General features: G+C 44.5%; 102 protein-coding genes and 5 pseudogenes (1 of these 107 running past the window's edge). 50 read left to right on the top strand and 57 right to left on the bottom strand.

The genetic code is table 11. The features are described 5' to 3' along the window. Together malQ and L1D22_RS14905 are read right to left on the bottom strand one after the other, a co-directional pair. On the bottom strand, window positions 1–2,040 hold the 5' portion of the coding sequence (gene malQ, locus L1D22_RS14910) for a 4-alpha-glucanotransferase (protein WP_239830372.1). The gene continues 141 nt to the left of window position 1, outside the view; only the first 2,040 of its 2,181 coding nucleotides appear in the window; it begins with the start codon at window positions 2,038–2,040; the stop codon falls past the left edge of the window. 175 nt (window positions 2,041–2,215) lie between these two features. Continuing rightward, complete coding sequence (locus L1D22_RS14905; RefSeq protein ID WP_239830371.1) at window positions 2,216–4,669, bottom strand: glycogen/starch/alpha-glucan phosphorylase; 2,454 nt, start codon at window positions 4,667–4,669, stop codon at window positions 2,216–2,218. 566 nt (window positions 4,670–5,235) lie between these two features. Between L1D22_RS14905 and malT the strand changes: the two genes are divergently transcribed. The 7 genes from malT to sstT all read left to right on the top strand — a co-directional run bounded on the left by malT (window position 5,236) and on the right by sstT (window position 14,393). Beyond that, on the top strand, window positions 5,236–7,944 hold the full coding sequence (gene malT, locus L1D22_RS14900) for an HTH-type transcriptional regulator MalT (RefSeq protein ID WP_048661010.1): 2,709 nt from the start codon (window positions 5,236–5,238) through the stop codon (window positions 7,942–7,944). 561 nt (window positions 7,945–8,505) lie between these two features. Continuing rightward, complete coding sequence (locus L1D22_RS14895) at window positions 8,506–9,426, top strand: DUF368 domain-containing protein (RefSeq protein WP_017630202.1); 921 nt, start codon at window positions 8,506–8,508, stop codon at window positions 9,424–9,426. 197 nt (window positions 9,427–9,623) lie between these two features. Beyond that, entirely contained in the window at window positions 9,624–10,064 is a 441-nt protein-coding gene (locus L1D22_RS14890) for a hypothetical protein (RefSeq protein ID WP_239830370.1), read from the top strand. Continuing rightward, entirely contained in the window at window positions 10,061–10,675 is a 615-nt protein-coding gene (locus tag L1D22_RS14885) for an SCO family protein (RefSeq protein ID WP_239830369.1), read from the top strand. Before L1D22_RS14890 ends, L1D22_RS14885 begins: the two co-directional genes overlap by 4 nt. Window positions 10,676–10,757: 82 nt before the next feature. Continuing rightward, window positions 10,758–11,216, top strand: coding sequence for a copper chaperone PCu(A)C (locus L1D22_RS14880; protein WP_239830368.1), 459 nt, complete (start codon window positions 10,758–10,760; stop codon window positions 11,214–11,216). 505 nt (window positions 11,217–11,721) lie between these two features. Further along, window positions 11,722–12,786 (top strand): ribosome small subunit-dependent GTPase A, encoded by a 1,065-nt coding sequence (gene rsgA, locus L1D22_RS14875; RefSeq protein WP_239830367.1) that lies wholly within the window; start codon window positions 11,722–11,724, stop codon window positions 12,784–12,786. A gap of 389 nt (window positions 12,787–13,175) precedes the next feature. Further along, window positions 13,176–14,393: a serine/threonine transporter SstT gene (gene sstT / locus L1D22_RS14870; protein ID WP_239830366.1), complete on the top strand. Its 1,218-nt coding sequence runs from the start codon at window positions 13,176–13,178 to the stop codon at window positions 14,391–14,393. Window positions 14,394–14,562: 169 nt separating this feature from the next. Here sstT and L1D22_RS14865 read toward each other — a convergent pair whose 3' ends face one another. The 3 genes from L1D22_RS14865 to L1D22_RS14855 form a co-directional block, all read right to left on the bottom strand. Further along, window positions 14,563–15,783 (bottom strand): tetratricopeptide repeat protein, encoded by a 1,221-nt coding sequence (locus L1D22_RS14865; RefSeq protein WP_239830365.1) that lies wholly within the window; start codon window positions 15,781–15,783, stop codon window positions 14,563–14,565. Between the two features lie 305 nt (window positions 15,784–16,088). Next, window positions 16,089–16,691 (bottom strand): response regulator, encoded by a 603-nt coding sequence (locus L1D22_RS14860; protein ID WP_239830364.1) that lies wholly within the window; start codon window positions 16,689–16,691, stop codon window positions 16,089–16,091. A gap of 11 nt (window positions 16,692–16,702) precedes the next feature. Then, window positions 16,703–18,592 carry a sensor histidine kinase gene (locus L1D22_RS14855; RefSeq protein WP_239830363.1) on the bottom strand — a complete coding sequence of 630 codons (1,890 nt, stop codon included), beginning with the start codon at window positions 18,590–18,592 and terminating at the stop codon, window positions 16,703–16,705. Window positions 18,593–18,850: 258 nt separating this feature from the next. Between L1D22_RS14855 and dsrO the strand changes: the two genes are divergently transcribed. The 5 genes from dsrO (at window position 18,851) to L1D22_RS14830 (ending at window position 26,050) form a co-directional block, all read left to right on the top strand. Beyond that, a complete protein-coding gene (gene dsrO / locus L1D22_RS14850) occupies window positions 18,851–19,657 on the top strand; it encodes a sulfate reduction electron transfer complex DsrMKJOP subunit DsrO (RefSeq protein ID WP_239830362.1) in 807 nt (268 codons plus the stop codon). Continuing rightward, a complete protein-coding gene (gene nrfD / locus L1D22_RS14845; protein WP_239830361.1) occupies window positions 19,654–20,778 on the top strand; it encodes an NrfD/PsrC family molybdoenzyme membrane anchor subunit in 1,125 nt (374 codons plus the stop codon). The genes dsrO and nrfD overlap by 4 nt, the downstream gene beginning before the upstream one ends. A gap of 14 nt (window positions 20,779–20,792) precedes the next feature. Beyond that, window positions 20,793–23,885 carry a tetrathionate reductase subunit A gene (locus L1D22_RS14840; RefSeq protein ID WP_239830360.1) on the top strand — a complete coding sequence of 1,031 codons (3,093 nt, stop codon included), beginning with the start codon at window positions 20,793–20,795 and terminating at the stop codon, window positions 23,883–23,885. Window positions 23,886–24,337: 452 nt separating this feature from the next. Continuing rightward, window positions 24,338–24,979, top strand: a complete 642-nt coding sequence (locus L1D22_RS14835) for a c-type cytochrome (protein WP_239830359.1) — start codon at window positions 24,338–24,340, stop codon at window positions 24,977–24,979. 9 nt (window positions 24,980–24,988) lie between these two features. Further along, window positions 24,989–26,050, top strand: coding sequence for a c-type cytochrome (locus L1D22_RS14830; RefSeq protein WP_239830358.1), 1,062 nt, complete (start codon window positions 24,989–24,991; stop codon window positions 26,048–26,050). A 155-nt stretch (window positions 26,051–26,205) separates the two neighbouring features. Here L1D22_RS14830 and L1D22_RS14825 read toward each other — a convergent pair whose 3' ends face one another. Continuing rightward, window positions 26,206–27,135 carry a LysR family transcriptional regulator gene (locus tag L1D22_RS14825; RefSeq protein WP_239830357.1) on the bottom strand — a complete coding sequence of 310 codons (930 nt, stop codon included), beginning with the start codon at window positions 27,133–27,135 and terminating at the stop codon, window positions 26,206–26,208. A gap of 26 nt (window positions 27,136–27,161) precedes the next feature. Then, complete coding sequence (locus L1D22_RS14820; RefSeq protein WP_009845852.1) at window positions 27,162–27,602, bottom strand: Lrp/AsnC family transcriptional regulator; 441 nt, start codon at window positions 27,600–27,602, stop codon at window positions 27,162–27,164. 141 nt (window positions 27,603–27,743) lie between these two features. Here L1D22_RS14820 and L1D22_RS14815 point away from each other — a divergent pair, with 141 nt between their 5' ends. Further along, a complete protein-coding gene (locus L1D22_RS14815) occupies window positions 27,744–28,328 on the top strand; it encodes a LysE family translocator (RefSeq protein WP_055319647.1) in 585 nt (194 codons plus the stop codon). Between the two features lie 54 nt (window positions 28,329–28,382). Here the strand turns inward: L1D22_RS14815 and L1D22_RS14810 are convergent, their stop codons facing one another. Next, window positions 28,383–28,772: a DUF1294 domain-containing protein gene (locus L1D22_RS14810; RefSeq protein ID WP_239830356.1), complete on the bottom strand. Its 390-nt coding sequence runs from the start codon at window positions 28,770–28,772 to the stop codon at window positions 28,383–28,385. A gap of 158 nt (window positions 28,773–28,930) precedes the next feature. On the opposite strand from L1D22_RS14810, the gene L1D22_RS14805 reads away from it, so the two are divergent. From L1D22_RS14805 to L1D22_RS14795, 3 genes are all read left to right on the top strand, one after another. Then, complete coding sequence (locus L1D22_RS14805) at window positions 28,931–30,703, top strand: alpha-amylase family glycosyl hydrolase (RefSeq protein ID WP_239830355.1); 1,773 nt, start codon at window positions 28,931–28,933, stop codon at window positions 30,701–30,703. 355 nt (window positions 30,704–31,058) lie between these two features. Next, entirely contained in the window at window positions 31,059–34,763 is a 3,705-nt protein-coding gene (gene pulA / locus L1D22_RS14800; protein WP_239830354.1) for a pullulanase-type alpha-1,6-glucosidase, read from the top strand. A gap of 419 nt (window positions 34,764–35,182) precedes the next feature. Continuing rightward, the gene (locus tag L1D22_RS14795) at window positions 35,183–35,512 is read left to right on the top strand and encodes a hypothetical protein (protein WP_239830353.1); all 330 of its coding nucleotides are present in this window, start codon (window positions 35,183–35,185) and stop codon (window positions 35,510–35,512) included. A 102-nt stretch (window positions 35,513–35,614) separates the two neighbouring features. Here L1D22_RS14795 and L1D22_RS14790 read toward each other — a convergent pair whose 3' ends face one another. Both L1D22_RS14790 and lamB read right to left on the bottom strand, forming a co-directional pair. Further along, entirely contained in the window at window positions 35,615–36,445 is an 831-nt protein-coding gene (locus tag L1D22_RS14790; RefSeq protein ID WP_239830352.1) for a MalM family protein, read from the bottom strand. Between the two features lie 164 nt (window positions 36,446–36,609). After that, window positions 36,610–37,818: a maltoporin LamB gene (lamB, locus tag L1D22_RS14785; RefSeq protein WP_239830351.1), complete on the bottom strand. Its 1,209-nt coding sequence runs from the start codon at window positions 37,816–37,818 to the stop codon at window positions 36,610–36,612. Between the two features lie 434 nt (window positions 37,819–38,252). Between lamB and glgX the strand changes: the two genes are divergently transcribed. Beyond that, window positions 38,253–40,250 carry a glycogen debranching protein GlgX gene (gene glgX, locus L1D22_RS14780; protein WP_239830350.1) on the top strand — a complete coding sequence of 666 codons (1,998 nt, stop codon included), beginning with the start codon at window positions 38,253–38,255 and terminating at the stop codon, window positions 40,248–40,250. A gap of 143 nt (window positions 40,251–40,393) precedes the next feature. Beyond that, window positions 40,394–41,116 carry a tRNA (adenine(22)-N(1))-methyltransferase TrmK gene (locus L1D22_RS14775; protein WP_239830349.1) on the top strand — a complete coding sequence of 241 codons (723 nt, stop codon included), beginning with the start codon at window positions 40,394–40,396 and terminating at the stop codon, window positions 41,114–41,116. A 109-nt stretch (window positions 41,117–41,225) separates the two neighbouring features. Here the strand turns inward: L1D22_RS14775 and L1D22_RS14770 are convergent, their stop codons facing one another. Then, the gene (locus tag L1D22_RS14770) at window positions 41,226–42,170 is read right to left on the bottom strand and encodes an acyltransferase (protein ID WP_239830348.1); all 945 of its coding nucleotides are present in this window, start codon (window positions 42,168–42,170) and stop codon (window positions 41,226–41,228) included. Between the two features lie 339 nt (window positions 42,171–42,509). Between L1D22_RS14770 and L1D22_RS14765 the strand changes: the two genes are divergently transcribed. From L1D22_RS14765 to L1D22_RS14755, 3 genes are all read left to right on the top strand, one after another. Further along, entirely contained in the window at window positions 42,510–43,310 is an 801-nt protein-coding gene (locus L1D22_RS14765; protein ID WP_239830347.1) for a ferredoxin--NADP reductase, read from the top strand. Window positions 43,311–43,372: 62 nt separating this feature from the next. Then, entirely contained in the window at window positions 43,373–43,705 is a 333-nt protein-coding gene (locus L1D22_RS14760) for a DUF1971 domain-containing protein (protein ID WP_239830346.1), read from the top strand. 222 nt (window positions 43,706–43,927) lie between these two features. Then, window positions 43,928–44,923, top strand: coding sequence for a 2-hydroxyacid dehydrogenase (locus L1D22_RS14755; protein WP_239830345.1), 996 nt, complete (start codon window positions 43,928–43,930; stop codon window positions 44,921–44,923). A gap of 100 nt (window positions 44,924–45,023) precedes the next feature. Here the strand turns inward: L1D22_RS14755 and L1D22_RS14750 are convergent, their stop codons facing one another. The 8 genes from L1D22_RS14750 to ltnD form a co-directional block, all read right to left on the bottom strand. Next, window positions 45,024–45,896 (bottom strand): patatin family protein, encoded by an 873-nt coding sequence (locus L1D22_RS14750; protein WP_239830344.1) that lies wholly within the window; start codon window positions 45,894–45,896, stop codon window positions 45,024–45,026. A 217-nt stretch (window positions 45,897–46,113) separates the two neighbouring features. Continuing rightward, window positions 46,114–47,565: a catalase gene (locus L1D22_RS14745; RefSeq protein ID WP_239830343.1), complete on the bottom strand. Its 1,452-nt coding sequence runs from the start codon at window positions 47,563–47,565 to the stop codon at window positions 46,114–46,116. Between the two features lie 288 nt (window positions 47,566–47,853). After that, the gene (locus tag L1D22_RS14740) at window positions 47,854–49,026 is read right to left on the bottom strand and encodes a glycerate kinase (protein WP_239830342.1); all 1,173 of its coding nucleotides are present in this window, start codon (window positions 49,024–49,026) and stop codon (window positions 47,854–47,856) included. A 113-nt stretch (window positions 49,027–49,139) separates the two neighbouring features. Next, window positions 49,140–50,594, bottom strand: a complete 1,455-nt coding sequence (locus L1D22_RS14735) for an SLC13 family permease (RefSeq protein ID WP_239830341.1) — start codon at window positions 50,592–50,594, stop codon at window positions 49,140–49,142. Window positions 50,595–50,772: 178 nt separating this feature from the next. After that, window positions 50,773–51,549, bottom strand: coding sequence for a 2-oxo-tetronate isomerase (otnI, locus tag L1D22_RS14730; protein WP_239830340.1), 777 nt, complete (start codon window positions 51,547–51,549; stop codon window positions 50,773–50,775). Beyond that, the gene (locus L1D22_RS14725; RefSeq protein ID WP_239830339.1) at window positions 51,549–52,196 is read right to left on the bottom strand and encodes an aldolase; all 648 of its coding nucleotides are present in this window, start codon (window positions 52,194–52,196) and stop codon (window positions 51,549–51,551) included. Before L1D22_RS14725 ends, otnI begins: the two co-directional genes overlap by 1 nt. A gap of 11 nt (window positions 52,197–52,207) precedes the next feature. Then, the gene (otnK, locus tag L1D22_RS14720; protein ID WP_239830338.1) at window positions 52,208–53,464 is read right to left on the bottom strand and encodes a 3-oxo-tetronate kinase; all 1,257 of its coding nucleotides are present in this window, start codon (window positions 53,462–53,464) and stop codon (window positions 52,208–52,210) included. 2 nt (window positions 53,465–53,466) lie between these two features. Then, on the bottom strand, window positions 53,467–54,381 hold the full coding sequence (gene ltnD / locus L1D22_RS14715) for an L-threonate dehydrogenase (RefSeq protein ID WP_239830337.1): 915 nt from the start codon (window positions 54,379–54,381) through the stop codon (window positions 53,467–53,469). A 280-nt stretch (window positions 54,382–54,661) separates the two neighbouring features. Here ltnD and L1D22_RS14710 point away from each other — a divergent pair, with 280 nt between their 5' ends. Both L1D22_RS14710 and L1D22_RS14705 read left to right on the top strand, forming a co-directional pair. Further along, a complete protein-coding gene (locus L1D22_RS14710; protein WP_239830336.1) occupies window positions 54,662–55,420 on the top strand; it encodes a DeoR/GlpR family DNA-binding transcription regulator in 759 nt (252 codons plus the stop codon). A 180-nt stretch (window positions 55,421–55,600) separates the two neighbouring features. Then, window positions 55,601–56,062 (top strand): hypothetical protein, encoded by a 462-nt coding sequence (locus L1D22_RS14705; protein WP_239830335.1) that lies wholly within the window; start codon window positions 55,601–55,603, stop codon window positions 56,060–56,062. A gap of 71 nt (window positions 56,063–56,133) precedes the next feature. Here L1D22_RS14705 and L1D22_RS14700 read toward each other — a convergent pair whose 3' ends face one another. From L1D22_RS14700 to L1D22_RS14685, 4 genes are all read right to left on the bottom strand, one after another. Continuing rightward, window positions 56,134–58,365, bottom strand: a complete 2,232-nt coding sequence (locus L1D22_RS14700) for a hypothetical protein (RefSeq protein WP_239830406.1) — start codon at window positions 58,363–58,365, stop codon at window positions 56,134–56,136. Window positions 58,366–58,807: 442 nt separating this feature from the next. Then, window positions 58,808–59,146 (bottom strand): Fis family transcriptional regulator, encoded by a 339-nt coding sequence (locus L1D22_RS14695; protein WP_239830334.1) that lies wholly within the window; start codon window positions 59,144–59,146, stop codon window positions 58,808–58,810. Between the two features lie 198 nt (window positions 59,147–59,344). After that, window positions 59,345–60,319, bottom strand: coding sequence for a Gfo/Idh/MocA family oxidoreductase (locus tag L1D22_RS14690; protein WP_239830333.1), 975 nt, complete (start codon window positions 60,317–60,319; stop codon window positions 59,345–59,347). 3 nt (window positions 60,320–60,322) lie between these two features. Further along, entirely contained in the window at window positions 60,323–60,637 is a 315-nt protein-coding gene (locus tag L1D22_RS14685) for an antibiotic biosynthesis monooxygenase (protein ID WP_239830332.1), read from the bottom strand. Between the two features lie 106 nt (window positions 60,638–60,743). Here L1D22_RS14685 and L1D22_RS14680 point away from each other — a divergent pair, with 106 nt between their 5' ends. Beyond that, entirely contained in the window at window positions 60,744–61,682 is a 939-nt protein-coding gene (locus tag L1D22_RS14680) for a LysR substrate-binding domain-containing protein (protein ID WP_239830331.1), read from the top strand. A 61-nt stretch (window positions 61,683–61,743) separates the two neighbouring features. Here the strand turns inward: L1D22_RS14680 and L1D22_RS14675 are convergent, their stop codons facing one another. The 3 genes from L1D22_RS14675 to L1D22_RS14665 all read right to left on the bottom strand — a co-directional run bounded on the left by L1D22_RS14675 (window position 61,744) and on the right by L1D22_RS14665 (window position 64,612). Beyond that, window positions 61,744–62,952, bottom strand: a complete 1,209-nt coding sequence (locus L1D22_RS14675) for a crosslink repair DNA glycosylase YcaQ family protein (protein WP_239830330.1) — start codon at window positions 62,950–62,952, stop codon at window positions 61,744–61,746. 34 nt (window positions 62,953–62,986) lie between these two features. Then, complete coding sequence (locus L1D22_RS14670) at window positions 62,987–63,634, bottom strand: DsbA family oxidoreductase (protein ID WP_239830329.1); 648 nt, start codon at window positions 63,632–63,634, stop codon at window positions 62,987–62,989. Window positions 63,635–63,814: 180 nt separating this feature from the next. Next, entirely contained in the window at window positions 63,815–64,612 is a 798-nt protein-coding gene (locus tag L1D22_RS14665; protein WP_239830328.1) for a Cof-type HAD-IIB family hydrolase, read from the bottom strand. Between the two features lie 277 nt (window positions 64,613–64,889). Here L1D22_RS14665 and L1D22_RS14660 point away from each other — a divergent pair, with 277 nt between their 5' ends. From L1D22_RS14660 to arsB, 5 genes are all read left to right on the top strand, one after another. Then, a complete protein-coding gene (locus L1D22_RS14660; protein WP_345772811.1) occupies window positions 64,890–66,053 on the top strand; it encodes a glycosyltransferase family 2 protein in 1,164 nt (387 codons plus the stop codon). Beyond that, the gene (locus L1D22_RS14655; protein ID WP_239830326.1) at window positions 66,050–66,712 is read left to right on the top strand and encodes an START domain-containing protein; all 663 of its coding nucleotides are present in this window, start codon (window positions 66,050–66,052) and stop codon (window positions 66,710–66,712) included. The genes L1D22_RS14660 and L1D22_RS14655 overlap by 4 nt, the downstream gene beginning before the upstream one ends. Before the next feature lie 32 nt (window positions 66,713–66,744). Beyond that, on the top strand, window positions 66,745–67,152 hold the full coding sequence (locus L1D22_RS14650; RefSeq protein ID WP_239830325.1) for a glycine zipper family protein: 408 nt from the start codon (window positions 66,745–66,747) through the stop codon (window positions 67,150–67,152). 199 nt (window positions 67,153–67,351) lie between these two features. Continuing rightward, complete coding sequence (locus tag L1D22_RS14645; protein WP_239830324.1) at window positions 67,352–67,693, top strand: metalloregulator ArsR/SmtB family transcription factor; 342 nt, start codon at window positions 67,352–67,354, stop codon at window positions 67,691–67,693. A 109-nt stretch (window positions 67,694–67,802) separates the two neighbouring features. Continuing rightward, complete coding sequence (arsB, locus tag L1D22_RS14640; protein ID WP_239830323.1) at window positions 67,803–68,858, top strand: ACR3 family arsenite efflux transporter; 1,056 nt, start codon at window positions 67,803–67,805, stop codon at window positions 68,856–68,858. Window positions 68,859–68,945: 87 nt separating this feature from the next. Here the strand turns inward: arsB and L1D22_RS14635 are convergent. Next, a pseudogene (locus tag L1D22_RS14635) lies at window positions 68,946–69,224 on the bottom strand (LysR family transcriptional regulator); the annotation flags it as partial. On the opposite strand from L1D22_RS14635, the pseudogene L1D22_RS22325 reads away from it, so the two are divergent. The 6 genes and pseudogenes from L1D22_RS22325 to L1D22_RS14610 form a co-directional block, all read left to right on the top strand. Further along, a pseudogene (locus tag L1D22_RS22325) lies at window positions 69,225–69,368 on the top strand (chlorhexidine efflux transporter); the annotation flags it as partial. A 450-nt stretch (window positions 69,369–69,818) separates the two neighbouring features. Further along, window positions 69,819–70,673 (top strand): MIP/aquaporin family protein, encoded by an 855-nt coding sequence (locus tag L1D22_RS14630; protein WP_008215950.1) that lies wholly within the window; start codon window positions 69,819–69,821, stop codon window positions 70,671–70,673. A 58-nt stretch (window positions 70,674–70,731) separates the two neighbouring features. Next, entirely contained in the window at window positions 70,732–72,252 is a 1,521-nt protein-coding gene (glpK, locus tag L1D22_RS14625; RefSeq protein WP_239830322.1) for a glycerol kinase GlpK, read from the top strand. 260 nt (window positions 72,253–72,512) lie between these two features. Continuing rightward, a complete protein-coding gene (locus L1D22_RS14620; RefSeq protein WP_239830321.1) occupies window positions 72,513–73,307 on the top strand; it encodes a DeoR/GlpR family transcriptional regulator in 795 nt (264 codons plus the stop codon). A 288-nt stretch (window positions 73,308–73,595) separates the two neighbouring features. Further along, window positions 73,596–75,155, top strand: coding sequence for a glycerol-3-phosphate dehydrogenase (gene glpD, locus L1D22_RS14615; RefSeq protein WP_239830320.1), 1,560 nt, complete (start codon window positions 73,596–73,598; stop codon window positions 75,153–75,155). A gap of 302 nt (window positions 75,156–75,457) precedes the next feature. Further along, window positions 75,458–76,267: an SDR family NAD(P)-dependent oxidoreductase gene (locus tag L1D22_RS14610; protein ID WP_239830319.1), complete on the top strand. Its 810-nt coding sequence runs from the start codon at window positions 75,458–75,460 to the stop codon at window positions 76,265–76,267. A gap of 102 nt (window positions 76,268–76,369) precedes the next feature. Here L1D22_RS14610 and L1D22_RS14605 read toward each other — a convergent pair whose 3' ends face one another. From L1D22_RS14605 to L1D22_RS14585, 6 genes and pseudogenes are all read right to left on the bottom strand, one after another. Continuing rightward, window positions 76,370–77,266, bottom strand: a complete 897-nt coding sequence (locus L1D22_RS14605) for a LysR family transcriptional regulator (RefSeq protein WP_239830318.1) — start codon at window positions 77,264–77,266, stop codon at window positions 76,370–76,372. Between the two features lie 193 nt (window positions 77,267–77,459). Continuing rightward, entirely contained in the window at window positions 77,460–77,696 is a 237-nt protein-coding gene (locus L1D22_RS14600; RefSeq protein ID WP_017067743.1) for a YdcH family protein, read from the bottom strand. 128 nt (window positions 77,697–77,824) lie between these two features. Then, window positions 77,825–77,914 (bottom strand): annotated as a pseudogene (locus tag L1D22_RS14595) (radical SAM protein); the annotation flags it as partial. Window positions 77,915–78,185: 271 nt separating this feature from the next. Then, window positions 78,186–78,308, bottom strand: a complete 123-nt coding sequence (locus tag L1D22_RS22320; RefSeq protein WP_275665067.1) for a hypothetical protein — start codon at window positions 78,306–78,308, stop codon at window positions 78,186–78,188. Between the two features lie 222 nt (window positions 78,309–78,530). Next, entirely contained in the window at window positions 78,531–79,226 is a 696-nt protein-coding gene (locus L1D22_RS14590) for an aspartate/glutamate racemase family protein (RefSeq protein ID WP_239830317.1), read from the bottom strand. 161 nt (window positions 79,227–79,387) lie between these two features. Then, entirely contained in the window at window positions 79,388–80,371 is a 984-nt protein-coding gene (locus L1D22_RS14585; RefSeq protein ID WP_239830316.1) for an HAD family hydrolase, read from the bottom strand. 247 nt (window positions 80,372–80,618) lie between these two features. On the opposite strand from L1D22_RS14585, the gene nfsA reads away from it, so the two are divergent. Then, window positions 80,619–81,341 carry an oxygen-insensitive NADPH nitroreductase gene (nfsA, locus tag L1D22_RS14580; protein ID WP_239830315.1) on the top strand — a complete coding sequence of 241 codons (723 nt, stop codon included), beginning with the start codon at window positions 80,619–80,621 and terminating at the stop codon, window positions 81,339–81,341. Window positions 81,342–81,462: 121 nt separating this feature from the next. Here nfsA and L1D22_RS14575 read toward each other — a convergent pair whose 3' ends face one another. Further along, entirely contained in the window at window positions 81,463–82,995 is a 1,533-nt protein-coding gene (locus L1D22_RS14575; RefSeq protein ID WP_239830314.1) for a phospholipase D family protein, read from the bottom strand. A gap of 251 nt (window positions 82,996–83,246) precedes the next feature. Continuing rightward, the gene (locus L1D22_RS14570) at window positions 83,247–84,128 is read right to left on the bottom strand and encodes a LysR family transcriptional regulator (protein ID WP_239830313.1); all 882 of its coding nucleotides are present in this window, start codon (window positions 84,126–84,128) and stop codon (window positions 83,247–83,249) included. A gap of 285 nt (window positions 84,129–84,413) precedes the next feature. Here L1D22_RS14570 and L1D22_RS14565 point away from each other — a divergent pair, with 285 nt between their 5' ends. After that, window positions 84,414–85,601, top strand: a complete 1,188-nt coding sequence (locus L1D22_RS14565; RefSeq protein ID WP_239830312.1) for an MFS transporter — start codon at window positions 84,414–84,416, stop codon at window positions 85,599–85,601. 88 nt (window positions 85,602–85,689) lie between these two features. Here L1D22_RS14565 and L1D22_RS14560 read toward each other — a convergent pair whose 3' ends face one another. From L1D22_RS14560 to L1D22_RS14540, 5 genes and pseudogenes are all read right to left on the bottom strand, one after another. Further along, window positions 85,690–86,250, bottom strand: coding sequence for a sugar O-acetyltransferase (locus L1D22_RS14560; protein ID WP_239830405.1), 561 nt, complete (start codon window positions 86,248–86,250; stop codon window positions 85,690–85,692). A gap of 102 nt (window positions 86,251–86,352) precedes the next feature. Further along, window positions 86,353–87,348: a LacI family DNA-binding transcriptional regulator gene (locus L1D22_RS14555; RefSeq protein ID WP_239830311.1), complete on the bottom strand. Its 996-nt coding sequence runs from the start codon at window positions 87,346–87,348 to the stop codon at window positions 86,353–86,355. A 110-nt stretch (window positions 87,349–87,458) separates the two neighbouring features. Then, window positions 87,459–88,898 carry a 6-phospho-beta-glucosidase gene (locus tag L1D22_RS14550; protein WP_239830310.1) on the bottom strand — a complete coding sequence of 480 codons (1,440 nt, stop codon included), beginning with the start codon at window positions 88,896–88,898 and terminating at the stop codon, window positions 87,459–87,461. Between the two features lie 168 nt (window positions 88,899–89,066). Continuing rightward, window positions 89,067–89,591: a hypothetical protein gene (locus L1D22_RS14545; RefSeq protein WP_239830309.1), complete on the bottom strand. Its 525-nt coding sequence runs from the start codon at window positions 89,589–89,591 to the stop codon at window positions 89,067–89,069. A gap of 38 nt (window positions 89,592–89,629) precedes the next feature. Next, a pseudogene (locus L1D22_RS14540) lies at window positions 89,630–89,851 on the bottom strand (VOC family protein); the annotation flags it as partial. Between the two features lie 191 nt (window positions 89,852–90,042). On the opposite strand from L1D22_RS14540, the gene L1D22_RS14535 reads away from it, so the two are divergent. Then, on the top strand, window positions 90,043–90,882 hold the full coding sequence (locus tag L1D22_RS14535; RefSeq protein WP_239830308.1) for a DMT family transporter: 840 nt from the start codon (window positions 90,043–90,045) through the stop codon (window positions 90,880–90,882). A gap of 305 nt (window positions 90,883–91,187) precedes the next feature. Here the strand turns inward: L1D22_RS14535 and L1D22_RS14530 are convergent, their stop codons facing one another. Then, a complete protein-coding gene (locus tag L1D22_RS14530) occupies window positions 91,188–92,561 on the bottom strand; it encodes an MATE family efflux transporter (protein ID WP_239830307.1) in 1,374 nt (457 codons plus the stop codon). 374 nt (window positions 92,562–92,935) lie between these two features. On the opposite strand from L1D22_RS14530, the gene L1D22_RS14525 reads away from it, so the two are divergent. Further along, window positions 92,936–93,748 (top strand): SDR family NAD(P)-dependent oxidoreductase, encoded by an 813-nt coding sequence (locus L1D22_RS14525; protein ID WP_239830306.1) that lies wholly within the window; start codon window positions 92,936–92,938, stop codon window positions 93,746–93,748. Window positions 93,749–93,777: 29 nt separating this feature from the next. On the opposite strand, the gene L1D22_RS14520 is transcribed toward L1D22_RS14525, so the two are convergent. Next, window positions 93,778–94,479: a lipoate--protein ligase gene (locus L1D22_RS14520; protein WP_239830305.1), complete on the bottom strand. Its 702-nt coding sequence runs from the start codon at window positions 94,477–94,479 to the stop codon at window positions 93,778–93,780. A gap of 185 nt (window positions 94,480–94,664) precedes the next feature. On the opposite strand from L1D22_RS14520, the gene L1D22_RS14515 reads away from it, so the two are divergent. The 4 genes from L1D22_RS14515 (at window position 94,665) to L1D22_RS14500 (ending at window position 96,680) form a co-directional block, all read left to right on the top strand. Next, window positions 94,665–94,949 (top strand): damage-inducible protein J, encoded by a 285-nt coding sequence (locus tag L1D22_RS14515; protein ID WP_123300445.1) that lies wholly within the window; start codon window positions 94,665–94,667, stop codon window positions 94,947–94,949. Next, entirely contained in the window at window positions 94,946–95,224 is a 279-nt protein-coding gene (locus L1D22_RS14510) for a type II toxin-antitoxin system RelE/ParE family toxin (protein ID WP_102445494.1), read from the top strand. The genes L1D22_RS14515 and L1D22_RS14510 overlap by 4 nt, the downstream gene beginning before the upstream one ends. An 88-nt stretch (window positions 95,225–95,312) precedes the next feature. Continuing rightward, window positions 95,313–96,218, top strand: coding sequence for a homocysteine S-methyltransferase family protein (locus tag L1D22_RS14505; RefSeq protein WP_239830304.1), 906 nt, complete (start codon window positions 95,313–95,315; stop codon window positions 96,216–96,218). 63 nt (window positions 96,219–96,281) lie between these two features. Then, window positions 96,282–96,680, top strand: coding sequence for a DUF1090 domain-containing protein (locus tag L1D22_RS14500; RefSeq protein WP_239830303.1), 399 nt, complete (start codon window positions 96,282–96,284; stop codon window positions 96,678–96,680). A gap of 156 nt (window positions 96,681–96,836) precedes the next feature. On the opposite strand, the gene L1D22_RS14495 is transcribed toward L1D22_RS14500, so the two are convergent. From L1D22_RS14495 to L1D22_RS14480, 4 genes are all read right to left on the bottom strand, one after another. Continuing rightward, window positions 96,837–97,967, bottom strand: a complete 1,131-nt coding sequence (locus L1D22_RS14495; protein ID WP_239830302.1) for an HDOD domain-containing protein — start codon at window positions 97,965–97,967, stop codon at window positions 96,837–96,839. Between the two features lie 235 nt (window positions 97,968–98,202). Continuing rightward, window positions 98,203–99,258, bottom strand: a complete 1,056-nt coding sequence (locus L1D22_RS14490; RefSeq protein WP_239830301.1) for an alcohol dehydrogenase family protein — start codon at window positions 99,256–99,258, stop codon at window positions 98,203–98,205. Continuing rightward, the gene (locus L1D22_RS14485; protein WP_239830300.1) at window positions 99,255–99,773 is read right to left on the bottom strand and encodes a TetR/AcrR family transcriptional regulator; all 519 of its coding nucleotides are present in this window, start codon (window positions 99,771–99,773) and stop codon (window positions 99,255–99,257) included. Before L1D22_RS14485 ends, L1D22_RS14490 begins: the two co-directional genes overlap by 4 nt. A 167-nt stretch (window positions 99,774–99,940) precedes the next feature. Then, complete coding sequence (locus L1D22_RS14480; RefSeq protein WP_239830299.1) at window positions 99,941–101,062, bottom strand: multidrug effflux MFS transporter; 1,122 nt, start codon at window positions 101,060–101,062, stop codon at window positions 99,941–99,943. Between the two features lie 97 nt (window positions 101,063–101,159). On the opposite strand from L1D22_RS14480, the gene L1D22_RS14475 reads away from it, so the two are divergent. Beyond that, a complete protein-coding gene (locus L1D22_RS14475) occupies window positions 101,160–101,933 on the top strand; it encodes a helix-turn-helix transcriptional regulator (RefSeq protein WP_239830298.1) in 774 nt (257 codons plus the stop codon). A gap of 133 nt (window positions 101,934–102,066) precedes the next feature. Here the strand turns inward: L1D22_RS14475 and L1D22_RS14470 are convergent, their stop codons facing one another. Next, on the bottom strand, window positions 102,067–103,002 hold the full coding sequence (locus L1D22_RS14470; protein ID WP_239830297.1) for a LysR substrate-binding domain-containing protein: 936 nt from the start codon (window positions 103,000–103,002) through the stop codon (window positions 102,067–102,069). 120 nt (window positions 103,003–103,122) lie between these two features. Here L1D22_RS14470 and add point away from each other — a divergent pair, with 120 nt between their 5' ends. Continuing rightward, window positions 103,123–104,121, top strand: coding sequence for an adenosine deaminase (add, locus tag L1D22_RS14465; RefSeq protein ID WP_239830296.1), 999 nt, complete (start codon window positions 103,123–103,125; stop codon window positions 104,119–104,121). 167 nt (window positions 104,122–104,288) lie between these two features. Then, window positions 104,289–104,867 (top strand): sugar O-acetyltransferase, encoded by a 579-nt coding sequence (locus L1D22_RS14460; RefSeq protein ID WP_239830295.1) that lies wholly within the window; start codon window positions 104,289–104,291, stop codon window positions 104,865–104,867. 271 nt (window positions 104,868–105,138) lie between these two features. Here the strand turns inward: L1D22_RS14460 and L1D22_RS14455 are convergent, their stop codons facing one another. From L1D22_RS14455 to L1D22_RS14440, 4 genes are all read right to left on the bottom strand, one after another. Further along, a complete protein-coding gene (locus tag L1D22_RS14455) occupies window positions 105,139–106,194 on the bottom strand; it encodes an AI-2E family transporter (RefSeq protein WP_239830294.1) in 1,056 nt (351 codons plus the stop codon). Between the two features lie 100 nt (window positions 106,195–106,294). After that, window positions 106,295–106,507, bottom strand: coding sequence for a hypothetical protein (locus tag L1D22_RS14450; RefSeq protein WP_016795981.1), 213 nt, complete (start codon window positions 106,505–106,507; stop codon window positions 106,295–106,297). Next, a complete protein-coding gene (locus L1D22_RS14445) occupies window positions 106,494–106,982 on the bottom strand; it encodes a hypothetical protein (RefSeq protein ID WP_239830293.1) in 489 nt (162 codons plus the stop codon). Before L1D22_RS14445 ends, L1D22_RS14450 begins: the two co-directional genes overlap by 14 nt. A gap of 35 nt (window positions 106,983–107,017) precedes the next feature. Continuing rightward, a complete protein-coding gene (locus L1D22_RS14440) occupies window positions 107,018–107,266 on the bottom strand; it encodes a hypothetical protein (protein ID WP_010431939.1) in 249 nt (82 codons plus the stop codon). Between the two features lie 305 nt (window positions 107,267–107,571). Between L1D22_RS14440 and L1D22_RS14435 the strand changes: the two genes are divergently transcribed. Both L1D22_RS14435 and L1D22_RS14430 read left to right on the top strand, forming a co-directional pair. After that, complete coding sequence (locus L1D22_RS14435) at window positions 107,572–108,000, top strand: hypothetical protein (protein WP_010431941.1); 429 nt, start codon at window positions 107,572–107,574, stop codon at window positions 107,998–108,000. Between the two features lie 107 nt (window positions 108,001–108,107). Further along, the gene (locus L1D22_RS14430) at window positions 108,108–108,518 is read left to right on the top strand and encodes a hypothetical protein (protein WP_010431943.1); all 411 of its coding nucleotides are present in this window, start codon (window positions 108,108–108,110) and stop codon (window positions 108,516–108,518) included. A 188-nt stretch (window positions 108,519–108,706) separates the two neighbouring features. On the opposite strand, the gene L1D22_RS14425 is transcribed toward L1D22_RS14430, so the two are convergent. The 6 genes from L1D22_RS14425 to L1D22_RS14400 all read right to left on the bottom strand — a co-directional run bounded on the left by L1D22_RS14425 (window position 108,707) and on the right by L1D22_RS14400 (window position 112,893). Then, on the bottom strand, window positions 108,707–109,624 hold the full coding sequence (locus L1D22_RS14425; protein ID WP_016797856.1) for a mechanosensitive ion channel family protein: 918 nt from the start codon (window positions 109,622–109,624) through the stop codon (window positions 108,707–108,709). Window positions 109,625–109,665: 41 nt separating this feature from the next. Then, window positions 109,666–111,279 carry a diacylglycerol kinase family protein gene (locus tag L1D22_RS14420; RefSeq protein ID WP_239830292.1) on the bottom strand — a complete coding sequence of 538 codons (1,614 nt, stop codon included), beginning with the start codon at window positions 111,277–111,279 and terminating at the stop codon, window positions 109,666–109,668. 150 nt (window positions 111,280–111,429) lie between these two features. Continuing rightward, window positions 111,430–111,858 carry a hemerythrin domain-containing protein gene (locus L1D22_RS14415; RefSeq protein WP_010431952.1) on the bottom strand — a complete coding sequence of 143 codons (429 nt, stop codon included), beginning with the start codon at window positions 111,856–111,858 and terminating at the stop codon, window positions 111,430–111,432. A 70-nt stretch (window positions 111,859–111,928) separates the two neighbouring features. Then, on the bottom strand, window positions 111,929–112,126 hold the full coding sequence (locus L1D22_RS14410; RefSeq protein WP_010431955.1) for a hypothetical protein: 198 nt from the start codon (window positions 112,124–112,126) through the stop codon (window positions 111,929–111,931). Between the two features lie 8 nt (window positions 112,127–112,134). Continuing rightward, window positions 112,135–112,305 (bottom strand): DUF1328 domain-containing protein, encoded by a 171-nt coding sequence (locus L1D22_RS14405; protein ID WP_010431958.1) that lies wholly within the window; start codon window positions 112,303–112,305, stop codon window positions 112,135–112,137. Window positions 112,306–112,347: 42 nt separating this feature from the next. Continuing rightward, on the bottom strand, window positions 112,348–112,893 hold the full coding sequence (locus L1D22_RS14400) for a BON domain-containing protein (RefSeq protein WP_239830291.1): 546 nt from the start codon (window positions 112,891–112,893) through the stop codon (window positions 112,348–112,350). Window positions 112,894–113,229: 336 nt separating this feature from the next. Between L1D22_RS14400 and L1D22_RS14395 the strand changes: the two genes are divergently transcribed. Together L1D22_RS14395 and L1D22_RS14390 are read left to right on the top strand one after the other, a co-directional pair. After that, a complete protein-coding gene (locus L1D22_RS14395) occupies window positions 113,230–114,570 on the top strand; it encodes a sigma-54 dependent transcriptional regulator (RefSeq protein WP_239830290.1) in 1,341 nt (446 codons plus the stop codon). A gap of 204 nt (window positions 114,571–114,774) precedes the next feature. After that, a pseudogene (locus tag L1D22_RS14390) lies at window positions 114,775–115,343 on the top strand (IS5 family transposase); the annotation flags it as partial.

Genomic DNA, 115,343 nt, shown 5'->3' with positions numbered 1-115,343 from the left:
TGGCTTATCCATCTCTAGCCAGTCTTCCAATTGCACACTTAGCAATGTTGAACCACCCGCTGCAACGTGCAGTTGAAGTGCTTCCGCAAGGTAAGAGTCCATCGGTACTTGGCTTGCATCGCGGCCAACACCTTCAGGTAGGAAACCGTGCCATGCTACTGAATCTAAGATACCTTGCTTACACTCAAGACGGTCATCGAACAGAGTTTCTAGTTGTGCTGCGTCTGGATATAAACCAATCTCTTGGCCCATCTTCAAGTCATCACAGTGCCAGAAGCCACGTAATGTTGGCATATCGTGCGTACATAGAGCCGCCATTGATTGTGATGCGTAGTGCTTCGGAGAGATGAAACCACCATCTTCTTCTGATGTTTCGAAGAAGAACACTTTGTAAGAGTGCACGCCCGCATCCGCTAAGATGTCTACAATCTCATCTGGCACCGTACCTAAGTCTTCACCGATAACGCTACATTGGTAACGGTGAGATTCAAGCGCAAGAATCGACAGCATGTCTTGTACTGGGTAGTAGATGTACGCGCCTTTCGTTGCGTTTTCACCTTTTGGAATCCACCATAAACGCAGTAGACCTAATACGTGGTCAATACGCAGTGCACCACAATGCTTCATGTTCGCACGAAGCAACTTGATGTAAGCGTCGTAGCTTGTTTCTAGAAGCACTTCTGGGTTCAGTGGTGGTAAGCCCCAGTTTTGGCCTAAAGGACCAAGGATATCTGGTGGCGCACCGATACTTGCATCCATTACTAGGTTGCCTTCATCAGCCCAAGTCTCGCTGCCTGAATCTGCAACACCAACCGCTAGATCTCGGTACAGACCAACCGCCATACCTTTCTCTTCCGCAAGCGATTGAGCATCATTGATTTGGCAATCTGCTAACCATTGCAGGTACATGTAAAGATGCACTTGCTCTAGGTTCTCTTTGATGTATTTCTGTGTTGCTGGGCTGTCGAATGTACGGTATTTCTCAGGGAATACCGGCCAACCCCACATGCCAGAATCTTCAGCATGCAGTTCACCATGCAGTGCATCGAACGCCGCTTGGTGCATCAGGCTATCGCCGCCCTCTTCCACAAATGCTAGGAAGGCTTGTGCACGATCGCTGTTCTTGTCTAGGTGACGAGTCTTAAACTCTGCGAATAGCAAAGGTAAGATGCTCATCTTAAGCTCAGACACTTCGGTGTAGTTCACCCAGTGTGCATCACGAGCTTTCTGTAGGCGTTGTTGGAACTCTGCACTGCCTACGGTTTGTTGTGCTTCTGCACTTAATGCAAATTCAGGAACTGAGCTCACATCAATGTATAAGATGTTCAACCAACGACGTGAAGACGGGCTGTATGGGCTCGCACCTTCAGGGTTCGCAGGAAACAATGAGTGAATCGGGTTTAGACCAACGAAGTCACCGCCACGAGACGCGATATCAGCAACCAACTGTTTTAGGTCTCCGAAGTCACCAATACCCCAGTTGTGCTGCGTTCTTAGTGTATAAAGCTGAACACTTGGTCCCCAAAGCTTTTTGCCTTGCTCTATTGGAGACTGTTTGAAACACGCTTTTGGCGTAATAATTAGTGTCATCTCGTAAGGCTTCTTACGGCGCTTACGGCTCACAATTAGCTTGTGATAACCCCATGCCAAATCACTTGGCAATGCAAACACTAAAGGCCCACCCTCGGCACGCTCATCACGAACGACTTGAGATTGAAGATAGCCTTCGAGTACCTCTCCTTGCTCGGTTTCTAAGCGCCAGCTGAACTCGCTTTCACGAGCACTAACACCTAAATTCAGCGCCACTTCTACTGGCTCACCATCACGCAAGACAAGAACTGGGTCTAGTACATCTTTTTTGTGTTTTCTTTCTGCTGACTTTAATAGTGCATCATCGCTGCTTGTATCGTAGCCCAATGAAGCCAATAGAGACGTGATAGTTTCGTCTGATACCTGTGCTTCATCGCCCCACGCACTAACGTAACTGTCGGCAATGTTTGCCATTTCTGCGACTTGTTTTAATACGGTCTGTTCTTTCATCGCTCTCTCCGAAAACGTTCTGACGCTTTCAATTTTTGTAGGGTTGTTTATTTAATTTTTACTAATCAATTAGCTTGTGACAATCAGTTTGTAAGCATTGCTATCGGATAAGCCGTCTGTTTGCTCACAAGCTAATTGAGCCAAGGCAGAGGCTGCCTTGGCTACTTGGGAACTATTAACGGTTAACCGCTTCTAGTTTCCAGATGTTGTTCACGTAGTCGCGGATAGAGCGGTCTGATGTGAACTTACCAACCAATGCTGTGTTAAGAATTGCTTTCTTTGCCCAACCTGCTTGGTCTTTGTATTGCGTGCCCATGTCTTCGTGCGCTTTCACGTAAGATGCGAAGTCAGCAAGACATAGGTATGGGTCACCGCCATCTAGCAGGCTATCAAACGTTGCACGTAGAAGACCTGGTTGACCTGGAGTGAACTCATCGCCAGTCAATAGGTCTAGAGATGCTTTCAGTAGTGGGTCTGCATTGTAGTAATCGTATGGGTTGTAGCCCTGAGCTTTCAGTGCTTGAACGCCATCAACGTCTAGGCCGAAGATGTAGATATTCTCATCGCCAACTTCTTCACGAATCTCAACGTTCGCGCCATCCATCGTACCGATAGTTAGAGCGCCGTTTAGAGCCATCTTCATGTTGCCCGTACCTGATGCTTCTTTACCAGCCAGTGAGATTTGCTGAGAAACGTCTGCTGCAGGGATGATGATTTCAGCCATGCTTACACGGTAGTCAGGGATGAATACCACTTTAAGCTTGTTGCCGATGCGAGGATCGTTGTTGATCTTCTCTGCAATCTTGTTAACCGCGAAGATGATTTCTTTCGCTAGGTGGTAACCCGGTGCTGCTTTCGCTGCGAAGAAACATACGCGAGGCTCACACTCGAAACTAGGTTCGTTAAGAATACGGTGGTACAGAGATAGAATGTGTAGCAAATCTAGGTGCTGACGCTTGTATTCGTGCAGACGCTTGATTTGCACGTCGAAGATAGCGTTAGTATCTAGCTCGATACCCATGTTCTCTTGAACCCAATCAGCAAGACGCTGTTTGTTTTCTTTCTTAACAGCCATGAATTCTTTTTGGAATTTCGCGTCTGTTGCAAACTTAGCGATGCCTTCTAGCTGCTCAAGTTTTGCAGGCCACTCAGTACCGATCTTGCCAGTAATTAGCGCAGATAGGCCTGGGTTACAGAACTTCAACCAACGACGTGGCGTGATGCCGTTCGTTACGTTAGTCAGTTTACCTGGGAAGATTTCGTTGAACTCAGGGAACAAGTCTTTCTTAACCAGTTGAGAGTGAAGCGCAGCTACACCATTTACTTTGTAAGAACCAATCACACATAGGTTTGCCATGCGAACCATGCGGTGGAAACCCTCTTGAATGATAGAAAGCTTCGCTTGCTTCTCACCGTCACCAGGCCACATCTTGCGAACTTCTTGCATGAAGCGGTGGTTGATTTCAAAGATGATTTCCATGTGACGTGGAAGAAGACGGTTGATCAAAGATTCAGACCAAGTCTCTAGTGCTTCTGGAAGTAGTGTGTGGTTCGTGTAAGCGAACGTGTGAGCACTGATTTCCCATGCTTGATCCCAAGATAGACCTTTCTCGTCAATCAGGATGCGCATTAGCTCAGGAATCGCAATCGTTGGGTGCGTATCGTTAAGCTGAATTGTTTCTTGCTTAGGCAGATCTTCTAGAGAGAAACCTGCTGCTTCGTGACGACGTAGAATATCGCGAACCGATGCTGCTGAGTGGAAGTACTGCTGCATTAGACGCAGTGTCTTACCTTTCTCGTGGTTGTCGTTCGGGTAAAGAACCTTAGTGATGTTACCTGCATCGATTAGCGAGTGTTGCGCTTCGAAGTAATCACCGTTGTTAAAGCTTGCTAGTGAGAATGGTGCGATTGCCTGACATTCCCAAAGACGCAGCGGGTAAACCGTGCTTGACTCGTAACCTACGATTGGTAGATCCCAAGGCATTGCTTTTACTTCCATACCTGGAACCCAAGTACGTACTTCTTTACCGTCAATGAATTCAACTTCTACATGACCGTAAAAACCAATGTGTTGTGCTAGTTCTGGACGAGCTACTTCCCACGGGTAACCTTCAACACCGCGCCACGCGTCAGGTGATTCTTGTTGGCGACCGTCTTGGAAAGACTGCTTGAATAGACCGTATTCGTAGTGAAGACCGTAGCCTACTGTTGGGTATTCTTGAGCGGCACAAGAATCCATGAAACAAGCAGCTAGACGACCAAGACCACCATTACCTAGTGATGGGTCGCGTTCTTCTTCTAGAAGATCCGTTAGGTTTTGACCTAGCTCTTCCATTGCATGAGTGATTTGCTCATACAGACCCATGCTGATTAGGTTGTTACCCGTCAGACGGCCAATCAAGAATTCTAACGAAAGGTAGTTAACACTCTTCGCGTTTTTGATTTTTTCATCGTTTTCAGTTTCTAACAGGTCAAATGTTGTAAGTTCGGCTAACGCGCGACCCATTGCTAGGTACCATGCGCGGCTATCTGCGTTTTCTATAGTAGTTGCGTAGGTTGCAGATAGATGTTTCTTAACGCTTTCTTGGAACGACACTTTATCGAAAGTTTTTTGCTGAGTTGGTTTCATTTCAGAAATCTCGCTTTTAATAGTTCTAATTCATCTGTGACATATCGTGCATGGTCACCAGAAACTAAACATCCTCCCGCTAACGCGCCAAACAAGGAGTAGATGGGAGGGCGTAGGGGGCGTACCCAGATTGGGTTAGTGATCTGACTCTCATGTTCTAGCCCAGAATAAAAACTTGGAGTGATTAAGATCACAAGCTCCCGTTCGATAACTTAACTTCAATTGATGTGACTTTTATTTAACCCATTTAAAGTCATTGCCAAATCTGAGTTTCAGATCACGAAAATATTTTTGGACTCTCATCTATTACATAAAAACATGTGTAAGAAAGGACAAAGTCACATTCACAAACCACCCGTAAGGTGAGCAAAGTCACAAATAAAGGGCGTAGAACCCCAAAAACATGCAGGAGTGCAAGGTTTCTGAGGAGGATCATAGTCGGTATCGTTTTGCTTCACGTAATATGAGTAAAGACTTAAGTAATTAGGCTAATGTCATTGGACTGCACTCAACGATAGATTGAGATATTCCAGAACATAGCCACGGAATAGGTGTAAAACTTCGACATGTGGATCCCTTCGAAACTGACTCGTCCCGGCCGCTTACACAATGCAATTCTGCGACCTAGGGTTCTCGATCTGCTTCAGAATGCAGATTGCTATAAGCTAGTACTGTTCCGCTCTCCAGCTGGATACGGCAAAACCACCATGGCTGCCCAATGGCTGGTAGAAAAACCGAATGTAGGTTGGTACAGCATCGATGATAGTGACAACGATGCCTTCCGTTTCATCAACTACCTACTTCAATCCCTTAATAAAGCGACTCAAAATGCCTGCCCGAATGCCCAAAAGCTGGCAGAGAAACGACAGTTTTCATCGCTGCATTCTTTATTAAGTGAAGTGTTTGCTGAGATGTCTGAATTCCACCACGAGTGTTTCCTTGTGTTGGATGACTATCACTTGGTGAACAATGACGACATCCATGAAGCGATGCGCTTTTTCCTCAAACACATGCCCGACAACCTAACGCTTGTTGTGACCAGTCGCGGCACACCGCCGCTGGGTACAGCTAACCTGCGTGTTCGTGATTTGATGATTGAAATTGGCAACGACTCTCTGGCTTTTGATACAGAAGAAACCACACGCTTCTTCAATCAACGCGTCGCCGACGGCATTGACGACACTACCGCTGGCAGTATCTGTAGTTATGTAGAGGGTTGGCCTTCTGCATTACAGCTTATTGCCCTTCAAGCACAGCACCAAAAACGTACGTTGGCACAATCTGCCGAGTCGTTCTCCCACTTTAACCATGCCCACCTTTGGGATTACTTGGTTGAGGAAGTCTTTGACCTGCTAGACAAAGAAACCCGACAGTTCTTGATGCAGTGTTCGGTGCTTGATCACTTCAATGACGAACTTGTTTGCGCACTAACACAACGTGAAGACGCACTCGGTATGATCGAATCGCTCAACCGATTTGGCTTGTTCATCTACCCTCTCGAGGGCGAGAAAAACTGGTACCGCTTCCATAACCTATTTGGTGAATTCCTCGCCCACGAACGACAAGCTCGCATTCCGCAACAAGAAGCGGAATTGCATCGCAGTGCAGCTAAAGCTTGGATCAAACAGAAAACGCCTCACCAAGCTTTGCGACACGCACAGCGCGCAGACGACCCACAACTGATTGTTCAGATCCTCAGTGAACACGGTTGGCAGATGTTCAACCAAGGTGAGCTTTCATCATTAGAAATGGCGATCAAACAGCTGACTACTGACCAACTCTACAGTGAGCCGAAACTGTCAATGCTGCGTGCATGGCTAGCGCAAAGTCAGCACCGTTATGATCAAGTGGGTACTCTGTTAGAAGAAGCCGAAACTCAGTATCAAGCTCGAAACATCGAACTGGATACTCAACAACAAGGTCAATACAACGCATTGCGTGCACAAGTCGCGATCAACAGCAATGAACCAGAAAAAGCACTCGAGTTAGCAGAGCTTTCATTGAGCCAGCTGAATACAACGGTTTACCGTAGTCGCATTGTCGCAACCTCGGTTGTCGGCGAAGTGAATCACGTAATGGGTAACTTGAGCCGTGCTCTGCCGATGATGCAACAAACCGAGAAGCTCGCTCGCCAATATCAGGTTTACCATCAAGCGCTGTGGGCGATTCTCCAGCAAAGTGAAATTCTGATCGCTCAAGGCTACGTTCAAGCCGCATTCGAACTGCAAGACAGCGCATTCAAGCTGATTGAAGAACACCAACTTCAATACGTACCTCTACATGAATTCTTATTGCGTGTTCGAGCGCAGATTTTCTGGTGTTGGAACCGATTAGATGAAGCAGAAGAGTGTTGCTATAAGGGCTTAGATATTCTTGGTCACCATTCACCAAGTAAGCACCTACACAGCTACTCGATGCTGGCTCGTATTTCACTAAGCCGCGGCGAGATAGATAAAGCGTCGAAGTTTATCGACCAGATTCAGCACTTGTTGCGCCAATCAACTTACCATGTGGATTGGACAGCGAATGCTTCACTGTCTCTGATCTTATTCTGGCAAGTGAAAGGCGATAAAGACGCAATCCGTGACTGGTTGAGCGTTGCTGTTCGACCAGAATCAGCGAGCAACCACTTCTGCCAACTTCAATGGCGTAACATCGTGCGTGCTCACATTATCCTTGAACAGTATGAAGAAGCAGAAGAAGCATTGGCATTCTTAAAAAGTGAAGCTCAACGTTCGCATCTGATTACGGATACCAACAGAAACTTAATCGTTGAAGCGGTATTACGCACCCAGATCAACGATGAAGACAGTGCGCGCGTATTGCTAGAAGAAGCCCTACACATGACCAACCAAACCGGTATGGTCGGTAACTTCTTGGTCGACGGTGGAACTATCGGACATATCTTAGATAAGCTGAGCAATAAGCCTGGATTGGGCGATTTAGAACGTCATCGTGCTCAGCAGATCATGAAAGATATCTCAACCACCCAACGTAGCCGTTCGGTTCACTTTGACGAAGATTTTGTCGAGAATCTGGTTAATCACCCGAATATCCCTGAGCTTGTGCGCACTAGCCCACTCACCCAGCGTGAATGGCAAGTACTTGGCTTGATCTACTCTGGGTTCAGTAACGAGCAAATCGCTCAAGAGCTGGATGTAGCAGGTACCACAATCAAGACTCACATTCGTAACCTGTACCAAAAGCTCAACATTGCTAACCGTAAAGAAGCGATAAGCACAGCAGAGAACTTACTTCAGTTGATGGGGTACTAAAACAGGTTCATGATTCAAGATTGATTCGAGAAAACATAAGCTAGTCACCGATGGTGGCTGGCTTTTTTTTCGCTTGGAGAATGGGGAATAAGCGATAGAGATTAGAGATGGCCAAACGGCAGGCAAAAAAATAGCCAACCGCAATAATCGCGATTGGCTCTATATATTTGTGAACAAATCATAAGTTCACTAACAACGTCAGTTGGCTAGGTGACCCTCGGCTTAAGAAGGGTCGATTAATATAATGCAGTTAGCGTGCCAACTTTAATTTAGCGTTTTATAAGCCCTGCATCGCATAAAAACCGCGATTTTCACATGCGAATTGCAAAGTGCATTTGCATAATGCAACCAAGATGCAATATCGATAAGAGACCAGTTTCATCTATACTCTTAATGATAAATTACTAAGTGGTTGTATTTTAAATATTAGGCAAAAGTTCACTTCAACTTATTGCCTTACAATTAAAGCGGTAATAAAAGCATCGACCCAGTGGCATATACATACTTTTTTTACACTAAAGTTTGTATACTGCACAAAATCATCCTCAACTCTATGAAGCAATGAACTACTTAAGTACTTTTTTCAAAGGCATGGCAATGGGCGCAGCCGACGTTGTCCCTGGCGTGTCGGGCGGAACCATCGCATTCATCACTGGTATCTACGATACGCTGCTGGAAAGCATTCGCAGAATTAACCCTAGCGTACTTGGCTTATGGAAACGCGAAGGCTTCAAAGCTGCGTTTAACCACATCAATGGTTTCTTCCTGATTTCACTGTTCGCGGGCGTATTCACTAGCATTGCAACATTCGCAAAATTGATTTCTTGGTTATTGGTCACGCACCCTGTTCCATTGTGGTCTTTCTTCTTTGGCCTGATCTTGGTGTCGGTTTTCCATATTCTTAAGCAAGTAGAAAAGCGCGATATGATTCGATTCGTCTTTTTACTGCTTGGTGTTGCCTTCGCTTACAGCATTACTGTGCTTAAGCCACTGCAAATGGAACCAACCAGCATCAACGTCTTGATTGCGGGTGCAATTGCGATCTGCGCGATGATCTTACCGGGTATTTCAGGCAGCTTTATTCTGCTTCTGATTGGTATGTATGGCCCAGTGCTTGGCGCTGTTAAATCGTTTCAAATCGATGTCCTTGCACTATTCCTAGGTGGCTGTGTGATTGGTCTACTGACTTTCTCACACGTACTCTCTTGGTTACTACGCTCATTCCGTGATTTTACATTGGTGTTTTTAACGGGTTTGATGATCGGTACGCTACCTAAGATCTGGCCTTGGAAAGAGACCATCAGCTGGCGCATCAACTCGAAAGGTGAGCAAGTGCCGCTGATTCAAGAGAACCTCTCTCCGTTCAATTTCGAAGCGGTAACGTCTCAACCCTCTCAGCTCACTTTATCGGTGATCATGATGTTAGTGGCTATCGCGTTGGTGCTGGGTTTAGAAAAGTTTGCTGAGCGCAATGCTGACTAACCTCTAACAATCGTGCTTAAGTTAGCATGTAGGGTGCCGGGCTTAGATAGCGACGCACCTTGTGAATTGAATCAAAGCGAAGCTTATGGCTTCGCTTTTTTATATCTACCATACGCACAAAATTGCTTTTTGATACAAGCACGTATTGAGGGGTGTGATAACATCGCCGCTCTTATAAAATTAGATGAGAACTCGACATGCACCCAGCATTAAAGGTTGCAGCTCTTGGAATTGCTCTCGTGGCAGGCTTTTATGGACCACAAGCAATTCAGCATTTTAAATCAGCGATGGAGCAAACTCCCGCTGACGTTAATTTAGATGATTACTGCATGCTTTCAACAGAATCGTGTGAGCAAAATACCGTTGCGATGACGCTTGAACATGAGACGGCTCAGCCTCTGGTACCGACCAAAATAAAAGTCGTTTGGGAAGGCGCAGCATCTGAAACATTAATGCTGTCACTCACTGGCTTAGAAATGGAAATGGGATCAGCACGTTTTCAATTAAAGAATATTGGCAACAATACCTATGAAGGTGACGTAATTTTACCTGTGTGTACCATGGATAAAATGACTTGGCTTGGCGAACTCACCGATGGTGTTGAAACCGTAAACCCTGCAATAAGGATGGCAAGATGAGTAAGAATTGGTCGTTAGCATTAGTGGTAGCATTTGTACTTGGCTTTGGTGTCAAAAGCTACCTTGATGGGCAAAACGAAGCTCAAGAACAGCACGCTGCAAAGCAAGCTATCGCTACAAAACAAGAGTTATCTGCAACAACCCTTTTTGGTAAAGATAATCAGCCAACGGAAATCTTTGACGAAACCGACGACAGAATTCGTATCGTTTACTTCGGTTTCACACGTTGCCCAGATGTCTGTCCTACCTCACTAGCAATGTTAGCCGGCGCACTTAACCAAGTCTCTGACGAAGCAAAAGCAAAGATTCGCCCGATGTTTGTCTCTCTTGATCCTGAGCGCGATGCCGCAGAAGCTTCTTACGAATACGCACAATACTTCCACCCAATGATGGAAGGATTAAGCGGCCCGTTAGATGTGACAACAACGCTTGCACATAACTACGGTGTTATTTTCAGAAAGACCAAGCTTGAAGGTTCTGAGTTGGAATACACCCTAGACCACAGCTCATATTTTTATTTTTTAAAGCCCGACGGTACCTTGATTACTAAAGTACCGCACACGTTAACACCTGCACCAATTGTTGAAGCCATCAACAAGTTGACGCAGTAAACGTAAAAACAAAGAACTTAACGAATAAAGTTCAAACATAAAGTCAGGTCCCAGACCAAAACATAAAAATAAGGACAACAACATGAAGTTAAAAGCACTTGCTCTAGCAGGCTTATTACTCACTCCCTTTGCTCACGCGAACAGCGACATTATGGTTCACGACGCGTACGCTCGTGCAACACCGCCTTCAGCAGTGAACAGCGCAGTATTCACAACTTTGATGAACCACAGTGACAAAGATCGTGCTATCGTTTCTGCGACCACACCCGCAGCAGGCAAGGTAGAGCTTCATGATGTTATCGTTGATGGCGACGTAATGAAGATGCGCCAAGTTCAAGAGATCACGATCCCTGCGAATGGTGAAGCGGTACTTAAGCCTGGCAGCCTGCACATTATGTTGTTCGACCTAAAAGATGGTCTAAAAGAAGGTGAGCAGATCGAGATGACCCTGACTTTCGCTAACGGTGAAACGCAAACCTTTGAAGCGCCAGTTAAGAAAGTAATGAGCGGCATGAAAAAGATGAATCACGATCATCACTAATCGGATTCACAATCAATGAAATAAATTCAGCCACGATGACTTCTCGCCATCGTGGCTTTTTGGTAAACTGAGCTCGCTTTTTATTCAAAGCCAGATCACATTAATAACCAAGGAGAATAGAAGATGATTGTAATGAAAACACTAAAACTGGCAGTAAAAGTAACGCGTTAATTTGTTTGGTTAAGCAAACTTTAATCTAGAACGACCAACATCAAGCCGACTACTGGCTACCGCACACTTTTACCCGGTTTACTATTGATCTATAAGTGATCGATACCTGCATGCTCAATAACGCATGGCTAAATCCGGGGTCCTATCTATTTGAATTCGACCCAAGCTCAAAACATTTTTGACGTTTCGATGCTTTTATCTCATCAACGCTTTTTGGTCTCGTCAACACTTTTTGATCTCGTCAACAACCTGAGATCTCACAAGATGTTAATGCTCTCATAAGACTTTAATGCTCTCACAAGAAAAGAAAGCTCGCACGTCTGGGTAAATAAACATGAATTCACAAAACGCATTTTCTCATCCAATGTCACTTCAACAACTTGGATGGCAACCTGTATTCCAACAACAACTGACACTCGAAGACTATGACCAATCCGTCATTGCTCGTATTACCGCGCACCATCGCAGCGGCTATACACTAGCGTCAGAACAAGGCGAAATCGTTCTACCTATCCATCAAAACCAGCCCGCAATGACGGTTGGCGATTGGGTAATCTTGAACTCTGAGCTGCAATTCGACCGCTTGCTAGAGCGTCAATCGCTCTTCAGCCGTAAAGCAGCTGGCAGTCGCGTCGCCGAACAATATATTTCGGCGAACATCGACACAGTTTTTATCGTAGTTTCATTGAACAACGACTTTAATCTAAGTCGTATCGAACGCTACCTAGCGCTCGCTAATGAAGCACAGGTTGAAGCGGTTATCGTACTCACCAAGAAAGACTTGTGTGACGACTACGAAGACAAAGTACAACAAGTGCAAAGCTTAGATTCTATGTTGATGATCGAAGCGGTAAACAGCCTTGACCAAGAATCAACTCAAGTCTTGTCACCTTGGTGTAAAACCGGCAAAACCATCGCGTTGATGGGGTCATCCGGTGTAGGCAAATCTACGCTAGTAAACTCATTGCTCGGTGAAACTCAGCAAGCTACGGGTGGCATTCGTGAAGACGACAGCAAAGGCCGTCATACAACCACATCACGATCGCTCCACTTGCTAACATCTGGGGGATTACTGCTCGATACTCCAGGAATGCGAGAACTACAACTTGCTGACTGCGCTGAAGGCGTAAGTGAAACCTTTTCTGATGTCGAAGAGTTAGCCATGCATTGCCGATTCTCTGATTGTCATCATGAATCCGAGCCGGGTTGCAAGATACGCAAAGCCATAGAGGATGGTGACTTATCTGAAAGACGATTTACTAACTATCAAAAGTTATTGAGAGAGCAAGCCAGAAATGGCGCCTCATTGGCAGAACAACGCGCGAACAGTAAACAGCTGTCCAAGATGTACAAAACCGTACAGTCAGAAAGCCGAAACATAAAAAAAGCGGCTGACTAAACCAATCAGGTTAATCACAATACGCTTTATTTAAACGACTAAGCCCCACCGTGTTAAACACGTGGGGCTTCTTGTTTCAATTTGGTAGCAAAGCGACTATTTATGCACACAATGTTCTTACCTATGAGCATTTACATTTCAAAATTTACAGTATATTAGGTCTAATAAATGTAGTTACGCAGATTTATAGCTCAATCAAAATACAATCATTTAACATTTAGCTCCAAAAACACCACGTAGCGCAAACAATCACCCTAAAAGTAAACTATTCCTAGACACCCTCTTAGATCCCGCTAATATGACCGCCCATTCCACTAGTGTATAGTTGGATTTGGTACAACTTTATAAAAGATACATCACTATAATAATTTAACAATTGCAGGTATTTTATGCAAAATCACAACATACTCGCCCGCATCGCTCGTGGGAATCTTGTCCTACAGATCCTTGCTGGTATTGTTTTCGGTGTCGTTCTCGCCATGGTTTCTCCTTCAGCAGCTCAAGACGCAGGCCTACTAGGTAGTCTGTTTGTTGGTGCTCTGAAAGCTGTTGCCCCAATTTTAGTCTTCATTCTTGTTGCAGCTTCTATCGCAAACCAAAAGAAAGGTCAGCATACCCATATGCGTCCAATCATTGTGCTTTACCTGATTGGTACGTTCTCTGCTGCACTGACTGCTGTAGTACTGAGCTTCATGTTCCCAACCACTTTGACACTGGTTGCAGGCGCTGAAGGTGCTAACCCTCCTCAAGGTATCGCAGAGGTTCTTCATACTCTTCTATTCAAGCTTGTAGATAACCCAGTTAGCGCGCTAATGAACGCGAACTACATCGGTATTCTTGCTTGGGCAATCGGTCTTGGCCTTGCATTGCACCATGCATCTGCAACAACCAAAGCGGTTTTCGAAGACCTAAGCCACAGTGTTTCACACATTGTTCGCTTCATCATTCGTCTTGCACCATTCGGTATCTTTGGTCTTGTTTCAACGACATTCGCAACAACGGGCTTCGATGCTCTAGCAAGCTACGGTCAACTGCTAGCGGTTCTACTAAGCTCAATGCTGATCATCGCACTTGTGGTTAACCCACTGCTTGTATTTGTGAAAACAAAACAGAACCCATACCCACTCGTACTGCAATGTATTCGTGAATCTGGCGTAACAGCATTCTTCACCCGTTCAAGTGCTGCAAACATCCCAGTAAACATGAACCTTTGTAAGAAGCTAAACCTAGACGAAGATACTTACTCTGTATCGATTCCTCTAGGCGCAACCATCAACATGGCGGGTGCTGCAATCACCATCACTGTGTTAACGCTTGCAGCTGTACACACAATGGGTATTGAGATCGATATCTTCACAGCAATTCTACTAAGCCTTGTGGCTGCGGTATCGGCATGTGGCGCTTCTGGTGTTGCTGGCGGTTCACTACTGCTTATCCCACTAGCTTGTGGCCTATTCGGTATTTCTAACGATGTAGCGATGCAGGTTGTAGCGGTAGGTTTCATTATCGGTGTGATTCAAGATTCTGCTGAAACAGCGCTTAACAGCTCAACTGACGTAGTGTTCACTGCTGCAGTATGTAAAGCTGAGCAAAACAAAGCATCATAAGCTGTTGGTTCTAGCTGTTAGCTCTTAGAGCAAACAACACGCAAATAAAAAGGGAAACATCGGCTTCCCTTTTTTGTTGTCTGATTTTCGTGGTTAGCGCCAAACGACTATCACTTAATAGTTCCTAATCATTTGCTCCAAGAGAACCTATCAAGCCCATCAGCTCGACTTACTGATTTCGGTTCCAGTTAGACTCAACCGCTGACTGACTGAAGTCTAGAGGGTCACTACTTGGGGTCGCTTGCCTCTCTGTTGATGCTTGTTCAGTGTTAGGTTGCTGGCTGTAATCAACATTCGCATCTTGAGCACTCGAAGTTTGAGTATCTAAATGGCTCGTATCTACGTTTAATGCCTCACCTTCTTCATCAGACGCTTCTTTCACTTTCTTAGGAATCGGTATATTGCGCTTGTAGAGCTTATTAAGTGCTTTAATGATTGAATGCTTAGTGATCGCTTCTTGAGTCAGCTTGGTCATGATCGGCTTAGTTAGAGCCTGTAAGCCCACAACGGCATCCACACCCAGTTCACCACCGACTTTGTCCCGTAATTGCTTCGCTTCGGAGTAACCAAAATGAGCCGACAGGAATAGCCAAATATAAGCAATCGCATTACCGTGTTCACCATGGTCAATCCACGCTTCGCCTGCTCTAAACATGGCTTCTGCACTGTTCTTTTCCGCTGCAGTTTCAAACCAGTAGACCGCTTCGCCGTGATTCGGTTCAACACCAACACCGTTCAAATAGCTCATACCCAGTTTGATCTTGCCATCTAGGTTATTTTTTTCGGCGGCCTTGTGGTACCACTCAAACGAGCTTTCGGCGGAGTAGTCTGGGTTTTCTTTGTCTAGACACCAGTCGCCCATAAACAGCATGGCTTCGGTGTTCCCGCCCATTGCCGACTCTTCGATATAGGTGTAACCCTTGGGGATGTTCTTATCGGTTCCGCGCCCAGAAACAAGTGCTTTACCCATCTCAAATTTCGCCACCAGATCGTTATCCATCGCTGATATCGCAAGCTGCCAGAAATTGGCTTTTTCTCTTAAAATCAGGTCTTCTTTGCGCTTCATGCTCAGGCGCACAATGCCATACATGCCGTTGACATTATCTAGATGTGCGGCCTTATCGTACCAATACAAAGCTTCCTTGATATTGTTACGTTCGGCCTCTTTCGCTAAATACAGAATCGACGGAACATGTCCGGTTTCGGCTTTGAAGTGACGCTCTTTTTGCTCTTGGATGCGCGCTTTTTCAATCGCTTTTCGGTAAGCGACCGCACGAGCTTTGCGTTCTTGTTCCAAGCGCTGTTTTCTTAGCGATAAAGAAATCAGCCACACGGCCACAAGTATTAACGAAAGAGCCGTCGCACCAATTGCGATTCCCATTGTACTCATAAAATATTTTAACCTAACTCGGCTGATACAAATCTCGATGTCGAAGTGTTATCAACCATAGTGAATGTTTCGAATTACAGGGAAAAGCGCCGTTACTAACGCGTTCCACCTTAAAATGAACTTAGTTCAGTATCTCAGGAATACATAACGATAAGAAGTCTGCAATGGCTAATCCGTACGCAACCCACAAACCATGTGATCTTGCTTCAATAAGGATGGCCTCTCGAGCTAGCCTTTCATCAAACGAGGCTCAACCGATCACCAGATACTGATGATTCAAAACTTATGACCACATGCCACTATGACTAGGTCAATTGCCCATAAATATAAGCTAACTCAGCGACTGTTTTTGCAGAAAACTTCTTCATCAAACTAGCTCGGTGAACTTCAACCGTTCTTACTGCGATGTACAGCTCGTCGGCAATTTTCTGATTGCGCTTGCCGTCAATAATCTGTTTAAGAATATCGATTTCACGCTCAGTTAACGACGTGTATGCTTGGCGGTAGACGTTCATGTGCAACTGCTTTTCTGAGGCTGCTAAACCTTGCTTGATCGCCTCAGCCAACTCACCACCTTTAACTGGCTTCTGGAAGAAGTTCACCGCACCTGCTTGCAGGGCTTCTACCGCCATTGGCACATCCCCATGCCCAGTCAAATAGATAACCGACAGCGGACTCTGCGCTTTTACCATTAACTCATGAACTTGTTGCCCTCTCATCTCTGGCATTCTGCTGTCTAGCACTACACAGCCCGACTTTGTGAGATCCACAGAGTCTAAAAAGCTTGGTCCATCTTCATAGGCTGACACAGTGAAATCATGCTCTTCCAATAAGAACACCAGCGAGTCACGCATCGACTCATCGTCATCAACCACATAAACCGGCAACGTTTGATGAAGTTCAGGCATAACAAGATTCCTTATGAATCATTTGAAAGAGAGAAAGGTAACGTCACTGCAACGTGACAGCCATGAGGAGTCAGTGACTTAATGGTCATTTGACCGCTGTGGTCTTCAATCACATCTTGGCAAATCGCAAGCCCTAAACCCAAGCCGTTTTCTTTGCTACTCACAAAGGCTTGAGTGACTTGTTGCTCGGTGAAATCTAAGCCTGTTCCATTATCGATAACCGACAGCATCATTTTATCCGGTTGATACTCGGTAATCACTTTAATTGTTGGTGGTTCGCTGTTTTTGTTATCAATATCAGACGTAGCGCTTTGTTCGCGATGCTTTTGTGCATTACATGCGTCGGTCGCATTGTTGATCAGGTTTACAATCACCTGTTGCAAACCCACAGGGTCAACATTTAGTTTGATAGGCTTACCTACGGCATAGCGTTCAATAGTTATCTTGTGCTTCTGTAATCGGAATTGCAGTAACTCAATGGTGTCTGTAAGCAGCTGCTCGATATCGGTCTGGGACTTCTCTGATGAGCGCTTTTTGATCATGTTTCTTAAGCGCTGGATGATTGCATCTGCACGGTCCACTTGCGATTGAATTTTCTCGAACACAGGTTCAATATCAGTCAATGGTTTATTCTTCGAAATCCGTAATAAACCGCCTTCGCTGTAGTTACGAATGGCCGCCAAGGGTTGATTGATCTCGTGTGCTAAGCTACTTCCAAGTTCACCAACCACTGCGATACGTTGTGAATGTTCTAGCTGTTCACTCTTACTTTTCAGCTTGTGCAGCATGGCTTCTAACTGCTTTTTACTGCGGCTGAATTTGTATTCTAGCCAAAAGTGATAAGCATTCAGTAACACCACCAGAATGAAGAACGCCCATGCCCATTGCTGGTTGTACTTAAGCCAGATTAACGCTTCTTTCCACCATGGTTGTTGCAGTGGGTGCATGTCGAGTTGCTGGTAGAGCTTGTCGATAGGTAGCAAACTGGTTGGTGAAGTCCAGCCCGAGGCATTCGCTGCAATGGCAGGTGCACTGCTTTTCGGCATCGCAAATAGCACCTGACTCATTTGCTTAGCTAATGCCGAAGAGGCTCGTTCTGTTTTGGCAAACGACCAGTTGGAATACAGAGGTGTAGACACTTGGCACCGGAAGCCTTCAGGCGCTTGATTACCAATGATTCGATATTGCCCAGCCACCAGCAAACCTTCACTGATCATGTTTTCAACCAAACAAGCAGGGACGACTGCCGCCTCAATGTGTCCTTCTCGCAATTGGTACAAACTGGCATCAATCGGGAAACCCAAGAACTGAGTATTAGAGAAAAAGTGATTAGGGTTCAGCCCTTCTTGCATTACTTGGTAACGCATAGTCAGGTAGCCGCCAAACGCATTTTCAGAGACCGCCGCGATTGGCTTTCCACTAAGTTGCTCAAACGAGATATACGGTGACATTCTTCTGACCACCAATGCAGAACCGATACTGCGCGTGCTGCTCACACTTTGGTCGTCATAATTGTGACTGGTCATGGTCGCCATCCAAGAGAGCGCGTATTGACGTCCTAAACGAACTGCTTGACCGGGGTTGGTGACAACAAAATCGACCGTGACATCTTTTACTGCTTCCGCCATCTCTTCCAAATTAAAAGGCTTGAGAACAAAGTGCTTACCCGGAATGCGTTCAGACAACCAATCCATTGTTGGTTGCCAACGTTGTTGCGCAGAAAGCTTTCCTCGAGTCGCCAACACACCAACCTCGATAATCTGGTCGGGTTCATCTGTGTTTTGGTTTGGGCTTATGCTTGGAGCTGCTACCGCTTGTTCAGATTGAGCAGCGACACACACACCTGCGGTTAGGCTCAACCAACAAAGGCTGACAACTGTCATTAGTTTTCGAACGGTCACTGAAATCTCTTTCTCCAAACAGACTGTTTATCCAATTTATTCTGGCTTCATCTTAGGTTAACGACGTCCCCAAGCTTAACTCATGCTTCAGAGCGCTAGAAATGCACATTTTAAACAAAGCATAACAGCTAGATTGCTAAAACCGCATTTGTTCTAGATCAACTTTAATCTGGGTATGTGGAAATCCACAATACCCCGTGTACGGTCAAAATCTGACAATGAGCCCAACAGAACGAATACCCATTTATAGGTACCAATATGGACTCATTGAAAAGACGGTTTCTCAGCCAATTCGGTAAGGTTTCCGCCGGTGCTGCGCTCATTCCCATTACCGGAATCAACACCGCAGTCGCAAGCACATCCATTCGCAATAACAACCAGCCAGACCGTAAAGGCGAAGTAGGCAAACGCTACGCCATGGCGATTGATTTGCGTAAATGCGTGGGCTGTCAGGCATGCACTGTTGGCTGTAGCGTTGAAAACCAAGCACCAATTGGCCAGTTCAGAACCACCGTAAAACAGTATGAAGTCTCTCTTGATGATGGTTCGACGGCTCAACAAGAAGTGAAATCATTCATGCTGCCTCGCCTGTGTAACCACTGCGACAACGCACCTTGCATCAAGGTTTGTCCTGTTCAAGCGACCTTCCAACGTGAAGACGGCATTGTAATGGTCGACAACGAACGTTGCGTAGCCTGTGCTTACTGTGTCCAAGCCTGCCCTTACGATGCTCGTTTTATTAATAACGACACACTGACCGCCGACAAATGTACCTTCTGTGCACACCGCCTTGAGGATGGCTTGCTACCCGCTTGTATAGAAACTTGTGTCGGTGGTGCGCGTGTCATTGGCGACCTTAAAGATCCAAACAGCGAAATCAACCGTCTGCTTAGTGAAAACCAAGACGACATCAAAGTTCTCAAGCCAGAGCAGAATACCAACCCACATGTTTTCTATATCGGCATGAACGACCGATTCGTTAGCCACATTGAAGGCCAACCTGCGATTTATGATCCAGCCGGCGTCGATAACTCATCCTCTAGCAAACAAGGAGAGGCAGCATGAATATCACTGAGGTGCTAGTTCCCGCTCAAGAGATCGTTTGGCTACCGTGGGCGGTTCAATATTTCTTCTACATTGGTTCTGCCTACGCGGCGGCTATTCTGTTTTTGATTGCACTTATCTTCAAAAATTCGACCAGCCACCAATTCCGTTCTGCCCTGGTGCTTGTGATGGCCATTGGTGCGATTGTTGGTCCATTAGCCCTTACTGGTGACTTGCACCAACCTGGACGTGCATGGCACTTCTACGCACACATCACGCCTTGGTCATGGATGTCATTGGGTTCTCTGTTTCTTCCTCTGTTCTCTGGTCTGGCTGTCGCAACGGCTTGGGTTTACCTGCGTGATGACATCGCACAACTTAAAGAGAGTGAAAACCCGCTTCTAAAACGCTTGTCTTGGCTAACCCTAGGCCAATGGCAAGTTTCAACAAAACTGATGATTGCACTCGCTGCTGTGACGGCAGTTTCGGGCTCAAGTATCGCGCTTTACACAGGAGCCGAAATTGCAATTTTGGCGAGCCGCCCGCTTTGGCATCAACCGGCTTCTCCACTGCTTTGGTTCACGACCGCATTCTTTGCTGCAACGGGCTTAACGCTGTTGATTTGGGCTCTCCTGCCTTCAAGCAAACCAAGCTTAAAACCAACAGACCTCGCACTGGTACAAAGAACCATTACCTTAACGGGCGGTCTTGCCATCATTCTTACGTCGATTTGGGCATCTAAACATGGTCACTTCAACTTGTATGAGAACGACGCTTGGGGCATCAATTTAGGCATCATGACCACCAGCATTTTGCTGTGCATGATCTTAGTTCTTCCGCTGCAGCGTCTATCGCAAAGCAAGCTTGGCGTTATCCTTATTGCACTTGCGACCATTGTTTCGGCATGGGCGGTGCGTTGGGTCACCATGATGGAAGTTCAAACCATTCCACGTTTCGATGTGGGTGCATTCCCTTATGAATTGCCAATGGGTAGCGCAGGTTTACTTGGCATTGTTGGTATGTGTGGCCTTTGGTTAGCACTTGCCTTGTTCGCCTCTGAAATCGTGTCTACTGGTTCTGGAACAAAAACGATATCAGCTCAAAAAATATCATCACCACTTAACCGCTCACATAGCTTGTAGTCTGAGGAATCATCATGGATAACAAACGTCGTCAATTTTTGAAAACAGGCCTTGCTGCCGGTGGTGTTGGAGCTTTTGCTGCAGGTTATGCGACAACCACAAAACACATGGTTCACGGTGCTATCGATGGCACTGCGGGTAAGAAAACTAACCACATCCACCATGGTAATTCGTTAGAGACGGAATACAGTGTCGATGAGCAAGGTAAGATCTCGCCAAACCCAAACCAACGCGTAGCACCATCAATGTGTTTCGGCTGCTGGACACTGTGTGGCTTACGTGTACGTATCGATAACCGCAACGACGAGATCTTACGTATCTCAGGCAACCCATATCACCCGCTATCAAGTGACCAGCAGATCCCGTTCAAAACGCCGGTAAAAGACGCCTACATTGGCTTGTCTGGTGAATCCGGCATCAACAATCGTTCGACAGCCTGCGCCCGTGGTAATGGCATGTTAGAGATTCAAAACAGCCCATACCGAATCACTCAACCGCTCAAACGTGTTGGTAAGCGCGGTGAAGGCAAGTGGGAGCCAATCAGCTACGAACAGCTTATCTCTGAGATCACCGAAGGTGGTGACTTGTTTGGTGAGGGAGAAGTGGAAGGCTTACGTTCGATTCGCGATATCAAAACACCACTTGATCCGAACAACCCTGAATACGGACCAAAAGCCAACCAACTGCTTGTGACCAATGCCGGTAACGAAGGCCGTGATGACATCTTGAAGCGCTTTGCATTCAACAGCTACGGCACACGAAACTTCGGTCACCACGGCTCTTACTGTGGCTACGCATTCCGTGCAGGTTCTGGCGCGATCATGAATGACTTAGACAAGTTCTCGCACTTAAAACCCGACTTTAACAACGCTGAGTTCATTCTGTTCATCGGTATGTCTCCAGCTCAAGCAGGTAACCCGTTTAAGCGTCAAGCACGACAACTTGCTGAAGCTCGTACTAACGGAAAACTGAGCTACACCATAGTAACGCCAAGCCTTCCTGCTGGCTCTTCAAGCCTTGCGGCGGGCGATCGCAACAACTGGCTTCCGATCAAACCGGGCACCGATTCAGCATTAGTTCTGGGTATGATCCAATGGATCATCGAGAACCAGCGCTATAATCACGACTTCTTATCTCGCCCAAGCGCACAAGCGATGCAAAAAGCCGGCACCACACACTGGTGTAATGCCTCTCACCTAGTGATCAGCGACGAAACACACCCACAAAACGGGCGCATGCTTCGCACATCGGATATTGGTTTACTAGAAACGGGCGAACCGATGTCTGACGATGATGCATTTGTTGCAATTAATGTGACAACGTCACTATTGACATCAAATGTTCAGGTCGATGAGGCGGCGTTGTTCGTCGATCAAGACGTAGAAATCGATGGTCAGACTGTTCGTGTTAAGTCTTCTCTACAAAGATTGAAAGATGAAGCCTTCAAATATGACCTTGCTTACTACAGTGAGCAGTGTGAAATCCCGCAAGATCAGATCATTGCACTGGCGAAGCGCTTCACCAGCTACGGAACAAAAGCCGTCGTGGATACTCACGGTGGCAACATGCACACCAACGGCTTCTACAACTCGTTCTCTATTCTGATGCTGAACGCGCTGATCGGTAACATCAACGCGAAAGGCGGGGCGATGGCGAAAGCAGGTGGCTACCCAACTTCTGTTGCAGGCCCTCGCTATGATTTTACTAAGTTCAAAGGTAAAACTAAGCCACAGGGCGTGTTCTTATCTCGCAGCAAATTTCCGTACCACAAGACCAGCGAATACAAACGTCGCGTTGCGGCTGGTGAATCACCTTACCCAACGCGCGCGCCTTGGTACCCAATCTCAGCGCCGCTGTTAACCGAGCATTTATCAGCGGCCATTGATGGCTACCCATATCGCGCAAAAGCGTGGATCAACCACATGGCAAACCCGCTTTATGGCGTTCCAGGGTTAGACAACCTATTAGGCGAGAAGCTCAAAGACCCAAAACAGCTGGGTTTGATTGTCTCTATTGATGCCTTTATCAATGAAACCACAGCACTCTCCGATTACCTTGTGCCAGACACAGTAACCTACGAGAGTTGGGGCATGGCGACACCGTGGCACGGCGTCGCAACTAAAGCGATCACCGCTCGCTGGCCGATAGTTGAGCCTAAAACCTCACGCACTCAAGACGGACGCGCCATCAACCTAGAGAACTTCTTTATTGATCTGGCAAAAACGCTTGATCTCGGTGGCTTCGGCGAAAACGCCATTAAAGATAACCAAGGTAATTGGCACGGTATTCATAGCGCTGAAGATTTCTACCTACGCTCAGCGGCTAACTTAGCATTTGCCAAAGGCGGCGTACCGAATGTTGATGCTGAAGACATTGTTTGGTCTGGTCTTGAGCGCCTTGTGCCTGTGATGAACAAAACGCTTAAGCCAGAAGAGATGCTCAAAGTGGCGTACATCTTTGCGCGTGGCGGTCGTTTCGAAGACGCAACCAATGCCTACACCAATGAAACCATGAAGTACAAATGGACCAAGCCACTGGCTATCTGGAATGAAAAGCTGGGCACCTCTCGCAACACCATCAGTGGCGAGCAGTACATGGGTTGCCCAACATGGTATCCACAAAAGCTGGCAGACGGCACACCATTGGCAGAGCAGTTCCCAGCAAAAGAGTGGCCATTTACTCTGACTAACTTTAAGTCCAACATTCACAGTGCGGTGTCTAACCTGTCGCCACGCTTAGAATCGATTAAAGGCGTGAACCCGGTTTACATTCATCCGCAGGACGCTTCTTCGGCAGGTATCAAAACTGGTGACGTATTTGCCATTGAAACACCGAGTTCAACCACACATGCGTTGGCAATGGTGATCGATGGCATCAAACCGGGCACATTAGGCTTTGAACATGGCTTTGGCCATAAAGAACTCGGTGAACGTGCGCACTGGATTGGTGACACACAGCAACCAGTGAAGATGAAGTCAAACGATGGCGTTAACATCAATGATATTGGTTTAATTGACCGAACGAGAGAAGGCAAAGGCGTCATGCTTGATTGGGTAGTCGGCGCAGCAGCAAGACAGGCGCTTCCGGCGAAGATCTACAAAGTCTAATCACTAATCCAATACACGTCCCTACTGATACATAGCTAGGGCGATAACAGAGCAACTTCACCGTTCGAAGTTGCTCTGCTTTTTTAACAGCCAATGCATCGATAGCATTCGGCCCGCAGCATCCAATCCAAGCCCCATCTCTTCATTTCTATTATCTTCCCTTCACTACAACTTTTTTAGCTAGCAACCATAAAGCGGCTATGCTTATACAATCGGTGCCATAAAAGAGCCTTAACAAGCAGTTACACTGAGGCAAACATGGCAGTTCCCTTGCATTTCGTTAACGGCAGTCGGATTCGCCTATCGAACTTCACATCAATACCATTATGGTGAGTGAGGTTATTAATGTGAGACTTACCTCAAGTTCCAAGTGAATTAATGTGGAAATCCACAATAGCGCGAGCAACCAATTATGTCGAAAATGCGTGCACTATAACCAATAGCGACGCCTCATGATTAAGCTGAACATAAAAACTCAAACTCTAACGCTTTGCATCGCTGCTCTAGGAAGCCTTTCTTTATCCGGTTTTGCACAAGCAGCGCCTAATCCAATGCCAGAAGCCGCAGAAACCTGTAGCGGCTGCCACCAAGCCGACGGTAAAGGCATGCCCAACATCGCTCCGATGCTGGCTGGGATTAATGCTGACTACCTCGAACATCAACTGGTTCTATTCTCTAGTGGTGAGCGTCAAAGCGCGATCATGAAGGGCATGGCGGATGGTGTGTCTGATCCTGCAATTCGTCGTGAGGTTGCCAAATACTTCGCTTCACTGCCTTCTTATGAATTCACTGATTTAGAACAACGCGGCTCACAGGCTGATATCGATAACCCATATCGTAAACTGGTATTCCAAGGCGATTGGGATAGAAACATTCCCGCTTGTGCGACCTGTCATGGGCCAAGTGGTATGGGCGTAGACAAGTTCCCACGTCTAGCGAGCCAGCACGCCGACTACATTCAAACTCAGCTCAACGCTTGGAAAAACGGCACTCGTAAGGGTGATGATTTGAACATGATGGGCAATATCGCTGGTAAGTTGACTGACGATGAAATCAAAAACCTGTCTTACTACTTCGCATCTTTCCGATACTAAAGGGCTCGCATGAAAACATTACTTTTAATTACCGCAACCCTTGCTTCTGGAATCGCTTACGCCGAAGGTGAGTTGCCTGATCGCCAAACCGAACTGCCCGCTGTTGAGAAACCGCAAGATAACAAATATCTGGTGCCACGAGACTTAGTCGATATTCCTGCAGGGGAGTTTGGCGACAAAGTTAAACTGGGCTATTCACTGTTTGTCGATTCACAACAGATGCGCGGTACGTTCGTAGGCAATGAACAAAACTGTGTCAACTGCCACATGCAAGCGGGCATGAAGGCGAATGCGGCGCCTCTATGGGGAGCTTATATGGCCTACCCTGCTTACCGTAAGAAAAACGACAAGGTAAACAGCTACGCAGAACGTATCCAAGGCTGTTTCACTTATTCAATGAATGGCCTGCCACCAGCAGTAGGCTCAAAAGAGATGGTCGCGCTCACGGCTTATTCATACTGGCTAGCGATGGGCGGCATCTTAGACAAGAACGGCATGCAAGACACGCCGGTTCCTGAGATCAGCGATGCAGATTTACAAGTCGGTGGTAAAGCAGAAAGCTTCCCTCTTCCTGAAGAGCTGTTAAGCAAATACCCAATGGATGATCGCAGCAAGTTGGCAGGGCGTGGTTACCCTAAGATTGCTAACCCTGAACAAGAGCCTTCGATTGCTCGTGGTGAGAAGGTTTATCAAACCAACTGCCAAACATGTCATGGTCAAAATGGCGAGGGTATTAAAGGGGCTGATGGCCGATCCTACCTACCTCCACTTTGGGGCGAGAACTCATTTAACTGGGGCGCAGGTATGCACCGCGTAAACACAGCTGCATACTTTATTTACGAAAACATGCCGCTTGGAAAGAGCCAACAGCTTTCCATTCAAGATGCATGGGATGTGGCCGCTTTCGTCAACAGTCATGAACGCCCACAAGATCCGAGATACAAAGGCGATGTGGCTGCTAATGCAGAACGCTATCACAATCACCAAGGCTACTATGGCAAAGAAGTTGATGGCCACGTGCTGGGCACAAAAGCTTATCCAAGTGGCAAAGAAGTGATTCACAACCACTAACTTTAATTAAAGAGGCACTCCTTTTGAAAAAAGAGCTGCTCACACCAGCTATAGCTAAGCTTTACATTGTAAATTAGTGACTACCGGAAAGTAAAAAGGAGCCAGATCGTATGACGATCTGGCTCCTTTTTTGGTTTGATAAAGCATAGAAACAGCTAACCTTGTTGCATCTTTTCCCAAATGGTTGGAGAGCCAATATAGTCTTGAACCGTCGTGATGAATTCTTTAACCAGCTTCGTTTGCTTACGGTGTGGATAGACAGCATAAATCGCGGTATCGATGGTAGAAATCGGGTAATCCGGTAGCAAGGTGACTAAGCCGAGCTCTTTCATTGAGGCGTACAGATTAGATTGGTCGAGGAAACCATAACCCAAGCCATCTTTCACGCAAGACACCATGGTACGAACATCACTCACCTTATAGTTGCCACGAATCGTCAGGCTCTGGAAAGTATTGCCATGCGGTTCTTCACTGATACGCAGATGATCCACCGTCATATCGCCATTGGTATAAATCACGGCAGGTAGCGCGAGCAGATCTTGCGGCGTCTTAGGCTCACCATGCTCTTTCACAAAGTCGTTCGACGCGACCAGCATGAAGTTACTATCAGCAATCTTCTTCGCAATCAAATTCGATTCAACGAGCTTACTGAATCGAAAGGCGATATCAAACTGCCCAGCAATGATGTTGGCGATCTTATCGTCCAGTGAAAGTACGATCTGAACATCAGGGTACTTTCTCATAAACTGAGTGATGATAGGTTGCAGATACTGCTGACCAAAATAGATCGGTGACGTAATTCGCAGCACACCTTTAGGTTCAGACTGATACGAATCTGCAATACCTTGGATCTGATTGATGGTGTCTTTCAACACATAGGTTTGCGCGAGAATATCTTCACCCGCCGACGTCAAAGAAAACGAGCGCGTAGAACGGTTGAGCAGCTGAACACCTAAGTCTAGCTCAAGCTTTTTGATCTGTTTAGAGAGTGATGAATTGTCCATATCATGCAAGGTTGCCGCTTTGGTAAACGACCCTTGTTGAACCACATCTAAGAACAATAACAACTGATTAGTATTGGGCACTGCGCCTCTCCTGCAATAAAACTCGATTAGCGTTCATCTTTGGGGGTGTCCATCACAACCATAGTCGTTATGGACTGAACCTGAGCACATTCCCCAAGTACATCGGCATGAAACTTCTTATAGCCCGGCAGATCTTTGGTTTCGACTCTCAACAAGTACTCGTTAGCGCCAGTGATGTTATGGCACTCCACCACTTCTTTTTCCATGCTGACGTGTTGTTCAAATTCCAACTGAGCCGCTTTGCTGTGGCTCGATAAGCCAATCGAAACGTAGGCAATAAAGCCCACGCCCATCAAGCCATTATCGAGAACCGCACGGTAACCTTGGATGATGCCTTTGCGCTCAAGATCTTGTACTCGTCTTAACGTGGCTGAAGCCGACAAACCAATCCGTTCTGAAAGCTCAATGTTGGAGATTCTGCCGTCCAATTTAAGCTCTTGCAATATCCTTTCGTCAAATCTATCCATAGGTACTTATTATTGTGCATTTAGTGATAATAGAGGAAATAAAAGCACATAATTGCCTCACTTTCCACCTACTATGTTTCTCAACACGTGAAAGTCATGACCGGTCAGTCACTTCGTTCATTTTATTGCTGGAGAACCATTATGCCTTTAGAACAACTTAGCGCACTTGCCTTGTTTGCGTTTGTCTCGACCTTCACGCCGGGTCCAAATAACATCATGCTCATGACATCAGGTGCGAATGTTGGCTTTGCCCGCACCATTCCACACATGCTTGGTATCGCTCTAGGGTTTGCAGCCATGTTGCTGTTGGTTGGCTTCGGCTTAATGGGAATTTTCAACGCGTACCCTGTGACGCACCAAATCTTGAAGTACCTGAGCCTTGCTTACCTCGTCTACCTAGCGATTAAGATAGCTTTGAGCGGTAAAGCCAAAAGTACCGAAGCATATAAGCCGATGACCTTTCTCGGCGCGGCAAGTTTTCAATGGGTGAACCCGAAAGGTTGGTCGATGGCGCTGACGGCGATATCCGTTTATAGCAGCGGCAGCTCATGGTGGGAACTTGCGATCATCGCAGCCATTTTCACGCTAGCTAACTTGCCATCAGTGACTTTCTGGACGGCAGCAGGCAAACAACTGCAACACTGGCTAACAACACCAGTACGTATCAAGAGCTTCAACTATGGCATGGCGGGCTTGCTGCTAGCCTCAACCATTCCAATGCTCTAATCGACTCACTGTAGTTATTGATGGTTAGTACACAGTTACTAGCCATCATTATCGTTAAAGAAACCCAATAATTTCACTAACCCAACGACCAAATATCGCCTGCCCGCTCGGCGTTAACGTCCACACAAACGCCGCTACATTGATTACCACTGTTAGCCAATAAATCGCTCTAAACGGCTGCTTTTGCGTTTTATGACGCAGCTTGTCTTGTGCGATCAAAGCCCCCAACCAACCACCAGCAACAGACAAAATGTGCAAGGTTTTCTCTGGTACGCGCCAATTACCATTAATCGCGGCTCGCTTGTCTTTCGCGTACACAAAAAACGTCACCAATCCGATAGCCAAATACCACATTAATAGCGCTTTCGAGCTTTCTGCAAACAACGCAGACACCGCCACCAATACGAGATAAGTAATAACGATTTGAATAGATGAAGACAACATCAACTCCTTTTGGGTAACAGCTCACATACTGTGGCAATTACGCCCTGTAGATTTTGATAAGGATGAGTAAGGCATATTGTAATTCAGTTAGCCTGCCAAATAACAATCTAGCCCTTTCATCCCTACATAACATGATGGAAGTTAAAGGAATTATAAATATGTACAACCAAAAGTACGCCATCTACCAAGTTTTTACGCGTTTATTTGGCAATAAAAACACCCAACATGTTCCATGGGGCACAATCGAACAAAACGGCGTCGGCAAGTTCAGTGATTTTACAGATAAAGCGCTGTCGGAAATTCGTAAACTCGGAATAACTCACATTTGGTATACCGGAGTGCCACATCATGCGCTCATCAATGATTACAAGCACCTTGGTATTTCAGACGATCACCCGAGCGTCGTAAAAGGCCGTGCAGGCTCACCTTACGCCGTCAAAGATTACTATTCCGTAAACCCAGATCTCGCCGAAAACCCAGAACTCCGTCAGGAAGAGTTTGAGGCATTAATCAAAAGAAGCCATGACAACGGCTTAAAGGTGATCATCGATATCGTCCCTAATCACGTTGCGCGTCATTATGAGGGGCTAAATAACCCACAAAGCGTCAGTGACTTTGGTGCTGATGATGACACAACACTCGAATACCATCGAGATAACAACTTTTACTACATCCCGAACAGCGCCTTTGAACTGCCAGATGTCAAGCCCGCCTTTACGCCACTTGGTGGTGAGCAGCACCCAAATCTAAGTTCTCCGTTTATCGAAAAGCCCGCCAAATGGACAGGCAACGGCTCACGCTTGGCTAAGCCTGATTTCGACGATTGGTATGAAACTGTGAAGATCAATTACGGTGTCCGCCCTGATGGTTCAAAGGACTTCCCTGAGCTACCAAGTGACTATGCCCAACGCGACTACCTTGAACACTACCATTTCTGGGAGTCTGTCGATGTACCTAACTCTTGGGTTAAATTCCGAGATATCGCCTTGTTCTGGTTAGACAAAGGCGTTGATGGGTTCCGGTACGATATGGCTGAAATGGTGCCTGTCGAGTTTTGGAGCTACCTAAACTCATCAATAAAGATGACAAATCCCAGTGCTTTTTTGATGGCAGAGGTATATCAACCAGACTTATATCGCGACTATGTCCATCTCGGAAAAATGGACTACCTGTACGATAAAGTTGACCTTTATGACGGTCTAAAAGACATCATGCAAGGCAAGGCTTCAACGGCAATCATCCCCGATATCCAACATCAGATGATGGATATTGAACATCACATGCTGCATTTCTTGGATAACCATGATGAGCAACGCATCGCTTCCCCAGAGTTTGTTGGCAATCCACATATCGCAAAGCCTGCAATGCTCGTCAGCGCATTATTAAGCAGTTCACCGACCATGATCTATTTTGGACAAGAAGTTGGCGAACCGGGCGCGGAGAACGCAGGGTTTGGTCAACCATCGCGCACCTCCATCTTTGACTACATCGGCGTCCCACAACACCAAAAATGGATGAACCAAGGTGCATTCGATGGCGGGCTATTAGACGAAAACGAAAAACAACTACGTCACTTCTATCAGAAGGTCATGAACTTTTCGCTTGAGCACTCTTCAATGACGGGACAGTACTTAGACTTACACCAGAGCAATAATTTGAGTGATTCGGTTTACGCATTTCTGCGCTATGACGACCAAGAACTGACCATCGTTGCTGCGAATTTCAGCCAACATGTCACCGAGAATATTCACTTAACCGTTCCAAGTGATGTTATACAAACGCTCACAATCGCTGATGGCAGTTACTTGTTAGATGAACATATTGAAGGCATTCAACAACAGGTATTAGAAGTTGAGGAAAGTATTGGCCGTTTTAGCCTTGAACTGAAGCCACTGGCTTCGTTGGTTTGGGTATTTCCCTTATCTAAATAGGATATTTATCATTATTATTTTCCAAACAAGCTGAATTTTCAATTAATTGATAAATAACTTAATTCCCACATTAAATTAACGTCACCTCAATTCGATACCTTTCTCACATTAATAAGGATGAGCTCTCATCCTTATTATCTACTCCCTTCCTCTACGCCTTCGCCTATTGATATTAAACATATGAGCTATTGATCCAATAAATTTAACTTAAACCAAATACAAAGCGTGATATTGACACTAGGTTTCCTATTTTTACGCATTAAAAATAACTTTATACATAGCCATCACAAATAGTTGACCATCGTTAATACTAGGATATTCATCTTCATAAAAAGTGAAATATGGATATTAAAACGTGAACAACATAAATATTAATAAAATTATCTCTCTACGAAATACCTTCAACAATACCAAAAAGAAGAGCTTCAAACGCTCTACATTGGCCAAAGCAATGTTACCGCTCTTCACCGCTACTTTGATCGCGGGTTGTGGTAGTGATAATGATAGCGACAACGGTACAGACCCTGGCAACAGTGGTTTATACCCTGCGGCTGAAAACGAAGTCGTTATTTACTACAAACGAGATGTTGCCGCTGCAAGCTCATCTGGCTCAACTTACGACGGTTGGGGGCTGCACCTTTGGAATGGTGAAGGCTGTACCAGCACAGATTTAGTCGGCATGGGATTAAGTGAAACCGGAACCGACTGGAACAGCCCTTACGAATACGATGGTATCAGCGATACTTACGGTGCTTACTATGTACTGAAAGTTGACCCAGATGCCTCTGACCCACACAAATGCATGAACTTCATCTTGCACAATGGTGATGAGAAAGCTTTTGGCAGTGCGAACTCAAAAGTCGAGTTAACTAAGCTTGGCGATTCACAAGGCGTATTTGGTTTCCATGGCAGCAGCGAGTTGTACTACGACCCTATTTCAGAGCGACCAGTCAATATTGATGGTCAAAAAGCACACTGGCTAGATGCAACCACAATTGGTTGGGAAGCGGCTAGCAATGCAGACTCTGTGAAGCTCTTCTATGCACTAGACAACAGCATCACAATGAACGATGACAAAGAGATTGTCGGCGGAACTGCAATTGAACTAAGCAAAGACGGAGAACTGTCTTCTGAATTAAAAGAGCGTTTCCGACACCTAGCAAGTTTACCAGCAGTGGCAATTGATGTTGATGACACAACACTGCGCACCATTTTGAAGTCTCAGATAATTCTTGTTGCCTACAACGCTAATGGCGACGTTACCTCTTCAACTGAGGTTCAAAAGCCGGGTGTACTTGATGCGGTATTTGCCAGTGAAGATGCTGGTAATGCGATGGCTGAAGAACTAGGCGCGATTGTTGAAGGCAGTGCGGCTACCTTCAAACTTTGGGCACCAACAGCGCAAGATGTAGAACTCGTTCTGTACAGTGAAGATCTGCTAAGTTCACAAGTAATCCCGATGACAGAAAACACTGAGACGGGCATTTGGGCGACTGACGCAGTTTCTAACGCAGTGAACAGTTACTACCGTTACCAAGTGAAGGTTTATCACCCAACCACAGGCAATATCGAAACTCGCCTCGTGACCGACCCATACTCTCTCAGTTTGTCAAAGAACTCAGCATACTCTCAAGTGATTGACCTGAATGATTCAACCTTGAAACCAGCGAACTGGGACGACTACGAACGACCAACCGTAAAGAAAGACGAAGATCATGTACTTTACGAATCTCACCTTCGTGACTTTAGTTTCAGCGACAAGCTAGGTACAGCAAACCTAAATGGAAAATACCTCGCTCTCACAGAAGCAGAGCGTGAGTCGGTCAAACATCTACAAGAATTGAAAGATGCAGGCTTAACGACGCTACATATCTTACCGGCATTTGATATTGCTACCGTTGATGAAGATGAAGCGAGCCGTGTCGATATCACCGACACCGTTGGCAAACTGTGTGATGTAAAACCGACGGCTGCCTTATGTGGAAGCGAAGACGAAAACAAAGTCATCGAAGAAGTACTTGATGGTTATGATCCTTCAACAGGCGATGCACAAGCGCTAATGAACGATTTACGTATGCTCGACAGCTTCAACTGGGGTTACGACCCATTCCATTACACAGTGCCTGAGGGAAGTTATGCGACAGATCCAAATGGATCTAAGCGTATTCTAGAATTCCGTCAAATGGTGAAAGCTACGCATGACATGGATCTGAAGCTGATCATGGACGTGGTATACAACCACACCAACGCATCTGGCGTAAACGATAAGTCAGTACTGGATAAGATAGTCCCTGGGTACTACCACCGTCTTAACGTCAACACAGGTGGCGTAGAGAACTCAACATGTTGTGACAACACCGCGACCGAAAACCTGATGATGGGTAAATTGATGGTCGACTCACTTAAGGTATGGGCTGACGACTATAAAGTGGATGGTTTCCGTTTTGACTTAATGGGCCACCAGCCGAAAGACGTGATGGTAGAAGCATTGGAAGAAGTGCGTAAGATCGATCCGAATACCTTGTTCTATGGAGAAGGCTGGGACTTTGGCGAAGTAGCAAACAATGCACGCTTCGACCAAGCAAACCAAATCAACATGGCAGGCACAGAAATCGGTACCTTCTCGGATCGTTTACGTGATGCAGTACGAGGCGGCAGCCCATTTGATGGTGGCGTCGATTCAGAAGGCAACCACCCGCTTCGCTTTAACCAAGGCTTTGGTAACGCTGCGATTGCCAACGAAGAAACGAAAGTCGATCAAGACTCTATCAACGGTCGTTTACACAACCAAGACCTTGTCCGCTTAGGGATGGCAGGGAACCTCGCAGAATACGTGCTGATTGATTACAAAGGCGATACCAAACTGGGTAAAAACGTCGACTACAACGGTGCACCTGCTGGTTACACCAAGATGCCTTCAGAGAACATTTCTTACGTTTCAAAACACGATAACCAAACGCTTTGGGATAACAACGCTTACAAGATCGCTGCAGGTACTAGCTCTGAAGAGCGTGCTCGCATGCAGTCTGTATCGCTCTCTACCGTGATGTTGGGCCAAGGTATACCATTTATCCATATGGGTTCTGAACTGCTACGATCTAAATCGATGCAGCGCGATTCTTACGATTCTGGTGACTGGTATAACCGTGTAATGTTTGATGGTACTGACAATAACTGGAATGTTGGCTTACCTCGTGAAGACAAAGATGGTGCGAACTGGGATCTGATCAAAACCATCATTGCTGACCCAACGGCTAAACCAGACGAAGAAGACATTAATCTGACTAAGCAGCAATTCCTAGAACTACTAAAAATCCGTAGTTTAAGTGAACTGTTCCGCTTAGACACAGCAGACGAAGTCATTAAGCGTGTCGATTTCCGTAACGTTGGCGAAGGCCAAGTCGAAGGTCTGATTGTCATGTCTATCGATGATGGTGTATCCGCAGGTACAGACCTCGATCCAAAGAACGATGCGATCGTCGCAGTTGTAAACTCAACCAATGAATCTCAATCGTTTAAAATCACAGGAGCAACCGGCTTTACGCTTCATGACGTTCAACAAAACTCTGCTGATAACACAGTTAAAGGCGCAAGCTTTAGCGCTGAAACCTTCACAGTACCTGCACTAACCACCGCTGTGTTCGTGCAAGCTCAAGACGGTGCACAAGGTGTAGGTCTGCCGGTTGATAACTCTGATAAAGATGTGTCTAGCATCCCACCATACGGCCAAGCAACGGTTTACGTTCGTGGTGACATGAACGGATGGAATCCTGTTGATGATTGGGCTATGAGCTTTGTTGCTAATGGGGTTTATTCTGTAACAGGCAACTTGGAAGCGGGTAGCTATGGCTTCAAGTTTTCGGATGCAGATTGGGGAACACCTAACCTTGGCTGCAACTCTCTTGAACTGGCATCTGGATCTATAGCCCTCGAGACCACAGATGATGGGAACTGTAAGCTTAGCGTAACTGAAGCTGGCAACTACACCTTCACCCTGAATGCGATTCATGAACTGGATGACGATGTAGATGGTCCAGTTGTTTCGGTCACTAAGCAGTAAAGCTTAAAGTATCGAAGCGAAGTAACAGATAATAAAAACCAGCGAAAGCTAGCCTTTGGGAGACGTTAGTCTCCCTTTTTTACAACTGCTGAACCCAGCAGATTGAAGCAAATAAGAAACCACTGCATAGCCCATTAAAATTCGGGGCTATAGCCCGTACCTTAGATTACATGGCTGAAAGCTTAGAACTAAAGGGAAAGGGGATTCCTTCGAACCATTAAAACCAGATCTTAACGATATATCATAGTAAGAATGCCGTTCTCCCTTAAGTGAACAGAATTAATCCTAGCAGCCTTTTTTGAAGGGTTACGCCCTACAATTGCGATTAAAATACATTCAATTCTCTATGTAATATTCTATCAACAGCAAAACACCGCAGTTGTTTGCGGTGTTGTTAAATTTTGATTAGGAAAACTTCCATGAACCGTAAACATATCATCAAAACCATCCAAATGGGCATCGTGACTACAGCATTGATGAGCGGAATGGCTTTGGCTAATACCACTGATCTTGTAGAGTCTACTGACGCTGCTCGCGCCCAGGCACATACTCCCACCACTGCAACAACGCAACAAATACAAGCTGAAAATGCCACGCATAAACAGGCACTGCAAACACTTGAAAGCAATGGTAGTATTGATCAATATATGGAAACGAATAAAGCAGGGGAAACGACTACTGGTCACGTATCAAAATGCGTAAATACAGAAGTCCCTTTAGGCGAGAAAGTTGCTGAACATTGCAAATAAAAAGGATATACGTTAAAGCGGTATTCGATAGGGTTCCTTAGAAGATGCTAACCGATGCTTAACTTACAAGCATTGCACTTTTAAAGGAACCCTTTATCTATATTACTTGGCGTTTACGGCTCGCACAAAGGCTTCTTGCGCGCCTTCAATACCGAGTGCTTTTGCTTCATCTAATAAGCTAAGAGCTTTAGGAATATTGTCTTCACTTACTGCTGTTTGAATTGCATTATGGTAGTAAGTTTGTGTTTCTGGTTGAATTGTCTCAACCTTAACTGCTGCCGCTGGTTTAGCGTTAGATTCACTGTTTGATGAACCAATTGAGAAGAAGCTCGTTTTATCGATAGTCACTTCTATCTTACCGACATTAGCATTTGGAATTGGGATATCTTTTACTTCTGGTAAGTAGTTACCACGAGCTTCTGCATCCAAACGGGCAGGATGGATCACATCAGTAAAACCTTCCAGATCGTTTTGATCTGTATAGATAACTAAATAAACTGATTTTGCTGTTGTCGGTGGGTAGAAATCGTTTTCTGCAACGAGACGGTTCCCCAAGTGTAATCTTGGTTTAGCATACTCGAAGCTCTCTTTACCATAACGCTCTAGCTCACGACCGTTTTCGTCATAGATAACCGCATTTGGAACAAACGCTGTGTCACCGATAATGCTCGTGATATTAATCGAATACTCACCGCGATCTGCAGGCAATTCAATCGCTACTACAGGACTGTTTATTCCTTGATAGTTTAATACTTGGCTATTTGGTGTTACATCGAAAATAGCGGAGCTTGGAAGCTTCATCGGGGCAAATTGAAGACCAGCAATAGAGTTAACTTGTTCAGCCTGTGCCACTTGCACTTGCTCGACTACTTGTGCAGATTGACAACCGGCCAACGCAACACAGCCGCTCAACATTAGAGCTTTAAAATACATAACCCTTCCTTTTTGTTATTTTTTTAAGAAATTTACTCACTTTAATTACCACAAAGAGAACTATTCACCTAGGGAACGATCAATTTATTTGTACATTCCTTAAAAAAATAGCCGACGCAAGCCGGCTATGAATTAGGACAGTTTAGGATTTTAAGCTAAGTGGCTTACCACCAAGCTTCAACTTGGATACCAACAACGAAGTCGTTGTCTGCACCTTGACCAGTAACAACACCGTTGTCATCTTTAACTTCACCGAATGAATCGTTTTCTAGATCCATCAAGTAGCTACCGTATACACGGATTTCAGGACGAGCCCAGAAGCTGTCACCCATTGCCCATGCTTGAGCAACAGTAAATTTAGCACCACCGAAGTCAACGTTGTCTACTTCACCAGCGTTATAGCCAGCTTCGAAGATAGTACGCATTGTGTCGTTCCACTTATACATTGGACGAGCCACGATAGAGTATTGGCTTGAATCATGCTTATCAATACCTAGGTCTGAACCTGATAGGTATGCAAGTTGGTGACCCATTTCCCATGATTCGCCTAGGTTCATTACACCCCAGTTAAGAATACGGTAACCAAAACCATCATCTTGAGCGCCAGAGCGATCATAGTACGCGCCTGAACCCCAGAAGTTAGCCATTTGAACGCCGTAACCAGCCGTACCTACTTGAACGACAGTTTGGTTAAAGCCATTGCTCATACCTTGGTGGATAATACCTGTAGCAAGTAGACCATCATCACCATCGTATTTGCCATTCTTATTTTCAGTACCGAAATTGTAAACAACACCAAGCTCTAAACTAGCATCTTCCCATAGACCGATATTCGCTAGGCGAGCATCAGCCATGTAACCAGCACCGTTCTCATCTTCGCCATCTTGAATAATTGCTAAAGAAAGTTTTTGGTTACCAACTGAAATATTTTCGATACCACCACCAGTACCAGATGTATTTAGGAAGTAGAAGTCAGTAATGTGGATGTCTTTACGTTGGTAGTATGTTTTACCAGCCCAAAGAGTCGCTTCTTCATCGAAAGATAGAACGCCTTTTGCTTTAACAGCGAACTGAGCAACGTTAAAGTCACCGTCTTCCCAACCATTCGCGCCATCAGCACCAGAAGCAATCATTGACTCTAAACGCCAAGTTTGCTCACCAGTTTTTAGTTCTTCAGCCAAGCCAAACTCAGAATAGTTGTCGTTTTCATTACCTAGACGGCCAATACCATTCTTCATGAATGAAACGTCACCACCATCATTTCCGCTAATACCAGTACCAGCACGCATGTAGCCATTAAAATCTACAGCGAACGCAGAGCCAGCAGCTAATGTAGTTGCCACTGCAGCAGCAATCAAACTTACTTTTTTCATTCTTAACTCCATTAAGGACGATTTATTTTAGGTTTTTATATTTTTGCTCTCTTGCGGCAACCAAAGGCAGTAATGGTAGTCGTAAGATAGAGAGGTTTAGGGTTTCCCCTGATTCGTTTCAACGGGGTCAATATTAAGAGGGGATGACAAGTTTGACTTCCTCCACCCCTAACTAAATTAAGGGGGACTAGAGGGGAGTAGAAAATATACAGAATGGTGTTTTAAAGAGGTAGATCACTTAATCTAGGAGGAGTAGACAGCACTCAGATCTAATTATTCACCTTAAGTGAGATCTACTTCAAATATATAATTTGAACTTCATCGGTGAATTATTTTTTTAACCATAATTATTCTGTGAAGTTGCTTGACCTTACTGGGACAAAGCTTTTTACTTATAGTTCACTGATGTTGATAAACGAACAAGAAATCAAGCAATGACTAGAACGCTCGCTCGCCCTTATCCGCTAGGCGCAACGCTAGGTAACACTGGCTGCAACTTCTCAATTTATTCTCCTGACTGTAAATCTCTCTCTCTCGCTCTTTTTGATGAGAACGATGAATTCACGACTTATAAATTGGAAAATGAATACGCTGATATCAGATATGTATTTATTGAAGATATTAAAGCAGGACAAAAATACGGTTTCATTGCTGAAACAGACAATGGCCCTATCCTGCTTTCAGACCCGTACGCGAAAGCAATAAGCGAACCGCTCGATTACGTTACGCCCTATAGCAATGAGAAAAGCTTTGCGATGGCGAAATGTGTCGTTGTCGATGATACCTTCGATTGGCAAGACGTGGAAAAGCCGCGAATTAGCCGTGAAGAGACCGTTCTATTTGAAACCCATGTAAAAGGCTTATCTCAACTTCATCCAGAAGTAGAGACCAACACTAAAGGCCGTTACTTGGGATTAGTCAGCCCTGAAATGCTTGCGTTCTACAAACAGCAAAACATCAACTCTCTACAACTTTTACCTATTGCTGCATGTATGCACGAACCTCACCTATTGGATATGGGGAAAGTGAACTATTGGGGATACAACCCATATCTATTCATGGTGCCAGACCCTCGCTATGCAGAGAAAGACGCGGTTACTGAACTTAAGACTGCGATTCGTGAGCTGCACCGCAATGGCATCGAAGTCATTCTCGACGTTGTCTACAACCACACCGCAGAAGGTGGTGAAGGCGGTACAACCTTCAACCTAAAAGCGCTAGATAGCCGCTACTACATCAAACATGGTTGTCATTACGCGAACTTCACAGGTTGCGGCAATACAGTCGACCTCACCCACCAGCCTGCACTCAACTTAGTCATGGATACGCTACGTTACTGGGTAAGTGAGTTCCAAGTTGACGGCTTCCGTTTTGATTTAGCAGCAACACTGGGGCGCGAAGGTGACAACTACAACCCAGAGGCTGCTTTCTTTAAAGCCGTTGCTCAAGATCCTGTACTCAAAGAAACCAAGTTAATCGCAGAACCGTGGGATATTGGCCCTAATGGTTATCAAGTGGGTAATTTCCCGCTAGGTTGGAATGAATGTAACGACAAACTGCGTGATATCACACGTAGCTTCTGGCGCGGTGATCAAGGCTACTTGAAAGAGTTTGCAACTCGCTTGATGGGATCTCGCGATATCTACAGCGCAGCACACTGGCCGTACAAACTGACCGTTAACTACATCACTTACCATGACGGCTTCACCATGCAAGATCTTGTTTCGTACAAGCACAAGCACAACGAAGAAAATGGTGAGAACAACCGCGATGGGCACGGAGATAACCGTTCTGAAAACTACGGTGTAGAGGGCGAGACCGAAAACCTATTGGTTATTGCAACCCGTGAAAAGCAGAAACGTAACTTCATGGCGAGCCTGCTGTTTGCCTTCGGTATTCCGCATATCCTGACAGCAGATGTGTTATCCCATACTCAAAAGGGTAACAACAACGCTTACTGCCAAGATGGGGAAACGAGTTGGCTTAACTGGGAAGATTCAGAGCGTAAGATGTACTTCAAGACTTGGCTATCGGAAATGATATCTGCTCGTCAGCAATACATGGTGCCATTTATCAAGGCATTCAGTGGTGAAAAACGTAACTCTAACCGTATCTTCTGGAGCCGTGTCGATGGCACGCTGATGGAGCATGATGATTGGAACCGCTTAAGTTCAGTAGCACTGCATCTTGGTATCGGCAAAGACGGCGACGAACTGATTTATCTCATCAACCAAACCAACGCCCCTGCACGCTTCGTATTACCTAAGGATCGCGATCAAAACTGGGTGACCATTTGTGATACCAATCTGAGAAATGTAAAACCGGGTCATGCTGAAGGTGAAATGCTGTTATCGCCAACTTCGATGGCTATTTTGCATTATTCGCCTAACAAGACTAAGACCAGCTTAATCACTCATCTAACACCAGTTTAATCAACTCGTACGATTACTATTCTCTAGATACCGATAACAACAAAGCACCTGGGATTCATACCCTAGGTGCTTTTGTTTTTATAGAAAGTCATTACAATGCGCGTTCAACACGACAATCTCATCTTTCCAACGACGCGAGCCTTATGAAGCTAAGTAACCGACTGCAAACTCTCCACTCCCTTGTCAGCAATGACTACCAACACATTTGGGATTGTTGCTGTGATCACGGCTTCTTGGGTGTTCAACTGTTGTCGGATAACAAAGCCCCTCAGATTCACTTTGTCGATATTGTCCCGTCTCTGATGAGTGAATTGGAAGGCAAGCTAACGCGTTACTTTCCCCAAGGTGAAACGGTAGAGCAAAAGGTCACTAGCCAATGGCAAGTTTACTGCCTAGATGTCGCAAAGATTCCATTGGAAAAGCACACTGGCAAACACTTGGTTATCATAGCGGGTGTGGGTGGCGATCTGACTCAGAAACTAGTCGATGATATTCACCGTCAACACCCAGACAAAGCGATCGATTTTTTGCTGTGCCCTGTGCATCAACAATTCGAACTAAGAAGTCATTTAAAATCGCTCAAATTCGGTCTTATTGATGAAGTGTTGATTGAAGAGAACCGCCGCTACTACGAAATTTTATTGGTCAGCAATAACTTAGGCGAAGCTGAAAAGAGCCGATCGGTTAGTGAGATATCAAACGTGGGTGACAAGATCTGGACGCCGAGTTGTGATGAACAAATGAAGGTATCTCAGCAGTACAAAGCCAAAACGCTGCAGCACTACTTACGTATTCATCAAGGCCAAGAGAAGCAAGGTAAGCCTAGTGAAGTTAAACACATCATTGATGCGTACCAAGCCATTTAACGCTAGTAAGCACTAACTCTCTCGTTTACCTCTGATAAACCCAATTCAATAAAAATGCCGATAGCTCAATGAGCTATCGGCATTTTAAATGTTGTCGATTTGGTTGAATTTACTGTTCTTGTTTCTTATGAACCGCATCTGGCTCATCAGTCGTTTCAACCTCAGAGGGCGTATCAACCCCATAAACCGTATCAAGATAGGCGTCTTTCTCTTTCCACGTGTTGTTCAGCCAACTGTGAAAGCGACGTTTAAACGCCTTATCTTCAAAGTAATTACCGTTTACGTTCTCGTCCATCGGGTGCAATTTAATTCGTACCACCACCTTGGTCATTTTGCCTTTCAGCATATCTTCAAATGGAGAAACTTGGTTTTCAGGGTAAGCCAATGTGACATCCACGATACCATCTAAGATTGAGCCCATTGCAGAGAGAGCAAACGCCACACCGCCGGTTTTCGGCTTCAATAGGTGTCGGTAAGGGGTTTTCGCTGTCGCCAGTTTGTCGTGGTTAGCACGCGTTCCTTCCACAAAGTTAACCAATGTTGTCGGCGCTAGCTTGAACTTAGTACACGCTTTGTTGATGGCATCGAAATCATCATTGCGACGCTCTGGGTTGCGCAGTAAAAATTCACGTGAGTGACGTCGCATGAACGGCATATCCAAGCCCCAGCAGGCCAAGCCAACAAAAGGTACATACAGCAGTTCATGCTTAAGGAAGAACTTGGTCATCGGCATCTTGTCTTTCAAGATAGAAGACAAAATCACAATATCCGCCCAGCTCAGGTGGTTCGACATCATCAAATACCACTGCTTAGTCGAGATATCTTCCCCGCCTTCCACTTGCCACTCGATGTCATTATTCACATTTAACATCCAAAGATTGAGCGAAGCCCAACACCAGAATGTGAAGTTAGCTAAACGAGTACACGACTTTTGCACAACAGAGATTGGCAAGATCAGTTTGATGAGGCCAAAGAAGCTCACGGAAAACGCAGTCATTGCGGTATTGATGGTCACGAACAACACGTTCAAGGCCATACGAAGATTATCAAGCATAAAACACGGCTATATTGAGATCGAAAGCCGCCATTATACGCATCTGTAAATTATTCTCTTTAGTTATTAGTGCAATACTTCAGGGGTCAAACCACTCTGCAGACTTTGATAAAGCTCGGCTCTAGATCCCCTAAAACAACGCCCTACGCAAACAATAAATACATATATGAGTCATTTAGACCAATTGGTAGAAAGGTCTTTTTGACACAAAAACAATTAATTTCAACCCTTAAGCCAGTATTGATAAGCATTCTCATTATTGGCATGCTACATGCAACTCCAAAGTGTAAATAGTTGAGTATCCTTAATGAGATAACTTCTCTTCTTAAAGGTGATGATATGACAGATATTCCTCATGGTTTGGTAACCGGAAAAGTCCTACACAAGACAGAATGGACAGATCAATTATTCTCACTCCAAGTCAGTGCTCCTGTTTCCCCTTATCAGGCGGGTCAGTTTACTAAGCTCGGTTTGCTCAATAGTGAGGATGAGTTCGTGAGACGTGCTTATTCCATGGTGAATGCGCCGGAGCATGAGCAGGGTCATCAGCATCTAGAGTTTTTGATTATTAAGGATCAAAACGGTCAGCTCTCTCCTCAGCTTCATGAATTGAAGGCAGGCGATGACATATTTGTCGGCAAAGACCCAAGCGGCTTCATGACATTGGATGAGATCCCGGAGATCGCCGACGATCTATGGATGCTTTCAACCGGAACCGCGGTTGGCCCATTTATCTCAATGCTTGAGAGCATGCAGATACAACAGAATGAGTTGGCTTCAGACAAAGCCTCTTCATTCAAAAACCTTGTACTGGTTCATGCAGTAAGAACAGAACAAGACCTGACTTATCGAGACCGTATCACTCAACTCGTCGATCACTTTCAAGGGAAGCTTAAATATGTGCCAATTATTTCTAGAGAATCAGTCACCGGAACTTTGCGCGGACGAATCCCAAGCTTGTTACTTGGAGGCGACCTTGAGCAAGCCGCGTCTGTCGCTTTCAATCAAACCTGCAGCTTCTTCTACCTTTGCGGCAATCCGCAAATGGTTCGTGACACAAGTGAAGCGCTAACCAGCTTAGGTTTCGAAAAACACTTGCGCAGAAAGCCTGGTCAATTCAGTAGCGAGAACTACTGGTAAAGGTTGCTCACCTACAACATAGACGTACCCATTTCAAAGAACTGTCAGACAAGAGGTTTTATATGAGTCATTTACGTATTCCGTCACATTGGAAAATCCAACGTTCAACACCGTTTTTCACTACAGACAACATCCCAGCAGCGCTGCTTAACCATCACAATACGGCAGAAGGTGTATTCGGTCAGATCTGCGTAATGGAAGGCACGGTGACCTTCTATGGTTTTGCTGATGCAGAAGCAACAGAACCAGAAAGTGTTATCACGATTGAAGCTGGACAATTTGCCACTAGTCCACCTCAATATTGGCATCGCGTAGAGCTGAGTGACGACGCACAATTCAACATTAACTTCTGGTCAGAAAAAGAGACCAAGAAAATGTTCAACACTCGAAAGTAAGATCCATTCGATATTGATGAACTTATAAGCAAGCTACTTCGTAATGTGATTTTTAGTGTTCAATAAGTAAAGATTAAAAACCAAATAACCATAGTAATTACAATGACTAATGGTGATAGACAAGAGAAATAAACTCTAGCACACTGAACAAAGCTGTTAATTTTAACCCCTTATCAAATAAACATAATTGGGGTATTCATTTTTTAGGTAAGAGAGGAAGCCATGCTCAACATTGCTTTTTTTAGCTCAAAATCATACGACGAAAAATCATTCAACCTAGCGAAAGGCGAACTCAACGCTGAGTTTCATTTCCATGATTTTCGCCTCACTACAACCACGGCGAAAATGGCGCACGACAATGAAGTGGTGTGTGCATTTGTAAACGACGACCTATCGCGAGACGTGCTAGAAATTCTTGCACAAGGCGGCACCAAACTGATTGCAATGCGCTGCGCGGGCTTCGATAAAGTCGATTTAGACGCCGCCAAAGAGTTTGGCCTGCAAGTGGTTCGTGTTCCGGCTTATTCACCAGAATCGGTAGCTGAGCACACTGTCGGCATGATGATGTGTTTGAACCGTAAACTACACAAGGCATACCAACGTACTCGTGATGCGAACTTCTCCCTTGAAGGCTTGGTAGGCTTTAACTTCCACGGTAAAACCGTGGGTGTGATTGGTTCAGGTAAGATTGGCTTAGCAACGATGCGCATTCTGAAAGGTTTGGGCATGAATATCTTATGCTACGACCCATATCCAAACCCATTAGCCGTTGAACTGGGTGCTAAATACGTGGAACTGGATGAGCTTTATCAAGAGTCTGACGTAATTTCTTTACACTGCCCGATGAGTAAAGAGAACTACCACCTATTAGATGCCACTGCATTTGAGAAAATGAAAGATGGCGTGATGATCGTTAACACTAGCCGTGGTGAACTGCTAGATTCAACGGCAGCAATCGAAGCGCTAAAACAGAGTAAGATCGGTGCGCTTGGCCTTGATGTTTACGACAACGAGAAAGAGCTGTTCTTCCAAGACAAGTCTAACGATGTGATTGTTGATGATGTATTCCGTCGCCTATCTGCTTGTCACAACGTGCTGTTCACAGGTCACCAAGCTTTCTTGACCAAAGATGCTCTGTTCAACATTGCCAATACAACGCTAACCAGCGTTGACGCTTTCTTTTCAGGCAACACCAGCGGCAACGAACTTGTTCAATAACGGACTGAGTTAAAAGCAAACTAGCTCTACAAATACAAGGCCGCGCTATTCTGAAGTGAACAGCGTGGCTTTTTGGTTTATGCCAATATCGAAAGCAGAACTAGATGCAGAAGTGGCAATCCTCGATGTCTAGTCCATAGGTACCTTTTCGAATAGCCAGATGCTCTTCCCCTGCCTTCACACCCATCTCATAACCTGCATCCAAGATACTTTGATCCATAGTGAGTCGCTTAACCGCGAACGTTTCCGGTGGCGCAATCACCTTGATGGTCGCATCTTTTGGAGGGTTACGAATGAATTCTAAAGACTGGTTGTAGTTTTCAGCACGCACCGCCATCGATTCAGCAATATTTGGGAATTTCTTTAACAGCTTTTTCAGCATCCACTGATACTTCTGCGGCTTCATTCGATAGCTAAGTGGGTGAGATAGAATCACGGTAATATCGCGCGCACCTCGGCGGTATGCTTCACGAACCGGAATCGAATCCGCAACACCACCATCGGTATAACAGCCACCAGAGAAACACGGAGTTTCACGGTAAGCGATAGGTAAAGCCGTTGTTGCTTCAACCACATTAGAAAGGTTTTCTGGCTTAATATGATAGTAATCGGCACTGCCTGTATCGACATTAGTCACAGCGGCAATCAGTGGGATACTTGAAAACATCTCACCACAATCAAGCGGGTAGCGTTGGTTTGATTCATTCCATAACCACTTCACATCTACCAAGTTACCACCCTTGGCAAAACGAGCCGGGTTGAAGAAGGTTTTATCAGTCGCCATCGTGGTGATCACGTTGTAGCTGCGTTTTGGCGCTTGAGATAAGTAACCAACTAAATTGGACACGCCCGCAGATACGCCAATGGCAAAATCATAAGGACGGAAATCGTCTTCCATAAAGGCGTCCAACACTCCGGCTGCGAAGATGCCTCTCATTGCCCCACCTTCAACGATTAATGCGCTTTTACTCATCTCAAACTCTACTACTTTATAAACTGATAGCCGTAGGATAATCCCGTCCGTCTTATATAGATAATGGGATAGATTTATCAATTCGATAGGCAAAAGCTATTAATAAAAATAACACCATTTTTCAATGATTTAGGGTGATTTGATGAGCCGCGAGATCAAAAAAGGCCATTGAGTGATTCACTCAACGGCCTTTCATTTAGCTAATCAAGTTTGTTGATTACGACTTAAATTCGCTTACATCGATTTCAAGCAATTTACCAATGCCTTCGCCGTATGCTGGGTCGGCTTTGTAACAGTGTCTTAGGTGACGCAGTTGAATCTCTTTAGGCACGCCGCCTAGGTTACGAGCTGTGTTATCAAACAGAATCGCTTGTTTTTCTGGTGTCATTAGACGGAATAGGTCACCCGGTTGTGAGAAGTAATCTTCATCTTCGCGGTGATCCCAGTGCGCTGCCGCACCATCCAAGTTCAATGCTGGTTCTGCAAAGTCTGGTTGCTCTGCCCATTGACCTTCGTTGTTTGGCTCATAGCCTAGTGTGCTACCAAAGTTACCGTCAACACGCATCGCACCATCACGGTGGTAGCTGTGTACAGGACAACGAGGTGCGTTCACTGGGATATGCTGATGGTTAACACCCAAACGGTAGCGCTGCGCATCACCGTAAGCAAACAAGCGACCTTGTAGCATCTTGTCTGGTGAGAAACTGATACCCGGTACCACGTTTGCAGGGTTGAATGCAGACTGCTCAACTTCAGCGAAGAAGTTTTGCGGGTTACGGTTCAATTCAAACTCACCTACTTCAATCAATGGGTAATCTGCGTGTGGCCAGATCTTAGTTAGATCGAACGGGTTGTATGGTACTTTCGCCGCGTCCGCTTCTGGCATCACTTGTACTTTCAGTGTCCATTTAGGGAAGTCTTGGTTATCGATGCTGTCTAGCAAGTCACGTTGGTGACTTTCGCGGTCATCGCCGATCACTTGTGCCGCTTCTGCATCCGACAAGTTCTTAATACCTTGCTGAGATTTGAAGTGGAACTTAACCCAGAAACGTTCGTTGTCTGCGTTAATAAAGCTGAATGTGTGGCTACCAAAACCGTGCATATGGCGGTAAGTCGCAGGGATACCACGATCACTCATCACGATGGTGATTTGGTGAAGCGCTTCAGGTAGAGAGGTCCAGAAATCCCAGTTGTTCTTCGCGCTGCGCATGTTAGTGCGGGGGTCGCGTTTCACGGCATGGTTTAGATCTGGGAATTTAAGCGGGTCACGTAAGAAGAACACAGGCGTGTTATTACCCACCATGTCCCAATTACCTTCTTCGGTGTAGAACTTCAATGCAAAACCACGAATATCACGTTCTGCATCAGCCGCACCACGCTCGCCCGCTACTGTCGTAAAACGAGCAAACAAGTCGGTTTCTTTACCCACTTCAGAGAACAGTTTTGCCTTGGTATACTTTGTGATGTCGTGTGTAACGGTAAATGTGCCATAAGCACCTGAGCCTTTCGCGTGCATACGACGCTCTGGAATCACTTCGCGGTCAAAGTGGGCCAACTTCTCCAAAAACCAAACATCTTGAAGAAGTTGTGGGCCACGTTTGCCCGCAGTTTGAACATTCTGGTTATGAGCAACAGGACAACCCGCAGCTGTAGTTAGTTTTTTACTCATCATCAATTCCTTATTACCATTTAGGTACAGCATCTTTGCTGCACCTTCACTTCTGTATGGTGGTTATTTATCACACAAAACCACGCAGTAATTAAGGATATAGAATAAGCCTGACTCAAAGTAAAATATAATCGTTTGTAATTATCGTTATCATGGATAAAGCCTATCGAATTAATGATCTAAATCATAATCATTCAATATTGACAATCATATTTAGAGCATAATAATCATAAACTTACATGACTTCATGAACTAGTTCTAAGGTTCTCCCTTTCTCATCATAACTCACTAATTTTGCGATATTTTGTGACCTATCCGTAAAGTCGCAGCGATATTTCTTGCCGTTCTCGTTAAGTTAAGCTCTGCCTCTTGTAATACTTTTTCTAAAGTTTGTGGCGATCTTACCGTCCCGAACAAGCTGCTCATTTCACCATATAAGGCTTCGACTTCTGTGCCTAATGACCCGGCAATCCCTATAGTCGGAATACCTTGCAAGCTCGCACGTTTAGCAATGCCATAAGGTGTTTTTCCTTGCAGGGTTTGGTTGTCCATTTGCCCTTCGCCGGTAATCACAAGGTCTGCACCCTTTAATACTTCATCAGCTTGTAAAACATCGAGTACCATCTCAATACCAGGTTTAATCTGCATATTGAATAGCAAACCAAGTCCCATAGGCGTGCCACCAGCCGCGCCATAACCAGTGCGCTTGTGAACGGGTTCATCGCCACTAACACAACTCTGCATCTCAGCTACTTGAGCAAAGTTCGCAAGCGCTTTATCCAGCATCACAACTTGTTCTGGGCTTGCGCCTTTTTGTGGACCGAATATATGGCTGGCACCGTTTTCACCACACAGCGGATTATCGACATCACACGCGACAATCAATTCGATATCCGCACAGCGTGAATCTAGATCGGTAAGATCAATAGATGCTAACTCCGCTAGCGCAGCACCACCTCGGCTAAGCTCTTGCCCTGCATTATCTGACAGTCTCCCACCTAGCGCTTGAACGATACCCGCTCCACCATCGTTGGTCGCGCTGCCACCTAATCCAAGAATAATGGTTTGAGCGCCCTGTTCTATCGCTTCTAATATCAGTTGCCCAGTACCGAAAGAAGAGGCAACCAAAGGATCTCGTTGGGCTGGAGTCAGTAAATCCAACCCAGATGCTGCGGCGATCTCAATCAGTGCGGTTTTGTTTGGATTACGCGCTGACGGTTCAAGCATTGCCCATTCAGCGTTTACAAGTTCACCCAGTGGCCCTTCTACTTGGTGGGGTCGCTTCTGCCCCACTAAACCTTGCAGCAACACATCAACAGTACCTTCACCGCCATCGGCTAAAGGCAAGGTCACATAGTCAGCGTCAGGGAAGATTTCACGAAAGCCCTTTTCAATACACGCCGCCACCGATACCGCCGATAAAGATTCTTTAAACGAGTCTGGTGCAATAACAATTTTCATACTGATAAATCCAAAGGAATAATAATTTTGATGGGTTGCCGATCCAAAAATGCCCCTATGTCAGATTAGCAAGCCAATCAAGCAATAGGGGCAGTATATAAAGGTAAGCGGTATTAGTTAGTAACGGCTGTCTTTACTTGTGATTTCTCTTTGCCTTTTAGCCAGATAAATACTGCTGCTAAAACTGCAATTGGAATCAGTGGATCAATCAGTGTACCGCCTTTACCAAACACCAAGTTTAGAACCATGATGATGCTTGCACCAATCGCCCATGCGATGGTTGAAGAGACAGACCAGATCTTGATTTGGTCGGCTAGTTCAGTAATCCCTAGCGTACGGTTGATGATGTGGAAGTACGAATCGTTCAGGTGAGAGAAGCCAACAGGGCCTACAGCACAAGCTAAAGCTACGAATACAGGGTCTAAACGTAACGTTTCTACTAGAGGCAGCGTCATCGTTGCTGCAACCATCATTGATGCCGTTGCTGAACCTTGAATCAAACGAAGCATTGAAGCAATGGCTAGCGGTACTAGTAGCGGTGGAATACCACTGCTCGCGATAGCTTCTGCAACTTGAGGACCAGCACCAGAGGCTTTAAGAACAGCGCCCATTGCACCACCACAGCCGGTCACCACAAGAATTAGACCTGTAGTAGATAACGCGTCATCCATTGAGCTAACCATGTCTTTACGCTCAATGTGACGAGTAAGACCGTATAGCGCCATAAGAACACCGATACCAACAGCAACCACTGGGTTACCAATGAGTGAAATAACGGTATGCATTGCAGTGTCACCTTGGCCAACAAGCGTGTTGATTAGGATGAATGCGATTGGCAGAAGGATTGGACCAAATGATAAGAAGTTACTTGGTAATTCTTTGTCGTCTGTCTCTTTTACTTTCTCAAGGTTTGCCCAATCAGCTTGATTAGTGATCCATGTTTCACCATTTGGTACGCGGTAGTATTCGTTACCTACACGACGGATGTAGATCATAGATAGCAGCATCATAGGAACAGATACCATCAAGCCCCACAGCATGTATTCACCTAGGTCGACGCCAAGAATACCGGCTACTGCAACTGGGCCTGGTGTTGGTGGCACAAGTGCGTGAGTAATCAGTAGGCCTAGAGCTAGGGTAACGCCTAAACCAACGGCTGATTTACCCGTGTCTCGTGAAATTGCGCGAACAAGAGAGTGTAAGATGATGTACGCAGAGTCACAGAAAACTGGGATAGCGACAAGCACCCCTGTAAAACCTAGTGCTAAGTCTTCACGACCTTTGCCACACAGTTTTACAAACGTTTTTGCCATTCGAACAGCAGCTCCAGAACGTTCGAAACATGCACCCATGATTACGCCGAACGCGATAATCAAACCAATGCCACCAAGTACACCACCAAAACCGGCTTTAATTGCATTAATCAACTCTGTTGGTGCCATACCAGCAAACAGACCCATGATGATACTGGCAATAATCATAGCAAGTGCAACTGGGATTCTCGTTTTAATGATCATACCCATCATGGCTAAGATGCCAATTACAATGCCTATCAGTGCTCCATCCATTTTTATATTCCTTTGTCTCTTTCTTCATTTTTATGAAAGTTGTAGGGTGGTGCATATGGGTGATATCGGGGTCACCCATTGCACTCTATCGTTATGCTTTAGCTTATTTATAAGCCGTGTTATCTACATCAGTGTTTACTTGTATAAGTCTTGCTGGAACAACGCCCTTCATACTGAATTAAAGGTAACTTTTTACCCAGCCTAGCCCCTCTTCAGTCGTTCCTCTTGGGTTGTATTCACAGCCAATCCAGCCTTGGTAACCTGAATCATCCAAAACACTAAAGAGGTGTGGGTAGTTCAGTTCGCCCTCGGAAGGCTCATGTCTTTCAGGTACCGAAGCGATCTGAATATGACCGGTATAAGCAGCAACTTCGCGAATCAAAGTGCTCAGGTCACCATCCATAATCTGTGCATGGTAGAGGTCCAGTTGTAGCTTCACATTAGGTCTGTTAACCAACTTGATTAGCTCAACAGCTTCACGTTGGTGCGCCACAAAATAGTTCGGAACATCGCGGTTATTAAGAGGTTCAATCATCAGTTCAATGCCTTGCTCAACAAACTTATCGGCAGCAAATCGAATATTGGAGATGAAGGTGTCGATGTGTTGCTGCTTAGTAAAGTTCTCATCCAATAAACCAGACATCGCATGGACTTTTTTGCACTTCAGAGCTTTAGCGTACATAAGCGCTGTATCAACACTGGCTTTAAACTCATCTTCACGGCCGGGAATCGCTGCAAAGCCACGTTCACCTGCATCCCAATCACCTGAGTGCATATTGAAAAGCGCTTGTTCAAAACCAAATTTCTGCATTTTTTCTGCCAGTTCTTCAGCTTCAAACGCGTAAGGGAATAAGTATTCCACCGCTTTAAAACCAGCTTGGTGTGCTTTCTCGAAACGCTCCAAAAATGGCACTTCTGTAAATAGCATGGTTAGGTTTGCTGCGAATTTAGCCATTATTTGCCTCTCCCTTTTAAATCCGTCACTTCTTCATCAGTGAGGTAACGGATGTCTTTGTCTTTCAGTAAAAACGCTAACTTAGCGGTCTCTTCTAGCTCTTCTGCATTGTCCACTGCATCAATGAAATCAGTGCCTGTTACTACTGGACCATGATTCGCCAACAAAAAGGCTCGGTAGTCGCCAGCTCGCTTTGCAAGCTCTTGGGCGATCTGAGGATCTCCTGGGCGCAAGTAAGGAATCACAGGTAGCTCACCAATTCGCATCACAAAGTACGGAGTAAATGCCTTGATCGCGTTGTTGCGATCCAACCCTTCAAGGCATGAAAGTGCAGTCAGGTATGTTGAGTGCAAGTGCACAATCGCATTGCACTCTGCGTTGTTTCTATAAATCGCTAGGTGGAACGCAGCTTCTTTTGACGGTTTCTTACCTGATATATGGTTGCCATCAATATCAACGACCGACAATTCCTCAGCGACAAGACGACCAAATGAAGAGCCAGTTGGTGTTGCCAAAAAGTGCCCATTAGGTAATTTGATAGAGAGATTGCCCGCACCGCCTGTCGCGTAACCTCGTTCGAACATCGAACGAGCGAGCGTTACCATTTGCTCTCTTAACTGCTGCTCGTTCATCAAAACTTTACTCATCTGAATCTCGCTTATGAAAAGAATGATTGCGCTTTAGCGAAGAAATTCTCGTCACCAAAGTTGCCCGATTTAAGTGCTAGTGAAAGCTCACCTTCAACCGATTTAACCCAAGGCACACCCGGTGCGATTTGAGGACCGATATGGAAACCTTTAACCGCTAAACTTTGCGTCACAACACCTGAGGTTTCACCACCAGCAACGATGAAATTTTTCACGCCATGTTGCTGTAGCTTGATAGCTAACTGGCTAAAGAACTGTTCTACGGCATGGCTTGAAGCTTGTGCACCGTATTCTTCTTGAATAGCTTTCAGTGCAGCCGCATCCGCAGTTGCATACACCAAAGGAGCAAGCTCACCTTGGTTGTTAGTCATCACCCAATCGAATACTTCATTGGCGTATTTGTCGTTGGTTAAGCATGCCTTCACGTCGATAGCGAAATGAGGAGCGAGTTGCTTGTAAGCCGTAACTTGTTGATTAGTCATTACCGAGCAAGAACCCGAGAACACAACCGTTGGCGCTTTTATTGGGCTACCTGCGTTTTTTGCGTCGCTTTGGTCAGCAAGATGTTCAGTCCAGTTTTTTGCGATGCCCGCTGCTAAGCCTGAACCACCTGTGATTAACTTCAGAGATTTAGCGGCTTGGCCTAACGTCACCAAGTGCTCAGCATTAAAAGCATCAACGACCGCATAGCGGTTGCCTTGAGCTTTTAGTTCATCAAAACGAGCGGTGACTGCCTCAGAGCCTTGTTCAATGGTTTGGAAGTTAACCAAGCCAGAAACACCCTCTGATTGCGCATCCATCATGCGAACGACACTTGAATCTGTCATTGGTGTAACTGGGTGATTACGCATGCCTGAATCACTTAATAACTCACCAAAAACAAACAGGTGACCGTTGTAAACCGTGCGACCATTAACAGGTAATGCAGGGCAAACCATAGTGAAAGATTCGCCAAGTTCAGCCAAGAGTGCATCGGTTACGGGACCGATATTTCCCTCAGCAGTGCTGTCGAACGTCGAGCAGTATTTGAAGTAAAACTGTTGGCAGCCTTGGGATTGAAGCCATTTAAGCGCAGTCACCGAGTCGGTTACCGCTTCATCTACTGGGCAAGAGCGAGATTTAAGGCTGATCACGACCGCATCGGCTGAAGCATCAAAATCACCCGTCGGAATGCCGTTCAATTGAATAGTGCGCATCCCGTTTTCAACCAAGAAACCGGCAATGTCTGTTGCACCTGTAAAATCGTCTGCAATAACACCTAATAACATGATTACTTCTCCACTTTTGGTGTGTTCACACCCGGTAGGTCAATGCCTTGGAACACTTTGATTACTGCGCTATCGTCTTCTTGACCAAAGCCAGCATTACTCGCACTTACAAACATATTCAGTGCTGCACTTGATAGTGGAAGCGGGAATTTTAGGTCTTGAGCGGTATCCGATACCAAGTTCAAATCTTTTACGAAGATATCGACCATAGATTTTGGAGAGTAATCACCATCAACAACGTGCTTCATACGATTCTCGAACATCCACGAGTTACCCGCTGCGTTAGTCACAACGTCGTACATCAGATCGAGAGGGATATTCGCGCGAGCTGCTAATGCCATTGCTTCAGCGCCTGCAGCAATGTGAACACCTGCAAGTAATTGGTGGATGATCTTTACCGTCGCACCAAGGCCAATAGCTTCACCGATGTTGTAAACTTTTGCCGCCGTCGCATCGAGTACAGGAGCCAATGCCTCGAATGTAGTAATCGCACCTGAAGCCATGATAGTCATTTCACCGGCTTCTGCTTTTACTGCACCACCTGAAACAGGTGCGTCAAGCATCACAAGATCATACTCAGATAGCTGAGCTTCAATCTGCTTTGCGTCTTCCGCTGAAATTGTTGCCGAGACCATAACTGGTGTATTAGGTTTTAGTGCTGCTGCTAAGCCTGTTTTAAAAAGTACGGTATTAACTTGAGCCGCATTCACAACCAGTACCAAAACAGAATCGAGTTTGTCTGCAAACTCAAGCGCACTTGTTGATACCGCTTTGGCGCCATATTCACCCAAAGTTTCAAGCGCTTGTGGATTCAAATCGAAACCATATACATCAAGCCCTGCACGTACACATGATTTAGCTGCGCCCATGCCCATTGAACCTAAACCGATAACACCAACAGATTGAACTTCACTCATAACAAGATGCCTTTCACGTAATTATTGAATTCTAGATTTGTTAATTATTGTTTATGTTTGTGATTATATGTGAAGAAACCGAATGCGACTTAGTGATAAGTCACACTTTTAACAAAATTTAACACCAAGAGGTAATTTACCCCTTTCTAGGCATTCATTAAGGGCACTTTTGTTCGCTATCGCAGTTTTAATAACTCATTTACAACAGATATTCACAGATATTCACAAAGTAGGGAAAGGTTGATAGGATGATGAAAAATAAGAATATAGAAGAAAGAACATGATCCCAGCTGAACGTCAGAGAACCATTTTATCCCTGCTGTCACACCAAGAAGTGATCAGTATCTCTGAGCTCGTAGAGCACTTAGAGGTATCTCATATGACTATTCGTCGGGATATCGTGAAGTTAGAAACATCAGGAAAAGTCATTTCTGTTTCCGGTGGTGTTCAACTTACCAAAGCACTTCACAGCGAGTTGTCACATGACATAAAGGTAGAGCAACAAGCTGATGAGAAGGCTCAAATCGGCCTACTTGCCGCACAGCTTGTGCCGGAATTCTCTACTATTTATCTGGATGCAGGCACAACTTCACTAGAAATCGCCCACCATCTTGCTGGAAGAAACGACCTGTTGATTATCACCAATGATTTTGCAATTGCAGCTTACCTGATGAACAACACTCAGTCGGAAATCTACCATACTGGTGGAAAGATTGATCGCGAAAATCAGTCCAGTATCGGCGGTAAAGTAGCTGAGTTCTTAGCAGGTATGAATATCGACATCGCGTTTATCTCTTCTTCATCTTGGAATCTAAAGGGACTCTCAACGCCTTGTGAAAATAAGGTATTAGTGAAACAAGCTATTGTTCAAGCAGCCCACACTAATTATCTCATTTCAGATTCAACCAAATACGGACGCATTGCCAGCTTCCACGCTTTAGATATGGATGCGCTTAATGGCATAATTACTGATATTAACCTACCTAACAGCGTCATTGACGAGCTACAAGACAAAGGGATCAAAGTCATTAATTCATAACGAATATCGCCACAAAAATTCAGGCTCACGCATTACCATTCAGAGCCTGAATACTTCACTCGAGAAAGCATTTATTAATCCACTCGATAAAAATAATTCTTACAATTAAGCGTGTTTATTCGCTAATTATATTGTTACTCAACGGCATAATAGTCATGAATCCATTCAACGAGTTAGGTTATGTTCTGCAAGCGCCTTTTGGCATTGGTTTTACCCATTTCTGTTATCTTTTCTACGCACGCTGAAACCTTTGGTGAGCGAATAGAGCGCATCGAACAAGAAAATGCATTAGCGAAAACAATAAGCGAGACACAAGCAGAGCTCATACAGAAGGTAGTACAAACCAACCACTGCGCCAAAGTGGCATTAGTCCATCATCATCGGATTTTAGGCCAATACAAAAAACCAACCTCTTCTTCAGAACTATTCGTTAAATGGCGAGAGCTAGGCAAGCAACTAGACAACAAATATGAGACGAATTACCCGGGCTATCCCAAGCATGTATTTCAAGAATACCCAACCGCTTCAAGCAAGGTTGATGGTTATCTATTTGCCTTAATTGACAATGGTTTGAATGAAAAGTCATGGATAGCCAAAGAGTTCAAACAGTGCAAAAACAACAAGCTAATCTCAAGAACCTAGCTTAGATTTCATGGTAAGGGCTTCCGCGAAAAGAAGCCCTCTCAACAAGTGCAATCACTTTCAATATCGTTCTAATAAAGTAAGAACAGCCCTTCATAGCCACCTATCTCTATTTGCGTGACATACTCTCCGACGTTGCCGTTTGCATCGACAGGCTTCATTGCCGTGTCCAATACAATCGTCAGCTTCTCTGCCTCATAAAAGCTCACGTTCTTACCGTGGAAATCCGTTCGGTACAACACTCGACCCTTATCGAACTCTCTCGCCAACACCATATCTTCAGGGCCACCAGCCACGACTAACCGCTCAGACTGATGCAAGAAATAGGTATACGTCGGCAATACGTGTGTCACTCCATCGGGTAAGTCTGCATGTACCATTTCATTCATCGATGAATCACCCACAATGGTGTAATCCGCGGGTACAGGCGTAGTTGTCGAAAGCATCAAGGTAATGGCGTCAAAGCCTTCGGGAATGAGATTGCTCGGTTCGCCCAAATCAACCGCCAATAGCGCACTTGGTTGATAAGCGACATTTTTTGGCACACCACCCTTCCAAAAGTTATCCGCTGTGGTGTTGTCACTCCCATAAACATAACCATTGTTCCACTGGTTGAAATAGCTGTGTTGTGAATGGTGATTCAAGTAATAAATCGCCAATGCTGAGTATTGGTCTTGTCGCCAGTTTTGTTCAGAACCACCAAAGAACTGAACACGACCGAAGCGCGTTGTTGCTTGAAAGATCACGCTTTGCTCGGCATACGCCAATGCCGAGTTATCCCAAAACTTGGAGATACCCGAATAGCCGCTAAAACCAGTCGATGGGAATACATAATGCTCCCTGAAATATAAAGAGCCTGCTTCCACAAGGTGAGATTGACCATTACGCCCAAGTAAGTTGGCTGTCCCAATATTCAAGCCTATCAAGGCATCACGATTGAGAGTTGCGAGGTTTTTTAAGAAGGCAGAGAATTGCGCTTTATAAAGATCATCAGCCTCGGTAGAACCCACCACCAATCCAAGCTCTTGCACCGTGCCACCGGAGTGAACATAAAACTGGTTTCCCCCAAGCAGTTTGTTAGTGTCATCGTTATAAGCACCATTTAGCCCCTGCTCTGCCCAGTTTTGCTGATAATAAGCATGAACCGCCGATAGGTAATTGAGGTTGGCGACATTAGCTAGCGCCCATGACGAGCTCTGACTCCACATTCGGCCAAATGGCACCACGCGCGACTCCCATCGAAATCGAGCAGTGGCATTTTTATTGGTGCGATTTTTATACTCACTTTGTGACAAGTAGTTGTCTTGATTCAAGTCGGCAGACACATCAAAACCACGGATCTTACGCCACTGGCTAATAACATTTCCATCAGGCGTTGTTTCAGGCGCATCGGTTAGCTTCACCACAGGAAAGCTGTTTCTGAGCTTCACTTCTTTAAGGCGCGGTCTGTCGTTGGCGTTATCACCCTGCCAACGAATTCTCATCACATACAGACGCCCGCCGTCGCGCACAAAATTAGAACCAAAATACTGACCTCCGCCATAGCTAGCGCCACTGCCATCATGAGTTGTCGCCCTTACCCAATCAGATGGTAGGTTACACAGTACAGATTGGTTCTTGGTCATATTGAGGGTTTTGTCTTTCTTCAAATCCAACACAGACCATTGTGATACCTGCCCATGGGCGTCAACTTCTGTTGGATACTCAAGCCAAAACTGACCACCATTGGCAAACTGAGAGAACTTCAGTGTCAGCCTATCGAACTGCTCTGCGTGATACACATAAAGCGCACCGCCTTGCTCGAAGTTTTCAAACACATCCGCGTCCCAAGGCGGTTGTTGATAGAGCAAAAATCCCGCATGGTCTTCACTTGCGGTGTAACCGACGATCATAGGTTTTCGATTAAGAAGGGTATTTTCACCGTGGCTTTTGTCGACTTCGGCAATCACCGTGTCTTCAGCGAAATGCAGAAAGAAGTCTTCATAATTGGCACCGTTTAGCACTGCGTTATTGCGAAGATCGTTTTCTAACCAGCCAGAGTTTATCTCCAACTTTTGGTTGTACATGTAACCAATCGCAGTAATTCGCTCGTTGTCGGCTTTGTCTGCATAAGAGCCAAACACGATATCATTGTTTGTGATTTCCCAATCAATAACATCCGTTGCCGACATTGGCGAATCGCTTAAGTCGACACCTTGTTGATGTGATCCGGGTAATACAATCGCTTTACCGGCAGCAAAAGCGTTACTAGCGGTTAGGTAGAATGGAATGAGTGCTAGCAACCATAAAATGTAGGGGTTCATCATTCAGTTTTCCTAATCGATACTGTCGTTACTCAAAAATACGAGACGAAAAGTCAGCCAACTTACGTGTCAATTTAGGAATCAAAATACGAAAAAAAGTATCGACTACATTGCTGCATTGTTCAAGTGCTCGTCTGTCTTGTTTCATCGGTGGTAAGGAAAATGAGCAAATGTCGATTCAAAATCATAACCTTGAGGAAAAGATACATTTTTGTGATTTAAATTTTATTTGGAAACCAAGTTTCTTCTGCTGACGAAAAATCAGCTCAGATTTTCTCAAAAAGAGAATAATACGCTTTGGGATATGAAAGGTTATCGAGCCTAGAACTCAGAACAGGGCTTGGATTTGCTGTATCGAATCTCAGTTTGAACGCTACAAAGTTGAAGCTCAATTTGGATAAGCTAGTCTCGGAGATCTAAACAGGAAGGATGACAACGCTCCCTAAAGCCTCTTATTCCACTTCCCTTGATGGTCACGGTCGCAATTTTCTTGTGTATCGTAGCTGACGTGTTTATCAATATTCTTCAGTGTAATTCCTACCTGGCCGAACGCCTTTTGGATAGTCATTGAGACTTCCTGTTGGCCTTCTCCCTCTAGGAAATTCGTCCTGTCTTGATTGGTGTTGAATACACAGACGATTTTTAAGCTTTGTGGAAAAGAAGAAAAATTGACCGTATGAGTCACCCAAAGAAAACCGTCGTAGCCTTTCAACGTATCTTCACACACGTCGGTTAACACGTCTCTGATCTGATTTTCGATCTTCTTATCTGATTTACGCATGTAGCAAAATTCCTATTTAACACCTTAAAATATAAGGTTTTTCAGTCCATATTGTCTTAACCGATATTGGACACTGTGGCTGTTTCAAATGCAAAGTATTTATTGAGGATAATGGGGGAGAGGGATTAAAAAAACACCTCACTCTTGATAGCTTGCGAGGCTACCAAGTATGAGGCGAACATAGAATTGACTAAGACACTAGCTCGCCGCTTGTTCCCAATCAGTCAGTAACTTCATGATTACGCGAGAGTCTTGATGGGTCGTCATTGGCGCTGCAAGTTGTGTTTCACTTTGCTCAACCGCTTGGCGGATATTGCGCACTTGATAATGGAAACCATCGCCTTGCGCTTCGACTTTTACTTCACGTTTAGATGTTTCATAGATCTCAACCGTGAATGTATTTTCTTCGGTCGGTAGCCATGGGTTGGTGTCGAGCGTGATGCAACCTTTGCTGCCTAAAATCGTGAAGCCGTGCTTTAAGCCGTGATCTTCTGCGGTGTGGATTTGCGCGGTGAAGCGGTCGTTGAAGCGCATCATCGCCGACGATTCACAGATATTGCCATCTTGGCCTCGTCGACCGATTGCTGAGATCTGCACATCATCAAACACACTCTCACCAAACTGGTGTTGTACGACAGAGTGAATCAGCGACATTGGATAACAACCCAAGTTGTACAGTGCACCCTTGCTCGCAGGGTTCACGAATTGATCAATCGCAGCAACGTATGAGCCTTGAATTGAACGCACTTCACCAATCTCACCAGTTGCCAGTTCTTGATGAAGCTTGGCGATCAATGGATGATTCAAGTACATCAAACCTTCTGCGAAAAATACACCCGCTTCTTTCACCGCTTGCAGAGCTTGTTCGGTTTTTTCCATATCAACCGATAACGATTTTTCACAAAGAATCGCTTTGCCTTTTTGAGCAGCTTTAATCACGTATTCGTGGTGAACGTGGTTTGGTAAAGCGATGTAGATAATGTCGACCGACTCATCTTCAATCAAGGCTTCATAGCTGTTGAAGGTTCGTGTTGGTTGATACTGCCCCGCAAACTCATTGAGTGTTTTCTCTGTGCGACCAGCAACGGCATACAGTTCACTTTGAGCATCGCCTTTAATCGCATCTGCCATAACACCTGAGATAAAGCTGGTTCCTAGGATTCCCCATTTCATGGCTTACTTCTCCTGCTCTTTTGATTCAAGCTGCGTTTCGAACGCTTGAACTAACTCGGTAATATCACGCTCGATAAACGCTTGCGTGTGAGGCATTCCAAAGTGCTGATTGATCGCTTCACGGTTCACGTATTGTTCCAACAAGATCACGCGGTCGCTTTGGTTTTGATCATAGGTTGCTATTGCTTGTAGGCAGCCCGATTCGCTCTGCATGTCTAAGCAAAACTGTTCGATGGCTTCAACTGCAGCCTCGCGTTCAATGTTGGTTTTAATCTTAAGTTCAGCAGTGACAAAGATGGTTTCATTCGTTTGAGGCATTTCACGCTCTTATTTTAGTTAATTATCGATTTGCCATTAATATAATTAACCCCTAATAATTGATAAACTCACCTTTTGTTTATTATTTATCAACCAAGAGTGTTTAATGGATAAGTTAACCAGCATGAAAGTCTTCGTTTACGTGGTGGAGCAAGGCAGCTTTCGCAGTGCCGCCAACCACTTCAACCTATCGGCGACTATGATCAGTAAACATGTCCATCATCTTGAATCGAGCCTCAACTCTCAACTGATTCATCGCACTACACGTAAGCAGTCTCTAACCGATTCAGGTCAGCTTTATTATCGAGAATGTAAGCGAATTCTTGAAGACATCAGCAATGCTGAAAACCTGATTCAAACCTTAGAAAACCAACCTCAAGGCACGGTAAAAATAAACTGCCCGGTCACCTATGGGAACAAGGTGCTTGCCCCAATAGTGGCGAAGTTCCTTGCGAATCACCCAACGATTAATGTCGAACTCGTGTTGAACAACGATCTTGTCGATCCCTATTCCTCCGATATTGATTTGATTGTGCGAATTGGTGACCTGTCTGACTCCAGTTTAGTCGCCAGATATTTAGGGGATTATGAGATGTGTTATTGCGCGGCTCCAGAGTACCTTAACCAACATGCAGAGATTCGTGTGTTGGAAGATCTCGCACAACACCCATCGCTTGGATTCAGTTATAGCAGCCGTCGCGATGTGAGTGGTCGAGATACACAAACGCGGAGTGCACAAAGCAGTGAAACGCAACTCCTAGCCCCTCAGAACCACCAAGCCACACATAGCGCGGTGAATAAAGGACAAGTGCGTTTGATGTCGAATAATGGAGATGTATTGCGATATGCCGCCCTGCAAGGCGTGGGCGTGTTATTGCAACCAACTATTTTAGTGTCAGAAGAGATAGAGAGTGGAGCGCTATTAGAAATACTACCCGGCATGGCACCTTTACCTAAGCCGATTCACTTGCTCTACAAAACCAAGCAACTGTCTTTAAAGAACAGAACCTTTGTCGAGTTCTTGTTGGCTGAACTTTCTAAATAACTAGAATGATCTGAGTAACTCAGGTGCTCTGAGTAACTAAAGCCTAAAGCAACGATAAGCGCTAGACCGTTTGCCAATGACTCATCAAACGCTTGCCAAGATCAGAAGGCGTGGTGTTATGGACGACCATCTCATCACATTGGTTGAACACCATGAAGTGTTTAAGCTCATCGCATAAGGCATGAATTAATGATGCATGGTTTTTGATTCGCTCTTCCACAACCAAGTTGCGAATATTGAGTAAGCCACTATTTCTATCGACCTTGCAATCCATTCGTGCCACCAGCTCACCTTGCCACAAAATCGGCAAACTGAAGTAACCAAACTGGCGCTTGGCTTCAGGAACATAACACTCAAGAAGATAATCAAAGTTGAACAGTGATTGCATTCGCTTACGTTGAATCAACAGGTTATCGAACGGAGACAGTATCTTTAATTTGGTTCGAGATAGAGGCTGATTCAGCAGTTCAAACGCATTAGGCAGCACATGATAATCAGAACCTTGAACATCCACTTTCACGACTTGTTTATCTTCAAGCATCTGCTGGAGTGTTTTCTGAATCAGTGGTTTGGTGTTCTTAAGGAGATAGCTCATTTCCGATGCGATTCCCACACCATTCGCTTCTAAATAACGCGTGATCAGATGCTCGATATACTCTTGTTCCGTTGGTTCAGAGGTATCAATGCCACTCGGCAAAACTCGCTCGGTTAGGTCATACACCTTATGAAAGTTCACTCGGCTTGGCACCATTAAGTCACCTTGCATAAACAAAGTTTCTAGCGCCTGTTTAGCCGGTTTACCACCCCACCCGCCGGGGTTGGGTCTATCCCCTTCAAAGTCTTTCGCCATCAATGGCCCTTCGCTCTCAATACGTTTGAGAACATGCGCCATAAGTGCGTCATCCTTTTTATACCAATGCTTAAGCTTACCGCTCGCAAACCCATTCTTTCGATGCAGGCTGAAGCGGTAATCTCGCATGGGTAAATACGCGGCGGCGTGCGACCAATACTCAAACACCTCTCGACGCTCTAACAGCTTATCCAAATGTTTCAGTTGGTAGTCTTGATTGCGATTCCAAAGCGTGTGGTGGTGAGCTCGCTGAATCACGGAGATGGTATCAATTTGTACATAGCCAAGGTTTTCAATCGCTGACAGCGTGTTCGCCAAAGCGCCACCATTACGTTGCTTTTTAGGCGGCAGCTTCTTAGGTGGCAGCTTTTGCGAAAGCAGTACAATTTTTTGTGCTTGTGCGAGTGAAAGTGATTCCATGAAATTCAGACTCTAATTGATACCAATGATCGGCTTATGATTCCGCAATAAGCTCTTGAAGGATTTGCTTATACGTTTCGACCGTCTGCGCGCCTGTCACTGCACTCTTGCGATTGAATACCACGGTAGGTACCGCAGAGATGCCCATGCGTTGCCATTCAAACTCTTGCGCTTCAATTTGCTTTAAGTTGTCGATGTTCTTCAAGCGTTTCAGTGCCTTCGCTGAGTCTAAGCCAACCGCTCCAAGTTCTTGTGCAATCACTTCAAGATCAGACAGATCTTTCTGCTCTGAAAAGTGCGCAGTAAAGAAGCGTAGCTTTAACTCAGTCTGTTTACCGTGCGCGAGCGCAAAATCAAGCAGCACATGTAGGTGACGTGAATTCACCATTCTCATACTGTCATAGAAATTGAAATCGAACCCAACCGCTTTGCCGCGAGCAGCCAGTTGCTCACGTGATCGTTGGCTTTCTTCTGCACTTGAACCGTATTTTCTCATGATGTGGTCACGCAGGTTTTCACCCTCTTGCGGCATGTCTGGATTCAACTCAAACGGCTGCCATTCAAGTTCAATCTGTTGTTCTAAGCCAAGCTCAGAAACAGCTTGCTCTAAGTTTTTGTAGCCGACCACGCACCACGGGCACATTACGTCAGAAATAATATCGAGTTGAAGTTTCTTGCTCATAATCTTTCCAAATATCGTTGCTAAGGCGTATCCAATTCGAAGTGGATACCCATCTTTCTGATCAGCCTACAACAAACTGAACACTCGTTCAAATTTAACTCGATGCACCATTAGCCAACAAAAAAGCCGACTCATGTTAGTGAGTCGGCTTTGATAAAAATCAGATGGAGCTTAACCGCGTTACGCTAGCAGTTTCTCAAGCACTTGGAATACACCTGCATCGACGTTACTTGGCGCGCCAAAACGTGCGATCTCTTTCAGCTTAGGATGTGCGTTTTCCATTGCGTAAGAGTGGTAGCTCTCTTTGAGCATTTCGTAGTCATTCAGGTAATCACCAAAACTCATCGTCTGCTCGTAAGTGAAACCTAGTGTTTTTTGTAGATGTTTGATTGCCGCCCCTTTTGAAGCCTCGGCATTCATCACATCCAACCAAATTTTTGCACTCACAACCACTTGGTAATTGTCACCAAACTTGGCATCGATGCTTGGGTTCACTTTCTCTTGTGAACCGTCGAAATGGCAGATAGCAACTTTGATGAATTCATCTTCTACCGCCAGTAAATCTTCTACTTGCTCGCGGCGATGGTAGTACTTAGAGATCTCCTCTAAAGCACGTTCGTCTTTGGTTTCGATGTATGCCGATTTCTTACCACACAGCACCACATGTGCACCTTCAATGGCACGCGCTTCTTTGATGATGTCTTTGATGGCATCAGTATCAAGCAAGCAGCTGTAAAGCTCTTGGCCTTTGTGCATCACCAATGTGCCGTTTTCAGCAACAAACATCATGCGATCTTTTAACGGAGCAAATGTCTCCATCAAGCTGTAGTACTGTCGACCCGATGCCGCAGCAAAAATGATGTCTTGAGCTTCGAGTCGCTCATAAAGATTGAAGAATTCAGGGTCTAGCTTTCCGTGTTCATTTAGCAGAGTGCCGTCCATATCAGCAGCGATAAATTTGATGTTCTGTTGTGGCATTTCAGGGCTTACCTATAAGTAAAAATTAAAATCTAAATTATGATTTTCGTTATCTTGGGTAACGGTTCTATGTCCGATTATATCGCTAGAGTAGCCAGTGAATGCAATGCTTATTTCTGAGCTCTAATAATTCGCTTCAAATGTAGTTCAAACGCAAAACTGAACTGCTCGACATGTCGCTTTGAATGATTGAGTCCTACATACCAGAGGTGAACGAAAGGCCTCAAGGCTATACGCTCCTCAGATCTCTATCACTCTGTTTTTGACTACTGTAATCATGATTCTAGCTATCACTTCGACCTTGTTTTGCGTCGTTACCATCAAGTTTCTAATCACACTTGCCAATTTGGCGAGCCATCGCGTTCACATTACGCCTAAAATTTCGTTGAACCGAACCAAATGGCCAACCGTGTCCATTATTATCCCTGCGAGAAATGAAGAAGATAATATTGAGACCAGCCTCAGCTCGCTAATGAAGCAGAACTACCCAAGAGACAGGTTTGAAATCATTGTGATTGATGATTTTTCTACTGATTCGACAAGGGCCATTGTTGATAAGCTCATCGACACATCAAGTGTTAACGTTCGTTGTATATCAGGAAGAAAGTTACCGCCCAATTGGCTAGGGAAAAGCAACGCTTGCATGGTGGGCTCACAGAACGCAACGGGTGAGTATTTGTATTTTATCGATGCTGATACGAAGTCTGAACCCTTGATGCTACAGAGCGTTATCCATTTCGCCTCACGACACAAAACGGACTTACTCTCGTTCAACCCTAGACAAGCATTCACATCAACCATTGAGAAAATCACCTTACCCGGCATATTTCTTTCAGTCGCGTCTTACATGAACTTCAAAAACGCAAACGACAAATCAAAAGCAGACGCAATTGCTAACGGCCAAGCCATGTTGTTTACACGAAAGTCATACGATGCTGTCGGTGGACATACTGCGGTAGCCAGCGAGATATCCGAAGACATCGCGTTTGCAAAACTCGTGAAGACATGCGGTTTAAAAGCATTTTGGGCTTTTGCGGACGAGCTCATGAGCACGCATATGTATTCCGACTTTGGTTCGATTTGGGCGGGCTTCTCCAAAAACATGAATCTTATTGTAAATTGCCAATCAAGATTCCAAGTACTTGGTGCATTCATCAAAACGAATATCATTGCATGGGCTGCCCCGGTAATGCTGCTTGTATCAACTCACCATTTCATCGGCGACCCTTCATCATTCAATACTTATTCCTTAGCGATCAATGCTCTGATGTTGATCGCTTCCATTGTCACTTATCTTATTTTGGTCAAAGAGCTATTTATACCAGCTCGTTATGCACTAACCGTGCCTTTGGGGATTTCGTTGCAAAGCTTGTTGATTCTCAACAGTTATCGCTTATCAAAGAACAATAAAATCACTTGGAAAGGGCGAGCACTGTCATGATCAGTAAGATTCTAACTTTCGTTATGATTGCCACATCTTTTTCAGTGTTAGCGTCGGATGCAAATGAGTGGAAGCTCGTTCGTGATAAGGAAGGCATCGAAGTCTACAATCGAAAAATTGAAGGTAACGACTTTAAAGAGTTTCGAGCAGAGGGTGATATCAACGCAACCCTCTCTTCGATTATAGCTCTCTTTATCGACACCTCCGTTGGCACGCAATGGGTAGAAAATATCGATGATATGGAAGAAATAAAGCATTTTAGTGAGGCGCACACGATCACCAAAACCTATACCAAAGCTCCTTGGCCTGTTGCCGATCGTGAAGCTATCGTAGAGAACGCGATCACTCAGGATCCAAAGACGATGATTGTCACCATTGCTCAACATGGTAGACCTGATTATTTGCCGAACAATAATAAAAAAGTCATTAGAGTGGCTAAATTAGAAGCTCGTTGGATTCTGACACCCATCGACGACAACAACACTCATATCTCTTATCGAGTATTGAGTGATCCAGGAGGGTCAATTCCTTCTTGGCTGATTAACATGGTCGCCGTATCTCAGCCTTATAACACGCTTCGTGGGTTATCTGAAATGTTGGATTCAGGTGAATACACCGATAGTCGTATTAATTTCATCGAAAACTACACGTCGCTTTAACAGTACAATTTAATATTCCAGAGGTCTATATTGTGAAATTTCCATTAACTCCATTCGCAGCGATATTGCTTGTAGCATCAAGTTCAGTAATGGCTAACCAAATCATTGTTGATACCAAAGGTGTTGATGAAACTCAGTATCACGCCGATCTATATGAATGTGAACAATACGCTCAACAAGTTAAGCCAGAAGAGGTAGATTCTCTTGGCAGCGATATTGTAGGTTCAACCGCCAAAGGCGCAGCGCTTGGCGCGGTAGGGGGAGCGGTATCTGGCGGGAGTGGCCACGATGGTGCAAAAATTGGCGCTGGCATCGGTATTATCAGCGGCGCTTTAAAACACGGCGCTCAAAAAAGACAATCAGCAGAGCTATCTGAGCAGCAGAAGTTTCAAGTTAATCGTAACTGCATGATCAATCGAGGCTATACCGTGCTCAACTAGAGCATTATCCAGAAAGTAAAGTGGCATTCAATCGATATTAAACGCCACTTTACTTAGTTGCGCGATCGCTAAGTTCATCCACCGTAACTAAATAGTCCGTTAAAATCGGACCGAATTGACACCGAGCATTGACCCCTCTTTAAAATAGGCTTACTATTAATCGTCTTTTAACGATTGGAATTAAGTGAGCTACCTAAGTATGACTGCAACATGCCAAGCAACAGAAAGCTGTTCTCTACCTCTTCCGCCGAGTAATGCTGAAGCAGAAAAAGAAATGGCAGCGTTAGCAAAAGCACTCGCGCATCCAGCAAGAATTCGCATACTTAGTATCTTGTCTGCATTGGAAAAGTCGGGCGGCTGCTTAAACAGTGATCTGGTAAATGAATTGGGTTTGGCTCAATCAACGGTATCAGAACACCTACGAATATTGAAAAGCTCAGGTTTCATCACTGCTGAGTCTATCCCGCCGAAGATGTGTTACCGCATCGACCGCGACAATATTCAACGCTTCGAATCGGTATTTAACAGCATTTTAAAATAGAAGTTCACGCTTGAGGGATCGGCTTGGATAGCCTTTACTTTTAAGCGTGTTTTTTTGCCACAGTCAATCGTTTTTCGACGATTTACGATATCAATAAAGAGAGATTACCATGAAACCAAAGTTAGGTTTTCTAGATCGCTACTTAACACTCTGGATCTTCATCGCCATGGGTATTGGTGTTCTGATTGGCACCGTATTTCCACAAATCGAACAGTGGAACGAATCTATGTCTGTTGGTACAACCAACATTCCACTCGCGATCGGCCTTATCTTAATGATGTACCCTCCTTTGGCTAAGGTTAACTACAGCCTATTGGGCACTGTGGTAAAAGATAAGAAAGCCATCAAACTGTCTCTGATCATGAACTGGTTGGTTGGTCCTATCCTAATGTTCGTATTGGCGCTGACGTTCTTGGGAGATCACCCTGGTTACATGGTCGGCGTAATTCTAATTGGTCTTGCTCGTTGTGTGGCAATGGTTCTGGTTTGGAACGACATCGGCGGCGGCAACAAAGAGTACGGTGCGGCATTGGTTGCTCTAAACAGTGCATTCCAAGTGGTGAGCTACAGCTTTATGGCATGGCTATTCATCAGCGTTCTTCCACCAGTGTTTGGTTACGAAGGCATGATGGTTGATATCTCGATGATCGATATTGCACACAGTGTTCTTATTTACCTAGGTATCCCATTCCTAGCGGGTTTCCTAAGCCGTAAGATCCTAGTGTCGATGAAAGGCGAGCAGTGGTACAACGATGTGTTCATTCCACGCATCTCACCAATCACACTGATTGCACTACTGGCTACTATCGTTCTGATGTTCAGCCTAAAAGGCGAGATGATTGTTGAACTGCCAATGGACGTATTGTTGATTGCTGTTCCACTGACTATCTACTTCACAGCGATGTTCTTCATCAGCTTCTTCATTGGTAAGAAGATGGGCATTGAGTACGACAAGAATGCATCTATTGCCTTCACTGCGACAGGTAACAACTTTGAGCTGGCCATTGCCGTAGCAATCTCTGTATTCGGTATCAACTCAGACCAAGCGTTTGCAGGCGTTATCGGCCCACTGATTGAAGTGCCAGTGTTGATTTACCTTGTGAACGTTGCGCTTAAGATGAAAGACAAGTACTACAACGGTCTAACAGTGAAATCTGCGAACTAGAAAATCGCGTATCACTTTAAACAGAAAGGCTCACAAATTACTTTGTGAGCCTTTTCTTTATTCCAGTTCATCCAATTATCATCCAGCTTATGTTTCGTCTAATAAGCCTTTCAATGCTTGTTCAAGCCACAGCAATGCTGGCCCTTTCGAGCGTGTTTTAGATAAAACCAGATCAACCGGAGGCGACCACGTTTTGTGGTCAAATCAGACGTTCACCTCAACTAAGCGCTGTTTACTCAACTCTTCTTCCACAAGGTGTTTGGGTAAGTACGCCCAGCCGACATCACTACCAAGAATCATTTCCTTGATGACGATAAAGCTGTTCGACCACCATACCTTGCCCGCTATAAGTGGAAACTGATCCATCTAAAGCTCGATTTTCTGACCGTATTGATTATGGACATCGGCCTGGTCATTTTCTTTGTACTCTACGCTATCGGATTTAACTGGGCGTATGATTCAGTAAAAGACTACTTTGTTACACAAGGCAAAGTTAACGCTCTAAATTAATTCACCGATTCGCTCAAATATCATCACTGAGCGATAAACAAAACGAATTACCAGATTCAGTATGGATCTGGCATTTTTTGTCATAGCTTAAATACATCCTTGTTTGTTAACGCTTTTCCAACATTTGAGACCCCGGATAGGTCCACAAGATCCAAGTTTAATAAACCACCACTCGCGAATCAGCATCACAAATCCAGCCATCAACTCCTCGTACCAGTTGTGCATCTGCTTACATACAGGTACTTTTAGCGACCTCACGGGACATACATTCGCGCAATAGCGTCCATACAAGCTTCTTTTTCGAGCAAAAGTGTTCGGTTTAACATTTCAAGCCAGTTTAATTAACAATTTTATGCTCAAACGCTCACTTTTAATGTTCGTTTATTTTCGCGTTCGCAAATTTATGCACAATACACGTGCTAGATAAGCAAAACTAAAAAGGACTCGAACATGACAACAAACAAACAACCTTCTTTATTTGGGCAATGCCTCGCCGAATTTATCGGTACTGGCCTGCTCATCTTCTTTGGCGTTGGCTGTGTGGCTGCACTGGTATTAACAGGTGCGACATTCGGACAATGGGAAGTTAGTATCATCTGGGGCTTCGGCGTATCTATCGCAATTTACTGTACAGCTGGCGTTTCTGGCGCACACATAAACCCTGCAGTAACCATTGCATTAGCCATGTTCCATGGATTTGATAAGGCAAAAGTAGTGCCTTACATCATCTCTCAATTACTTGGTGCCTTCTGCTCTGCCGCTTTGGTTTACAGCCTATACAGCAACTTGTTTACAGATTACGAAATTGCTCATAACTTTGTTCGTAGCAGCCAAGACGCACTATCAACTGCAGGTATCTTCTCGACTTACCCACATGCTTCACTCTCTTTCTTCGGCGCTTTTGCTGTGGAATTCGTGATTACTGCAGTATTGATGTTTGCCATTCTGGCACTGGGCGACGAGAACAATGGCGCATCACGTGGCGCAATGAACCCTCTACTGATCGGTATTCTTATCGCGGTAATTGGTGGCTCTCTAGGTCCACTAACTGGCTTTGCTATGAACCCAGCACGTGACTTCGGACCAAAACTTTTCGCTTACTTTGCAGGTTGGGATTTTGCATTAACCGGTGCTCGTGATATTCCTTACTTCATCGTTCCAATTCTTGCTCCTATTGCTGGTGCGTGTTTTGGTGGTTGGTTGTACCCACGTGTTATCGGTGCTCACCTACCAGTGGAAGGCCATGGCTGCACAATTCCAAACCAATGTGAAACAGAAGAAGAAGCTGAACAAGCTCAAGCTTAACCCCAAGCGACCTTACATTTACTAAAATATAAATAACGGAACAAAAAGGATTCTTACCATGACCGAGCAAAAATACATTGTTGCCCTAGACCAAGGCACTACAAGCTCTCGCGCTGTAATCCTCGATCACGATGCAAACATCGTAAGCTCTTCTCAACGAGAATTTACTCAAATTTATCCAAAGGCAGGCTGGGTTGAGCATGATCCAATGGAAATCTGGGCGACTCAAAGCTCTACATTGGTTGAAGCTCTAGCTAAAGCAGGTATTCGCAGCGACGAGCTAGCGGGTATTGGTATCACTAACCAACGTGAAACCACTATCGTTTGGAACAAAGAGACAGGCAAACCGGTATACAACGCTATCGTATGGCAATGTCGTCGTACTGCAGAAATTTGTGAAGAACTAAAAGAACGTGGCCTAGAAGACTACGTGCGTGACAATACAGGTTTAGTCCTTGACCCGTATTTCTCAGGTACAAAAGTAAAATGGATTCTAGACAACGTTGAAGGCGCTCGCGAAGACGCTGAAGCAGGTAAGCTACTGTTCGGTACGGTTGATACTTGGTTGGTTTGGAAGATGACTCAAGGCCGTGTACACGTTACAGATTACACTAACGCATCACGTACTATGTTGTTTAACATCAATGACCTATGTTGGGACAGCAAGCTACTAGACGAGATGGGTATTCCAGCATCTATGATGCCTGAAGTGAAACGCTCTTCTGAAGTTTACGGCCAAACGAACCTTGGTGGTAAAGGTGGTACTCGTATTCCAATCGCTGGTATTGCGGGTGACCAACAAGCAGCACTTTACGGTCAAATGTGTGTTGAAGCTGGCCAAGCGAAAAACACATACGGCACGGGCTGTTTCCTTCTAATGAACACAGGCCAAGAGAAAGTAACGTCTAAAAACGGCCTACTAACAACACTGGCATGTGGTCCTAAAGGTGAACCTGCATACGCACTAGAAGGTGCGGTATTCATGGGTGGCGCATCTATCCAATGGCTACGTGATGAGATGAAGCTACTGGCTGGCGCAGAAGATTCTGAGTACTTCGCAACTAAAGTAGATACGTCAAACGGTGTTTACGTTGTTCCTGCATTTACTGGTCTAGGCGCACCATACTGGGATGCTTACGCTCGTGGTACGATTGTTGGCCTAACTCGTGGCGTTAATTCTAACCACATCATCCGTGCAACACTGGAAGGCATTGCTTACCAAACTCGTGACGTACTAGATGCGATGCAAGCGGACTCTGGCATCAAGCTAGCAAACCTACGTGTTGATGGCGGCGCAGTAGCGAACAACTTCCTAATGCAATTCCAATCAGACGTACTAGATACAGAAGTTCACCGTCCTGAAGTGACTGAAGTTACGGCTCTAGGTGCAGCGTATCTTGCTGGTCTAGCGGTTGGTTTCTGGGACAGCATCGATGAGCTTCAAGACAAAGCAGTACTAGACCGTACGTTCTTGCCACACCACGATGAAGAGAAACGTAACCGCCGTTACAAAGGTTGGAAGCGTGCTATCAAGTGTGCACAAGTTTGGTCTGAACTGCACGGTGACGACGAAGAGTAAAAACGAGCGTTCGAATAATCACTCTCTTATCGATTGAATTGTTCGTTCCTCAGTAAACGAAACTAAAAAGAGCACTATTTTGTGCTCTTTTTTGCGTTTGAGGCCTTTTTTTCATGTTTTGATCAACGTTTTTGCGGTTTAGACATAATTCCTTACCATCATTACTTCTCTCTGAGTATCAATTCGAGCACAATAGCGCGAGGTAATATTTAGAATTAGGTGCGCTAAAGTATTGCAGCGCGCAGGGAGTGGTAAGTTAAGTGAAGCAGATACCAAGACACCAGCAGATTGTAGACCTGGTAAAAACACAAGGATATGTGAGCACCGAAGAGCTCGTAGAGAAGTTCGATGTTAGCCCACAAACCATCAGACGAGATCTTAATGAACTGGCTGATAGCAACAAAATCCGTCGCTATCATGGTGGTGCAACCATTCCTCTCAGCTCAGAAAACACCTCTTACAACACGCGTAAAGCGCTTAACTTCAATGAAAAAGATGTGATTGCCGACGAGCTGGTAAAACACATTCCAGATGGCGCAACCTTGTTCGTTGATATCGGCACTACGCCAGAATCGGTGGCGCGCGCGCTGAACAAAAATCACAAACAACTCAGAGTCGTGACTAACAACATCAACGTTGCCAGTATCCTTCTACCAAACCCAGAGATAAAAGTTATCTTGGCAGGTGGTGAGGTAAGAAACCGTGATGGCGGTATCGTGGGTGAAGCAACACTCGATTTCGTGAAGCAGTTCCGCCTCGACTTCGGTATTCTAGGGATCAGCGGTATCGACTTTGACGGCTCACTACTCGATTTTGACTACCATGAAGTTCGAGTGAAACAGGCCATCATAGAAAACAGCCGCAGCATCTTCCTGGCAGTCGACCACAGTAAATTTGGTCGTAACGCAATGGTTAAGCTGGGTAACATCTCTCAGGCACACATGGTCTTTACTAATAAACAACCACCAGAAGAGATCATGAACATCCTTAAAGATTCAGACATTCCGTTAGAAGTTATCGAGACCGCAGCTCAACCACTAGCGTCGGACGAATAAAAAAACGCTCAGAAATCATGTTCATTAAAAGAGCCCATTATTGATAGATCACTTTATCGATAATGGGCTTTTTTGTTACTTAGAAAATCGCACTTGAACATGAACAGTATCACTTCTATGCTCGAATAAGAGTTATTTTGAACCTTCGCTGTCATAAGCGAAGGTTTTTTTATGCGCAAATCACATAAAACGCGCATAAACGAAAATAATAAATGACCGCAAACGAAAGTTAATATAGGATTCAATTATGTTCTAAAATGCTCGTTCGCTCAGAAAGAGGTCAAAACCATGAGTGCTCAACAAACTAATTCAAACAATAGTACATCTTCAACTCTAGACTTAATCGTTATTGGCGGCGGCATCAATGGTGCGGGTATCGCGGCAGATGCTGCTGGTCGTGGTCTAAACGTTGGTTTATATGAAGCAAATGATTTCGCCTCTGCGACGTCTTCTGCAAGTTCAAAGCTAATCCACGGTGGCTTACGTTACCTTGAACATTACGAGTTTCGTTTAGTTTCGGAAGCACTTGCAGAGCGCGAAGTGTTGCTGAGAAAAGCACCTCATGTTGCACAACCAATGCGTTTCCGTTTACCACACCGACCATTTTTACGCCCGGCTTGGATGATCCGCTGTGGCCTATTCCTTTACGATAACTTAGGTAAACGTACGACGCTTTCTGGAAGTAAAACGGTGAACTTGGCTCAATCAGGTTTACTGAAACCAGAAATGAAAACAGGTTTCGAATACTCAGACTGCTGGGTAGATGATGCGCGTATGGTATTACTGAACGTATTGGCGGCGAAAGAAAACAACGCAGAAGTACGCAACTACTGCCGAGTTGAAAAAGCACACCGTGAAGGCGACATTTGGCATGTAACGATTCTTGATGTGATGACAAACCAACGTTTTGAGCGCAAAGCAAAAGCATTGGTTAACGCAGCTGGTCCTTGGGTGAAACAGTTCTTTGATGATGGTTTAGAGCAAGCCTCACCACGTAATATTCGCCTAATCAAAGGCTCACACATTGTGGTGCCGCGTGTTCATGACGAACCGCAAGCGTACATTCTACAAAACAAAGATAACCGCATCGTGTTTATGATCCCTTACCTAGATAAGTTCTCGATCATCGGCACAACCGACCTTGAATACAAAGGCGACCCTCGCGAAGTGGCTATCGACGATGTAGAAGTTGATTACTTGATTGATATCGTTAACCAGCATTTTGTTAAGCAACTAGAGCGTGACGATGTAGTGTGGACATACAGTGGCGTACGACCACTTTGCGATGACGAATCTGACTCGCCACAAGCGATCACTCGTGACTACACACTAGAGCTGGATGCAGAAATGGATCAAGCACCACTGCTATCTATCTTTGGTGGCAAGTTGACGACTTATCGTAAACTCGGTGAAGCGGCACTGAACAAGCTAGAACCTTACCTGAAACACATGGGCGCACCTTGGACAGCTAACGACACGCTACCGGGTGGTAACTTCAGCTGCAGCCGCGAACAGCTCGCCGCAATGATGCACACTAAATACCCTTGGGCATCAGAAGCACTGCTGCTTCGTTACGTGACCCAATTTGGTACTTACACATGGGATCTACTTGAAGGCGCTATGTGTGAAGCGGACCTTGGTATCCAGTTCTCAAGCGAAGCACACGGTGTTTACCAAGCTGAGATTGATTACTTGATCAACCAAGAGATGGCAATGACAGACGAAGACATCTTATGGCGCAGAACCAAGCTAGGCCTGTACATGAGCGAATCAGAGCAGCAAACGGTGACTGATTACTTGAAAGAGAAACTACAAAGTAAAGTCGTGAGCTTTTCTCAAGTCGGCTAATTCCACCAGCCTAGACATGCTTCAGAACATAATTAACAACGAAGCTTAGCGTCCCCCCGCGCTAAGCTTTTTTATTGTCTGCTATTCCGATCTAAGGACTCAATCAGATAAACCTCTCGATTGATCGTCTCCTTCGCGCTGACAGAGACTTTGTTCTCGCCTCTATTTTCAATAAAAACTAAATAGTGTTTTATTAATCCGCTTGATTATCAACTTCACAAAAGGTTGCTATTCTTTATCTCAACGAAACAACACATTTAAAAACGCTCGCGATGTCAGCGCTTTAATAAGGAATCTATTCCATGCAAAAAGTTATCCTGATCACTGGCTCTACCGATGGTATCGGCTTCGAAACTGCAAAAGTACTCGTTCAACAAGGTCACCACGTTTTATTGCATGGACGTAACCCAAGCAAACTTAAAGACGTTGAGCAGCAACTTATCGCCCTCTCTACACAAGCGAAAATCCAAAGCTACGTAGCTGATTTGTCCATTCTGGCAGATGTAGATGCGCTGGCTGACGAAGTGATTGCCGAGCACGAGAAGATTGATGTATTGATCAACAACGCGGGTGTGTTCAATACTCCCAACCCAATCACCAAAGACGGTTTAGATGTTCGTTTTGCCGTAAACACAGTATCACCGTATCACCTCACCAAGCGCCTGTTGCCAGTATTAGATTCGTCGAGCCGAGTAGTGAACTTATCGTCGGCTGCGCAAGCGGCAGTGAATATCGAAGCACTAGCAGGGAGAAAGCCACTTTCTGATGGCGATGCTTACGCGCAAAGTAAACTGGCGATCACCATGTGGACACGTGAGATGGCAAAAGAACTAGGTTCTAATGGGCCAATGGTAGTTGCTGTTAACCCAGCTTCGTTACTAGGCAGTAAGATGGTGAAAGACGCCTACGGCATTGCCGGCGGCGACCTAAGCATTGGTTCTGATATTCTTGTCCGCGCATCATTGTCTGACGAGTTCGCACAAGCGGGCGGTCAGTACTTTGATAACGACAACAACACTTTTGCTAACCCGCACCCAGATGCAATTTACGGTGATAAGTCACAGCAAGTTGTCGCTAAAATTGATGAGATCATCGCAGCAACGCTTTCTTAATGACAGCTACGCTCAATTGATTGTCTGATTCCTAGAAAAAAGCCCTGCGTGACTATGTTATACGTTAGTCACGCAGGGCTTTTTCGTTAAATCGGCCTGACTCTACTCTTGTTCCCAATACGGCGGGTTGCCATAGTATTCAGAGAAGTAGTCTATAAAGGCTCTCACTTTTGGCGCAAGCAACCTTGTGCTTGGGTACACCGCCCAAATCGCCGCTTCAGAAGTGAGTGGGTAATCTTCCAACACTTGAATCAGCTGACCGCTTTTCAGCTGTTCGTACGCACACCAATTCGACGTCACCGTAATACCAATACCACCTAACGCCGCATCACGCAGTGCTTCGCCGTTATCCGCTCTAAAAGATCCTGAAGCCTTAATCGTTTTAGGTCCGTTTTCAGTATGAAAGGTCCAGTTTTCTAGGCCAATCAAGCTAATGCATTGATGGTCATTAAGGTCCTGAGGCGTGGCTGGCTTGCCGTATTTGATTAGATAATCTGGCGATGCGCACATAACACGTTTATCTGTCGCGAGCTTTCGAGCAATGAGTGTCGAATCTTTCAGTTCAGAGATGCGAATCGCGATATCGAAGCCGCCTTCTACAAGATCAACCATAGAATCTGACAGTCTGAAATCGACTTTTAACCCTGGGTAACGTTCAAGAAAGCCAGGCAACGCAGGAACAAGGTGCAAACGCCCAAAAGAAGCAGATGCCGTAACGCGCAATGTTCCCGTTGGAGAGTCACAGCCCACACCAACCGCCGACTTGGCAGCATCCACACTCGATAACACCTCTTCAGCGTGAGGTAAGAATGCTTCCCCCTCTTCTGTTAAAGACACTTTACGAGTGGTGCGGTGTACTAAACGGACGCCCAAATTGTCTTCGAGTTTACTGATGTGCGAACTAGCGACCGCAGGCGACAAACCCAGCTCTTGGCCAGCCATGCTGATGTTATGTGTGGAAGCTAAACGAACAAACAATTTGAGGTGTTCAATATTCATGTGATTACCAATAAAATCTTAAAAATCGTGTACCAGTCATCCTCATTATGCGTTATTCACATAACAATACAACGTATTAGCTCAGTTGAATGATGAAGATGTTATTGAGCCAAAAAGAAAAAACTCCCGAAGGAGTTTTTAGTATCTAAATCTGCAATTCGCCATTTCACTAATCAGCAAAATTACTAGCTCACTAGCCAGTTAAACGAGCGTGCAGTGCGTCTTTCAGTACCGAACGATCATGTTTTAGTTGGTGCATCGAGCCGTCATCAATGGGTGAATCTTTCAGCTCAAGCTTACGAATCTCTTTATCAAGGTTGTCGTACGTCTTCATGTCTGCTGCAAAGCCATCGTCAGTTTTAACAAGCTCAGCAATTTTATCTTTCATTTCCGGAAATTCGTGAACAAGAGAATGATTTTCACCTAGCATAGAAACCTCTTAAGTTGAGTAAAGTGATTGGTATTACATATATTCATTATTCACCTTAGCAAGGGACTCAAATAACAAATGAGATCCAGTACACAGCATAGAATATAGACAATTCATATTCACAAATTTACAACACGAACTTTGAATCGCTTATCGCTGAACATATTGCAGAACGTACACGTGTTGATGCTGCAACCTAATGTGGTTTGAATAAGAATGCTCTTCGCCTCTGTCCATGGACGATATACTTTTCCCTCGTAATTCGTATTGGTTTCTCCGGTCTATAAGCACGAGAGCGTGCTTGAATAAAACAGAGTTTATCAACACCAATATTCATTGATAATCCGCAATATAGTCGAATCAGTTTTTAGATTTTGTATAAAATAAAAGCCTTGTGAGAACACAAGGCTTTTTAGGGGGTAACTCTTTATTGGAGCTTTTATAGATGTCGCTATCGGAGCAGCTGAAAAGATGTTTTCACTAAAGGGATTAGCTGCTGCAGCCCTGAGTATGAACTCGATTCATGTCGTCACCAACTTGTGCTTCTTGAGAGCCCGTCGATTGGCATCCTGCCACGAATAATAGCGTTAAAGATAAGATAAGCCATTTCATAATAAATCCTCTTTTTTCATGACTAAAGCATAGTGCTTAAAAGCGCGGATACCTCAGCCATTAACTAAAGCCTTACCTGCCGATAAAGCCTTGGTTAATGAACAAAGCATCGCTTCATTAATTAACGACCTGCTTTTGTACAAAAAACTTTCACTCTTATGAGTAAAAATTGCACAAGAGCGAAAATAGGACAATTATGTAACTAAGATTAAGAGCTAGATGCTAGTCACTCGTCGCCAAGCATACCGCCGCCTCAGCATGGATAGCCGTGGTATCAAACAGAGGAACATCGGTGTGTTGCTGCTGAATCAGGAGAGCGATTTCAGTACACCCTAGAATAACGGCTTCTGCCCCTTGCTGGCTTAGCTTCTCAATGATTTGGCGGTAGACAGCTCGAGACTCTTCTTTTACTTCACCTCGGCACAGCTCTTGGTAAATGATGTTATGGACTTGTTCTCGGTCACTCTCACCTGGAATCACAACATCGATACCGAATTTTTCGGTTAAGCGCCCTTTATAGAAATCTTGTTCCATTGTAAAAGCTGTGCCGAGTAATCCGACTTTCTTCACGCCCTGCTCAAGCAGGTTCTGCGCGGTGGTATCAGCGATATGTAAGATCGGGATCGTGATCTTCTCTTCGATCTCAGGCACAACCTTATGCATGGTATTGGTACAGATAAGGATGAAGTCCGCCCCGCCCTTCTCTACCGATATAGCCGCGTCCGATAAGATATCAGCCGTCTCAGCCCAACGACCTTGGTGCTGCAGCTTTTCTATCTCATCGAAGTTCACGCTATACATACAAACCTTTGCAGAATTAAGCCCGCCGAGTGTGGCTTTCACACCTTCGTTAATGGATTTGTAGTAGCTCACAGTAGACTCCCAACTCATGCCACCAAGCAAACCGATCGTTTTCATTTTCTATTCCTTTAATTTCTGACTATCCCGATTAAAGCGTCATACGTTGAAGATTTATAGTACGTTCTTGCTGAAACTGAGACGAAGGCTTCGCTATTTAGCAAAAAGGTTCGAATTAACAATTCGAGCCTTTGTTGTGTTGCCTGAGAGTCTATGGAGTATTAGTAAACCTCACACCAATCGGATTTCATGTCGATCAACGTCCAGTCCTCTCTGGAATTCGCTTCATCTAGCGCTTTATCCAACTTACCAACATGGGATTCACGATCGTACTTCCACTCTCGTTCTGCATCAGTATGGTGAACAATCATCGCCATTGAATTTGGTTGACTGGTTGCCCACTGCATCATCGCTTGGTCACCGTCTGAGTTGCCGACCGCTAGAATAGGTTTCTTACCGATAATATGCTGAATGTTGGTGACTTTTCCGGCTTTATCATCAATGGTCAAAATTGACGAGCCTTTAGTAACGGTTGGATTGCCATCGTTGTAACTGTAGTTGTATTTAAGTGCGCTACCGATGATCTGCTCTGGCGGGATATTATAAGCCTCAGGAGCCCACACTCTCATGAAATCAACACCGCCACCCGACACGATGTAAGTTTTGAAATCATGCTCTTGCAGGTACCTAAGCATCTCTTTCATTGGTTGGTAAGTCAGATCGGTATAGGCTTTGTTGAAGCGCTCATCTTTCGCTGCAGCCAACCATTGCTTAACGTCTTGCTGGTATTGTTCAACTGTCATACCAGAGTGCGTCGCCATGATAATTTTCAATAAACCTTCTTCGCCACTCCCTAGAACACTCTTGATGTCATCTTCAAGTACGAACTTAAACGGTGGTTCCGTTTTCCATTCCGGGTGTTGAGATTCCATCTCTTTGACACGATCTAGCGCAAAGGCCAATTGGAAGTAATAAGGTTTTTCTGACCAAAGCGTACCGTCGTTATCGAAAACAGCAATACGATCTTGGATTTCCACGAACGTATCAGACTCAGCTTTGGTGGCTTGACCAACAAAGTCGACGATAGCTGATTTACTCTCGCTGTCTTTCCATGAAGGCAGCAAATTGAGATCACAATCTTTAGCAAAAGATGAGAAAGAAAGGCTAGATAAAATCGCAACGGACAAAAGGGTTATTTTCTTCATAGCACTACCATGTTGTTGAATTAATTACAGGGTTTAATGTAATTCATCCTAGTTGGTCTAGTCTGATTTTCCACTTATGAACACTATAATCGCTGTTTATGTTGCTATTCATATAAAGGTTGTAACGAGACAACATCAAGGACTAGTTCAAAAACAAACTTGTTGTTGAGGTAGAGGTTTACCCCAACCTCAAATGTCGTTATGGTGATTTGTAATACATCATAAAAACAAGGACAGTCTGAGAGCTATGAATAGTACGATTGAGACCATTTTGGGGCATCGCTCCATTCGCCAATATACGGAACAACCAATAGAACAACAGCACCTCGACTTAATTGTTCAGGCAGGCCTTGCCGCGTCGTCATCGAGCTTATTGCAGGCTGTTTCTATCGTTAGAGTCACAGACAAAGAGAAACGTAAACTGCTAGCGGAATACGCAGGCAACCAAGCTTATGTGGAGAGTGCAGCCGAGTTTTTGGTGTTCTGTATCGACTATCAACGCCACGCTCAGATTAACCCAGAAGTAAAAACCGACTTTACTGAGCTAACCCTGATTGGCGCTGTTGATTCTGGCATCATGGCACAAAACTGTATGCTGGCTGCGGAGTCGTTGGGATTAGGTGGCGTGTACATTGGTGGCTTGCGCAATAGCGCTCAACAGGTTGATGAGCTATTAGAACTTCCACAGCACACAGCCGTGCTATTTGGTATGTGTTTAGGTCATCCTGCACAGCAACCAGAGATTAAACCCCGCCTTCCTGCTCATGTGGTGATGCACGAAAACCAATACCAATCATTGAACCTAGATGAAATCGCAAGCTATGACGATTCAATGCAGAGCTACTACGCCAACCGCTCAAGTAACCAGAAGCAAAGCAGCTGGTCACAGCAGATCACACAGAAACTCTCTGGTGAATCTCGCCCACATATTCTGCCGTACTTGAACAGTAAGCAACTGACTAAGCGATAGGTCGAGAGCAGATCTAAAGACAGAAAAAGGTTCCGATGAACGAGCTCCGTTTTCGTCATCACAAACAAAAATGTCAGCGTATTATGCGCTGACATTTTTCTTTTCTAGGATGCTGATTCTCTTAGAGATATTTCTCTATTGGGAGAAGCTGTAGAAAGCCTGACTGCATTCGTTCCCACTTGCCTGTTTCTGGCTCGCTGTCCCAACTTTGGTCACCTGAGTACCAATACACATCACCATCTTCAAGTTCCAAGCGCCAGCTATTGTCTTCGCTCATCGCCTGTTCAATGGTTTTAGCTAGCGTTTCAGCAATCGCTTTGTTCTCGATGATTAGCACCGATTCCGTGTTTAGGTAGGTCGAACGCAGGTTGAAGTTAAAGGAGCCAATACTCGCGATACTGCGGTCAAATACGACAGATTTAGCATGCAAACCATAAGCCGTTTCAGGCGCACATTTAGACACGTCTTGGGTAGACGCTTCACACAGCTTGGAATCTGGTTTTAGCTCAAACAGGTCGATGCCATGCTCTAACATATCGTAACGTCTGCCCGCGTAAGCAGAGTGGTTAGTAACCAAGTCATTTGACGCCATTGAGTTAGTCAGTGCCTTTATCTCAACGCCTCCGTTATTCAACGTTTGCCACTCATCTAATTGGCCATCATCGAATACCAAGTAAGCCGACTCAAGCAAGATCTCTTGTTTCGACTCGCTTGCTAGTTGTCCTAACAGAACTGCCGTTACTTTGGGTTCATCAGTATTGTCTGAATCGACAGGCACAGGACGATCGTAAGCGAAACGAGCATTCACCCAAGTCATCTCATTAAGCGCCTCTTTCAGCAGGCTATCTGCCGATTCGCGATTTAATGGTAACTCTGGGTAATTTTTGTATTGGGGAACGGTGATATCGTCAACTTTTGAAAGATCCGGTTGTTCGTCGTCACCCAGCATATCGATAGGGTAAGACCAGCGGCTGTCCCAATATTCAATAAAGCTGGTTTGGATCGTGGTAACGACCGAGCCCATGACCAATACATCACGATCTCGGAAGTTTATCTCGTCAGAAAGGTCGAAGTATTCATCACCAATGTTACGCCCACCAACCACAGACAAGGTGCCATCTACGGTAAACGACTTGTTATGCATACGGCGGTTTAGACGAGAGAAATCTCCAAGGAAACTCAACCATTTACTAAAACCACGGCGTGTTGGTGTTGGGTTGAAGATTCGGATCTCGACGTTTTGGTGTGCATCCAGTGCCGATAATAGGCCTTCACGCTCGTTAAGGTTAATGTCGTCAAGCATGACTCGCACCTTAACGCCACGATCAGCTGCGGCTAACAAACGGCTGGCTAGGTACCTGCCCGATTCGTCAGAGTTCCAGATGTAATATTGAATATCGATAGTGTGTTCTGCACTTTCAACCAACGCCAAACGCTGTGCCAATGCATCCCAACCAGACTCTTGTAAACGAACCGCGGTAGTCGCCTGCTCTGATGCTTGTGGTTGATATTCATCCGCTAAAGCCGACAAAGAGCTTGGTCCATAAGAGGTGTACGGTTCTGCAGGGTGGTCGATGCCTTCTGGTAATGAAGAACAGCCGCCCAAAATAGCGGCCAAAACTAAGGTTAAACTGATGCGTTGGAGCACAGGCATGTGTCTGACTTCCTTTTCACGATGACGTCTTTAGAAACTGTCCCGACAGCTTTTCGACTCACAAGCTGTTCGGTCTATTCATTGATTATTACTGCTAAAGCCTGAAATTTATAGGTAATTTTCGAGAATAAGTATAACATCCGCGCTCCAGCGTAAGGTGTGTATAAACAACTCTTCACCCAAGTAGTTGAACACTAATTATTGAGGAAATTTTCTTTTCAACTTTTCCCGCCTAGGCTTACTTATCTCAATTACAGTTTTAAACGAGGTTGAATGAAATCGATAAACGCCGAGATGCGCTTGGATACCGATGACGACTTGTAGAACACCGCATTCACTAGTTCTCTGTCTGTATGATTCAATTTCACATTTTCTAAAACAGGAACCAGTCGACCTTCTGCAACATCTTGCTGCACCATAAAGCCCGACAAACATGCTATGCCATTTCCTGCCAATACTAGCTGCCTGATGGTTTCACCGCTGCTGGCTTTGACGTTTGGCTCAATATAGTGGTGATTGGGCAACGGCCATTGATTAAGCACCTTATTATCCGAAAAACCGACCGTAAGGTGACTGCTGAGATCATCTGCCTTCTGTGGAATACCACGCTTCGCCAAATACTCTGGTGAAGCGACCATATACAACAAACTCTTACCCAATGGTCGAGCATGGAGTGTTGAATCGGCTAACTTACCAATTCGAATCGCGACATCGGTGCGCTTTTCTAACAGATCAACAAAGCCTTCGTTAGAGGTTAACTCAAGCTCAATATCTGGAAAAGCTTCATTAAATGATTGCACCAAAGGCACCAACTGATGAAATACAAAAGGGCTGGCTGCATCGACTCTTAATCGTCCTTTTGGCAGTTCACCGCGCGATACAATCTCCTCTTCAGCGCTCTGAATCATCTGCAAACCGAGACGAACAGAATCGACAAACTGACGTCCCTCTTCGGTTAGCTCGACACGCCTTGTGGTTCGGTTAAATATCGATACGCCCAATTGAGATTCAACCTTACTGACAGAGCGAGATACCTTCGCCACCTGAACATCCAACGTCTCTGCTGCCGCTGAAAAACCACCAGCATCAACCACGGTCAACACCATTTCCAAATCATCTGATCGCGTTAGCATAAGGATCCTTATCTACTCTCATTGTGGCTGAAGTTACTAGAGTGCTTAGTCGATTGAACGTTGTATCTGTTAAACATCTAACGGATTAAGTAGCTCAAAACCTACCATTGACTCCCTCTAACATTATTGCAGATAACACAAAAGTTATTTGTTAATAGCGGCATTTTTCACAAATATTTTTTGCTCGATAATCCTCCCCATCAAACGAAGCGCTCTTATTGCAGCCATAAACTGCCCCACTTTATCGCGCTCGATACTTAACACAGAATAGTAAGAGAGATGATTATGCCCTTAGCATTACTCGCATTGACGCTCAGCGCCTTTGCCATCGGAACCACAGAATTTGTCATTGTAGGTTTAATCCCTACCATGGCGACCGACCTGAATGTATCACTGCCATCAGCAGGACTCTTAGTGAGTTTGTACGCGTTGGGCGTAGCGATTGGCGCGCCAGTACTCACCGCATTAACAGGAAAATGGAACCGTAAATTGGTGCTGTTAACCGTGATGTCTCTGTTTGTTGTCGGTAACTTATTGGCATGGCAGGCTCCAGGCTATAACACGCTGATCGCGGCACGTATCCTTACCGGCCTTGCACATGGTGTGTTCTTCTCGATTGGGTCGACCATCGCAACAGGGTTGGTCTCTAAAGACAAAGCGGCGAGTGCCATCGCAATCATGTTTACCGGTTTAACCGTCGCATTAGTAACGGGTGTGCCGCTGGGTACTTACATCGGCCAAACATTTGGCTGGCAAGCAACCTTCTTGATCGTTGCATTGCTTGGTCTTATCGCTTTGATTGGCAGCGCTATCTTGGTTCCTAACAACCTTAAACAGCCACCAGCCGCTAAAATTTCAGCACAATTAAAGGTACTGACTCAGCCTCGCTTATTACTGGTTTACGCTATCACAGCGCTTGGTTACGGCGGCACATTCACAGCCTTCACCTTCCTTGCTCCAATACTTGAAAACGTGTCGGGGTTTGATTCAAGCTCTATCAGCCTAATCATGTTGGTTTACGGAGTTTCCGTCGCGGTAGGTAACATCTGGGGCGGTAAGATGGCCGACAAAATGGGGCCAATTAAAGCACTGACGGTCATCTTCTCTGGTCTAGCCGCTATATTGGTGGTGTTCAACTTTACCGCAGTTAACCCATACGCATCAGTCGCTACCATTTTAGTTTGGGGTGCATTCGCATTCGGTAACGTACCGGGGCTACAGGTGTACGTCGTTAAACTGGCAGAGAAATACACACCAGACGCAGTAGATGTGGCATCTGGGCTCAATATTGCCGCTTTCAACGTCGGTATCGCTTTAGGTTCTTGGGGCGGTGGTTTGATTGTTGCGGAGTCTGGACTAATGAACACCCCTTGGGTCGGCGCTGTGATTGTTTTAATTGCTCTTGGATTGACTCGATTCAGTGGTGTATTGGATAAGAAGCAAGCTCAACAAGCTGTTCCATCTAGCTTCTAGCTTCTAGCTTCTAGCTTCTAGCTTCTAGCAAGAATAGAAAAAACAAAGCCCGAATCTAAGTTCGGGCTTTATCATTTAAATCTGATAATTATTCGTTATCAATCGCTTTCAAAACTTTACACGGGTTACCAACCGCAACCACATTATCTGGGATGTCTTTGGTCACCACACTACCAGCACCGATCACACTGTTCTTGCCAATGTTCACGCCTGGGCAAATGATCACACCTGCACCAATCCAAGCATTATCACCAATGGTAATTGGGGTGCCGAACTCGACACCTTCATCAACACGGCTCTTCACATCAAGCGGGTGTCCTGCTGTTAGCACCTGAACATTAGGGGCGAATAGCACATTGTCGCCAATCGTTACCTCTGCGACATCTAACACGACACAGTTGAAATTGGCGTAGAAATTCTTACCCAGCTTGATGTTTGAACCGTAGTCGCAACGAAATGGTGGCTCTAAATAAGCGCCTTCAGAATCAGGGATCAAGGTGTCAATCGCTGAACGCCACTCGTCACTGTCTGGGATACTATTGTTGAGCTTTTGTAGAACCTTACGACACTCGATTCGTGCTGCGTACAGCTCTTCATCCCACGCTAAATAAGGCTCTCCAGCCAACATCTTCTGTTTTTCAGTTTTCATCATCTTTATCTACTTACCAAACTCTTTTTCAATGACTATCTCTAATTTAAAAGGATTTGCATCACGATCTTTCTACCCATCCTTCCATTGCACTAGGTGAACTTAGCGGCTGGACACCGAGTCTCGAACGACAAGACTGCCCGTGGTATTGATGGCATCTGCTTGCGCTGAGTTACCGACGATTTTCAGAATCGCCTTTTGCGTCATCTGCTCTAATGGAACGCTCACAGAGGTTAAGCTTGGCGTTAAAAACTCGCCGACTTTACTGTTATCAAAGCCGACAATAGAGATGTCTTGGGGCAATGAATAACCCAGCTCAGTTAACGCCTTAATAGCCCCAATTGCCATATCATCGTTTTCAGACAAGATAGCCGTGAAGCTCGCTTGGCTCTTTACTAAAGCTTGCGCGGCACGGTAACCACTCTCCATCGTCCAATCACCTTGAAACACGTTAGATTCGTTTAGCTTAATATCGTGCTTGGTGAGCACATCTTGATAGGCTTGATAACGCTGCTCATCGGTCGACGAACCAGCTTTACCACGAATCACCGCAATCTCTGTATGTCCCTGCTCGATGATGTGTTCAACCATCAAACAAGCACTTTGATAATGATCGGTGGTGATCGCATGCTCAGGCTTCGAAGGCATTTCTCGGTTAAGCACAAGAATCGGAGTATCAGTGCTGTCGATGATCTGAGCTATCTCGCTTTCCGTTAAACATTGCGGATAAATGATGATACCCGCGCATTTCATGTCGAGTAGGAAATTGATCGCCTTCCTTTCGTCTTCAGCACTGTGTTTACCATCGGTGATCACCAGTTGGTGATTCGATTTTTCGCTATAAGAAGCCGCGTGATACATCAAGGAAGAGAAGTAAGGGCCGTTGAACAGCTCATTAGTGATAACGAAGCCGATGAAGTTGGTCTTCTTGGTCGCCAGTTGCTGAGCTAACAAGTTTGGTCGATAGCCCGTTTCTTGAATCGCATCAAAGACCTTTTTCACCACATCTGGGCGCACGATATTCTTGCCATTTAAGACACGAGAAACCGTCGACTTTGATACGCCTGCGCGGTTCGCGACATCAAGCATTGTGACCATTCGCTTCTTTTCCTCATATAAAAAATTAGCCGACATAAGCGGACTAATTTAATGTTCATTCATATTGCGTGTAACTTCATATTACGTATAACGACGCAGCAAGAGGCATTCTAAATAGTGGCACCGTTAGATGCAATCACGCCTTTATACCAGTCGAACGACTTCTTGCGTTTACGCTCCAAAGAGCCTGACTGGTCGTTGTGCTTGTCTACATAAATGAATCCGTAGCGCTTTTTCATTTCACCAGTAGTGAATGACACCAAATCGATACAGCCCCAAGGGGTATAGCCCATTAGATCAACGCCATCGATCGCAACGGCTTTTTTCATCTCTTTGATGTGATCGCCAAGGTAAGCAATACGATAGTCATCATTAATGCTGCCATCTTCTTCGATGGTATCAACCGCGCCAAAACCATTCTCAACGATGAACAATGGCACTTCGTAGCGCTCATAAAGAGACGCTAAACAGAAACGCAAGCCTGTTGGATCAATCGGCCAGCCCCAGTCGCTCGACTTGATAAACGGGTTATCAACCGAGTTTTCATGACCACCGTCCATTGCTTCATCTGTCGATTGGTAAGAAGACGAGTCTAATGTGTTTGACATGTAGTAGCTAAAGCCAAGGTAATCCGCTTTACCTTCTTTCAAGATCTGCTCATCTTCAGGCTGCATTTCAATGTTGAAGCCTTTGATTGCCCAATCACGTTTTGCGTAGCTTGGATAATGACCACGCACCATCACATCCGAGAAGAAGTAGCGATCACGCATCGCTTGCTGTGCGACCATGATGTCTTCGGGTTTTGAAGATCGAGGGTAAAAAGGCACCATCGCACACATTGCGCCTATCTGAAGATCTGGGTTGATCTCATGACCTTTCTTAACCACCAACGCACTCGCGACAAACTGGTGGTGAACCGCTTGATACATCGCTTCTTGTGGCTTTTCGCATTGTGGGAACTTCACACCAGAGCATAACCAACCAAAGATGTCTGCCGAGGTGTTCATCTGATTATTGATCTCGTTAAACGTCATCCAGTACTTCACCTTGTGCTGGTAGCGCTCCATCACTGTAGTCGAGTACTTAACAAAGAAGTCGATGACTTTACGGTTCATCCAGCCGCCGTATTCTTTGGCTAGATGATAAGGCATTTCAAAATGGCTCAGCGTCACCACTGGCTGGATATCGTATTTCAACAACTCATCAAACAAGTCATCGTAGAACGCTAAACCCGCTTCACACGGCTCGGCATCATCGCCATTAGGGAAAATACGTGTCCAAGCGATACTGGTTCTAAAACACTTAAAACCCATCTCAGCGAATAACTTGATGTCCTCTTTGTAACGATGATAGAAATCAACCGCCACTTGGTTTGGGTAGTTTTCGCCATCAATCACCCCATCGGTGATTCGACGTTGAACACCATGAGCGCCAGCTGTTAATACATCAACAACACTCACACCCTTGCCATTCGCATCCCAGCCGCCTTCTAGCTGATGCGCTGCTACTGCACCACCCCATAAAAAATCGTTCGGAAATTCGTTGTTCATACCATTACTCGCTACAAGTTATTCGTGAAAAGATCAGGATTAGAGAAGCAATCGCAACTCTGAAACCCATTTCAATAAAAGTAAAGATACAGACTGAAACCGGTTTCAACAATAGTTAAACGAAATTTTTTGATCGAAATATAGACTAATCAAAAGTCAGCGTTGCAATCAATGCTGCTCAAAATACTGGTCGTGTTGTGATTTAGCTGATTGGTCTTGAGTGCCAGGATAAAACTGTACGAGCGTTTGGTCGGCTAGAGTGAGGTGAATCCAACCTTCTTTGACTCTCAGCCAATTAGTGCCGCTTGTCTCATAGACGATAGGAAAGCTGCCCCAACCTGATTCTGATACTTGCAGTTCTTGGAAACGATTAATCGAAGTGAGTTTGTTGCTGTTGAAGTCAGCATTGGAATAAACCAGCAGAGGCTCGATAGCATCGGTTGGCTTAAACGTATAACAGCTAATAGACTCTGAAGTGCGATCAAACCATTGGTAAGGCTGCGCGCCAGTTAAATCATAAACGGTGCAATCATTAAATTTAATCGCCCACTCTTGGTGAGCTTTAAATCCGAGGTAGCCTATTGGCTGTAATGGTTCAAGCTTAGAGTCTATCTCTGGCTCATAAACCGGTTCTGAGGTAACACATCCCATAAGCCCAAGACTAAAAAGAAAAGTCACAGCACGCTTCATCATAGTAATACCTCAGTTCCGTTCTTAGATGAGTCTCTACATTAAACGGTAAGTTCCAAGCGATTACCATCAGGATCGAGTACACAACTCTCATAATAACCATCACTTGTTCTACTTGGGCCATCTAAACGCTCGTAACCCTCTTCAACTAAACGGCGAGTGAGTTCATCGACCGCCTGCTCTGAACCCAATGAAATCGCCATATGAATGAAGCCGGTGAATTGATCATAGATGTCATCTTTCGATTCAGGAACAGAATTCATCAAAGATGTTCCTATTTATGAAGAATTGGTGTTAGCAAAATAACAATAAGTAGCTGCACAGTATTAACATCTAAGTTTGTGTAATACATAGCTTTGATCCATAGTCGGGCTTTACACAATCCGAGATTTACACTGTGAGCTTTTTAAAACTGATAATACTTGCTGCTATATGGGGAGGCTCGTTTCTTTTCATGAGAATTGCAGCCAATCCGCTTGGGCCCGCAGTATTGATTGAGGCGCGAGTTCTGTTCGCGGCGATCACTCTGCTCTTGGTTTCTTTCTATTTGAAAAAGAAGCTCTCTTTTAATGAGCACGCGAAGCACTTCTTCATTCTTGGGTTATTTAACACCACACTTCCTTTCTTGCTTTTCGCTTATGCGGCTCAAACGCTCAATGCGTCGACCCTTGCTATTCTTAACTCTACAGCACCCATTTGGGCGGCAATCATTGGTGCGATATGGACTAAAACCGCGCTTGAAAGCAAGGTGTTGCTCGGGCTAGCTATTGGCGTCACGGGTGTAGGCGTTTTGGTCGGTTGGGATGCAATTAACATCGGTCAGGAAGCGATTGTTCCAATTTTCGCTGCGGTAATGGCTGCGTTTAGCTACGGTATCGCTTCTAACTACACCAAGACAGCTCCAAAAGTAGAAGCCTTCGATAATGCTCACGGCAGCATGTGGGCTGCGGTGTTACTGGTGTTACCATTTGTATTTTTTATCCCGATGAGAGAAACACCTGACCTCACGATCACCACGTCGGTTATCTTGTTAGGTGCGGTCTGTACTGGATTAGCGTATCTGCTTTACTTTAATCTCGTCTCTGAGCTCGGCGCACCTTCTGCCTTGTCCGTCACTTTCATCATTCCGGTGTTTGGCATTCTCTGGGGTAACTTGTTCTTAGGTGAAGCTGTTGGCATCAATACGGTTGCGGGTTCAGTTCTGGTTATCACCGGCACCATGTTAGTCACGGGCTTATCGCCAGCTAAGATGATCAAAAACGCGCGAGAAAAGCACCGGCAAAAGGCGAGATAAGCTCGAATCCATTCCGCTTCTTATACCAATAAAAGTGGAACAATCAGATACAGAAACGGCCTCATTTTCGAGGCCGTTTTTATAAGTGTTATCTTGGAATTTAGCTAATTGCAGACTTATTCATGTACTGCTGAATCTTGTTTCGCAACCACTAGTGAGCCGTGTTCACATCGGTTCGTTTATGCCAAATCATATATTGCTGCATTGGTCGGAGTGATCCCGAGCCCTTCGCGAATAAAGAAATCGTAGATGAAAACGTATTAGCGGGTAACGCGATGTCGCGACGTACTGCTTATCAATATTTATTAGCCTGCGCTGAGTGCACACTGCTTATTGGCAGCAGCGGCACGAGGAATAATGTGAGTTTTAATATAAGCATTAAGCTTAAACCATGCAAAAGCGCCCGCTAAAACATTGGCGATGGTCGCAGCGATAACCGCATTGACCATATCTCCGGTTAGCGCCCCTAACCATATCGCCGGAATGTAGAACACAAACAGGCGAGAGAAAGACACACTCAACGCTTTGCGAGGCACACCCAATGCGTTAAACACCGAAGCCACCAACATGCAAAGCCCCAGAGGCCCATAGCTGAATGGTATGAACAGCAAGGTCACTTCAAACCAACTTCGAATGCTCTGCTCTTCTGAAATCACAGGAATAATCCAGCCACTAAAAATAGCCAACAGTGCCGCCACTGCGGTGTGGAAAATCAATAGGAATTTCGCGGTCGTATTCAACAATTCAGGGATTTTACATCGCTGTTGCGCCCCCAAGTAACGGCCTATCATTGGGGGAATCGACATGGTCAGAGCAAGTGAGAACACCAACATAAAGCTCTCAACACGTGCTAACAGGCTCCAAAAAGCCATCTCGCTTGTGCCGATTCGAGCTATCAAAAGTACAGAAACGAATGCGCTTACCGCAGGCAGAATCTGATTAGCCGTGGTAGGAATGACCGTCTTAATTAACTCAAAGCAATAGCCTCTGATCTGGTCGTTGCACGCACCATTAAAGCCAAACCACCCTTTACCTCGTGATTTAACCAACATGTAAATCGCACCGAATGCGTAGCCAATGCATGACGCAATCGCTGCGCCTGCAATACCCATATCCACGCCAAAGATCAGAATAGGGTCGAGAATCAGGTTAATAATGCTGGCAGCCAAAAACATGCTGCCTGTCGTTTTGGTATCACCGTTTGCTCGATACACACAGGTTGCCAAATAAAGCGCTGCTACCGTCAGTGCACTGAACAACCACAGTGGCCAATACACATTAAAAATCGACAACATAGATTGGTATTGCGCCTCAGACACATCATTGACGAACGATGCAAAAACAGAGTCGCCAAAAACCACTAACCCGAGGCAAATCAAGGCGATGATTGTGACGCCGAAGCCAACCGACAGTGTGGCGATTGAGGTCGATTTACGCTGCTCTTTTGCCCCCACCGCCTGAGAAATGATAGACGTCGCCGCCACACCAATGCCGACTTGAACACCCGTAAATGCCGCCTGAAATGGCAAGGTAATACCGTGAACCGCCAGTTCATTCACCCCAAGTTGACCGATAAAAATCGAGTCGACCAGTTGTACCATCATGATCGCAAACACACCCAACGTCAGGGGCAGCGTTTTATCAATAATGGTTCTCAAAGTCGCGGATCGCATCAACATAGGTCGGTTCACTCTCATCTGTTGTGTGGGGCATTAATGGCCTAGTTGAGCAGTATACGAAGCCAGAGTGAAATAATAAGAGTGGTAAAGACTGAATGAGTTTTTAGTTTTCGTTAACAATCGAATTGGTAAGCATCGCTAAAACAACAAGCCTCATTTAACACATTGAATTTATTTAATTTAGTAACCAAAAGGCATTCTTAATAATTCGTTAATCGTGTTTCGTTTAATGGTTAATTGTTGGTTTGAGCATTCCTAGCTAGCCTTGTGTCCCATAGACTCACATTTGAGTCTTCAGCCTGTGAGCCAAATGCAACTATGTGTCATTAATCTTTGTTATAACGTTGTTCAAACTATTTTTTGAAGGATCAAAAATGCAAAAAATAATTCTGATCACAGGAGCCACAGATGGCATTGGTTTAGAGACCGCAAAAGCGCTGACTCAGCAAGGACACCACGTTCTCATTCATGGCCGCAACCCAGCCAAAGTTCACAAAGTCGTGACAGCTTTATCTCGCCTGTCTAAAAACGCCATCATCGAAAGCTACATCGCAGATCTATCGACGCTTTCTGAAGTTGAGGCGCTCGCAACCCAAATCAAAAGCAATCACAAGCGACTCGATATACTCATCAACAACGCTGGTATATACAAAGTGTCAGAAGTCACTACTCCAGACAATCTTGATGTGCGTTTTGTGGTGAACACCATTGCGCCTTATCTTCTGACACAGAAGCTGCTCCCTCTTTTTGATGCGAAAGGTCGTATCGTGAACCTATCTTCAGCAGCCCAATCATCCGTAGATTTAGACGCACTAACTAGCCCAAACGCAGGCGAACTGGATGGTCCAGTTTACGCACAAAGTAAGTTGGCGTTAACGATGTGGTCAATCCATCTTGCGCACCAATTAAGAGATCAAGGGCCCCTAATCATTCCCGTTAATCCGGCTTCATTTCTTGGCAGTAAATTGGTTAAAGACGCATATGGGTTAGATGGCAATGACTTAGGAATTGGTGCTGATATCTTATGTCGAGCAGCACTGTCAGATGAGTTTGCCAACGCATCAGGAAAGTATTTTGATAATGATTCAGGGTTATTCAAAGACCCTCATGCCGATGCATTGAATCCCGCTAAAAACCATAAATTAGTGGAAGTACTTTACCAGTTGCTAGAGAATAATTGCACGTAGCCCCCATCTAATTCTGGCAGCGCATAACATTACGCGTGCTTGATAAAAGCTTGGCTTAACTGCTGAAAGAGTAAGTCTACGTTGGGTAGAGGCGTCACATGCTCAGACAACGGAGTATGAACATACGGTTCTACCACGGTCGGGTTACCGCAAATCTGATTGTAAAAGTTCACAGGAGCAACGATGTGCTCTAAGTCCGCATCTAATAAGATACAAGCTTGCGAAAGTACAATTTGACCGCCTCCTCGTTTCAACAAAACACGCTGAGCAGTACCCACTATTTTTTGTTTATTGATATTGAGGTTGTAGTCGCCGTCACAATAAGAACCGGGAGTCGCGTGTACATCCACATCAACGCCTAACTCTTTAAAAAACTGAGTTAAAACATCACATAAATGCAGATATGCTTTTTGAATATTGTACGCTTCATCTCTCGGCCAATGATAAATATGCGATAGGTTAATGACTCCCGGTAGCTGGGGAACGGGAGCACCACCCGTTTTACGTGAAGAGAGTTGCCACCCTTGTGCCTCGAGTTGCTTTCGAGACTCTAACGTCACTGGCCACTTTTTACCTGCGGGTAAAACAAGTGTTAGCGTTTTTGCTTGCCACAACATCAACGCTTGTCCAATCTCACCCGCCTGTATTTGCTGCAATAACTTATCTTCTTTTTCAAACGCACGATCAACATCAATATGCGGGTAACGTACGAGTTTATTCGTTAACTTCAATGCACTTTTCCTCTACAGTTTGTGGTGATCAATCATTTCACTTTCTGAAATGGTTGATGACATATGAGACTATCTAGGATGAAAACAGCACCAAAAGTTAGTTAATGGTGTCATAGTCGCTTGTTAGTTGCCCATCTCAAAGCCTAGTGCTAACATTTGTACACACACCAATAAAGGAATGCATCATGGACACTAGAATTCAATTTCGTGTTGATGAAGAAACAAAACGCCTAGCTCAACAGATGGCTGAGAGCCAAGGTCGTACACTGAGTGGGGCTTGCCGTGAGCTTACTGAGCAACTCGCTGAGCAACAAAGACAAACATTATCTCACGATGCATGGCTAACTGAACAAGTAAACCTAGCATTTGAGAAGTTTGACTCAGGAACATCCGTATTCGTTGAACACCAAACTGCTAAATCTCGAATGGAAGAACGCAAAGCCAGAATCCGTAATCGAGATAAGCAATGATTTTATGGGAAGAAGAGTCACTTAATGATCGTGAAAGGATCTTTGAGTTTATCTATGACTTCAATCCTGATGCGGCAGAGAACGCAGACAACCTCATTGAAACAAAAGTAGAAAACTTGCTTGATCAGCCTCTAATGGGTGTACAGAGAGACGGCATTCGTGGACGATTACTTATAATTCCTGAAATTTCGATGATCGTCTCCTATTGGATCGAAGGCGACATTATCCGAATTATGCGCGTGCTCCATCAGAAACAAAAGTTCCCTATGGATTGATTACACTGGGGCTTGATGGCTTCTGTCTAACAAGGTTGTCTGATATGGTGACGGCAGAACTTCAGCAATTGTTTAGATAGTATTGAATATGAAAACACTAACCATACTTGATGGCGGCATGGGCCGAGAACTCAAAGAAATTGGCGCGCCATTCTCACAGCCTCTTTGGAGTGCTCAAGCGCTGATTGAAGCACCCGATTTCGTCAGCCAAGCGCATCAAAACTTTGTCGATGCAGGTGCTGAAATCCTGATAACAAACAGCTATGCGTGTGTCCCTTTTCACTTGGGTGAAGATCTCTTTGAACAGCGAGGCTTTGAGCTAGCGGCGCTATCTGGTGAACTGGCTAAGGCAATTGCTGACAATGCACCTCACACAGTTAAAGTTGCAGGTGCGATTCCGCCACCGTTTGGCAGCTACCGACCTGATTTGTTCAAGGTAGAAGAAGCGGCGCCAATCATTCAAACCCTATACGATGCCCAAAATCCAAACATCGACCTTTGGATCGCGGAAACCATCTGTAGCCTGCAAGAATTCGAATCCATTCATACAGTACTTAAGCAGTCCGATAAGCCGTGTTACTACGCATTCAGCTTGGAAGACACCAAGGGTGACTCTACCAACATTCGTTCTGGTGAGAGCGTAACAGATGCCATCAAGCTTGCCTGCCAATCTAACGCGAAAGGCATTATGTTCAACTGCTCGGTACCGGAAGTGATGGACCAAGCCATCATCGATGCTAAACAAGTGATAGATGAGTTAGGCTGTGATTTAGACATCGGTGTCTACGCCAATAACTTTGCGCCGATCAGCAGCGAACATGAAGCGAACGACATGCTTCAAGAGATGCGCGAGCTGGATGGCCAAGGTTACTTAGTTTACGCAAAACGTTGGCACGCATTGGGTGCCAATATTGTTGGTGGTTGTTGTGGTATCGGACCAGAACACATTAGAGCTTTGGCGCACTGGAAATTAAGTGACGTTGAGCCAAACTAATTATTCGTGTTGTTGATAACATCGGACAATCTAAACTCAATTTATAAATCAAACGATTAAAGCATGAAACTACTTCTAAAGAGCTCAATATTGTCTCTGTGCGTTCTATCATTCCATAGTTTTGCGGGGTCGCAGTGTGGAGACTTATCCGGCTGTGAGAGAAAAAGCTGTGAAATCGAATATCAAATAGACAAAGCAAAGGAATACGGCAATCAACACAAGATTGATGGCTTAACCAAAGCACTAAAAGAAGTGAAAGCTAACTGCACCAATGACGGCTTGAAAGACAAAATCGCTGAAAAAATAGAATCCAGTAAAGAAGATCTCGCTGAATACCGAGAAGATCTCGAAGAAGCGAAACAGTCTGGTAAGACTCAGAAAGTGAAAAAGTACCAACGTAAAATCGAAGACGAGCTTGAAGAGCGTGACCGTTTGATGGAAGAGCTGTCTGAGATCCAATAAGCATCGCAACGCTTCATCGCTGTATCTACTTTCTACTTCTCAGCCTAGCTTCACGCACCGGCTTCGCTTGTCTGCTGCTTGTCTGCTTAAGCAAACTTAAAATCCATCGCCTCTCAATTCGAGAGGCGATTTGCTTTATATCTTAGCCCGATCCACCTAACCAACAAGTGCCAGCTCGGACTCTTTCAGTAAACGATTAGCCACAAGATAAGCGACAGGCGTGACCAAGATTTGCTGGCATCTGGTTTCAAAATTTTCAGCCGTAATCATTTTAGCTTCCAACAAATATTTCAGTTCACTTAGGTAGTTAGCCTCAAACACGGCTTGGCCAAGTGGTGTGCATGCGTAGCGGCTCGATTCTTGATAGCCAATAGCTGTCAGTACCGACTCCGGCAACTCCCAGAACTTAGCAATGGTATAAGTGAGACGAATAGAGTAGCTATTAATTAACCGCTTCAAAGCCAACGAATTAGGTGGCACAGAAGGGTCAACATGTTTGAATGCCTCCACCATCATTTGGAAAATGATCATCTTACCTAGGTTACGGATCAGCCCAATAAAATAGGCGCTAGCTTGGTCTTCTTGAGATGGCGACTCTTTCATTAACTCCTTTGAAAAAGAAGCCGTTTGGATGCTGTGATTCCAAATCTTCTCACCGAAATGACGCCAGTAAATGTTATTGCCCGGCGTAAAGTTCTTCATGTAAGAATTCACTACTCCTTCGATTAGCCCTTGTGAGCCCATGTTTAGGAAAGCGGTTTTTAAGTCGGTAACTTGTTTTTCACTGCGTTTGTAGAAGGCGCTGTTAGCCAGTTTAATCACATCGGCTGCCATGCTTGGCTCACGCTCAATCACCCTTAACAGTGCCTCGACATCAAACTCGTCGCTCTGTAGTTCACCCATTAATGTTGTGACAGAGGCAGGCATAACGGGCAGCTCATTAAGCAGCGCTTTCGGAGAACGAATCAAGCGTTCGATTTGGCAAGCCACAAAGTCGCTAAACGGGTCAGACTCTGTTCTTAGGCGTGATTCTCCAAACAGATAATCAAGGAACTCTCCATCGTGAAGGCTTATCGTTTTATCGACAATTAATGATGATGACTGAGCAGACGACGGCGGAACAAAGATTGAAGTGCGAGGCGTGGTTTGCTCTGCTTTAACGCTTTCCTGCTCAGAGGTCGTTTGTTGGGAGATAGCTTGTTGGGAGACACTTTTTGAAGAATGACTTTGCTTACTTTGATTAGTAACGAAAGGGGAAAATAGTGCCTGTAATACCCTTTTAAACATCAATACGGCTCCTAGATGAATACAACATAAATCGGGATATATAACGGCGGTGATTATCGCACAGGTAATTCATAAACCATACAGTGATAAATGAATCATTAATTGTTCAGCTGTATAAGATCTGTTACTCAACAATTTGTTAGGCCAAGCCTCCGGTATTCGACAGAAACAAAAAGAGCGAGCAAATAACGCTTGCTCGCTCTTCCACCAATCTAAATCGTGCGGCTGACTAAAACTAGCGCTCTGCTACTTCTATTACAATCTTGCCTACATGCTTTTTCTTCAAGAACTCGTCCTGTGCAGTATGGATGTCAGCCAATGGGAAAGACTCCGCGACAATTGCGCCGATCTGCTGTTGCTCAATGCGGTTAACCAAGTTTTGGAATACTTGCGGCTCTAAAACCGTGCAGCCGAAAAAGCTAAGGTCTTTCAGGTACAGGGTACGAACATCAAGCTCGACCATCGCACCACCAATCGCACCAGAGACTGCATAACGGCCATGCGGTTTTAGGACTTCAAGAAACTCTGGCCACTTGTCACCGGCAACCAAGTCGATAACCACATGCACACTGCTTGCACCTAATACTTCCACCAAATCAGCATCACGAGCAACCACTTCATCAGCACCTAATTCAAGTAACTGTTCATTCTTGCTTGGGCTAGTAATTGCAATCACGTATGCACCGCGCGCTTTCGCCAATTGAATCGCCGCCGAACCCACACCACCCGATGCGCCAGAGATAAGTACGCGATCACCTTCAGCCACATTTGCGCGAGTCAGCATGTTCTCTGCTGTCGAGTAAGAACATGGGAAAGAGGCTAGCTCTACATCCGACATAGAACTGTTGACCGCATAAGCGTGTTTCGCTGCAACTTTGGTGTACTCAGCAAAACCACCATCGCACTCAGAACCGAAATACCATGGTTGTGGCAGATCTCGTCCGTACACTTCCGTTAAACAAGGCTCGATAAGAACACGTTCACCAATACGATCGGCAGAGACTTCATTACCGACTGCCACGATGAAACCACACACGTCAGCACCTTGGATACGAGGGAACTTCAACGCTTCACCCGACCAGCTTGCGTCGTCTGAATCGTCGCTTTTTGAGTACCAACCGATTCGTGTATTGATATCTGTATTGTTAACGCCTGCCGCCATCACTTTGATCAGCACTTCATTAGGTTCGATTTGAGGAACAGCGATATCTTTGCGGTAGCCAAGCATTTCTGCTCCGCCGTGACCCAACATCTCTACGCCTTTCATTGTCTTTGGTAGTTCGAATTTCATCGTGTTTCCTCGAGTAATTTTGTAACCATATTCTGTGCTGATGCCACCGCTTCTTCGCCTAAGACCGGCCACGCGCTTGATACGCCTTCATGAAGTAAAAACAGTGGTGTCGCGAGATCATCTCGCAGGCTTTGCTTGCCTATAAGCAAACGAACTTGTTCTTTATGTTGCGTAACCGCTTGGTTGATAAGCTCATTATCTGGGAACGCAGCAATCGCATTCATCGACATGCACCCATGCGGCGCATACTCTTCCAACCATTGTTGGAGCTTGTTGAAAATATGAGTGACAGATTCCAAACCAGCCCCTGGCGACGCCTCCAGTAAGAAATCGAGATAGCGTTGATGTCGGTATTCCAATGCACCAACAATCATCGCTTCTTTTGAAGGAAAGTGTTTATACAGGGTTCTTAGGCTGACATTACACGCCGTTTTCAACTGCGCAACGCTCGGTTCCGCAAAACCTTGTTGGCTGAACGCTACTTCAAGGCTTGCTGCAATCTGTTCTCTCAACATAGTGCTCTCTCAATACCCGACACAGGTAGAATGATTGTTCTACCTACAGAGTAGAACGATCACTCTACCCATGTCAACATCCTAATTTACGAATCAATAAAATGATAAATTCCGCACCAAATAGAATGCGGAATTTATCGATATAGATGAGAGGTTTACCGTTTAAGCTAGATTCGACCACGTATCGTCACCAACACAGATAACGCGCCACAAAGTACTAACACCACACCTAGATCTTGGATCATTCCTGCTAAAGCAAGCCCTGAACCAATCAAGGTGTAATACATCAAACCAAACAGTGCGCCTGCACTTCCTGCTTGAGATTGGTAACGTACCAACGCTCGGCTCAATACATTAGGAATCGCAATGCCAAACGCCATAACCACCAACATCATCGGAAGCAAGAACCAGATCGTGTGTTGTGAAAAACACACACCCACCGCACCTAATGTTTGAAGCCCTGCCGCTAAGGCAATCAAAGAGATAGATGACACTTGTCGTTTCAATAGTGCTTTGTTAACCAAGCTTCCCAACAAGGTTCCGAATCCAAGCACCACGCCACTATAACCAAACTGCTCGATGCTGAATCCAAGCTGTAAGAAGGTGAATGAACCCAGTTGGTAATACGAAAACAACGCAATGTTGAACGACGCGACAAGCAGTGCCGATACCCAAATACCGCCGTCTTTAATCATGTGAATACTGAGCGATTTTAATTGCAACGGCTGCCTAGATTGCTGTGTTTCAGGCAGCGACCATAAGCTATGTACCAGCAACGCTAATACCATAATAAATAGGGCAATAAACACATATTGATGCCCGCCTGCTTGGCTTAATTGACCACCAAGTAGCAACCCGATGATTGGGCTAATCGACAGCCCCATACCCATGTAACCAAATACCTTGGCTAGCTCTGTGCCACTAAAAGCATCTCGAAGCATGGTTTGGGTGACGACAGAGCCAACAGCAAGTCCGAAAGCGCCCATCGCTCTTGCTATCATCAACCACGTAAAACTGTCGGTTTGCATGGCAATGAGTGCTGAACAAGCAAATAACCCCATCCCCAATAACATAGTGGGGCGACGTCCCCATTTATCCGCTAACACGCCCCATACCACCACACCCACCGCAAATGCAGAGAAGTAGATAGAGAGGGTTTGTGCCGCTTGTGTGTAACTGACATCAAAGGATTTCGATATTGAATCCAGAGTCGGGCTATAGATGGTTTCTGCGATTTGAGGGAACATCAACAGCAGCACCATTTGCCATAAAGAAGGTTTTGTTTTCATCATTTTTCCAAGACCAGTGAACTTGACGCGAAGTCTAGAGGAAACTAACCTTGGCTCGTTAACAACATTAAAACCAAAAACAACAAGATTGGGACAAATGGCATTAATTAGTGAGACTATCGAGTTTGATGCAGACAGCTTACCCGCGCCTGTCATTGGCATTGCCGCAGAGCTAGGCAAACATGACTCGGGCATACATCACCACGTTAAGGGGCAACTTCTTTATGCTCCGCAAGGCTGTATCACCTTGACCTTAGAAAACGCCCTTTGCATTTTACCGCCGACCAAAGCCGTGTGGATCCCGCCCTATACCAAGCACCGAGCGCAAATGACCAATGTAGTCGCCTATCGCTCGCTCTATTTCGATAGCAGTATTTACACCTGCCCAGAGGCCATTGAGATTGTGGAAGTGAACGAGCTTTTGAAGGCGCTGATCAATAAGATGGCCTTTTGGGATTGGAACATCGCACCGGAGCAAACCACCAACACCGCCAACCTATTCTGGGAAGAGTTTTACAGCGCCAATCAGCATTCGTTCATCTTGCCGCTACCGACAGATTGCCGCTTTAAAAGCTTTTGTAAACAAGTTCGAACCGCCCCTTTTCTCGCCCCTGCATTATCGACATTAGCGAACTCAGCTGGCGCAAGCACCAAAACGATTACCCGATTATTCAAAGCTGAAACAGGCATGACCTATCAAGAGTGGCGACAACAGTGGCGCTTGTTTAAAGCGATTGAACTGCTATCAGAGAACCGACAAGTCGGCGATGTGGCGCACCAGTTAGAGTTTTCATCCAACAGCGCATTTATTGCCTTTTTCAAGCAACAAACCGGACAAACACCACTGGCTTTTACCAAGTTGGGGGTGTGATTGTTGTTTAAGATTTACCGACATTTTGGCTGTTCACGGATACAAAAAAACCAGAACATGGGTTCTGGTTTTGTTTAGTGAGATTAAGTGGGCTCAGTTGTTCGCCGATCGCATTGTCATTGAAACATCTCAGCTATCGAGTCTGTTCGATGATCAAATCACGTAACCATTTGTGGCTCGGCTCTGAATCGAAATACTTGTGCCAAAGCAAGAACAAGCCTCCTGGCACCAAATCGACCGGAACAGGCTTCATCACTAACTCACCGCTATCAATGTAATCTCGTACCGAGTTATATGGGTAACACATTAGCAAGTCGCTCTGCTTACACAGCTTTACTGCGCTGGTGATGTCCGACACGTTGGCGGCTTTGTTAATTTGAAGCTGTTTGGATTGCAAGATTTCCAGTAGCAGCCAGTCGCCAATGCCACCCGTGACTAACTGAATATGACGGTATTTAAGGAAGGCTTGCAGGTTCCACTCTTCTTGAAGCACTGGGTGATCATTACGCATCAAACACACAGAGTAATCTTGCAGCAACTCGACATGGTTTAGCTCGGCAGGGATGTTTTGAATGTGGGTACTCGCCCTTTCGTCGAGCTCAAAAATCCCTATCCCAAAATCGACCTCCCGCTTTAGTAAGCGCTTAAAGGTTTCGCTACTCCAAGTTGTGCTGTTTACCGTAATTTTTGGTGCACCTGCCAACGCGTTAGGCATAAATTTAGGGTAAATCGCGGTATAAGCGGTTTCAACAAGATCGATATTAAAAGTGCGTTCGCTGTCTTTCGGCTCAAAGATATCCGGCACGGTTAGCTGTTCAATTTGCAGAAGAATCTGATGAATCTTAGGCGCTAAAGAGGTGGCTTTCGGGGTTGGGAATAGCCCTTTGGATTCGCGCTCAAACAGCGGATCATCAAACAAAGCTCTGAGTTTGGTGAGCTGTTTACTTACCGCAGACTGGCTCAAAAAGAGTCGTTCTGCCGTTTTACTCACGCTTCGCTCTTCAATCAGAACGTGTAAGCAAAGCAGCAAATTCATATCGCATTTAAGCAAGCTTTTAACATCTACCATGATATTCCCTAAATTCAGGTTAATGATGATTAATTGTCACTTTAAATCATATCATGGTCTTGGTAAATTTAGCGCATGTGAGTTAACACGCTCAAAGAATAATAGAATTAAGGAATACTCATGGATTTTCTAGCACTACCAAAGATTGATTTACACTGCCACCTAGACGGAAGTGTTCGCCCAGATACGATTATTGACCTAGCAAAACAGTACAATATCGAACTGCCTGAAGATCGCGATGCGGTTGTTCAATCTCTAACTGTGCCAGAAGATTGCAAAAACCTAGATGAGTACCTAGCTTGTTTCAGCCTGCCACTGCAAGTAATGCAGACTGAAGAAGCAATTGAACGTATCTCTTTTGAGCTTTACGAAGACGCAGCGCTAGAAAACGTTAAGTACCTAGAAGTTCGCTTTGCACCAATCCTGCACGTAAACAAAGGTCTGTCTCTTGATACGATCATTGCAAGCGCAGTAAAAGGCATGAAGCGTGCTGAAGAGAAATACGACATCAAGGGCAACTACATCATGTCTGTACTGCGTATGTTCCCTAAAGACTCTATCAAAGACGTAATCGACGCAGGTAAACCTTACCTTGGTAAAGGTGTGGTTGCGTTTGATATTGCAGGCGGTGAAAAGCCAGGCTTCTGTGCTGAATTCCCTGAATACACGCAATACGCTATCGAACAAGGCTACCGAGTGACAGTTCACGCTGGTGAGCAATGGCATGGTCAGAACGTTTACGATGCAGTCACTATGCTAGACGCTGAGCGTATCGGCCACGGTGTTCACATCCAAGGCAACGAAGATGCGTACAACATCGTTAAAGAGAAGCAGGTTGCACTAGAGACTTGCCCAACAAGTAACGTTCAAACTAAATGTATTCACCAATTCAGCGACCACCCAATTGCTGAATTCAAAAAAGACGGTATCGTTGTAACAATCAACACAGACAACCGCACTGTGTCGAACACAACCATGACTAACGAAGTGAAGCGTGTGTGTGAAACATTCGGCCTAACAAAAGAAGATTACGCAGAAATCTACAAATACTCTGTAGAGAGCGCATTTGCTTCAGACGAAGTGAGACAGCACCTAATGGGTTTTGTTGAGCAAATCTAATTTGGCAAAGCACGCCTTTTGCTGAATAGCTGGGTTCGCTTAGCATTAGTGCTTAAAGCAAAAAATAGGAAGAGAAAGGCTGAGGCTTTTCTCTTTTTTTATGTCCAAAAATCGTTATTCTTGCAGTATTCGTCATTTAGACCGAGACTCTCAGAAAGTGGGCAAGCATGAGTAATACAAACGATAAAACTGAACTAGAAAAGATGCTATCTGGCGAAATTTTTGATGGCGCAGACCATGAGATAGACCAAATGCGCACTCATGCAAGTAAAGCTCTGACAGATTTCAATCAATGTTCCGACGACACTCAACAGCCGAGCCTTCAAACCAATCTATTTGGCAAAATCGGCAGCAGTGTTGTACGTCCTCCTTTCCATTGTGAGTTTGGTAAAACCATTGAGATCGGTGACAACACCTTCATCAATATGAACGTGGTGATGCTTGATGGCGCGAACATCAAGATTGGTAACAATGTTTTGGTGGGGCCAAGTGTTCAGTTTTATACGGCTTCTCACTCTCTAGACCATCTAAGTCGTCGTAAATGGGAAACCTTCTGTTTACCAATAACAATCGAAAATGATGTGTGGGTTGGCGGTAATTCTGTTATCAATCAAGGCGTGACGATTGGGGCTCGTTCGGTTATCGCAGCTAACTCCGTAGTCAACAGCGACGTACCACCAGACTGTCTATACGGTGGTACGCCAGCGAAGTTGATTCGTCATTTAAATACTGAGCAAATACGATAGCTAACTGCTCTCGGAGCAAAGAAATAAGGCCACAGAGAACGCTGTGGCTTTTCTTCTATCTGATTTTTTAATAACGATAATGCCCTTCCCCCTATCAAAATTCGTAATTTAGCTACACTTAGATAGAAACAAACTCACGATAATTTTTTCGAACTGATGTAGCTCCAACGTCATCATGATTGGAAAATCCAATGACAAAACGCGAAGCTTTATTGCTCTCCACAGCGACCTTCTGCTCTATTTTCATATGTAACGCTGACTGACTTCTACTCTACTGACCTTTATGAGCATTCAACCTTGGATGTCTTAACTGTTCAAAAAGTACATTCACACAGACAAGTAATGGAACACCTACTAGCATTCCCATAGAGCCCCATAGCCAACCCCAAAACACAAGCCATACAAATAAAATCAGCGGATTGAGACTAAACCTTTTCCCCAGTAATGTAGGAGTAACCAATTGGCTTTCTATCAAATTAATCGCCAGGAAGATCGCAGCAACCGTCAATGCATAGCTAAACGACTCAAACTGTATAAAAGAGACTAAAGCAAAGCACGTAACTGAAACCATCGGGCCAAGATAGGGGATAAAATTCATTAGGCCTGCAAAAGCGCCCCAAAGGAAAGGGTCTTGCAATCCCGTAATATAAAAAGCAAAGCCAACAGTGAGTCCTAAGCAAACATTAATGATGGTGATGGCTCCTATGTAACGAGACAAATCCTTTTGAACAACTTTAACCAATTCAACTGCCCTACGCTTATCTGAAAAGCATTCAAAAAGAGATAAGCTTTGAGAATAAATTTTTCGACCGTAATTCATCATGAAATACGCCATAAGAAACGCAACCAACAACTGAGTAACAATGGTTGGTGTTGTCGTAAGCACTGATTCTATAATGGAAAAAGCCGTATTATTGGTAAGCCCATCATTGGTAACAGTACTACTCATAGAGAACCCGGTGGCGTCAGTTAAGCGACTGTTTTGAGTAACCTCACTCACTTCATTAGATACATTCTCAACCAACATTGGTAATTTTGACCACCATTGCTGAGCGGGCTCACTCAACATATTCAAACTAATCACAACAAAGCCAATAAAACCAATAAGTACAGCCATTACGTTAATGACTCGAGGGATACCGAAGCGAGTAAGGTAGTTAACTAGAGGGCTACATAGCAAAGAAATAAAAGCACCAAAGATGATTGGCAACAAAAATGGCTTGGCGATATGTAATGTAAAAATAGACATCATGAGAACAGCAAGGAGCATAAAACTAGTTTGCAACACACTTCGTTGTCTAAGAATACTGTATTTTTTTGATGTCATTTTATTCCTATGAGTAGGAGGTCTTGTTTTTGAAGCTTCGTCAATTTGAATCAGGCACTCGATACCGTCAGCCAACACTAACTTGAATTAAAAATGATGGTTACTTAAGTAAATTAAGTATTAGCGATAGCTGTTTATAACCAAAAACAGACGATTTAAAACGATGAGTTCGATTCAAAATTACAACACCAAGGCCTGTGATGCCAAGAGCATACAAGGGGTACTTGTGAACAAACTCTTTTCCTTTGTGACGAATAAGTCCCATACAAAGTGCAACTTGACGAGCTCTACTTCTCCCCTCAAGTCTTTTCATTTGAATCTGTCTTTGTCGATTTTTGAGTGCTGACATGTAACCCCTCCTTCAATTGCTCTTTCGTACATTCAAAACCTATAAATTGCTTTAAGTAACCAGAACGAAGTACCAAGCATATTAGAATCAAACCGAGTGTGAATATAAACGCGCCGTAACCCGCTAACAGATTCAAAGTGAAGTAGTAGATCACGACTCCAGCACCGACGGCGATACTAAAAAGAAACAGCGGTAACAACGCAACAAAGAGGAGCTGAAACACAAGACGCTTTTTAAATGCATCAACACTATTGCGAAACTCCAATAAGAAAAGTTCTAAAGTCGATTGAGACCATTGCTGGGTATGTGTCTGTAATATAGCTAAGTCTTTCCACAATCCATTTAACTCAGAAGCAGAACGTTTAAGATCATCCACCTTACGATCGCTCGATTTATCATTGGCAGAGTTTACTGGATCATTTTGACTATTTACCTGCATAACGGTGCTCTCTCAATTGCGATGTTGATATATGGCTATTTGATTAACTTCGAGACAGCCCAACCAGCGAGAAACGCACAGCCAACACTCAATAATGGACGCTCTTTAATGATGTTTTCCGCTTTCTCAGACGTGTTCTTCACACTTTCAGAGCTGGCCTCGAGAGTTTCATGGACCGCCTCTTTCACATTTTCGATAACTTCTACTGCAGCCTCTTCAGCTTTTTCATAAGTTTCTTCAATTTGTTGTTTGGCTTCTGAATTTTTAGCGTTTGACTTTGGCATAAGTTTTCTCCTTATTTGATTATCATAAGCCAGAGAATAATATTAATACTATTAATCTCTAGCTACTTTAATAATCAATGCTAGCATCGTGCCAACTTTCAAAAGTACCAGAATGATTGAAGATAAGCTTCCATATCATTAATAAATGGCATTGATCAATGTAATAATTTCACTAGAAAACATCTATTAATGTATTTTTTACAAAAACAAAGTAAAACCTTAGACGAAACAAGCTGAATATAGGGTTATTAACTGGCATAAAAAATGCAATGTACCAAATACAGCTTAGAACCAAATGAGGATTCATGAGAAACCAAAGTATATTATCTATTGTTAACCTGATAAAAAGTGGAAATATTATTTACGAAAAAGCGATATCCAACATAAGAAGTGAAAAGATGGCAAAAAATCTTTTTGATATCTACACGGTAAAGAAATGTGCAGAGTTAAAGTTACAATCTTTAACTTACTACTCAAAAATACATCAAGAACAGATACCCGCTAGTTATACGATAAATGCCAGAGAGCGCTGTATTGAAGCGGAAGATACAAAAGGTAAAAATAATCAAGAGCTCTATTTAAAGCACCTAGAAGGTGTCGAGACAAAGATCATTTCCGACATTGAATCACTGCTAGAAACTAACCCTGATTTAGAAGGGAGAAGAAGATTAAAAGTGGTAAAAAATGAAATGGAATCATGTCGAGACCAAATACACAACATGCGTCAGAATTAGTTATTAGCGAATGATGGTTGGAAATCAGAATCAAAGAAAAGGCTTACTTTAATTCTTATAAATCAACTGAAATTATAAATACTACTGAGATAAAAAGGAGTAATGATATGTTGTTTAAAAAGGACAATGATCCCCTTGAGGTAATTCACTATAAAGGCATAGAAAAAATACTATGTACATTGAAAGATCACTACTTCTCATGTGTTGACCTAATTGAACAAAAAGCACATGGGAACATTGCAAGAGCTGCAAATCGATTTATAAAAGTTGAACGTTCATTAATAAACGAAGTAAACACCAAGTTCTGCATTAACAATGAAGTTAATGACAATGACATATTGAGTCAGCCCCCTGCGTTAATTGTTAGTTATAACGATATGTACCAGAGTAATTTAAGCCTAATTTCTTACCTCAAAAACACTATTAGAAAGTTTAACAATCAGCATATGTCTGCTTTTTTCTCCTATTGGGTTGCGGCGTTGCAAGTTGAAAATGATGAAATAGCAAAGCATTTGTAACAGATATAACCCATCTAAAATAGATACGATTAATTAACTTGAGAAGAGAATCAAAGCCTACAACACAATCATTAAGCAGTGGGAATAAGCTAGGTTTAATTCTGATCTAATTCTGACATCACTCAAAATAAAAAGCGTCGAGGCATATTGCCTTGACGCTTTTTTACGAGAGGGACCGCTATGTTATTCTAGGAAGCGTCATCGACAGCCCCAGTCATCATTCTAGACAGACTCTTACCGCCTTTGGGATCAAAATCAAGTGTTCTAATCGGAAACGGTATTGTCATTCCAGCCTCTGATAATGACTCTTTAACTGCTATAATACCGTCGTGCTTTGCGTCCATATAACCAAAACCTCCTGGGTACTCAATCCAAAACCAAACCAATAAGTTAACGCTACTATCAGAAAAGCTTGAAGCGTAAACCGTCGTATCTTCTTTCCGACTAACATAAGACTTTTGGTTTATCGCTTTGGTTATCACCTCAGCGGCTCTTTTGGGACAGTCTGCGTAGGAAATCCCCACAGGGATCTCGACCCTTCTTCGTCCTTTTCGACTGTAGTTCGTCAAAATATTTCGGAAAACCATCTTATTGGGAATCATGACGTGTTGACCAGAGAACGTTTCAACCAGTGTATTTCGTAAGTTTATTTTGACTATGGTACCCATGACATCGTTGGAACCAACAACATCGCCAATTTTAAAAGGTTTACGAATACTCATTGTAATACCTGAAATGAGGTTCTCAGTCATATCTTGAAAAGCAAAACCGATAGCTAAACCTAGAATACCGGCACCGGCAAGCAACGATGTAACCGTACCTTGGAGCCCAACAAAATCTAACGCGACAAAAAATCCAATAGTAACAATGGTAACCTTAACAATAGAAGCCAGTAAGTTAATGACTTCTTGAGAGTCGACAACTCTATTGCTCAATCTTTTAAACAACTTACCGCTTATGTTGGCAACAAAGATAAAAATAAGAAACGTAACAAAAGCAACAATCAGGTTAGGGATAAGTTTAATTGCTTCAACTAACCAATGCTCTAACTTACCCTCTATCAGATGCTGAAACTTCTCTAAGTTAAAAGAGAGATTCATTTCCATGGTGTCTCCTTCTTATTCAATATGCGGATTAATCAATACATTCATGGAATACAAACCGTTAAGGCTTGCTTATCAATACTTATCTCCAGTGAATCAGCCGAATACGTCTCTCCATCAATCACGTATGAAATAGGTCGGTCAGAATCAATTTTAACGAGCTGTGCCGAAGCATAAGTAAAGTAACTAGCTTGTTCTTTCGCTCCGAGACTCGATAACAACAGATCAGATAGAGCGATAGCTCGTTTACTAAGTGAATTTGTATTTTCCAAATAGGTAATATGCAGCTTCCCATCATCCGGCCTAGGAGGCTGTCCCCCTTGAGCAAGCACAGTACTAAAAGGGGAAGAGTTCGCCACGACCAAACTTTGTAGTTTCATACTTTGTGATGGTTGGTCATCGATTGAAATTTGAAAGTGTTGATTATCGTCGGTGATTACTGCATTGAAGAACCCAGTCAAATACGCGAATTGCCCTTTTTCATTTTTTTGTTCTCGATGTGCGTAATCGATCATCTGTTCTTCAAACCCAATACCAAGAAGCAGTAATATTGGTTGTTGATTACAGAACGCCAGATCGATTCTTTTTGAGTTGCCCGATAAAATAGCCTCACACGCTTTTTCAACAGGCGATATTTTCGAGGTCAATCCATAAAGCATATGACATAGAGCGTTCGCGGTACCCAAAGGTATAATCCCGAGTTGTGTATCAGTCTTCCTAACTTGCCTTGCGACTTCACTAACCGTCCCATCGCCACCTGCAACGATAATATGCGCAGTATTCCGGTCTTTGGCCTGCTTAGCTAATATTTCTGCTGATACTTCTTGGCTAGTAAGAAAAATATCTAAACTGTACTTCCTCGTAAGTTCACGAATAACCTGTTGTTCATTCGCCAACCATTTACCACCACCTGCAACAGGGTTGGCAATAAGGCAAGCTTTATGGCCAAGAGTGAGTAAACCTTTATCACTGATTGCTTGAAGTGTTTTTAGTTGTAGATGGTTCAATTGGGCTGTACTTCGCACGTCGTTAATACTTTTCAAGACCTGCTCTACAGTAAGTGACGGATTTTTTGCTAAAAGATAGGCAGCTACGACAAAGACAGAACGTCCTCGACCGAGAGCACAATGCACAACAACCGATCTAGATTGATTGATTTGGGTATCGATCCAATTTATAGCATGTTTAAGCTTATGCATTTTAGGGACTTTATGATCAAGAACCGGGGTGTTTAAATAGCGAAATTGATCACCGGTCATTGCACTTTCTAAACCAGAAAACTCAGCTGTAACATCTACAATACAATGGATGTTTTGAGATTCTAAGAACGATAAATCTGAAGGGAACAAACGACGAGATACATATAAACCTTTTCCAACCTGCTGTATTGGTTCAACTTTATCTCTTTCAATTGCCCATGCATTGTACAGTCGAACACCTAAGAAGAATGGAATGAAGATCCATCTGATCCACCACACTATTTTCCCATCGCTAGTCTTCCTAAATATTGACGGCATATCGAAGATGTAGGCAACACTAACGATGAACATCGACAAACTACACCAGGCAAAAACACCACGGATTATTAGCTGTGGTATAAGAGCAGCAGCAAAAAAACAAGCTATAGCAAGAAGCATATAATATTTAATAATAAACATGTTACGCCTTAATTTGTCCGTGAATTTAAATATATTTATCCGTAAATTTATCTATCTCTAAATTAAATAAAAGAAGGGCTCAAGAATGAGCCCTTAGCTTGATAACAAAGCAGTTTTATACTTATTTAAAGAATTTGATTACTTCGTGATTCAAGCAACCTCTTTTTCATATTTACGAGCTAATGTTTCTTTTTGTTCAGTATCTAAGACTCGACCTGCGGTTTGAAAAAAACGCTGCTCTTCTTCTTCTAAATGATGTTCAACCTTATCTTTTAATGTTTTCATTAAAACAAGCCAAGCTGGTGAAGACATCTCTGTATCATCGAGTTGAGCGAGTATTTTGTCGATTCCATGATGTTCAGCGATTCCATGTCTAGTCATGTCAATGGATTGATCACTCTCGATCAAAGGTGCATAAAAATGGCGCTCTTCTGCAATCGCATGCTTGGTTAACTCATCCTTAAGGTTAACATAGAGTTCTTGCCTAGCTTGTGTGTCTCCCGAAGTTTGGAGTAACGCATCCATCAAAAGTCGTTGCTTTTCATGACTGTCTTTGAGCACATCAAATATATTTTTCATATCTAATTCCTACTTCATTGGTTTATTTTTATGAGGATTTTGGCATCTCATTGCACTCTAGATGACAGTTCTAGCAATCTTCATCTTTCGCATCTAAATGCTCTTTAATATTTTCACAGCTATCTTCTATTGCGTTTTGAGTATCCTCTACAGCCTCATCTACATTTTCCCCGGCTTGTTCCATCGGACCTTCATCACTACATGCCGCAAGTGCAAATGTAATACCCACAATAGTTAAAAAACGGTAAGCGTTCGATTTGATGTTCATATAAACTCCTAATGTTTGTTTTTATTCAGCAACATAATTACCACTGAAACCAGTAGTGATATTGCAAATATATAAAATATGATCTTTGCTACTGTCGCAGCAGCCCCAGCGATACCACTAAATCCCAATAGGGCGGCAATAATTGCGACAATAAAAAATATTAGCGACCAGCGAATCATCGTTATTCCCCAATTGTTAATAAATTACCAATTGTAAAGAGGTTAAATAATATTTAATTTATCCACCACTTTCTCTACATTCGGGGTATTATTTGCTATAGATAATGCTAAGTCGTGTTCACTGCTTGATGAAACTGAACCTTTCAAGATAACCACACTTTTTTCGGTTTCAACTTGAATATCGCTACCACTAACATTGGTGTTCATTAATAAACGAGTGATTACCAGTGTCTTTATGTGAGCATCAGTCAAAGCTTGTACGGCTGCAGGTGTTTTTTCTTTGTCTTCATCAATCACTGTAAGTTCGTTTTTTACAGACTTAACGTCATCTAGGCTTAGCACTAACTCTTCTGCCAAATCTTTCTCTGTTTCATTTTTAACCGAGCCAGTTAAAGTAACCACTCGATTCTTAACGTAGGTGTTGATGTCAAATGAGTTTAAATTAGTATTCAGTAATAAAGTCGTTTCTGCTTTTCCATCAATCCACGCATCGAAAGTTTCTTTTTCCCACATGCTATTAGCAAAAACAGTTGATGAAGAAGTTGCAATCAAAGTAGCTAATAATATTTTACTTGCAGTATTTCTCATTAATTATCTCCTCTAGTTAACTGACACTTGTACAATTGCAACCAGCATGCCAACTTTTTAACTAACTGAAAATAAAGGATTTACACTTTAATTTTAAAAAATTTACCATTGGTAAAATGATCGGAGGTGTATTAATTACACGAGTATTTTGTAAAAATTATCATCAATGGAGATCCTAGAATAATTAATATCAATACTATTAATTAGCCACTTCTACTATCAGTAATACTGTAACTACATTTAAAAGGTGGCGTATAGTAAATGATAGATTCGTATTTGAAGGACATCATGTTATTATCAAGGTCGTTTCCTGTCGTACAAAAAGAGAGTTAAATCATGTCATTACCGACACTGTTTATAGAGTTAAAAGATGAATTATTGCGGTCTCAAATAAACTCTCTAGATGAATTATCAAGCTTTGAAATAATTCAAAGTACTATGGATGTTCATTGGATTGACAAGCTACAACAACTGCAACCAGATACTGCTATTGTTGAAGTCTCTCGATTTACTAACGATGATTTTAAGTCCTTATCGAGTGCAACAGAATTGGACGAAATGGACTTGATTATTATCAGTACAGGTACACCAAACAAAAACTTAGACATGATGATGAACCATGGCGCAATCTTCCATTATAGAAAGCCCGTCGACATGCAAATATTGGAAGATACCCTTGCAGACTTCAGTCAATACTTCCTCCAGAAGCAGGAAGAAGGGCGTAAAGTGTCCACCAGCGATTTAGACCAGTTCGGTATGTTAGTCGGTTCTTCTAAGCCCATGCATAAGCTGTATCGAACTTTAAGAAGAGTCGCGAAGACTGACACCAATGTTTTGATTGTAGGCGAAAGTGGGGCAGGTAAAGAATTAGTCGCACAAACGATTCACCTTGCCAGTGATCGTAAAAACCAACCTTTTATTGCAATCAACTGTGGTGCTATCAGCCCTGAGTTAGTTGATAGTGAATTATTTGGTCATGAAAAAGGCGCTTTTACAGGGGCGAATCGCACACACCAAGGGGTGTTTAGGCAAGCAGAAGGTGGCACATTGTTTCTCGACGAAATCACCGAAATGCCACTTGAGCACCAGGTCAAATTACTACGAGTTTTAGAAACAGGTGAATATCGCCCTGTAGGCAGCAATGCAACGAGTATCGCTAATACTCGAGTCATTGCAGCGACAAACCGAGATCCACAAGTCGCTATTGAAGAACAGTTTTTGAGAGAGGATCTCTATTTCAGGTTGGCTCACTTCCCCATACATGTCCCTCCATTGCGTGAAAGAGGCGACGACATCGTCGGCTTAGCAAAACATTTTATTGCTCATCGCAACGCAAATGAAACCACTGCGAAGACCATTTTCACATCAGCGCTTCAAAAAATATCAGCCCATGCATGGCCAGGGAATGTCAGGGAATTAAAGCACTGTATTGAAAGAGCTTTTATATTGGCAGATGAGACGATTAAAGATGAACACCTAATTTTTGATACTCCTCCTTTAGAAACAGGGACTAACGTTGAGGATATAGTTCCGGCAGGTGTTTCGCTCGAGAAGATTGAGAAAGCTGCGATTATCAATACGCTCGAAGAAAATGAAGGCAACAAAAAGGAAACAGCACAAGACTTGGGAATCAGCATCAAAACGCTTTATAACAAGCTCGATAAGTATCAAGAGTAGTAATATTCATATCTGATGTTGCCATGTGAAATAGCCGATAACCGAATACTGATCAACAAAGTTAAGTAGAAGAATAAAGCGACTTAAAAGAACAAATAGAAAAAGAGGCGATGTTTATGATGAAACATCGCCTCTTTTTTATAAGGATACAGGCGTTATCAGTTCCTTAATTGAATGAAAATGCGGCTTTGTTGCGTAATTCGGGTGAAACGCATTTTCTCTATGCCATTGAGAGCGCTACAAGGTTTTCTAGACTCTGTATTTAAGCTGGCTAACATCCCGCTTGTTTGCCCGCACTACACCTGTATAAGCCGYCGAGCTAAGGAAGTTGAGGTTTCATTTAAAACCAAAACCAGAGGAGCAATACAACACCTGGCAATTGATGCCACTGGCCTCAAGGTTTATGGCGAGGGTGAATGGAAGGTCAAGAAGCATGGTTCTGATGGGAAGCGCAGAGTCTGGCGTAAACTGCATATTGCAGTAGATACAAGCACTCACGAAATAGTCGCAGCAGAGCTGAGTTTATCTAACGTAACCGATGCCGAAGTGCTCCCCAACTTACTCAAGCAAACGYGTCGTAAAATAATTGAAATATCAGGTGATGGTGCTTATGACACAAGGAATTGTCATGATGCGATACGGATTAAGCGAGCGGTTGCGCTTATCCCACCACGAGAAGGGGCTGCATTCTGGKAACAAGGACACCCTCGTAATTTAGCAGTAGGTTGTCAAAAGCTCTACGGCTCCAACAAGAGGTGGAAACAACGGTATGG

Origin of the sequence: Vibrio sp. Isolate34, assembly GCF_022397915.1 — a bacterium.
In the GTDB taxonomy this organism is placed as follows: domain Bacteria; phylum Pseudomonadota; class Gammaproteobacteria; order Enterobacterales; family Vibrionaceae; genus Vibrio.
Note: the sequence above shows the minus strand (reverse complement) of the source record. Positions and strands in the feature narration are given on the sequence as shown.

What these genes read in the sequence shown, in the direction of transcription:
- L1D22_RS14905 (WP_239830371.1), bottom strand. Translation starts at nt 4,669, where the DNA reads ATGAAACCAACTCAGCAAAAAACTTTCGATAAAGTGTCGTTCCAAGAA.
- malT (WP_048661010.1), top strand. Translation starts at nt 5,236, where the DNA reads ATGTGGATCCCTTCGAAACTGACTCGTCCCGGCCGCTTACACAATGCA.
- L1D22_RS14895 (WP_017630202.1), top strand. Translation starts at nt 8,506, where the DNA reads ATGAACTACTTAAGTACTTTTTTCAAAGGCATGGCAATGGGCGCAGCC.
- L1D22_RS14890 (WP_239830370.1), top strand. Translation starts at nt 9,624, where the DNA reads ATGCACCCAGCATTAAAGGTTGCAGCTCTTGGAATTGCTCTCGTGGCA.
- L1D22_RS14885 (WP_239830369.1), top strand. Translation starts at nt 10,061, where the DNA reads ATGAGTAAGAATTGGTCGTTAGCATTAGTGGTAGCATTTGTACTTGGC.
- L1D22_RS14880 (WP_239830368.1), top strand. Translation starts at nt 10,758, where the DNA reads ATGAAGTTAAAAGCACTTGCTCTAGCAGGCTTATTACTCACTCCCTTT.
- rsgA (WP_239830367.1), top strand. Translation starts at nt 11,722, where the DNA reads ATGAATTCACAAAACGCATTTTCTCATCCAATGTCACTTCAACAACTT.
- sstT (WP_239830366.1), top strand. Translation starts at nt 13,176, where the DNA reads ATGCAAAATCACAACATACTCGCCCGCATCGCTCGTGGGAATCTTGTC.
- L1D22_RS14865 (WP_239830365.1), bottom strand. Translation starts at nt 15,783, where the DNA reads ATGAGTACAATGGGAATCGCAATTGGTGCGACGGCTCTTTCGTTAATA.
- L1D22_RS14860 (WP_239830364.1), bottom strand. Translation starts at nt 16,691, where the DNA reads ATGCCTGAACTTCATCAAACGTTGCCGGTTTATGTGGTTGATGACGAT.
- dsrO (WP_239830362.1), top strand. Translation starts at nt 18,851, where the DNA reads ATGGACTCATTGAAAAGACGGTTTCTCAGCCAATTCGGTAAGGTTTCC.
- nrfD (WP_239830361.1), top strand. Translation starts at nt 19,654, where the DNA reads ATGAATATCACTGAGGTGCTAGTTCCCGCTCAAGAGATCGTTTGGCTA.
- L1D22_RS14840 (WP_239830360.1), top strand. Translation starts at nt 20,793, where the DNA reads ATGGATAACAAACGTCGTCAATTTTTGAAAACAGGCCTTGCTGCCGGT.
- L1D22_RS14835 (WP_239830359.1), top strand. Translation starts at nt 24,338, where the DNA reads ATGATTAAGCTGAACATAAAAACTCAAACTCTAACGCTTTGCATCGCT.
- L1D22_RS14830 (WP_239830358.1), top strand. Translation starts at nt 24,989, where the DNA reads ATGAAAACATTACTTTTAATTACCGCAACCCTTGCTTCTGGAATCGCT.
- L1D22_RS14820 (WP_009845852.1), bottom strand. Translation starts at nt 27,602, where the DNA reads ATGGATAGATTTGACGAAAGGATATTGCAAGAGCTTAAATTGGACGGC.
- L1D22_RS14815 (WP_055319647.1), top strand. Translation starts at nt 27,744, where the DNA reads ATGCCTTTAGAACAACTTAGCGCACTTGCCTTGTTTGCGTTTGTCTCG.
- L1D22_RS14810 (WP_239830356.1), bottom strand. Translation starts at nt 28,772, where the DNA reads ATGTTGTCTTCATCTATTCAAATCGTTATTACTTATCTCGTATTGGTG.
- L1D22_RS14805 (WP_239830355.1), top strand. Translation starts at nt 28,931, where the DNA reads ATGTACAACCAAAAGTACGCCATCTACCAAGTTTTTACGCGTTTATTT.
- L1D22_RS14795 (WP_239830353.1), top strand. Translation starts at nt 35,183, where the DNA reads ATGAACCGTAAACATATCATCAAAACCATCCAAATGGGCATCGTGACT.
- L1D22_RS14790 (WP_239830352.1), bottom strand. Translation starts at nt 36,445, where the DNA reads ATGTATTTTAAAGCTCTAATGTTGAGCGGCTGTGTTGCGTTGGCCGGT.
- lamB (WP_239830351.1), bottom strand. Translation starts at nt 37,818, where the DNA reads ATGAAAAAAGTAAGTTTGATTGCTGCTGCAGTGGCAACTACATTAGCT.
- glgX (WP_239830350.1), top strand. Translation starts at nt 38,253, where the DNA reads ATGACTAGAACGCTCGCTCGCCCTTATCCGCTAGGCGCAACGCTAGGT.
- L1D22_RS14775 (WP_239830349.1), top strand. Translation starts at nt 40,394, where the DNA reads ATGAAGCTAAGTAACCGACTGCAAACTCTCCACTCCCTTGTCAGCAAT.
- L1D22_RS14770 (WP_239830348.1), bottom strand. Translation starts at nt 42,170, where the DNA reads ATGCTTGATAATCTTCGTATGGCCTTGAACGTGTTGTTCGTGACCATC.
- L1D22_RS14765 (WP_239830347.1), top strand. Translation starts at nt 42,510, where the DNA reads ATGACAGATATTCCTCATGGTTTGGTAACCGGAAAAGTCCTACACAAG.
- L1D22_RS14760 (WP_239830346.1), top strand. Translation starts at nt 43,373, where the DNA reads ATGAGTCATTTACGTATTCCGTCACATTGGAAAATCCAACGTTCAACA.
- L1D22_RS14755 (WP_239830345.1), top strand. Translation starts at nt 43,928, where the DNA reads ATGCTCAACATTGCTTTTTTTAGCTCAAAATCATACGACGAAAAATCA.
- L1D22_RS14750 (WP_239830344.1), bottom strand. Translation starts at nt 45,896, where the DNA reads ATGAGTAAAAGCGCATTAATCGTTGAAGGTGGGGCAATGAGAGGCATC.
- L1D22_RS14745 (WP_239830343.1), bottom strand. Translation starts at nt 47,565, where the DNA reads ATGAGTAAAAAACTAACTACAGCTGCGGGTTGTCCTGTTGCTCATAAC.
- L1D22_RS14740 (WP_239830342.1), bottom strand. Translation starts at nt 49,026, where the DNA reads ATGAAAATTGTTATTGCACCAGACTCGTTTAAAGAATCTTTATCGGCG.
- L1D22_RS14735 (WP_239830341.1), bottom strand. Translation starts at nt 50,594, where the DNA reads ATGGATGGAGCACTGATAGGCATTGTAATTGGCATCTTAGCCATGATG.
- otnI (WP_239830340.1), bottom strand. Translation starts at nt 51,549, where the DNA reads ATGGCTAAATTCGCAGCAAACCTAACCATGCTATTTACAGAAGTGCCA.
- L1D22_RS14725 (WP_239830339.1), bottom strand. Translation starts at nt 52,196, where the DNA reads ATGAGTAAAGTTTTGATGAACGAGCAGCAGTTAAGAGAGCAAATGGTA.
- otnK (WP_239830338.1), bottom strand. Translation starts at nt 53,464, where the DNA reads ATGTTATTAGGTGTTATTGCAGACGATTTTACAGGTGCAACAGACATT.
- ltnD (WP_239830337.1), bottom strand. Translation starts at nt 54,381, where the DNA reads ATGAGTGAAGTTCAATCTGTTGGTGTTATCGGTTTAGGTTCAATGGGC.
- L1D22_RS14710 (WP_239830336.1), top strand. Translation starts at nt 54,662, where the DNA reads ATGATCCCAGCTGAACGTCAGAGAACCATTTTATCCCTGCTGTCACAC.
- L1D22_RS14705 (WP_239830335.1), top strand. Translation starts at nt 55,601, where the DNA reads ATGTTCTGCAAGCGCCTTTTGGCATTGGTTTTACCCATTTCTGTTATC.
- L1D22_RS14700 (WP_239830406.1), bottom strand. Translation starts at nt 58,365, where the DNA reads ATGAACCCCTACATTTTATGGTTGCTAGCACTCATTCCATTCTACCTA.
- L1D22_RS14695 (WP_239830334.1), bottom strand. Translation starts at nt 59,146, where the DNA reads ATGCGTAAATCAGATAAGAAGATCGAAAATCAGATCAGAGACGTGTTA.
- L1D22_RS14690 (WP_239830333.1), bottom strand. Translation starts at nt 60,319, where the DNA reads ATGAAATGGGGAATCCTAGGAACCAGCTTTATCTCAGGTGTTATGGCA.
- L1D22_RS14685 (WP_239830332.1), bottom strand. Translation starts at nt 60,637, where the DNA reads ATGCCTCAAACGAATGAAACCATCTTTGTCACTGCTGAACTTAAGATT.
- L1D22_RS14680 (WP_239830331.1), top strand. Translation starts at nt 60,744, where the DNA reads ATGGATAAGTTAACCAGCATGAAAGTCTTCGTTTACGTGGTGGAGCAA.
- L1D22_RS14675 (WP_239830330.1), bottom strand. Translation starts at nt 62,952, where the DNA reads ATGGAATCACTTTCACTCGCACAAGCACAAAAAATTGTACTGCTTTCG.
- L1D22_RS14670 (WP_239830329.1), bottom strand. Translation starts at nt 63,634, where the DNA reads ATGAGCAAGAAACTTCAACTCGATATTATTTCTGACGTAATGTGCCCG.
- L1D22_RS14665 (WP_239830328.1), bottom strand. Translation starts at nt 64,612, where the DNA reads ATGCCACAACAGAACATCAAATTTATCGCTGCTGATATGGACGGCACT.
- L1D22_RS14660 (WP_345772811.1), top strand. Translation starts at nt 64,890, where the DNA reads ATGATTCTAGCTATCACTTCGACCTTGTTTTGCGTCGTTACCATCAAG.
- L1D22_RS14655 (WP_239830326.1), top strand. Translation starts at nt 66,050, where the DNA reads ATGATCAGTAAGATTCTAACTTTCGTTATGATTGCCACATCTTTTTCA.
- L1D22_RS14645 (WP_239830324.1), top strand. Translation starts at nt 67,352, where the DNA reads ATGACTGCAACATGCCAAGCAACAGAAAGCTGTTCTCTACCTCTTCCG.
- arsB (WP_239830323.1), top strand. Translation starts at nt 67,803, where the DNA reads ATGAAACCAAAGTTAGGTTTTCTAGATCGCTACTTAACACTCTGGATC.
- L1D22_RS14630 (WP_008215950.1), top strand. Translation starts at nt 69,819, where the DNA reads ATGACAACAAACAAACAACCTTCTTTATTTGGGCAATGCCTCGCCGAA.
- glpK (WP_239830322.1), top strand. Translation starts at nt 70,732, where the DNA reads ATGACCGAGCAAAAATACATTGTTGCCCTAGACCAAGGCACTACAAGC.
- glpD (WP_239830320.1), top strand. Translation starts at nt 73,596, where the DNA reads ATGAGTGCTCAACAAACTAATTCAAACAATAGTACATCTTCAACTCTA.
- L1D22_RS14610 (WP_239830319.1), top strand. Translation starts at nt 75,458, where the DNA reads ATGCAAAAAGTTATCCTGATCACTGGCTCTACCGATGGTATCGGCTTC.
- L1D22_RS14605 (WP_239830318.1), bottom strand. Translation starts at nt 77,266, where the DNA reads ATGAATATTGAACACCTCAAATTGTTTGTTCGTTTAGCTTCCACACAT.
- L1D22_RS14600 (WP_017067743.1), bottom strand. Translation starts at nt 77,696, where the DNA reads ATGCTAGGTGAAAATCATTCTCTTGTTCACGAATTTCCGGAAATGAAA.
- L1D22_RS22320 (WP_275665067.1), bottom strand. Translation starts at nt 78,308, where the DNA reads ATGAAATGGCTTATCTTATCTTTAACGCTATTATTCGTGGCAGGATGC.
- L1D22_RS14590 (WP_239830317.1), bottom strand. Translation starts at nt 79,226, where the DNA reads ATGAAAACGATCGGTTTGCTTGGTGGCATGAGTTGGGAGTCTACTGTG.
- L1D22_RS14585 (WP_239830316.1), bottom strand. Translation starts at nt 80,371, where the DNA reads ATGAAGAAAATAACCCTTTTGTCCGTTGCGATTTTATCTAGCCTTTCT.
- nfsA (WP_239830315.1), top strand. Translation starts at nt 80,619, where the DNA reads ATGAATAGTACGATTGAGACCATTTTGGGGCATCGCTCCATTCGCCAA.
- L1D22_RS14575 (WP_239830314.1), bottom strand. Translation starts at nt 82,995, where the DNA reads ATGCCTGTGCTCCAACGCATCAGTTTAACCTTAGTTTTGGCCGCTATT.
- L1D22_RS14570 (WP_239830313.1), bottom strand. Translation starts at nt 84,128, where the DNA reads ATGCTAACGCGATCAGATGATTTGGAAATGGTGTTGACCGTGGTTGAT.
- L1D22_RS14565 (WP_239830312.1), top strand. Translation starts at nt 84,414, where the DNA reads ATGCCCTTAGCATTACTCGCATTGACGCTCAGCGCCTTTGCCATCGGA.
- L1D22_RS14560 (WP_239830405.1), bottom strand. Translation starts at nt 86,250, where the DNA reads ATGAAAACTGAAAAACAGAAGATGTTGGCTGGAGAGCCTTATTTAGCG.
- L1D22_RS14555 (WP_239830311.1), bottom strand. Translation starts at nt 87,348, where the DNA reads ATGGTCACAATGCTTGATGTCGCGAACCGCGCAGGCGTATCAAAGTCG.
- L1D22_RS14550 (WP_239830310.1), bottom strand. Translation starts at nt 88,898, where the DNA reads ATGAACAACGAATTTCCGAACGATTTTTTATGGGGTGGTGCAGTAGCA.
- L1D22_RS14545 (WP_239830309.1), bottom strand. Translation starts at nt 89,591, where the DNA reads ATGATGAAGCGTGCTGTGACTTTTCTTTTTAGTCTTGGGCTTATGGGA.
- L1D22_RS14535 (WP_239830308.1), top strand. Translation starts at nt 90,043, where the DNA reads ATGAGAATTGCAGCCAATCCGCTTGGGCCCGCAGTATTGATTGAGGCG.
- L1D22_RS14530 (WP_239830307.1), bottom strand. Translation starts at nt 92,561, where the DNA reads ATGTTGATGCGATCCGCGACTTTGAGAACCATTATTGATAAAACGCTG.
- L1D22_RS14525 (WP_239830306.1), top strand. Translation starts at nt 92,936, where the DNA reads ATGCAAAAAATAATTCTGATCACAGGAGCCACAGATGGCATTGGTTTA.
- L1D22_RS14515 (WP_123300445.1), top strand. Translation starts at nt 94,665, where the DNA reads ATGGACACTAGAATTCAATTTCGTGTTGATGAAGAAACAAAACGCCTA.
- L1D22_RS14510 (WP_102445494.1), top strand. Translation starts at nt 94,946, where the DNA reads ATGATTTTATGGGAAGAAGAGTCACTTAATGATCGTGAAAGGATCTTT.
- L1D22_RS14505 (WP_239830304.1), top strand. Translation starts at nt 95,313, where the DNA reads ATGAAAACACTAACCATACTTGATGGCGGCATGGGCCGAGAACTCAAA.
- L1D22_RS14500 (WP_239830303.1), top strand. Translation starts at nt 96,282, where the DNA reads ATGAAACTACTTCTAAAGAGCTCAATATTGTCTCTGTGCGTTCTATCA.
- L1D22_RS14495 (WP_239830302.1), bottom strand. Translation starts at nt 97,967, where the DNA reads ATGTTTAAAAGGGTATTACAGGCACTATTTTCCCCTTTCGTTACTAAT.
- L1D22_RS14490 (WP_239830301.1), bottom strand. Translation starts at nt 99,258, where the DNA reads ATGAAATTCGAACTACCAAAGACAATGAAAGGCGTAGAGATGTTGGGT.
- L1D22_RS14485 (WP_239830300.1), bottom strand. Translation starts at nt 99,773, where the DNA reads ATGTTGAGAGAACAGATTGCAGCAAGCCTTGAAGTAGCGTTCAGCCAA.
- L1D22_RS14480 (WP_239830299.1), bottom strand. Translation starts at nt 101,062, where the DNA reads ATGAAAACAAAACCTTCTTTATGGCAAATGGTGCTGCTGTTGATGTTC.
- L1D22_RS14475 (WP_239830298.1), top strand. Translation starts at nt 101,160, where the DNA reads ATGGCATTAATTAGTGAGACTATCGAGTTTGATGCAGACAGCTTACCC.
- L1D22_RS14470 (WP_239830297.1), bottom strand. Translation starts at nt 103,002, where the DNA reads ATGGTAGATGTTAAAAGCTTGCTTAAATGCGATATGAATTTGCTGCTT.
- add (WP_239830296.1), top strand. Translation starts at nt 103,123, where the DNA reads ATGGATTTTCTAGCACTACCAAAGATTGATTTACACTGCCACCTAGAC.
- L1D22_RS14460 (WP_239830295.1), top strand. Translation starts at nt 104,289, where the DNA reads ATGAGTAATACAAACGATAAAACTGAACTAGAAAAGATGCTATCTGGC.
- L1D22_RS14455 (WP_239830294.1), bottom strand. Translation starts at nt 106,194, where the DNA reads ATGACATCAAAAAAATACAGTATTCTTAGACAACGAAGTGTGTTGCAA.
- L1D22_RS14450 (WP_016795981.1), bottom strand. Translation starts at nt 106,507, where the DNA reads ATGAAAAGACTTGAGGGGAGAAGTAGAGCTCGTCAAGTTGCACTTTGT.
- L1D22_RS14445 (WP_239830293.1), bottom strand. Translation starts at nt 106,982, where the DNA reads ATGCAGGTAAATAGTCAAAATGATCCAGTAAACTCTGCCAATGATAAA.
- L1D22_RS14440 (WP_010431939.1), bottom strand. Translation starts at nt 107,266, where the DNA reads ATGCCAAAGTCAAACGCTAAAAATTCAGAAGCCAAACAACAAATTGAA.
- L1D22_RS14435 (WP_010431941.1), top strand. Translation starts at nt 107,572, where the DNA reads ATGAGAAACCAAAGTATATTATCTATTGTTAACCTGATAAAAAGTGGA.
- L1D22_RS14430 (WP_010431943.1), top strand. Translation starts at nt 108,108, where the DNA reads ATGTTGTTTAAAAAGGACAATGATCCCCTTGAGGTAATTCACTATAAA.
- L1D22_RS14425 (WP_016797856.1), bottom strand. Translation starts at nt 109,624, where the DNA reads ATGGAAATGAATCTCTCTTTTAACTTAGAGAAGTTTCAGCATCTGATA.
- L1D22_RS14420 (WP_239830292.1), bottom strand. Translation starts at nt 111,279, where the DNA reads ATGTTTATTATTAAATATTATATGCTTCTTGCTATAGCTTGTTTTTTT.
- L1D22_RS14415 (WP_010431952.1), bottom strand. Translation starts at nt 111,858, where the DNA reads ATGAAAAATATATTTGATGTGCTCAAAGACAGTCATGAAAAGCAACGA.
- L1D22_RS14410 (WP_010431955.1), bottom strand. Translation starts at nt 112,126, where the DNA reads ATGAACATCAAATCGAACGCTTACCGTTTTTTAACTATTGTGGGTATT.
- L1D22_RS14405 (WP_010431958.1), bottom strand. Translation starts at nt 112,305, where the DNA reads ATGATTCGCTGGTCGCTAATATTTTTTATTGTCGCAATTATTGCCGCC.
- L1D22_RS14400 (WP_239830291.1), bottom strand. Translation starts at nt 112,893, where the DNA reads ATGAGAAATACTGCAAGTAAAATATTATTAGCTACTTTGATTGCAACT.
- L1D22_RS14395 (WP_239830290.1), top strand. Translation starts at nt 113,230, where the DNA reads ATGTCATTACCGACACTGTTTATAGAGTTAAAAGATGAATTATTGCGG.